We start from the raw sequence: 81,897 nt of genomic DNA, 5'->3' as shown, positions 1-81,897 counted from the left end.
ATTCTGTAAGATTGTCGGGTGGCGGCTGCGCCTCACCCGACCTACGGGTCATGCTGGCCTGGTAAAACCACACTCCGGCAAATAAAAAAGGCTCTCTGGTGACAGAGAGCCTTTTTTGCAATCAGCTGCGATTACTCGCCTTTTGCTTCAGCGTTTTTGATTTCGCCCATCACCTTCAGCTTTTTGGAGATCTCACGACGCTCTTTGGAGATCTCTGCATTTTTGATGATGTAGTCATCCACACGGTCTTCGTAATCGCTTTTCATGCTGGCGATGATGCCCTGAATAGCTTCAACGCTCATGCCCGGCTTGATGTAGTCGCTCAGGTTGTCCAGCAGCAGAACACGTTTCTGGTTGTCACGGATCTTCTTCTCCACGTCCTGGATTTCACGCTGCAGTTTGTTTTTGCGGCGGAACAGGCGGACGAACTCCAGAACATCCTGGAACGAAGGCTTGGTAGTTTCCATTTTTACACCCCTGATAATGTGAGATTCGGATTCGTTAAAGCAACCGTTGTAACAGTAACCTTACTGACAGCGGCCGCGAATGACAATGAGTATATCGTTTAGTCCTATCATAACCCCAATCGCTGCTGAATCGAAGCAGCAGGCGTGACATACGCTTTTTATTTGCGCAGTGCCCGACAAATAAGATGCGATAACAGCTCCAGCTGTCGCGCCAGCTCCATGCTCAACCATACGTACCCATGAATTGGCGTTTCTGCCACGTTATCGCTCTGCCGCTCATTGATCAGCTGTTTTAGCTCGGCAACGATCTCATTCAGACGCTCGCTGTTCGCCAGTATTGGCTGCGGGTTACCCTCGTAGAGTGCGTGGGCGATGGTCAACAGCGTTTGCTGCGTCATCAGCTGCGTCTCTTTGAGCGTATGCGCGTTGAGCATTAACAGATGGCTGGGACGAGAAGCCCAGTGGGCGTTAATCTGCAGCTCGAGCATGCAAACCAGGTTGCGGCTCACCGTCTGAATGGCCTCAAAGATCGCTTTCTGAATATGGGTTTCTTTACTGGCCGGGGTGATAAGACCACGCATTTTGACGACGTCATTCAGGATCCTTTGCAGGTGCTTTTCCAGCCGCGGACGTTCAACCAGGTTAGGCGAAAATCCGGCCTGATAGACCCGATTAAAGGCCGTGACGTAGTTCGCCATCTGAATGCGCCAGTGCAGGAACGCGCGCTGCGGCCAGATGCCGGTGAAGAGCATTGCCAGCAGTGAGCCAAGAATGACATCACCGCTTCGCCACAGCGCGGTCTTCATGTCGCCCGCAGGCGCGCCGACAACTACGGCAAGGGTGATGCCAATCAGCAGGGCCTGGTACGGCTTTTTCCCCAGCGCCAGCCAGCCGCACAGGAACATCGCCCCGGCGCACCACGCCAGCATCACCGGAAATGAGATCAGCTCCAGCTTCAGGGCAATCAGCCCCAGCGCGGAGCCTAAAACGGTGCCGCCGATTCGCTCAAACGCGCGTGGGACAACGTTACCCCAGAAAGAGATGGGCCCCATGATGACCACCAGCGTGATCAGCGGCCAGGTTCCTTCCGGAATATCCAGCAGACGCACCAGAATAAACGTGAGGATAAATGCCAGCGCGATGCGGCACCCATGCACCACGCGGTAATGTTTATACAACCGAATTTCAAACGGTGTTAATGATTTGTCGGGACGCACACCCGCTCTCCAGCTACACGGCAAACCACAATTGTACTGTGTTTTCAGCCGGGTGGATCGCTCCCGGCTGAAAAACCTACTTTTGGCAGGGTTAACCCGCTTTGTGCTCTACCGCGACGTACATCTCGATATCCCAGTAACCATCAGCGTTGCCATCGTTGAGATAGCGCTCAAAGCAGGGTTTAGGGGCTATTTGGTGTCGGGTGTCCTGCAGAACGGAATTAAAAAACTGGTACCACGGCGTGGCGAAATCATGATTTTCTACGCGCGCCGTGGCGATAGCGTAATCGCCCGCAGCGATTTCAGTCATCATCACCCCTTCGCTATTCTCGGGAATGACAAAATCGTCAGGCACCGTTACCGCGGTATCACACCGCAGCTTTTCGGCCGGAACGTCATCGGGATTGTCGTAGTACACCGCCACCCACTCAAGCGGCTGAATGTGACGCCCGTCTACCCACATAGCCAGCTGTTCAAAGCCTTGCTTAACCGTGTGTTCCCATGGCCCCACCAGGTGAAAACCCGCGATCTTACGTTTCTGCTGCTGCTTGATGCTGTAGTCCATGCTGCCTCCGTTTATTACTGTGTATTTATACACTATAAAGTGGATTGCATATTATCGGCAAACGCGGAGTGTTTATTATGTGAGCAGACTCGCAGCCCCGCCAGTCTGCCCCAACAGGTTAGAGCTTATGGTGCAGATAATCACCGAGTCGGGAGAAAAGGCCGCCCTTATCAACGCTTTCAAGGGTAACCAGCGGCCAGTGGGCCACCACCTTGTCGCGGTCATACAGCTGAATTTCCCCTACCCGCTGGTGGGCAGCAATCGGCGCTTCCAGCTCTTTTTTATCCAGAACGTATTTGGCCTTGATGTTCGGTACTTCTGCCTTCGGTAAAGCCAGCCAGAAATCCTGATCGGTACCCAGTTCTACCTGCTCCTTATCGCCGTACCAGATACGCTCAGTACCAACCTTTTTACCGTTGTGGAGGATTTGGACCGTATCGAAGTTTTGCTGTCCCCAGTGCAGCAGCTTGCGGGCCTGATCTTCACGCCCTTTTGGGCTATCCGCCCCCATTACCACCGCAATCAGGCGGCGCTGACCGTCAACGGCTGAGGCAATCAGGTTAAAGCCCGCGCCGGAGGTATGCCCTGTTTTTAGCCCGTCCACGTTCATGGTTTTATCCCACAGCAGGCCGTTGCGGTTCTGCTGGGTAATTCCGTTCCAGGTGAGGCTCTTTTCGCTATACATATGGTAGAACTCAGGCTCACCGTGAATAATGGCCCGTGACAGTACGGCCAGATCGTAGGCGGAACTGTGTTGTCCGGGCGCGTCCAGACCGTGGACGGTTTCAAAGTGGGTATCGCGCAGGTGCAGCTTTTGCACGTAGTCGTTCATCATGTTCACGAACTGCGGCTGACCGCCCGCCACGTGGTCCGCCAGCGCGACGCAGGCGTCATTGCCGGAGTCAACAATCAGCCCGCGGCTCAGGTCACGCACCGAGACGCGATCGCCCTCTTTCAAAAACATCAGCGATGACCCGTCGAACACCGGGTTGCCTTTCGCCCACGCGTCCCGGCCTACGGTGACGATGTCATCTGGCGTAATTCGATGGCTATCAATGGCGCGGTCAACAACGTAGCCCGTCATCAGCTTGGTGAGGCTCGCCGGATTGCGCTGTTGATGTTCGTTGCCCGCCGTTAAGATCTGACCCGTGGTGTAATCCATTAGCACCCAGGAGCCCGCCTGGATGGCCGGTGGCTGCGGGGAAAAATCCAACGGTTCAGCAGCCAGCGCAGACGAAATACTCGAAGCGAGTAAAGAAACAGCAATAAACAGACGGCGTTTCAACGGTATATCCTCAGGTCATTAAAAATCGTTGACCTTTTTACGGGACTTCTGATGTTGTTACCTGTCTTAATTGCAAAAAAATGTGACAGAGCGCCAATTTTACTCTGAAAGCGCCTCGCAAATTTCATCCCCTACGGCGCTTTTTATTCGGCCTGCTCCTCACGATCGTTTACCATAGAGACGTCAATTTTTAACAGGATGGTATTACTGGTGTCTGAATCTGCCGCGCGCCCAACATTTTTGTTCCACGATTATGAAACCTTTGGCACCCACCCGGCGCTGGACCGCCCGGCGCAGTTCGCCGCCATCCGTACCGATGACGATTTCAACATCATAGGCGAGCCAGAGGTGTTCTACTGCAAGCCCGCCGATGACTACCTGCCGCAGCCCGGCGCGGTCATGGTGACGGGAATAAAGCCTCAGGAAGCGCGGGACAAAGGGGTTAACGAGGCAGAGTTCGCCCGTCGCATCCACGATCTCTTTACCGTACCTAACACCTGCGTGGTGGGTTACAACAACATCCGTTTTGACGATGAAGTGACGCGCAATATCTTCTACCGCAACTTCTACGATCCCTATGCCTGGAGCTGGCAGAACCGCAATTCCCGCTGGGATTTGCTCGATATCATGCGCGCCTGCTATGCCCTGCGCCCTGAGGGCATTAACTGGCCGGAAAATGAGGAGGGGCTGACGAGCTTCAGGCTGGAACACCTGACGCGCGCCAACGGCATCGAACACAGCAACGCCCACGACGCGATGGCGGACGTCTATGCCACCATTGCGATGGCGAAGCTGGTGAAAACCGCACAGCCGCGCCTGTTTGAATATTTGCTGAGCCACCGCAGCAAGCAGAAGCTCACGACCCTGATTGACGTGCCGCAGATGAAACCCCTCGTGCATATCTCCGGCATGTTCGGCGCATGGCGCGGCAATACCAGCTGGGTCGCCCCGCTGGCATGGCATCCCGATAACCGCAATGCGGTCATCATGGTCGATCTGGCCGGTGATATCTCGCCGCTGCTGGAACTTGACAGCGATGCGCTGCGCGAGCGGCTCTATACCCCCAAAAGTGAGCTGGGCGACCTGCCGGCCGTGCCGGTAAAGCTGGTGCATATCAACAAATGTCCTGTGCTGGCCCAGGCCAACACGCTGCGTCCCGAAGATGCCGACAGGCTGGGGATCAACCGACAGCACTGTCTGGATAACCTGAAGGTGCTGCGCGACCACCCGCAGGTGCGCGAGAAAGTGGTGGCTATCTTTGCGGAAGCCGAGCCGTTTACGCCTTCTGAAAATGTCGATGCGCAGCTCTACAACGGCTTTTTCAGCGACGCCGACCGCGCGGCCATGAACATCGTTCTGCAAACCGAGCCGCGCAACCTACCGGCGCTGGATATCACCTTCGTGGACAAGCGCATCGACAAGCTGATATTTAACTATCGTGCGCGAAACTATCCCGGCACGCTGGATGAAGCAGAGCAGGAGCGCTGGCTGCAGCATCGACGTAACGTCTTTACGCCGGAGTTTCTTAATAGCTATGCCCAGGAGCTGGAAATGCTCTATGGCCAGTATGAAGGGAACGCTGAGAAACAGGCGCTGTTGAAATCCCTGTTCCAGTACGCGCAAGAGATTGTTTGAATCGAGGGTACAAAAAAGCCGGAGGCGATGTCTCCGGCTTTTTTTTGCCCGCTGGCGCGGGCTTACGGGTTTTGTAGGTCGGGTAAGGCGTAGCCGCCACCCGACACGGAATTACGCGACGTCTTCGTACTGAGGAACCGGGTTGCGGAAGCTTTTGGTTACGCAAGCCAGATAAATCAGACCGATAGCACCCCAGATCAGACCCAGAACCATCGAGCTCTCTTCCAGGTTAATCCACAGCGCGCCAACCGTCAGGGCACCACACACTGGCAGCACCAGATAGTTGAAGTGGTCTTTCAGCGTCTTGTTGCGCTTCTCGCGGATCCAGAACTGGGAGATCACGGAGAGGTTAACGAAGGTAAACGCCACCAGCGCACCGAAGTTAATCAGCGCGGTCGCCGTCACCAGGTCGAATTTAATCGCCAGCAGCGCAATGGCGCCAACCAGCAGCACGTTCCACGCCGGGGTACGCCATTTCGGATGAACGTAGCCAAAGAAGCGGGTTGGGAACACGCCGTCACGGCCCATGACGTACATCAGGCGAGAAACCCCCGCGTGCGCCGCCATGCCGGACGCCAGTACGGTGACGCTGGAGAAGATCAGCACGCCCCACTGGAAGGTTTTACCCGCAACGTACAGCATGATTTCAGGCTGAGACGCGTCCGGATCTTTAAAGCGAGAGATATCCGGGAAGTACAGCTGCAGGAAGTAGGAGGCACCGATGAAGATCAGGCCGCCAATCAGCGCAGTCAGGAAAATCGCTTTCGGGATCACGCGCTCGGCGTCTTTAGTCTCTTCAGACAGAGAGGAGATGCCGTCGAAGCCCAGGAATGAGAAGCACAGGATAGTCGCACCGGTGATCATCGGCACTACGTGCGCGCCTTCGGACCAGAACGGACGGGTGCTGGTCAGCGTACCTGCGCCTTCACCATGCATCACGCCGTAAATGATCAGACCCACGATAACCGCAACGATACCCATCTGCAGAATAACAATCAGGGTGTTGAAGTTAGCCACGGTCTTGATGCTGCGCAGGTTAGAGATGGTCATAAAGGCCACCAGAGCCACAACGAAGATCCACGACGGTACGGAAGGTACCAGCGCTTCGAAGTAAATTTTTGCCAGCAGAATGTTGATCATCGGCATGAACAGGTAGTCCAGCAGAGATGACCAGCCCACCATAAAGCCAACCGCCGGGCTAATGGATTTCTGAGCATAGGTATAGGCAGAGCCTGCAGACGGGAAACGGCGAACCAGTTTACCGTAGCTCAGCGCTGTAAAGAGAATGGCGACCAGCGCAAAGGCGTACGCCGTTGCAACGTGACCGTCAGTAAGGCCTGATACGATACCGAATGTATCGAACAGCGTCATTGGTTGCATATAGGCAAGGCCCATCATAACAACCGGAATCAACGTAAGCGTTTTACGTAATTCCACGCGAGAGGTTTTTGGAGTTGCGTTATGCGACATGGTTAATCTCCTTTACGGTGATAACCGCCACGTAAGCGAATAATTGCCCCATTTCTTTCTTCCTCAGCGACAACAACTGTCGGATTTTAGTAAATATCTATCCGGTACGAAGCCCGGCCTCTTGGATTTTTAGTTTCGTTTCGTACATGCAAAAAAAAATAACCGACGCCTTTTATATCGTCGATTATTCATTTGTTTGCAGCGGCGGCATTTTGCCCTATTCCAGATACAAAAGGCAATAGATTGAGAAAGCCATCAATAAATTAATTTCACTAACCGGTTGATTTCCCGGCATCGACCTGAGTGTAAACAGCGGCGATAGCACTATTTGCTAAAATTTCATCACGCCACCATGCGCTGGCAAGCCCGGCGGTTTGCTCATTCCAGCCAACCCAAACCGACTCATTGCTGCTTTGTGCAAGCACCTGTTTTTCAACAAGCGCACCGCTGTCAATGAATCGCTGCGCCAGATAGCGAGGAACATACCCGCAGCCGAGCCCGCTAATTTGCAGTTCCAGTTTGGTTTTAAAATCGAAAACGGTAATGGCCTCTTGCTCATCAAGCAGTTGCGAAGAGACCGCACATTCCGGACGGGAGCTGTCGCCGACCGCAATCGCGCGAAAGTTTTTGATCACACGTCGGTTAATGGGTTCGGGTTCCTGAGCAAGGGGATGGTGAGGCGCAACCGCAAAAACCTGCTCCAGTACGCCCAGACGGGCAAAACCATAATCGCTCAACTGCGGCGGCTCATGCAACGCGCCGACGATGATGTCCGCCCTGCCCTGCGTTAAGGCATCCCAGGAGCCGCCCAGCACACCGTTGATAAAGATCAGCCGGGTCACGCTGTGACGTTGGTAAAACGCTTCAATCAGCGGCGTCAGAAGGGAAAAGGGAAACGTATCATCTACGCCGATGACCAGCTCGTTTTCCCAGCCCTGATGAAGCTTGATGGCCTGCTTCTCAAGTTCGCGAACGGTGTGAAGAACGTCGCGTCCTTTTTCAAGCAGCATCTGGCCCGTGCGGGTGAAACGTGCGCGATGGCCGGAACGATCGAGCAGCTGGATGTTGAGATCGCTTTCCAGCTTTTGCACCGTGTAGCTCAGCGCTGAGGGCGTTTTGTAGAGCTTCGCCGAGGCTGCTGCAAAGCTCCCCTCTTTTTCCAGCGCATCGAGAATAATAAGCACATCCAGCAGAGGTTTCATGTTCGCTCCCAATAGGTATGCGATCGTCTCCGCTGATGGCATTATTCCATAGGCATCACCAGCGGATCGGGATACTGATACTCAAATCCCAGCTCATGACAAATACGATTGCCATCAACAATTTTGCCTTTACCCGGGTCCTTCGCGTCGCCAAAGACCGGCGGAGCCAGGCCGAGCTGGCGCGCCATCAGCGGGTAAAAAGTGCTTCGCGACGGATGGGAAGGCGCACATATATTATAGATGTGCCCGCCTTTTGGAGCCTGCAAGAGTAGTTCAATTGCGCCGATGACGTCGTCAAGATGCACAAGATTGACCCCGTGTTGCCCATCCGGAGCCGATTTACCGGCAAAAAAACGTCCGGGATGTCGCCCTGGCCCCACCAGGCCCGCCAGGCGCACGATGTCGACCTGGGTACCCGGAAGATGGTGAAGCCAATCCTCCAGCTCTTTCAGTACCCGACCGCTTGCCGTGACGGGACGCCGCTCGGTAGTCTCCTTGACCGTACCCTCCGCGTCGCCGTACACCGAGGTCGAACTGGTAAAGATAATCCGCGGAATAGCGTGCGCCAGCGCGCTGTCGACAATTTCCTGCATCGCCTGCAGATAAAATGACTCACCGGGACCACTGCGCCGCGCAGGTAGCGTTATCACCAGCGCATCCACATTCATTAACGCATCCAGGTCGTCTGCATCGCAGACCAGCTCAGGTTCAAGACGCAGCTCAACGCCATCGATGCCACACATGCGCGCGGCTTCAACCCCATCCGCCGTGGTTTTGCTCCCGGTCACCTGCCAGCCTTTTGCGGCCAATGACATCGCCAGCGGCATTCCCAGCCACCCTAAACCGACAATCGCGACCTTTTTCATGCCCATTCTCCTGACTCTCAATCGTCTGTATTAAGGCTACGCTAGCCCTGAGAAACACACAATTCATAGCATCAATATGAAATGAATTAATGATCAAAAAAAGCCCTTGCTTTCTGTCGCATAAGTGGTTTAGGTTAAAAGACATCAAATGCATAAGCATTCAACGAGAATTTATATGACACGCGTTCAATTTAAACACCACCATCATCACCATCATCCTGACTAGTCTTTCAGGCGATGTGTGCTGGAAGACGTTTGGATCTTCCAGTGGTGCATGAACGCATGAAAAAGCCCCCGGAAGATCTTCTTCCGGGGGCTTTTTTTTGAACCAAATTTAGACAGGTTAAGAGGAAAACAGAATGTTAGATAACTCACGTTTACGCATAGCTATTCAAAAATCAGGCCGTTTAAGCGACGATTCACGCGAACTGCTGGCCCGCTGCGGGATTAAAATCAACCTGCACACCCAGCGCCTGATTGCCCTGGCTGAAAATATGCCAATCGATATTCTGCGCGTACGTGATGACGATATCCCCGGCCTGGTGATGGACGGCGTGGTTGACCTTGGCATTATCGGCGAAAACGTGCTGGAAGAAGAGCTGCTGACCCGCCGTGCCCAGGGTGAAGACCCGCGCTACTTTACGCTGCGCCGTCTGGACTTCGGCGGCTGCCGCCTGTCGCTGGCAACGCCTGCCGATGAAGCCTGGGACGGCCCGGCCGCGCTGAACGGCAAACGCATCGCCACCTCTTACCCTCACCTGTTAAAGCGTTACCTTGACCAGAAAGGCGTGCAGTTTAAATCCTGCCTGCTGAACGGCTCCGTAGAAGTGGCGCCGCGCGCAGGCCTGGCGGACGCCATCTGCGATCTCGTCTCTACCGGCGCGACGCTGGAAGCGAACGGCCTGCGCGAAGTGGAGGTCATCTACCGCTCTAAAGCCTGCCTTATCCAGCGCGACGGCGAGATGGCCGATGCCAAGCAGCAGCTTATCGACAGGCTGCTGACCCGCATTCAGGGCGTGATTCAGGCACGTGAATCTAAATACATCATGATGCACGCCCCAACCGACCGCCTGGACGAAGTTATTGCCCTGCTGCCGGGCGCTGAACGCCCAACCATTCTGCCGCTGGCAGGCGATCAGCAGCGCGTAGCCATGCACATGGTGAGCAGCGAAACCCTGTTCTGGGAAACTATGGAAAAACTCAAGGCGCTGGGCGCAAGCTCTATTCTGGTGCTGCCAATTGAGAAGATGATGGAGTAACGGCCATGAGCTTTAACACAATCATCAACTGGAATAGCTGTACCGACGAGCAGCAAAGTGAATTACTGATGCGCCCGGCGATTTCCGCCTCAGAGGCCATCACCCGCACCGTGGCTGAGATCCTCGATAACGTCAAAGCCCGCGGCGACGACGCGCTGCGCGAGTACAGCGCGAAGTTTGATAAAACCGAAGTTGGCGCGCTGCTGGTCACCGCACAGGAGATTGCGGAGGCGGAAAGCCGTCTCGGCGACGAGATCAAACAGGCGATGGCCGTCGCGGTGAAGAACATCGACACGTTCCACACCGCGCAAAAATTGCAGCCGGTCGATGTAGAAACGCTGCCCGGCGTGCGCTGCCAGCAGGTGACGCGCCCGGTTGCCTCCGTCGGCCTTTATATCCCCGGCGGTTCTGCCCCGCTGTTCTCTACCGTACTGATGCTGGCAACCCCGGCGCGCATCGCCGGCTGTCAGAAGGTGGTGCTCTGCTCACCGCCGCCGATTGCCGATGAGATCCTGTATGCCGCGAAGCTGTGCGGGGTGCAGAAGGTGTTTAAGGTAGGCGGCGCGCAGGCGATTTCTGCCCTGGCCTTTGGCACCGAATCCATTCCGAAGGTCGACAAAATCTTTGGTCCGGGCAATGCGTACGTGACCGAAGCCAAGCGCCAGGTCAGCCAGCGTCTGGACGGTGCGGCCATTGATATGCCTGCCGGTCCGTCCGAAGTCCTGGTGATTGCCGACAGCGGCGCAACGCCGGACTTTGTCGCCTCTGACCTGCTCTCTCAGGCGGAGCACGGCCCGGACTCGCAGGTCATCCTGCTGACGCCGGATGCGGATATGGCAAAGCGGGTAGGCGAAGCGGTCGAGCGCCAGCTTGCCGACCTGCCGCGTGCCGAAACGGCACGCCAGGCGCTGTACGCCAGCCGCCTGATTGTTGCGCGGGATCTCGACCAGTGTATTGCTATCTCTAACCAGTACGGCCCGGAGCACCTGATTATTCAGACCCGCAGCGCGCGCGAACTGGTCGACAGCATCACCAGCGCAGGCTCGGTGTTTCTGGGCGACTGGTCCCCGGAGTCCGCGGGCGATTATGCGTCGGGCACTAACCACGTTCTGCCGACCTATGGCTATACCTCCACCTGTTCAAGCCTCGGGCTGTCCGACTTCCAGAAGCGCATGACCGTGCAGGAGCTGTCCCGAGAAGGGTTTGCCGCACTGGCCTCCACCATCGAAACGCTGGCCGCTGCGGAACGTCTGACCGCCCACAAAAACGCCGTTACGCTGCGCGTTGCAGCCCTGAAGGAGCAAGCATGAGCATTGAAGAACTGGCCCGCGAAAATGTCCGTCGCCTGACGCCCTATCAGTCCGCGCGCCGTCTGGGCGGCAACGGTGACGTCTGGCTGAACGCCAATGAATACCCGACGGCGGTGCAGTTTGAGCTGTCGCAGCAAACGCTGAACCGCTATCCGGAGTGCCAGCCTAAAGCGGTTATCGAAAATTACGCCCGGTACGCGGGCGTGAAGCCTGAGCAGGTCCTGGTCAGCCGTGGGGCAGACGAGGGTATTGAACTGCTGATCCGCGCCTTCTGCGAGCCGGGTAAAGATGCGGTGATGTACTGCCAGCCCACCTATGGGATGTACAGCGTCAGCGCGGAAACCTTCGGCGTGGACTGCCGTAACGTATTATCGCTGGACGACTGGCAGCTGGATCTGCAGGGCATTGCCGATAACCTCGACGGCGTGAAGGTGGTGTTCGTCTGCAGCCCAAACAACCCGACCGGGCAGATTATCAACCCGCAGGATATTCGCACGCTGCTGGAGATGACGCGCGGCAAGGCGCTGGTGGTGGCGGATGAAGCCTACATTGAGTTCTGCCCACAGGCGACGCTGGCTGGCTGGCTTGAGGAGTACCCGCACCTGGTGGTGCTGCGCACGCTGTCAAAAGCCTTCGCCCTCGCGGGCCTGCGTTGCGGCTTTACGCTGGCGAATAAAGAGGTCATCGACCTGCTGCTGAAAGTGATTGCCCCGTACCCGCTTTCCACCCCCGTTGCGGATATTGCGGCCCAGGCGCTGGCTCCTCAGGGTATCAACGCGATGCGCGAACGCGTGGCGCAGATCCTTGTAGAGCGTCAGTATCTGGTAACGGCCCTGAAAGAGATCGCCTGCGTTGAGCAGGTGTTCGACTCTGAAACTAACTACATCCTGGTGCGCTTCACCGCCTCCAGCGCCGTATTTAAATCTTTATGGGATCAGGGCATTATCTTACGTGACCAGAATAAACAACCCTCCCTGAGCGGCTGCCTGCGCATCACCGTCGGCACCCGTGCAGAGAGCCAGCGCGTTATTGACGCCCTGAAAGCGGAGAAAGTATGAGCCAGAAGTACCTCTTTATCGATCGTGACGGCACGATCATTTCGGAGCCACCAGCCGATTATCAGGTCGACCGATTCGACAAGCTGGCTTTTGAACCCGACGCGATCCCGGTGCTGCTTAAACTGCAGAACGCGGGCTTTAAGCTGGTGATGATCACCAACCAGGACGGTCTGGGCACGGATAGCTTCCCGCAGGCGGACTTCGACGGCCCGCATAACCTGATGATGCAAATCCTCACCTCGCAGGGCGTCGCGTTTGATGAAGTGCTGATCTGCCCGCACCTGCCGGCCGACGAGTGCGACTGCCGCAAACCAAAAGTGAAGCTGGTTGAGCGCTACCTTGCTGAAGAAGCGCTGGATAAAGCCAACAGCTATGTGATTGGCGATCGCGCAACCGACATCACTCTTGCCGAAAACATGGGCATTGCGGGCCTGCGCTACAGCAGCAGCGATCTCAACTGGGCGAAGATTGGCGAACAGCTGACCAAACGCGACCGCTACTCGCACGTTGAGCGCAACACCAAAGAGACGCAGATCGACGTGAAGGTCTGGCTGGACCGCGAAGGCGGAAGCAAGATCCACACCGGCGTTGGCTTCTTCGACCATATGCTGGATCAGATCGCGACCCACGGCGGCTTCAGGATGGAGATTTCAGTAAAAGGCGATCTCTACATCGACGATCACCACACCGTGGAAGACACCGGTCTGGCGCTGGGTGAAGCCCTGAAGCTGGCGCTGGGCGACAAGCGCGGCATCAACCGTTTTGGTTTTGTCCTGCCGATGGACGAATGCCTGGCGCGCTGCGCCATGGATATTTCTGGCCGTCCGCACCTGGAATATAAAGCCGATTTTACCTACCAGCGGGTGGGCGACCTCAGCACCGAAATGGTGGAGCACTTCTTCCGTTCATTGTCCTACACCATGGGCCTGACGCTGCACCTTAAAACCAAAGGCAAAAACGACCATCACCGCGTGGAAAGCCTGTTTAAAGCCTTTGGCCGCACCCTGCGCCAGGCAATCCGCGTGGAAGGCGACGCGCTGCCCTCGTCGAAAGGAGTGTTGTAATGAACGTGGTGATTCTGGATACCGGATGCGCCAACCTGAACTCCGTCAAATCGGCGATTGCCCGCCACGGCTACGAGCCGGTGGTCAGCCGTGATCCCGACGTGGTGCTGCGCGCAGATAAACTTTTCTTACCGGGCGTAGGCACGGCGCAGGCGGCGATGGATCAGATCCACGAGCGCGACCTGGTCGACCTCATTAAAGCGTGCACCCAGCCGGTGCTGGGGATTTGCTTAGGCATGCAGCTTCTGGGCCGCCGCAGCGAGGAGAGCAACGGGGTTGATCTGCTGGGCATCATTGACGAAGACGTGCCGAAAATGACCGACCACGGCCTGCCGCTGCCGCACATGGGCTGGAACCGCGTCTATCCGAAAGCGGGCAACAGGCTATTTCAGGGCATCGAAGACGGGGCGTACTTTTACTTCGTGCACAGCTACGCCATGCCGGTGAATGCCGACACGATTGCCCAGTGCAATTACGGCGAAGCGTTCACCGCGGCGGTACAGAAAGACAACTTTTACGGCGTGCAGTTTCACCCGGAACGCTCTGGCGCCGCGGGCGCGCAGCTGCTGAAAAACTTCCTGGAGATGTAATGATTATTCCCGCTTTAGATTTGATTGACGGCACGGTTGTACGTCTCCATCAGGGCGATTACGGCCAGCAGCGCGACTACGGTAACGATCCCCTGCCGCGCCTGCAGGACTACGCGGCTCAGGGAGCAGAAGTGCTGCACCTGGTCGATCTGACCGGCGCAAAAGATCCGGCCAAACGTCAGATCCCCCTGCTCAAAACGCTGGTCGCCGGGGTGAACGTTCCCGTGCAGGTTGGCGGCGGCGTGCGTACGGAAGAGGACGTCGCGGCCCTGCTTGACGCGGGCGTGGCGCGCGTGGTGGTCGGCTCAACCGCCGTGAAAGATCCTGAGACAGTTAAGGGCTGGTTCCACCGCTTTGGCGCGGATGCACTGGTGCTGGCGCTGGACGTGCGCATTGACGAACGGGGCAACAAGCAGGTTGCCGTCAGCGGATGGCAGGAGAACTCCGGCGTGACGCTGGAAGCGCTGGTCGATATGTATCTCCCCGTCGGCCTGAAGCACGTGCTGTGCACGGATATCTCTCGCGACGGGACGCTGGCCGGTTCTAACGTTTCGCTGTACGACGAGGTCTGCGCGCGCTATCCGCAGGTGGCCTTCCAGTCTTCTGGCGGGATCGGTGATATCGACGACGTGGCCGCCCTGCGCGGAACCGGCGTGCAGGGTGTCATCGTCGGGCGAGCCCTGCTGGAAGGAAAATTTACTGTGACGGAGGCGATTCAATGCTGGCAAAACGGATAATCCCCTGCCTGGACGTGCGCGACGGCCAGGTCGTCAAAGGCGTGCAGTTCCGCAACCACGAGATCATTGGCGACATCGTCCCGCTGGCAAAACGCTATGCCGATGAAGGCGCGGACGAGCTGGTCTTTTACGATATCACCGCCTCCAGCGACGGGCGCGTCGTCGATAAAAGCTGGGTGGCGCGCGTGGCGGAGGTGATCGATATTCCGTTCTGCGTGGCGGGCGGCATTAAATCCGCAGACGACGCGGCTAAAATCCTCTCCTTCGGCGCCGACAAGATTTCGATCAACTCCCCTGCGCTGGCAGACCCGGAGCTGATTACCCGTCTGGCCGATCGTTTCGGCGTGCAGTGTATCGTGGTGGGTATCGACACCTGGTTTGACGAGGCAACGGGCAAGTACCACGTCAACCAGTATACCGGGGACGAAAGCCGTACCCGCGTAACGCAGTGGGAGACGCTGGACTGGGTGCAGGAAGTGCAGAAACGCGGTGCGGGTGAAATCGTGTTGAACATGATGAACCAGGACGGCGTGCGCAATGGCTACGATCTTGAACAGCTGAAAAAAGTGCGTGCCGTATGCAACGTTCCGCTGATTGCTTCTGGCGGCGCAGGCACTATGGATCACTTCCTCGACGCCTTCCGCGAGGCGAACGTGGACGGCGCGCTGGCGGCGTCCGTGTTCCACAAGCAAATTATCAATATTGGTGAGCTAAAAACGTACCTGGCAGATCGGGGCGTGGAGATAAGGGTATGTTAACAGAGCAACAACAGGCGCAGCTGGACTGGGAAAAAACTGACGGATTACTGCCGGTGGTTGTACAACATGCCGTCTCAGGCGAAGTGCTGATGCTGGGGTATATGAACCAGGACGCGCTGGCGAAAACGCTCGACAGCGGAAAGGTGACGTTTTTCTCGCGCACCAAACAGCGCCTGTGGACCAAAGGCGAAACATCCGGGCATTTCCTGAACGTGGTCAGCATTGCGCCGGACTGCGATAACGACACCCTGCTGGTGCTGGCCGATCCAATTGGCCCAACCTGCCATAAAGGGACCAGCAGCTGCTTTGGTGAAGCGAGCCACCAGTGGCTGTTCCTGTATCAGCTGGAACAGCTGCTGGCAGAGCGTAAAACCGCCGATCCGGAAAGTTCGTATACCGCAAAGCTATACGCCAGCGGGACCAAGCGCATTGCGCAGAAGGTGGGCGAAGAAGGGGTTGAGACGGCGCTGGCCGCAACGGTACGTGACCGTGACGAGCTGACTAACGAGGCGTCTGACCTGATGTATCACCTGCTGGTGCTCCTTCAGGATCAGGAGCTGGACTTAACGGCGGTGATTGAGAATTTACGTAAGCGCCATAAATAAAAAAAAAGACCGGGGAGACCCGGTCTTTTTTTGTTTCTGAATCAGGCTTTTGGCTTGTAGTTTCGCAACGCATTACGTCCCAACACCACACCGGACCCGATAACCCCGCCCAGCAGCACGGCCAGAATAAGCGTAATGGCTTTTTTCGGGCTGTCGCGGCGGATGGGTAAGTTCGGCTTCATCACATAACGGTAAACGTGGATGGTGTCCGGATTCACGTTCAGATTCTCGATATCCAGAAGGTTTTGCTTGGTCTGGTAGTAAGCACCAGAGAATACCAGCGGGCGAGACGCTTCGTTATCAATCATTGATTTCAGCGCTTCGCTACCCAAAAGGAACATGGTTTCCTGGGTCACATCCTGAGTCTGTTGGATCTGAGGAGTCGTGATTTTTGCAGCCTCGGCGTTCTTAAGCGCCTCGGTGATCTGCTTAATTCGCAGGTCTTTTTGCTCCTGAGAGACCTTCTCCTGGTTTTCCAGGGAGTCATTCAGGGTTGTGATCTGCTGTTTGATGTTGTCTTTGAGGTCAACGGTCAGCTCTTTCGCCGTTTGCTCATCGATCAGCTGGATGTATTGCGCCAGCTGCTTTTGTGCAGCTTCAGCGGATTCACCCTGGTATGAGACGCTTAATGGCAGCGCTTGTCCCTTCACCGCTGGCTCAATTGTCAGCTTCTCTGGCACTTCCTGATTTTCAAGTGCCTGTGACAACGCAGAAAAAGAGGAGTTAAAGCGTCCAATTGCGCGGGTCTGTATGTCCAGCATCGCAGGCGCCGCATTGCCATACAGGATGTTTAAGGCGTTGTTATAGGTTGCAATCTGCGCCGCGTCAGGCTGCGCGATGATCGCCGTTGAGGTCCATTTCTCTTTAGCGACGGTAATATATCCAACAGCTAGCACGATAAAAACAATAACAAAGGTAATTATCGTCCACTTCCCACGCCACAGCTGTAGCACTAGATCAAGTAAATCAATTTGCTCCGGGTCATTGCTTCGCGTGACCAGGTTATTGTTGTTTTGCGTCATACAATCCCTAACAAATGAAAAAGGGCAAAAATAATCATGTTTACATAGTGTATCTGTTGCTGCCGATTTTTCTATAAGAATCCGATGAGTTATATCGGAAAGATGGGTTATGTAAGTAGCACCCATCGCGCTATGATAGACACAATCTGGTGCGTTATGGCATCTGTAAGAACATGTGTGAATGAGGGATGATATGAAATTTCTGGTTACGGGCGCAGCGGGATTTATCGGTGCGAATGTCAGCAAGCGGCTCCTCGATGCTGGTCATCAGGTTATCGGTATTGATAATCTCAATGACTACTATGATGTTAACCTCAAACTGGCTCGTCTGGACCTGTTGAAATCTGACAATTTCACATTCCACAAGCTTGACCTGGCAGACCGTGAAGGCATGGCGGCGCTGTTTGCGGATGAGAAATTCGATCGCGTGATTCACCTGGCCGCACAGGCCGGCGTTCGCTACTCTCTGGATAACCCGCACGCTTACGCAGATGCCAACCTGATTGGGCATCTCAACGTTCTGGAAGGCTGTCGCCACAACAACGTCCAGCACCTGCTTTATGCATCATCAAGCTCCGTGTACGGCCTCAATCGCAAGATGCCGTTCTCAACGGATGACTCGGTAGACCATCCGGTTTCGCTGTACGCAGCAACCAAAAAAGCCAACGAGCTGATGTCGCATACCTATTCGCATCTGTACAACCTGCCGACCACCGGCCTGCGTTTCTTTACCGTGTATGGCCCCTGGGGTCGCCCGGACATGGCGCTGTTTAAATTCACCAAAGCGATGATCGAAGGGAAAAGCATCGACGTATACAACTACGGCAAGATGAAGCGCGACTTTACCTACATCGACGATATCGTTGAGGCGATTATTCGTCTCCAGGACGTGATTCCGCAGGCCAATCCTGACTGGACCGTCGAAACCGGTTCTCCGGCATCCAGCTCCGCGCCTTATCACGTGTACAACATCGGTAACAGTTCCCCTGTAGAACTGATGGATTACATTACCGCCCTGGAAGAAGCGCTGGGTAAAGAAGCCGACAAGAACATGATGCCTATTCAGCCTGGCGATGTTCTGGAAACCAGCGCGGACACTAAGCCGCTTTACGACGTGGTAGGCTTTAAACCGCAAACGACCGTTAAGGACGGGGTGAAGAAGTTTGTCGACTGGTACCGCGACTTCTACAAGGTCTAAAACAAAAACCCGGCCTGATAGCCGGGTTTTTTATGTGCTGCAGACTGAATATCAGTCGCTGCCAAAGAGATCGCGGGTATAAACCTTATCCGCCACGTCCGCCAGCTCTTCAGCCATGCGGTTAGAGATGATCACATCTGCTTCTTTCTTGAAGGCATCCAGATCGCGAATCACACGTGAATGGAAGAACTCGTCTTCCTGCATCGCTGGCTCATAGATAATAACCTGAACGCCTTTGGCCTTAATACGCTTCATGATCCCCTGAATGGAAGAGGCGCGGAAGTTATCGGAACCGCTCTTCATGATCAGACGGTACACGCCCACGACTTTCGGATGGCGAGCAAGAATGGAATCAGAGATGAAATCCTTGCGCGTGCGGTTCGCATCAACAATCGCCGAAATCAGATTGTTTGGCACGGCCTGATAGTTTGCCAGCAGCTGTTTGGTATCTTTCGGCAGACAGTAACCGCCGTAACCGAATGACGGGTTGTTATAGTGATTGCCAATGCGCGGGTCCAGACAGACGCCTTCAATGATCTGACGCGTGTTGAGCCCCAGGCTCTCGGCGTAGCTGTCCAGTTCGTTGAAGTAAGCCACGCGCATCGCCAGATAGGTGTTGGCAAACAGCTTAATCGCCTCGGCTTCGGTAGAATCGGTGAACAGTACCGCAATATCTTTCTTAACCGCGCCTTCCTGCAGCAGCGCGGCAAAACGCTCTGCACGCTCGGAGCGTTCACCAATCACGATACGGGATGGGTGCAGGTTATCGTATAACGCCCTGCCCTCGCGCAGAAACTCTGGCGAGAAGAAGATATTATCGATACCAAACTTCTCTTTGATGGACTGGGTGAAACCTACCGGAATGGTCGACTTGATAACCATCACCGCATTCGGGTTAATCGCGATCACGTCCTTGATCACAGCCTCAACCGTTGAGGTGTTGAAGTAGTTCGTCTTTGGGTCGTAATCGGTCGGCGTGGCGATGATGACATAATCCGCATCGCGGTAGGCATCTTCTTTATCCGTCGTCGCGCGGAAATTCAGCGGCTTGTTTGAAAGATAATCCTGGATCTCTTTATCCACAATCGGCGATTGTTTCTGATTAAGCATATCCACTTTGGCCTGCACGATGTCCAGCGCGACCACTTCATGGTGCTGCGCAATCAGGATACCGTTTGAAAGGCCAACATAGCCTGTTCCGGAGATGGTTATTTTCATTCGTTTGGCTTCTTCAGTATGAGTTTCTGGTGACATTCAAAGGGTCACCACAATGATTAACTGGTGGTTTTTTATCGCTAATGCCAATTCACTGTCAAGGTGCACGCCGGGCTGGTGAATACGTTGACGCCACTGCGCCCGTTACCGAAACAGCGCCTTAAGTACCGGCTTTCCAGCAATAGTGGGGTACTTAACGCTTATAGGCAGCTAAAATGGTTAAACAGCGGGCTGGCTCAAATCAGACTAATCCCTTGGTAAGGTTAAGCAGATATTGACCATATCCGGTCTTTTTCAGCGGCTCTGCAAGCAGCATAAGCTGTTCCGCATCGATAAATCCTCTACGAAACGCAATCTCTTCCGGACAAGAAACTTTAAGCCCCTGTCGTTCTTCAATTGTTGCGATAAAATTACTCGCCTCAATCATGCTCTGGTGTGTTCCCGTGTCCAGCCAGGCGTAGCCTCGTCTCATCATTGCGACAGACAGTCGCCCCTGCTGCATATACAGACGGTTGATATCGGTGATTTCCAGTTCGCCTCTATCCGACGGGCTCAAGCCCTTGGCCATTTCAATGACATCATTGTCATAAAAATAAAGGCCGGTGATGGCGTAATTACTTTTTGGATGCTGAGGTTTCTCCTCAAGGCCAATTGCGGTGCCTTCTTTGTCGAACTCAACAACACCATAACGTTCCGGATCGCTGACATGATAGGCGAACACGGTCGCCCCCTCTTCCTGACCGGCAGCCCCTTCAAGCAGCCGAGGCAGGTCATGTCCGTAGAAAATGTTATCGCCTAACACCAGCGCGCAGTTGTCGTCACCGATAAACTCTTCGCCAAGGATAAAGGCCTGAGCAAGCCCGTCGGGGCTCGGCTGCACCTTATACTGCAGACGCAATCCCCACTGGCTGCCATCACCCAGCAGTTGCTCAAAACGGGGCGTATCCTGTGGCGTGCTGATAATCAGGATATCCCTGATGCCGGCAAGCATCAGCGTTGATAGCGGATAATAGATCATCGGCTTATCGTAAATCGGCAACAGCTGTTTGCTTACCGCCATCGTGACCGGGTAGAGCCGGGTACCGGAGCCGCCGGCCAGAATGATACCTTTACGCTTAGTCATTACTTACGCTCCCCATAATTCTGATCGATCCAGCTTTTATAGGCGCCACTTTTAACATTAGAGACCCATTCCTGATTGTTCAAATACCATTCAACCGTTTTGCGAATGCCGCTTTCAAAGGTTTCCTGCGGTTTCCAGCCCAGCTCGGCGCTAATTTTTTGAGCGTCAATCGCGTAGCGGCGGTCGTGCCCCGGACGGTCAGTTACATAGGTAATTTGTTCCCGATAGGATATTTCCCTGGGTACGATTTCATCCAGCAGATCGCATATGGTGTGGACAACCTCGATATTTTTCTTCTCGTTGTACCCGCCAATATTATACGTTTCCCCCACGGCTCCCGTTGTCACAACGGTATACAGCGCACGTGCGTGATCTTCCACGTATAACCAGTCGCGGATCTGATCGCCCTTGCCGTAAATCGGTAAGGGTTTGCCTTCCAGCGCATTCAGAATGACAAGCGGAATAAGTTTCTCGGGGAAATGATAAGGCCCGTAGTTATTTGAACAGTTCGTCACAATCGTTGGCAGGCCATATGTGCGCGTCCATGCGCGCACTAAATGATCGCTCGACGCCTTGGATGCGGAATAAGGGCTACTTGGCGCGTAAGACGTTTTTTCCGTAAACATGGGCAACGGCCCGGCGTCGTGACGTTCATCTGGATGCGGTAAATCGCCGTAGACTTCATCGGTTGAGATATGGTGAAAACGGAATGCGTTTCTTGCCGCATCATTCAGTGAAGCCCAGTAGGCACGGCTGGTCTCCAGCAGGACGTAGGTGCCAACAATATTGGTTTCGATAAACGCGGCTGGCCCGGTAATTGAACGATCGACATGGCTTTCTGCAGCGAGATGCATTACTGCATCGGGCTGGTGAGCAGCAAAAATACGCTCCATTGCATCTTTATCGCATATGTCAGCATGCTCAAAAACATAACGGTCGCTATCGCTTACCTCACGCAAGGATTCCAGGTTACCGGCATAGGTCAGTTTATCAACGTTAACAACGCTATCCCGTGTATTGCTAATAATATGTCGGATGACAGCAGAGCCGATAAAACCGGCACCACCAGTAACAAGAATTTTCACGCAATCTATTCCATTAAAAGTGAGTGGATTGGTCGGGACAAAAAAGCCCGGTATCGCTACCGGGCTTAGTGAAATGGCTAGACCGAGATCGGATTAATCAAGCCATTCGGTGTGGAACACACCTTCTTTGTCGGTACGTTTATAGGTGTGCGCACCGAAGTAGTCGCGCTGCGCCTGAATCAGGTTGGCAGGCAGTACCGCAGCACGGTAGCTGTCGTAGTAGGCCACCGCAGCGGAGAAGGTCGGAACCGGAATACCGTTCTGCACAGCGTAAGCAACGACGTCACGCAGCGCCTGCTGATATTCGTCCGCGATTTTTTTGAAGTAAGGAGCCAGCAGCAGGTTCGCAATGCCCGCATTTTCTGCGTAGGCATCGGTGATTTTCTGCAGGAACTGCGCGCGAATGATGCAGCCAGCGCGGAAGATCTTCGCGATTTCGCCGTAGTTCAGGTCCCAGTTGTTTTCGTCAGAAGCGGCACGCAGCTGAGAGAAGCCCTGTGCATAAGAGACGATTTTACCCAGGTACAGCGCACGACGAACTTTCTCAACGAATTCCGCTTTTTCACCCGCTGGTTTAGCCTGTGGGCCAGACAGCACTTTGGATGCCGCAACGCGCTGCTCTTTCAGGGAAGAGATATAGCGCGCAAAGACGGATTCGGTGATCAGAGACAGCGGTTCACCGAGGTCCAGAGAACTCTGGCTGGTCCATTTGCCGGTGCCTTTGTTTGCCGCTTCATCCAGAATCACATCAACCAGGTATTTACCGTCTTCATCTTTTTTGGTGAAGATATCTTTGGTGATGTCGATCAGGTAGCTGTTCAGCTCGCCCTTATTCCATTCGGTGAAGGTTTCAGCCAGCTCTTCGTTGGTCAGGTTCAGGCCGCCTTTCAGCAGGGAATAGGCCTCAGCAATCAGCTGCATATCGCCGTATTCGATACCGTTGTGAACCATCTTAACGTAATGACCTGCGCCGTCGGCACCGATGTAGGTGACGCATGGCTCACCGTCTTCAGCGACGGCAGCAATTTTGGTCAGGATAGGTGCAACCAGCTCGTACGCTTCTTTCTGGCCGCCAGGCATAATAGATGGGCCTTTCAGCGCGCCCTCTTCACCACCGGACACACCGGTACCGATGAAGTTAAAGCCTTCAGCAGAGAGCTCACGGTTACGACGGATGGTGTCCTGGAAGAAGGTATTGCCGCCATCAATGATGATGTCGCCTTTATCCAGATAAGGTTTCAGGGAGTCGATTGCTGCATCGGTACCTGCGCCCGCTTTCACCATTAACAGGATACGACGAGGCGTTTCCAGGGACTCAACGAACTCTTTAACCGTATAGAAAGGAACCAGTTTCTTGCCTGGGTTTTCGGCAATCACTTCTTCAGTTTTTTCACGGGAGCGGTTGAAAACGGAGACGGTATAACCACGGCTTTCGATGTTGAGCGCCAGGTTGCGCCCCATCACTGCCATACCGACAACGCCGATCTGTTGCTTGGACATTACATACTCCTGTCAGGTGTGGATACCCCGCCGTAACGGAGCCGGCGGGTAAAGTGAAGAACATGTTAACTCAGGATAGAGGCCAGAAGGTAGCAATAGATGTCTTCTTAAGAATGAACTTAATGGGTATAAAACCCTATTATTGGTGCATTAATATGCACCATCACGATGAAGAACGACTTTCACTGTTTTGAACAAAATTGCGATGTCATTCCAAAGCGACCAGTTCTTGACGTACCAGGAATCAAAGTAGACGCGCGTATCGTAATCTACGTCGTTACGTCCGCTTACCTGCCACAAACCCGTCATGCCGGGCTTCGCCATCAGGTAATAGTCGACATTATCATCATAGCGCGGCAGCTCTTCCGAAATAATGGGACGTGGCCCCACCAGGCTCATTTGTCCTTTAAGAACATTGAATAACTGAGGCAGTTCATCCAGGCTCGTTTTCCGGATAAAGCGTCCGACTGAAGTGATTCGGGGATCATTTTTTAACTTAAAATCACGATCCCACTCTTCACGAGCGGCAGGATCTGAATCGAGAAGTTTTTGCAGGACTTCCTGAGAGTTCATCACCATCGAACGGAATTTATAGCATGGAAACAGTTTGCCATGCCTACCGACACGCATATGCCCATAGATTGCCGGTCCACCGTCGCGAGTGACCTTGTACCAAAGGTAAATAAGCAGTGGCGACGAAATAAGGATGATCAGTGAGGAACAAACGATATCGAACGTGCGCTTCAGGAAGCGAGAGGTACGTTTTGCCAGATTATTATGGATCCGTAACAGCATCACTTCATGGCTAAAGATGAATGACATATCGGTATTATATAGCGGCAGCCCGCGCAGAGAAGGAATGACCGTCACCGATCGACAATCCTTCTTAGACAGTTCTCGCAGCCAGTTCATCGTTTTATCGCTGTTTTCCATTTCAAAGGCAACGATGAAATGGATATCACCGGTTTTCTTCATCTCCCAAAGAATATTAGGATCGCGCAGAACGGGCAGCCCCTGCAGCATCGGCTCTGTTGATTCCTCGTCGAAAAATGCGACGACATCAAAACCTAACATTTCTTCGCTCTGTAAAGCGAAATAAGCCTCTACAGCATTACTCCCGCTTCCAATGATGACCGTTTTTTTCTTCCAAATACCAAGACGATTCAGAAGATGTTTGGTCATGGCTCTGAAGAATGGCAGCAAGATTAATGCAAAGGTCCAGCAAAAAACCCACACATATCGGGAAAATTGCCATTTAGAAAAGGCCACAAGGGCCAGATCAAAGACGGCAAAAATAACGATTGTGCGGATGATTTCCTTTAACTCAAACCAGAATGGTTTGCGATAAGAATAGTGCCGCAACCGAACCCAGAACCATCCCACGCAGATCACGCTTAAAACGACGTGGGAGATGATACGCATCTCCAGCTGATTGTCCGGGATAAACCGATACAGATCGTTGAAGATCCAGTACACGCAGCCGATGGAAAGCGCGAGAGAGATATTAAAAAAAATAAAATCCGAGGCTGCCAGAAAAACCTTGCATAGCAACGGGTTATATTTATTCAAAAAATTATCCGTATCCATGACAACACCTGAGATTAACGAGGATTAATATTAAATACAGGCATTGGCTCCTGATTTCTTTGGCATTCGAGATATTTTTTGGCAACGTCAATGGCTTCGCGAATAGTAACGTCCATATCCAGATAGCGATATGTGCCCAGGCGTCCAACAAACGTGGTGTTACTGAGCGCCTGAGCTTTATCCAGGTAACGGTTGAGCAACTCTTTTTCCTTCACCATGCGAATTGGGTAATAAGGAACGTCGTTTTCCGTGCACAAACGGCTGAACTCACGGTAGCACGTGGTATTTTCGTGAGATTCCCACGGAGAAAAATGCTTATGCTCGGTGATACGAGTGTAAGGCACATCTTCTTCACAGTAGTTAATAACCGCCGTCCCTTGATAATCGCCTTCAGCAGAGAACTTTTCGAAATCCAGGGTACGATAGCCGAGACGCCCTTCGCTAAAGTTAAAGTATCCATCAAGTGCACCAGACCAAAATACGTGCTGGTAGGCATCGCCTTCATCCGCAGAAAACTCAGTATCGGTCCTCACCTCGATCAGTTCATGGTCGAGAATTTTTGCGACCATATCGGTATAGCCCTCTTTAGGCATGCCCTGATACTTGTGGTTGAAGTAGTTATCATTGTAGTTGAAACGCAATGGGAGGCGTTTCAGAATGCTTGCCGGCAATTCAGTCGGTTCAACGCCCCACTGCTTACGCGTATAGCCCCGGAAGAATGCTTCATAAAGCTCCCGGCCAATCATACTGATTGCCTGTTCTTCGAAGTTCTGCGGGTCAACGATAGATTTATCCGCTTTAGATTCGATGAAGGCGCGAGCTTCATCCGGACGCAGCGTTTTATTGAAGAACTGGTTAATGGTGTGCAGGTTAACAGGCAGCAGATAAACGTTGCCTTTGTAGACAGCCTTTACACGGTTGGTGTAAGGCATAAATTCTGAATAATCATTCACGAAATCCCAGACTTCTTTATCGTCCGTATGGAAGATATGGGGGCCGTAAACGTGTAACATTACATTCGTCTGCGGATCACGTTCAGAATGGCAGTTACCTGCGATATGCGAGCGCTTATCAAAAACAACGGATGATATTCCTTGCTCAGCTAACAGCCTGGCGATAACGGCCCCAGAGATACCTGCACCAACAATAGCGACTGTCATTTTGTTCCCCAAAAATGTCGTTTTAATAATCCAATACCTTTCAAAAGTAAGTTCTCACCATCAATGTTGACCACCGGCATATATTTTATGGTCAGCCGATCGCGCTGATGATGAAGCCATACATTGAAAAGTCTTTCTGCCATAAAGCCAAATACGCGTTTTTGGTACGCATCATAATTTTGGTAATCTATTTTTTGTTCCAGCGCGAACAGCAGCGGGAAGAGCCAGGCAAAATACTCGTCAATCAATGATTTTTTACAGACGAACATGTTGTAGAGGCTGATTTTGGTTCCACCCATAACATGGTCGAAATCGGCGACATAATCAGGCTGCTGCAAAACAATTTCGTCACGAAGCTGAGTATAGTCGGACTCATGGTGAGCGTGGATATAATGGCTTTTAATACTGGTGATGAAATAGTTGCGTGGTTTTGCTACCAGAATATCAGCACTTTTGAGCATATCCGCCATCTCTTCTGGAGACGCAATACGCTTGCCCTTTACCGTCAGGTTGCTCGTGGAGGAGGCAAAATAGCGACGATAGTGTGCAAGGCCAACAACCTCTTCCTGAACGTTTTTCCAGATCCAATAGGCTGCGGTGAGTTCGCAGAAGGATGGATTCAGATGGGCGATGTTGTCGCCGGTGGAATCTTGCTCATAACTTGAAGCAAGACTCTCTTTTGACAATCCAACTTTTAGAGGTACATATTTTTGATTTATAGGAAATTCATAATATTTATGTGACACCACGAATACTTTCATTTATTACCTTTAAATATACATCACGGGCATGACAGCAAAACTTGTCATCATGACCATTTATTTGCTAATAATTTTATATATAAGTTTAAAACACAAGAACCCTACAAGGTGCATTTTGAGCAGCACAAAACAAAACCTGTCGATAGGACTAGCGTTGCTGCTCAATATTACTGAAAGTGGATATCGACTAAACTTAGAGAAAATTATTCTATGGTTGTTTTTAAATATGGCAACTGAGCTATTTGATTTTGACATTTTGGTCAATATAACCAATGCACTTCTAGACAGGTGTGCGACACAGGAATAAAGATTTTGTCTATAATCAGGTTGCATTGCAACTTTATCTTCAAGCAAAGACAAAGCTGTAACTAATTCCATATTTTTTTGAATGTTAAAATTAGTCAAGGAATCTTTACGCACCCGGTAGTAATAAAGTACAACATCTATTTCTAGAACTACTCTAGCCTTAGCATTTAATATAGGAATCGTAACTGAATCTTCATAAATAATTCCTTCCGGGAAGAAGTTGTCAAGATAGAATTCTCGTTTCACAATTCTTTGCCACGGGTAATTGTGCAGTGTGGAAAGTTTGTTTTTATGAATATAATTATAAGCGGAGTGTCCAACATCATTACTAAATACTTTAGGTTTCTCACCATCATTAAACTTTTCATAACGGTAAACTATTGTATCGACATCCTGAAACTCTCTCAGAGAAAAATCAATACATTTAAAGAGACTCGGTGAAACGAGGTCATCCGGATCTAAACATGAAATGAATCTACCTGTTGCCAGTTTAATTCCTAAATTTCTGGCAGACGAGACCCCTCCATTTTGTTTGTGAATAACAGTTACTCTGGAGTCTTCATTCTCTAGCTGCTGCAGTATATCGGCAGATGAATCTGTTGACCCATCATTAACAAATATAACTTCACAGGATATAGTACAAAGCTTAAAAGGTTTGAAAAAATCTTTGATGTAAGAAGATACATTATATACAGGTATGATAAATGATATATCAGGCATTTTCTTTAACAGCCCTATATTTTGAATGCGCAACAAAAGCAAAAATAATCGGCAGTAACAACAGTACAATCTTCCATTCAAATAGAAGATAAACCCTGCCCATTAAAACAAATTGAATGGCAATATTGAATACCTTCATTGCTATATATAATAAAATATAATCTTTATTTCTAAGCGTATATGCTGTAAACCACAGTGCTAGAGCCAGAAAAACAGCAAGAATCATACATATCAATAATGACATGAATGGGCCGAAGAAAAGTAAAATGTTTGCAGGAAATGCCATTGTTAATGCAATGCCAGCTTCCTGATAAACATTGAATAAATGCTGAGGCATAACGAGCCCCATTAAATACGACATTCCAGTATTTTCCGGCAACGCCCCAATACCAAATAAATTAACAAATAAACTGGAAATGGTAAAGTTTGCCGATGCCCCATTTTCTGTTAGCGCCCACCATAACTGACTTTGCGCCGCAATTCGTGTTTTAAGGGATTCGTATGCAAGCGTACTATCGCCAGACAGTGAGAAATAACTCGTCCAAACAAGGACTAAAAAAATGAAACCTAAGCATGAAAATAAAATCATATTTTTAAAGGAAAATATTTTTTTACTTATCACACTATTTGATGCTATTAGAAAACTTACAGCGAAGAAAAGCAGCATTTGGAAAATGCCAGTAAATTTTTCACCGACAAGGATTTGTGAAAGTAATCCTAAAACAAACAAGGCAAGTATAGTTTTTTTCTTATTCTTTGCATAGATACAACCAAGAATAAAAACAGACTGTTCTACAAATAGTCTTACAAGATTCCCCCAAGAAGGAGCTATATTGTTCCAGTAATAAAATCTATCCTGACCATAATCACTTGGCTTTCCGTATTTAATAAATAAAAAAATTACGAATATAGTGGCTAAAGCAACAAATACAGGATAAATTTTTTCAATTAGAGAATTAACCAAATAGGATGTATTAATTTCTACCTTAATACGTGAGTTTAAGAAAACATAAACATTTGAGGTGATAAGTAGAGTTATTACTGCCAGGCTAACATTAATGGAAGTTGCACCATTCAGAGTCGAAACCTCTCCTAACTCCGGCAAAAAAACGCCAGTCTCAAGGATTAACCCACTAATTGCAGTAGTTAATATTGACCACAAGAAGAAGCTACTAATAATAAAAAAGGATTCTTTTTTCACTAAAAAGTAAAACAACACAAATATATAACCTAAAACAATAGCAAGGTTAAGAATATCTGAGCCGTGAACAATATAACTCATAAAGAAGAGACATACCCAACACCACAACATTAGCATCTAGCGGACCTTCAATTTTCGCAATATTTGTGTACTGACATTATCAATAAAGTCAGCGCCTGGGTCAGTCGCGTAGTTGATTGTTAGCGGGAAGCATAGAGCATCATAGGCGCCCACATATTTTATGTTATACTCGCTGTAATCTGCATTAAAATTAAGATTAATGTGTTCAAAGGCATTATCTATGTCTCCGTAGCCTTGGCATTGGTAAACTAATGGATGCCCCATATAAAAAACATCACCAAATACTATCACAGGTTTGTTCATTAACACTGCTTCATAACCTACAGTACTCGTTAAGGTGAAAACACCTAGCGATTTTTTTATTAACTCTTTAGAATTTAAATTAGGATTTGCTAATTTAACATTTGGCAATTTTAATATTTTTTTATAAAACTCCAGACCTTCATATCCAGTTGCAGAAATGTGATCTTTCACAACTAGAAATTTACCGTGTGGGAGACTAAATGCAAGATTACGAATAAGATTATATTCATCATAAAACTTCGCCAGGATCGAAGTCGATGATTCCGGATGATAATGGAGAGGATAAAGATAAAAAGGTTGTGAAGTGAGATCTTCATTAAATAGATTTTTGATCTTTTTTACACAAAACCAACGTTTTATCTCTCTGAAATTCATATAAAAACTTTTGAGAAGTGGGTTCCCAACTTGGAAAAGAACATTTTTTCCAACAAATGTTTGACGAATAGTTTCTATAATAAATGTAAAGTCACGTTTTTTGAAAATTTTACTCATAAAATTAATGGATGAAAGACCATTATTTTTCATATAATCAGGCTGTATATGATGAATATTAGTTACATAGTTCTTAATCTCGGTGTATTTTTCTGGGCTCATTTCAGGCTGTTGCGTCAAACACTGAATTATTTCCTGCGATAAACGATCATCCAATGATGAGAATAACGATTTACCTGGTAGTCTACTTGCAGTCAGACCTAAATATTGAACATTGTACTTTTCGGCTACCTTGTTTGCAGTATAAGCCAAACCATTAGAAACATTTTCATAAAAAATAAAATCAAACGTATCATTAATGAAGATCTTCTCAAAAAAATCGTACAATTCCTTTGAGGTTTCACCCCAGAAATTATTATTATTTGATTTTACAGAATGATAATAGTTATCACGGTCATAATCAGCGTGAATATTCCAACTATCGTACTGACTTGTTAATTCTTGACGTCCAGTTTTTGATTCATATGCATAACGTTCAAAACAAATAATTTCGCAGCCTATTTCATCCAACTTATATTTTCTAATGGAAAAATCGCTATCCGTTACAATGGTAATATCAACATTTTTATTTTTTAATTCTATCGCCAATCTCTTAAATACAGGAGAGAAAATTGCGTTATTAATTAAGATGATGCCCTTCACCATTGAACTCCTTAAGAAAGATAAAATATTTAGTTATGAGTATGAAGAGATTAGAGGAAATCAAACCAATTAGAACTGGAATCATTCCGCTATTAGGTAGCATGTTGACAAAAACAAACGAGGCGATAGTAAAAATCAGTAATGCCAAGGCATTAATAATAATTAACGATGAATCTTTTTTCTTCGAGTACAACGCATAATGATATGGCATCGAGATATTTAATAAGGATAATGATATAACTATCAATATATACCATAAGAAATTATCTATGTATTCCATCTTGCCTGTTAGCTTAATCATCATATAACAGGCCGGAATTGAGATGATAAAAAGTCCAAAATTATAGTAAAGCATTTTTTTCTTAAACTTATCAAATGCCTTCTTAGATTCTTCTAGATTTTGTTCCTGGATAGCCCTAACAAGCGAAGGATAGTATCTTGTTACGACTAACACATCTATTATTGCCTGAACCGCAGCAGATACTCCAAAGAAAAAAACGTAAACACCTAGTTTTGGTGTTGTAATAAAATGAACTGCTATGACTTTGTCTAAATAGTTAATTGCGCGTAAACAAAGGGTACCCATGAAGAATAAAAATGATGTTTTGATACCACGCATTAACCACTTAATATCAATTTTGAAATCGGAAATTGATATGGATTCGAAATGCAATATAAATTTTACACCGATGATTACTGAAATTGCAGAAAAAACAAGCCATAAATAAAAAATTTGTTCTAGATTAACCATTCCGAAATAGAGTAGTGGCACGCATAGATAACACCATATGCCAGATCTGACAAACAATAAAAAATTGGCAAGCGTTATTTTTTCTTTAATAATGAGTATACGATAACATTCTTGTGAAAGATGCTCAGATACTGTCAGCAGAAATAGTAACCCACCCACCCCGGTAATAGCTGATAATGTCAGTAACCCGGGCCATAACGCCGCGAGAAGTACATAGCTAAAAATGAAAAACACAACCTGATTAAATAATATGCTGCCTATTTTTTTCTTAATTTGTGGATCTAAAATTTCTCGTGTAGAAAACACATAAAAATCCAAACCAACAAAATAAAGAGAGATGACGATTATACTAACATACAATCCATAATTGCCGACATCTTTGACTGTTAAGAACCTTGCAATGGCCATCATCAATAAAAACTTGCCGCCGAGTGCTGCTATTCTTAATAACAAATCAAAAAAATGTGTTGGTACTTTTATTTTCAAAAACATCAGACCACCTTAAGACCAACATGCCATCCTTGGCTTATTACTAAATCAAAAATGATCGTCCTGAAGCGGAGTGCCTTTCACTATATCTTGAGTAGCGATTTTTCCTATAACTTCGTCGTAATATTTTGGTGCCAGACCGTAGCCAGGACGAATGCTCTTAACATTTTCGCCGGTCAGTTTTTCACCTTTTTTGACATCCTTAACAACATAAAGTGAGCGACGGAACTTTACATTCCCTTTTTCGCTTTCTTTGCGTTCATAATTTACGCGCCCTAAAGCTTGCCACGCAGTTTTTGCATCCCGGCAAAGTGCAACGAGCTCAGCAGGTTCAAGTGAGAAACTGTCATCCGGCCCACCGCCATTACGATCCAAAGTAACGTGTTTTTCGATGACGTTGGCACCAAGGACTACAGATGCAACTGCTGTTGTATTATCAATGGTATGATCGGAAAGACCAGTAATAACACCAAATCGCTCAGCCATATCAGGTATGGTTGCAAGATTATAATCTTCTGCCGGAGCTGGATAGCCACTTACACAGTGTAAAACGACGAGCTCCTTGCATCCCCCTTCGCGAGCAGCTGTAATCGCTTCCTGAATTTCCTGCTCGTCTGCCATGCCTGTTGATATAATCATTGGTTTGCCAGTTTTGGCTACGTATTTGATTAACGGCAAATCAATCGCCTCAAATGAGGCAATCTTATACGCCGGAGCCCCTAACTCTTCAAGCAAGTCGACAGCTGTAAAATCAAATGGACTACTGAAAATAGTAATACCAAGCTGTTTTGCTCTATCAAACAGTGGCTTGTGCCATTCCCATGGCATTTGTGCGCCTTTATATAAATTGAAAAGCGTCTGACCATCCCACAAACCACCATGGATTTGAAAATCTTCTGTATCACAATCAATGGTAATTGTATCCGCACGATAAGTTTGTAATTTGATGGCATCAGCACCTGCAGCTTTCGCTTCTTCCATGATCTTAAATGCACGATCAATGTCACCATTATGGTTGGCTGAAAGCTCGGCAATTATATAAGGAGGATGATCTTTACCAATTTTACGACCATCAATTGTTATAAATTCGTTCATTTTTTTCTCGCTAATATATTCGCTGGGAGATATTTTAAAAAATCCTAGGTGCTCAAACAATTTATGTGATGAATAATTGTCTGGTAGTACAGTTGCCAGTATTGTTATATTATGATGTAGCATTAACGCACGTTTTATCGCCGCACTCGCAATGCCCTTGCCGTGACTTCCTGAAGTTAAAAAGATTGATATTTCATATTTGGCGGCAGTGTTTCCAACGGGATCTAACCGGATGACGCCACATGAATCAGAATGTTCAATGATATAAAAATAAGACTCACTGTCATTCAACTTACGCTGCATCCAGTTTACATGATCTTCATATTCAGGAATATTAGGATTGCGTGCATACTGTCGTGTTTTCGGCTCACATTGAATCTGATAAACAAAATCAATATCATCGGATGTTGCCTGACGAAGAGTCACATTCGTTCCATCTTTTGCAGGCATAAGAATCATTTCCTGGATAACCCTGATCAGTCCTTGACCATCACAAATGTCTAGAACAAGGAGACGCTGCTCGTGATAATGAGCAATCAAATGAGTAAGTGCAGAACGAAGGTCGGAAATATTAAAATCCTCCGCATTGAGCACTATCGCCCCAGCCCCTGCCAGGTTGCTAGCTATTGTTTTCTGATTATCTGCTATGGCAACATTCACGGCGGGTAACCCCATAACACAGCGCTCCCAGGTAGTCCCGCCCAAGGCTCCTATAGCAAAGTCGTGCTCGGACATTAGCTCAGCCATGTTCGAAACATTCGTCAATATTTCAATTCTGTATTGAGAGTTTTGTGCCAACGCGCTTATTACTGCAAAATGCGGACAGGCTGCTCCTAATATGACTGTTATTTTTTCAATACAGCTAAAAGCCAACTGTTCCAGAAACTCAAGTATCTTTCCAGTGACGTTGTGAGCATCAACCCCCCCCATTGTTAACATTAGTTTTTTGGGTTCGGTGATATTTGCTTTATCTGAAATTGATTTATTTCTACTCTGAGAAAAGACTGGATTGATTAACGCATATTTTGTACCAGTAAGAATCCTGCAATTACTCTGATTTAAATGAACATATTCTTCGGCTCTACGCTGGTAGGTTTGGTCAATGAGTAGATCACAACAATGCGGACGATTACACAGATCGTCGATAACCACTAAGCGAGCATTTGGGAAATGAGCTTTAACTATAGTTTCCCAATCGCTATCTAAGGAATAATGATCAACGATAATAATGTCCGGATCAGTACCACTCTCGAGCACTAACTCGATAAACTTACTGGCATCATCAGCCTGACTACCATTTAACCATGACTTTTCATCATGAATATATGAGTCTGTTTGCTCAACAACCGAGATAACTTTTACCAGAAAGTTTTCCTGGAAGATTTTTTCCAGGATGTTTCCACGGTGGTCTTTACAAATGAAGTAGCACTGTGCTCCGGCTTTTTTTAAAGCGTGAGCAAGGTTGAGACATCTCATTATATGGCCTGAGCCTATGGAAAGCGATGAATCAGCCCGCAGAAACACATTCATTTTTAAACTCCATGGCTTTAAACAACCACTCTGCTACGCGCCAGTCTTCTGGAGTATCAATATCCTGAACTCGCTCTCGTGGAAGTTCTATTGAGAAGGAATTTGCACTAAAAATCGGCTTTTCATTTAACCAGGCGTGGGAGGTACCCCAGTAAAACTGCCCGGCATCGTGCCACGACTCTTCCAGGTCTTGAGAACGAACATTGAACATTTCTGGCGAAAACATGCTGATACGCTGTTCGTTGCTAACTTTCAGTGCCCTTTGAATCGGATAAGGGAATTTTGTAATAGTGAAAGCGTAATCACCTTGCTGTTCACGCAGTATAGACAGGCCACGAACAATATCCTCGGCGCGGATAAATGGCGCAGTAGCATAAATACAGCATACAAAATCAATCGTATAGCCGTGATTAATAAGCCAGTCAGCAGCATGATGAATAACAGGGATCGTACCCGCATAGTCATTCGACAGCTCTGCTGGGCGCATAAAAGGCACTTCTGCACCATATTCACGCGCAACCTCAGCAATCTCTTCATCATCGGTTGACACAATGATTCGATCAAAGACGCCGCTCTTTTGAGCGGCTTCAATGGACCAGGCAATCATTGGTTTCCCACAAAATTCTTTAATATTTTTGCGTGGAATACGTTTACTGCCGCCACGCGCAGGAATGATTGCCACATTCATTTAAAAGAACTCCCGAATGCACTGGATGACGTAATCCTGCTCTTCATCTGTCAATGTGGAGTACATAGGAATGCTAATCGCGCGCGCGTAGTAATCCTCCGCGACCGGATAATCCCCTGCTTTATGCCCTAACTGCTCATAATACGGTTGAGTGTGAACGGGAATGTAGTGAACGTTAACACCAATCCCTTTTTCACGCAGGCGATCGAATAATGGCTTACGCATGGCAGGATCGTTTACCGTTAACGGGTAAAGATGTAATGCACTGTAGCCACTTTCTGCTTGCAGAGGTGTCGACACGGGAATGCCATCAAACGCAGTATGATAACGTTTTGCGAGTTCATGACGGCGCGCCACAAATCCATCAATACGCTTGAGCTGGGTCACACCCAGCGCCGCCTGCAGTTCGGTCATGCGGTAGTTCAAACCAAGATCAACCTGCTGGTAGTACCAACCACCTTCAGACGCTTTAGTCATTTTATCGCCGTCACGCGTAATGCCGTGGCTGCGGAAAAGCTGCATGCTTTCAGCCAGTGCATCATTGTTCGTCAGCGCCATACCGCCTTCCGCCGTGGTGATGATCTTAACCGGGTGGAAGCTCAGAATGGTGATATCAGCAAAACGGGAGTTGCCAATCTTGGCCCCCTGGTAGTTGCCGCCGATGGCATGTGATGCATCTTCAATAATGGCAAAACCATACTCTTTCGAAAGCTGATGGATCGCTTCCATATCGCATGACTGTCCAGCAAATGCCACCGGTACAACAATTTTAGGTAACTTGCCTTCTGCTTTCGCCGCAATGAGTTTGGTTTTCAGCGCTTCAACGCTCATGTTGTAAGTCTGCGGATCAATATCCACGAAGCTTACATTTGCATCGCAATAGAGCCCACAGTTTGCCGAAGCCACGAAGGTGTTAGGCGATGTCCATAGCCAGTCACCTTTTTTCAGCCCCAGTGCCAGGCACGCAATATGAAGTGCAGACGTTGCACTGTTTACCGCAACGGCGTGCTTAACGCCGACGTAATCAGCGATGGCCTGCTCGAACTGTGGAACACATGGCCCCTGAGTCAAGAAATCAGACTTCAGTACGCCCACTACTGCATTGATATCTTCATCAGAGATATCCTGCCGTCCATAGGGGATAAATTTCATTAGATATTGCCTACTTTTTCACGATTATCATCAATCCATTGACGCAGCTCTTCAATGCTCATCCATTCTGCATTGCTATCACTCTCGTAAACGAAGCCTTCTGGAACGCGCTTGCCATCCTTAATACGCTCTGGGGAATCGCACCAGTTATGGATTGCAGGCAGAATTTTAAAGTGTTCCGGATACTCATAGGTGTAGTGCGCATCTTCAGCACTGATCATCTGCTCATGCAGTTTTTCACCAGGACGAATACCAATCACTTTCTGAGCAGCATCTGGCGCAACGGCTGTTGCAACATCAGTCACTTTCATTGAAGGGATTTTCTTAACGTAGATCTCGCCGCCTTCCATATCATTGAAGGCATGCCATACCAGCTCTACGCCCTGCTCCAGGGTGATCATGAAGCGGGTCATGCGGTCATCAGTGATTGGCAGTTCACCCTTGTCTTTGATGGACAGGAAGAAAGGAATAACGGAACCGCGGGAACCCATCACGTTACCGTAACGAACGACGGCAAAGCGGGTTTTGGTGGCGCCAGAGTACGAGTTACCGGCGACAAACAGCTTGTCAGAGGCCAGCTTAGTTGCACCGTACAGGTTTGCTGGGCTACTTGCTTTGTCGGTAGACAGTGCAACCACGCGCTCAATACCTTTATCAATACAGGCATCGATAACGTTCATTGCGCCATTGATGTTGGTTTTTACACATTCGAATGGGTTGTATTCTGCGGTAGGTACGATTTTAGTAGCTGCAGCATGCACCACGAAATCAACACCATCCAGCGCACGGTACAGACGGTCTTTATCGCGCACATCACCAATGAAGAAGCGGATACGACTTTCATCTTTGAAATGTTTAGCCATTTCCCACTGTTTCATTTCATCACGTGAATAAATAATAATCTTCTTAGGATTATATTTTTCAAGCGTCATGCGAACAAACTTATTGCCAAAAGAACCCGTGCCGCCAGTTACCAGAATCGTTTTATTATCAAACATGTTTTTTCACCAGAAAATTATCAACATATAGGTTGCTACAATTGAAGAGATTGTAACCCAGGCCCGCAAGGGCATTTTCCCACGCTACCGCCCCTGGCTTTACAGCTACCAGTGCACTGAGAATAATCAAGACGTGTGAGTCTTTACGATCAAAACCAGAAAGATCGCTTACCGGACCAATCGCAAATGTGGTGACAATTGTCGTCCTAATTGAAAGTAGAAACAAGCAAAAATCGTTAAGTAAAGAAACAAAACGACATACTATAACTGCCTGTAATGTATCATTTTTTATAAAAAAAACGACAGCACCCACTCACCAGGACCATACCGTCCATATGAGGGATTGCTGTCGTTCATCGACATTCGACCCGTGCAATAAAATGCGTATCAGTCGTTAGCCAGCAGTTTCTCAATCCGGCTTCTGAACTTCGCGCCTTCCTTCAGGTTACGCAGCCCGTAGTTCACAAAGGCCTGCATATACCCCATTTTCTTGCCGCAGTCGTAGCTGTCGCCGGTCATCAGCATCGCATCAACGGACTGTTTCTTCGCCAGTTCGGCAATCGCATCGGTTAACTGGATACGGTCCCAGGCGCCTGGCTCGGTTTTTTCCAGCTCGGCCCAGATATCGGCGTTTAGAACATAGCGGCCCACCGCCATCAGGTCAGAATCCAGCGTCTGCGGCTGATCCGGTTTCTCGATAAACTCAACGATGCGGCTCACCTGCCCTTCTGTCTCCAGCGCTTCTTTAGTCTGGATAACAGAGTACTCGGACAGATCGCCATCCATGCGTTTCGCCAGCACCTGGCTGCGGCCCGTTTCATTGAAGCGAGCCACCATCGCGGCGAGGTTATAGCGCAGCGGATCCGCAGACGCGGTATCGATGATGATATCTGGAAGAACAACGATAAATGGATTATCACCCACGACCGGACGCGCGCACAGAATCGAGTGGCCCAAACCCAGCGGCTGCGCCTGACGCACGTTCATGATGGTTACGCCAGGAGGACAGATCGACTGAACTTCTGCCAGCAGCTGACGCTTCACGCGCTGCTCAAGCAACGCTTCGAGTTCGTAAGAGGTGTCGAAGTGGTTCTCTACCGCATTTTTGGAAGAGTGCGTAACCAGGACGATTTCTTTGATCCCTGCAGCAACAATCTCATCGACGATGTATTGAATCATAGGCTTGTCGACGATCGGCAGCATCTCTTTTGGAATGGCTTTTGTGGCTGGCAGCATGTGCATGCCCAGACCTGCTACCGGAATGACTGCTTTCAAATTAATCATTATTTCTTCCACCTTAAAATGGTTGACGAATTATAGCTCTTTAACCTGTTTTCGCCAGTACGTTTTGCTGTAATTCTGGACCGATGTTACCCGTTAGCATCACAAATTACAGTAGTTGTAATCTGAATTGATCGCTTTTTTGCTCCAGGAATAATCGCAAAATAACAATCCGTCGATTATCTGTGCGGGAGCGCAAAATTCAGCCGTTCCGTATTCACCACATGCTGATCGACCCGGTCGATATCCACCGAGCTTTGTCCCTTTTCATTCACCGCTTTGATGTTTGCCAGCGACAGCAGCGTCTCATCCTTCGCCATAAACTTCCCTCGAACATCTTTGCGTAAATCGAAGTTCATTGTCAGCGCCGGCCCTACCTCAGCTTCCTGCATCACGTTGATATTACGTAAAAAGAGGTGCTGAGGTTTGTTGTGCAGCTCAAGCGTAGCGCGCTGCATCTCCACATTGGTGATGGCGACGAACGAGGTGGCATTACCGGAGGAAATTTGTATTCCGCGCAATTTGTACGCAAGCTGGCGATTATCCAGGCGTATATCGTTGAGCTTGAAGTTTTGCGGGATCGACAGATAGTCGCCCTTTATTACGCCGTAGCCAATCAACATTCCGGCACTATTGACCATGTCGATATTATCAATAACGAAATTATCACAGCCATAAATAGCAACAGTGGCGTTATCTATTCCCGCCTTCTTGCTGAAATCGGGTGTAATATTCTTAGCTTTTACATTACGAATAATAAAGTGTTTGCCGTTTTCGACGTGGACTAACTGTCGACAGTTGCTGCCGGTGATATTAGCCACCACGAAATTCTTCACTGTTTGCGTTTCAGGATACTCATTGTCGTACGTGCTGCCCGCAAGGCCAATGCCGATACCCCAGTTGATCTTACCGTTGGTGCAGTTGATGTTATCGATCGTGTGGTCGGAGATCAGGATATTGCGATCGTTGATCGCCACGTTCCACTCAATCGCATCCCCCTGCAGGTGGCTGAATTTACTGTTGGTAATGCGCGCGCCGTCGATCTGATTATGGAATCCCTGGCGCAGAATGGCGTAGTTGGCCTGGCTCACATTGATATTATCAATCACCAGGTTGCGCATAACTCTGGGCTTTTTACCGCCGATGTAAATTTGCGTTACCGGGCCAAAGCCGCTCATCGCCAGCCCTTTTATCACGCAGTCAGAACCGCGCACGTCCAGGGTAATATTGTGGGTACGCCCTGCCCCCTCACCGATGACTTTACTGCCCTCCTGGAGTACAAAGCGCCCGCGCCCGTTCCCCTTAAGCCCGCCGCGGATCAGCAGCGTTTTGCCATCGGGAATAAAAATGCCGGTGTTGATGTTGTCGCAGACTAACCCGGCGGGCACAACGACGGTATCGCCGTCGCGAAAGGCTTGTTTGAACGCGGCGATCCAGTCGTTTTTGTTGTACCGATCGATGGAAACCGTCTTCCCAACTGCCGCGCGCACGGCCCGGGAGGAGACCAGCGGCGTAGCCGCCAGGACGGATAAAGAAGAGACAAAGCGGCGTCGGGTAATCTGTTTAAGCATACAACCTCGGCGTTACAGCGTTTGCAGCAGGCTCGCTAACTGGCGATTAATCACCTGCTGGTTAAAATCCGCCTCGACTTTTTGTCGGGCATTATGCAGCACAGGCTCCAGCGCCTGACGATCGATATCGCTGAAGGCGGCCAGCCGATCGGCAAGGGCCAGCGCATTATTCTCCGGCACCAGCCAGCCTGAATAATCGGACTGGATCAGTTCAGGTATCCCGCTGTGTACCGTCGAGACCACCGGAATACCGACAGCCATCGCCTCCATCAGCGCCACCGGAATGCCTTCCATATCGCCGTCGGCCCCCGTTACGGACGGCAGCAGGAAAACGTCCGCCTCATCAAGCATTGCCTTCACTTCATGGCTGGGCTTGAAGCCGGGCATCTCCACGTGCCCTTCCAACTGATACTGTTCAATCAGCGTGCGCAGGCGGCGCTCCCAGGGCCCAATCCCCAAAATGCGATAGTGGAAATCCACCCCGCGCGCCTTCAGCTGGCGGCAGGCCTCAATGGCCACGTGCAGCCCTTTTTTCTCGGTCAGACGCGCAACGGAAATGATCTCCAGCGATTTACCCGGCACCTTCACCGGACGCTGGGTAAAGCGCGCCAAATCTACGCCCATCCGCGAAACCGTGATTTTCTCCCCCGGGCAGCCCATATTTTTCAGGCGCCCCGCCCACAGATCGCTGATGGGCAGCATCATGTCACCGCGTCGGAAGAGCTGCTGATACTCGGGGGTATAGTGGTTGAGCACCTCGTGGCTGGAGATATCAATGCCGTGGAAGATTGTCGCAATTTTGCCGTCAATCACCCCCAGCTCGCGCAGCTTCGCGGCGGTTACGCCCGCCGGGCCAAAGTGGGCGATAAAGACGTCGGCACGGTACGGCTGCGCCGTTTGGCCGCAGATGGCTGACAGGATCAGGTTGCGGGATTCTGCGCCGTAGCGCGAAACGTTCAGCGCGCGCCAGGTCGACGCACGATGGATACCGCGCAGGGTCTGGCCTGCGCGGTAGCGAAGCTTATTTAGTCGACCGCCGGGTTCATCCTGCAGCCAGCGGGTTTTCGCCTCCAGCTCGTATTGCGTATACGCCGCGTGGGTATTCTGCGTGTCGCCCTTTTGCAGAGCGATAATCTCCACGTCATACCCCATATCGATAAACGCGGTGATTTGGTTTAGCACAAAGGTTTCTGACGACAGCGGAAATTTCAGCAAGAAGAAACCAACCTTCATTTCCCCTCCCCAACGCGGTCGAGTACGGATTTCACCATCCCGATCCCTTTTTCGCGCTCGGCTTTCACCGCCACGGCCAGACGTTCGTTAATAGCAGGTAATTGTCCCAGCGTATCGCCGACCATCGCCCCGAGCGATCCGTCCAGCAGGTGACGAATATCAACGGCCATTTCCGGCATGCCGAGCTGCTGCATGATGCCCGCAGACTTGTGCTCGTAGTTAATCGCGATGGCCGGCGTGCCGAAGTTCATCGAAATAATCGCCGAGTGCAGGCGCGTGCCCACGGTCAGGTCACAGGCGGAGAGCAGTTTGCCCATTTCGAGATCGTTCAGCTCGTCCATCACCACGTGGTAACGCGACGGGTCGTTCACGAGGTTACGCAGGTTCAGCGCCACCATGCGGTCGTCTTTGTTGTAGCTGTCTATCCCGGTGCAGGTTGAGAGCGCCAGCACCTGGTAGCCGCTGTCCAGCACGCGGTTCACCACGTCGGCAAAGGCTTTCTCATAGGCCGCCTGGGTGGTGCCCAGACGTTTATCAAACGGGGCGAGTTCGCGCAGGGTGATGGCGACGGTTTTCTGTTTCGCCGCCACGTCCAGCCAGTGCTGCACCGCGTAGCTCGGCTGGAAGCTGTCGTCCTGATGATCCACCAGCCAGGCGGTGTCGACGCCGTGCTCAACTTTTGAGGTATCGATCTCGCTGCGCTTCATCAGGTCCAGGCTGACGGATTCGCGCAGGATCAGCGCATCACAGTGGCCAAACACGTAGTTCGCCAGCTGGTTAAACTGCGGGTCCTGGAACGGCCCCACGCTGTGGCCGATCATAAACAGCGGCTTTTTCGCCATAAAGGTGCAGAGCGCATGCTCGAACTGCGGCACGCCGTAGAGATCGACGAAGAACGAGCCGCCGACCTGAATGATGGCGTCATAGCCCGACAGCAGACGCACAAAATCGGTAAAGCCCTGGGCAATGGCGATGTTGCGCAGCTTGCCGGTATCGGTCACGCGGGAAAGCAGCACCTGGTGCTGATAGCGACGGCGCAGGACTTTCTTCACGCGTCCCATCACGCCCGCGGCGTTGTTATGCTGTTTCATCTGGCTGTAGAGCGGGTCGCCCATGACCGGGCGGTTCAGTAGCCAGGACGAGCTAACCGGGTAACGGCTCATCACGTCCACTTCTGTCTCAGGCTCAAGAGCGTTAATTGCATCCAATAAACCACGCAGAATGGCGCTGTCGCCACGGTTGCCGCAGGTATGGTTGCCAAGGATAAGTAATTTCATAATGGCCTCTTAAAGAATTAGCCTGCGCGAAGCAGCGTTTTCATTTTTTCGTTACGGCAAAACTGGCGCTTCATCTCGACCACCAGCGCGTTGCGCGACAGCACAATCATCATGCCGAACGCCAAAGCGCCCGCGGCCACCTGCACCGCCAGCAGCGCGGCCAGCGGCAGGTGGCCGTTGAGCACCACGCCCAGGCCGTAGCTCACGGCAAGCGTTGGCAAAGAGAGATAAAACGGCAGCCACAGGCTGAGGATGTACTGACGGTAGCTGGAGCCCAGCACCGGCTTGATCATCACGAAGTAGCTCAGAACGGTGTTGATGATTTGCACCAGCAGGAAACCCAGCGTGACGCCAATCGCGCCCGCCATGTGCCCGCCGACGATGATTGCCGGAATAAACAGGAAGGTTTTGAACACGTTAAACTTAAAGCTGATATCCACGCGCGCTTTCGCCATCAGCAGGGAGCCAATCGGGTTCCCCACCGAGCGCAGCAGGCCGACCACGCACAGCAGCTGCAGGATCGGGATGATGCCGCTCCACTTCTCACCAAACACCAGCGGCACGAAGTTGCTGGACACCACCATCAGCCCCAGCAGCACCGGGAAGTTGATAATCCCCACCACGGAAAGCAGCTTGTAGAAGTTCACGCGCAGCTTCTCGTTGTCGTCCTGAATCTTGGCGAACGCCGGGAACAGCACGCGGGTGATAATCGGGTTCAGCTTCATCGGCGGCACCACCGCGACGTTGTAGGCCAGGTTATACCCCCCCGCCACGCTCGCGCCTAAAATGCGCGCCAGCACCAGCGTTGAGAGGTTGGTGTTAACGTAGTTGATGATGCTGTCGGCGGTCAGCCACGCGCCAAAGCGCAGGTTAGACGACACGGACGCCAGCGAGAAGTGCAGCCCCGGACGGTAGATCCTGCGGCCAAAGTAGCCGAAAAGCAGCGTACGCACGGCAGAGTTCACCAGATAACCGAGGATGGCGGTCATTGCCAGCGGCCAGAAATGGGCGCTCACCACGGTAAAGGTAAAGCCCGCCAGCACGGCGCTGGTTTCGATCATGCCGATCTTGTTGAACTCTAACTCTTTTTGCATCAGCGCGCGGAACTGCTGCCCGTGCGGGATCAGCACAAAGGCAAACGACAGCGTGCGCATCAGCGGAGCCAGATCGGGGTTATGCAGCACGCGGGCGATAGCGTCACTGAGCAGGAAGACCAGCACGAACACGACGATCCCAAGCCCGACGTTCAGCCAGTAGAGCGTGGTCAGCTCCAGGTGGCTAATCTCCTTGCGCTGGATAATCGAGTTCGCAATACCGAAGTCAGACAGCGTATCGGCCAGGGCGATAATCACCAGCGAGACGGTCAGCAGGCCGAACTGGTGATTATCGATAATGCGCGCCAGCACCGTCATCTGCACCAGCCCAAGGCCGATGATGACGATGGTGGCCATGGCCGACCACTTGGCGCCGCTGATGGTTTTTTCACGTAAGCTCATCTTAGTACGCCGCTTTGTTTACGAAACCTTTGAAGATGGTCAGAAAAACAATCTTGATATCGAACCAGAGGCTCCATTCGCGGATGTACTCAAGGTCGAACTCGATGCGTTTTTCCATTTTTTCCAGCGTGTCGGTTTCCCCGCGCCAGCCGTTGATCTGCGCCCAGCCGGTAATGCCTGGCTTCACCTTGTGGCGCAGCATGTAGCCTTCAATCAGCGAGCGGTACTGCTCGTTGTGCGCCACCGCATGAGGGCGCGGGCCGACAATCGACATGCCGCCGGTAAAGACGTTGATGAACTGCGGCAGCTCGTCCAGCGAGGTGCGGCGCAGGAAGTTCCCCACGCGGGTCACGCGCGGATCGTTCTGCGTCGCCTGAGTCACCACCCTGTCGTTCTCCATCACCTTCATGGAGCGGAATTTCCACACCATGATCGGCTTGCCGTCCATGCCGTAGCGGGTCTGGCGGAAGATAACCGGACCTGGCGACGTGATTTTCACCGCCAGCGCAATGCAGCACAGCACCGGGGAGATCAGCAGCAAAATCAGGGAGGAGAGCACGATATCTTCCACGCGCTTGAGCACGCGGTTGATGCCCGACAGCGGCGTATCGTACAAAGGCACCACCGGCACGCCGTTCACTTCTTCAATGCGGGAGTGAAGGATATTGAAGGTAAACACGTCCGGGATAAGGATCACCGAGCAGGTGGTATCGGCAAGCTCGCGCATCAGCGTTTTGATGCGGGATTCATCCTTCATCTGCATCGCAATGTAGACGTTGTGAATTTTGCCCGCTTTCGCGTCGTCGATAAGCTGCTCGTAGCTGCCCGCCCAATCCGCAGAGACGCCGCCCGGCTTCGCGTCGTGATAAACCCCAACCACCTCAAAACCCAGCCACGGCTCTTTGCGGAAGCTGTCGAGCAGAACCTGCCCTACCGGTAAATCACCGGCAACGGCAACGAAGCGGCGGTTATAGCCGCGGTTGCGCAGCCAGCCCGCGCCGAAGCGGATCAGCGAGCGGCACACCACCATGCCCACGCTGGTCAACAGATACCAGCAGAGATAGGTCACCAGGCGGTTGTCAAAATCGTGGCTGAACGCCACCAGCCCGGCGCTGAAAATCAGGCTCAGGGTCCAGTTCTGCAGCAGCAGCATCAGCTCGGTGGTGATTTTTACCCCACGCCACGAGCGGTAGAAGTCGGTCATTCCCCCGATCATCTGAAACACCACCAGCGCGATTAACGCCATCAGCAGATGCATGTAGAGGAACGGCTGCCCGCTGATTCGGCATACGACCCATAGTCCGCCAACCATGATGGTGATATCAGAAAAACGCTGCACCATAGAGATTAACGATGCATTTGTTCTCGCTCGTTCGCGCTTTTTTAGATTCGTCATCGTTGTTCCTTTATTCAACCAACACCTCACCCCTCACCCCGGCCCTCTCCCCCAAGGGGAGAGGGTGTTCAAGTTCCCTCTCCCCTTGGGGGAGAGGGTTAGGGTGAGGGGTAAGGTTTTAGGTTTTGGTATTACTGATTCAACAGCGCCAGAATGTCCTTCGTTCGCGCTTCCATCAGCGCCGTATCCGCGCGGGACTCCACGTTCAGGCGCACCACCGGCTCGGTGTTTGAAGACCGCAGGTTAAAGCGCCACTGCGGGAACGACATGCTGATGCCGTCGGTCCGGTCGATCTCCAGGGCGTGGATAGCGAAGTGGTGCTCCACGCGGGCAATCGCCTCGGCAGGCTGCGCCAGCTTGCTGTTGATTTCGCCGCTTGCCGGGAACGCCGCCATGCGGTCGCGCACCAGCTCGCCCAGGGTCTGCCCTTTCAGGCACAGCAGCTCGGCCACCAGCAGCCACGGGATCATCCCGCTGTCGCAGTAGGCAAAGTCGCGGAAGTAGTGGTGTGCGCTCATCTCGCCGCCGTAGATGGCGTCTTCCTCGCGCATGCGCTCTTTGATGAAGGCGTGACCGGTTTTGGACATCACCGGCTCACCGCCCGCCGCGCTCACTACGTCCACGGTGTTCCAGGAGAGGCGCGGGTCGTGAATGATCTTCGCGCCAGGGTTTTTCTCGAGGAAGGCTTCCGCCAGCAGGCCGACGATGTAGTAGCCTTCGATGAACTGGCCCTTCTCGTCGAACAGGAAGCAGCGGTCGAAATCGCCGTCAAAGGCGATGCCCATATCGGCACCGTGCTCGATCACCGCGTTGCGGGTGTCGTCGCGACACTCCGGCAGCAGCGGATTCGGAATACCGTTCGGGAAGTTGCCGTCCGGCGTGTTGTGTACTTTGATGAAGGTCACCGGCACGTTCAGCGCCTTGAAGCGGGCCTCCAGCGCGTCCACCACCGGACCCGCCGCGCCGTTACCGGAGTTAATCACCAGCTTGAGCGGCTTGAGGTTCGCCACGTTGATGTAGCCCAGCAGGTGGTCGATGTACTCTTTCTGCAGGTTAATCTGCTTATAGCTGCCGCGTTTCGCCTCGTTCACCGGCGGGAAGTCGTTGGCTTCCGCCAGACGCTGCACGTCGCGCAGGCCGGTATCGCCGCTGATCGGACGCGCGCCCTTGCGAACCAGCTTCATGCCGTTGTAGTCCATCGGGTTGTGGCTGGCGGTCACTTCGATACCGCCGTCCACGCCCAGGTGGAAGGTAGCAAAGTAGATCTCTTCCGTGCCGGAAAGGCCGATGTCCAGCACGTCCACGCCCGCGTCCTGCAGCCCTTTCGCCAGGGCCAGCTTCAGGGACTCGCTGGTCAGGCGCACGTCGCCGCCCAGCACGATGGTTTGCGGCTTTAAATATTCGCCGTACGCGCGGCCAATGCGCCACGCAATGTCTTCATTCAGCTCTTCGCCCAGCTTGCCGCGAATATCGTAGGCTTTAAAACAGGTTAACTTTTCCATGATGACCCCTTTTTCAGGCAACAGTTGGCCCTGACCACTTAATGGCCAAATTCATTTTTGTCATTCGTAGGCCCGGTAAGCGCAGCGCCACCGGGCAAGATGCAGAGGTGCTACACCCGGCCGTATCGGTCGTGGAAGCGAACGATATCGTCCTCCTCAAGATACGAACCGGAGCGCACTTCAATCAGGTCGAGCGGAATTTTCCCCGGGTTTTCCAGACAGTGCGTGGCCCCCAGCGGAATGTAGATGGATTCGTTTTCGCCCAGCAGTTTGATTTCACCGTCGATGGTGACTTTTGCGGTTCCCGCAACCACCACCCAGTGCTCGGCGCGGTGATGGTGCATCTGTACCGACAGACCTTCTCCGGGCTTCACGGTGATGCGTTTGACCTGATAGCGATCTCCGGCATCGATGGAGTCATATTTGCCCCACGGGCGGTACACTTCGCGGTGGATATGGTGCTCGTGACGGCCATCGGCCTTGATCTGCTCCACCACTTTTTTAACGTCCTGCACGGCGTTACGGTCGGCAATCAGCACCGCGTCTTTGGTCTGTACGACCACCAGATCCTTCACCCCTACCGTGGTGACAAGGCCAGACTCGGCGTAGACGTAGCTGTTTTCCGTTTTGTGGCTAATCACATCGCCGTGATGGACGTTACCCTCCGGGGTATGGGCGCTGATCTCCCACAGGGATGACCATGAGCCCACGTCGCTCCAGCCCGCGTCCATCGGCACCACGACGGCGTCCGCCGTGCGCTCCATGACCGCATAGTCAATGGATTCTTCCGGGCAGGCGAGGAAGGACTGTTCGTCAACGCGGATAAAATCGAGGTCCGGGTCCACCACCGCCATCGCTTTTTCGCAGGCGCGGAGAATATCCGGGCGATATTTTTCCAGCTCTTCCAGATAGCGTCCGGCGCGGAACAGGAACATGCCGCTGTTCCAGTAGTACTCGCCGCTGCCCACATAGGCCTGCGCGGTTTCCAGATTCGGTTTTTCAACAAACTGCGCCACGTCAAACGCCACGCTGTCGCCCTGACCCGGCGTCACGCTGCCGCGACGGATGTAGCCGTAGCCGGTTTCCGGCAGATCCGGCACGATGCCGAAGGTGACCAGCTTGCCGCTGTCAGCATAGGGGATCGCCGCGCGTACCGCGTCGCGGAACGCCTCTTCCTGCTGAATCACGTGGTCTGCCGCCAGCACCAGCATCAGCGGGTCGCAGTCCGGGCTGCTGCGCTTAGCCGCCAGCGCCGCGAGGGCGATAGCGGGCGCGGTGTTGCGTCCGGCAGGCTCCAGAATGATATTTTCCGTGAGTTTGTTCAGCTGGCGAAGCTGCTCGGCAACGATAAAGCGGTGCTGTTCGTTACAAATCACCACCGGGCTTTCACACTCCACGCCCTGCAGACGGTTGACCGTCGTCTGCAGCATGGTGAGCTCCCCTTTCAGGCAGAGGAACTGTTTTGGATAGAGCACGCGGGACAGCGGCCATAACCGGCTACCAGAGCCACCTGCCATCACGACCGGATACAACGTGGTATGACTCATGATTTATCCCCGTATATCTGCAATAAATTGGCTCAGCACGCTCTCTTTTTCGAGGGTGCGTTCGGCATATTCACGTGCCACCGTGTTCTCTTTTGGCATGGCGAGCGCCTGCTCAATTCCGGCCACCAGCGCAGACACCGATTCCGGCTCCACGCACACGGCAATGCCGGGATAGCTGTCGCACAGCTGGCCTAATTCGGTTTCGGCTTCTGCCGTGATCACCGCGTTCCCGCCCACAGCCAGAATATTGGTCAGCTTGGACGGTAGCACCGCGTCCGCCGCGCCGCGCTTTTGCACGACCAGATGGCAATCGCCCATCTTCAGGAGGGCTGGCAGCGCCTCGTAAGACTGCAGCGGGAAGAACTTCACGTTGGTCAGGCCGCGTTCGCCGACCATTTTTTCCAGCCGCGCTTTACCGCCGCCCTGTCCGACAATGACAAACATCCATGAATGTTTGCTGAGCTGAAGCGCGGCTTCAATCACGCTCTCCAGCCCCTGCTTTTCGCCGATGTTGCCCGAATAGAGAATGATTTTTTGGTCATCAGGCAAACCGAGCTGCGCGCGGAGTTCGCGAGCGTCTTGTTCCGTGACATCGCGGAAACGCGCCACTTCGGACCAGTTCGGGAAGAAAATAACTTTCTCCGCCGGGACGCCCTTCTCCCGCGCCTTGTTCATCATCGAGCGCGAAATCGTCGAGACGTAATCCACGTTGTGCAGCCCGCTGCGCTCAAAGGCGCTGGCGAGCTTCGCCACCTTGCCGCCCTTGCCCTTGCCTGCCATTCCCAGGCCGAGCATGGCGTCCACTTCATAATCCTGAACGTGCAGCAGGGTACGCGCGCCGGAAAGTTTGCCCAACAGGCGCATGCCCGGCGTGCAGAACAGCGTCGGCACCACGCCGATGATGCGATCCGGCTTCCAGCGACGCTGCGCCATCAGCGGGAAAAAGCTGCTCAGGGCAAAGCTGCCCAGATGAATTAAACGTTTCAGCGTTGAAGGCTGCTTCGGCACGTACAGCGGGCAGCGCCACACGGTCGCTGCACCCTCTTCGCGGCGATAGCGCCAGCTTGAGTAGCGCTCGCCCACCTTCCACTCCGGGTAGTACGGCGGCGCGGTAATGACCCGCACGTCATGTCCCTGGCTCGCCATCCACTCGACCATCTCGCCGGTGTACTTTCCGATACCGGTTAGCTCGGGCGAGTAGTTAATTCCGTACACCAAAATTTTCATAGGCCCGGCACCTCGGCCTGACGTTCTGCGAGGAAATACGCCCGACTGTTATCGTGAACGTTGTCGCTCGCCAGCAGCGCCTCCGGCGTTAGCCAGCGGTAGTCGTCATGCTGAGAATCAGGCAGATGCAGATCTGCCTCACTCACCTTCAGGCGGAACCCCAGCACGATGTAGTGCGTGGAGAATCCGTTGCCTGAAAAGTTATCGTCATAGAAGTGCTGCCAGACCCCGTAAAACTGGCCTGCCGCCATCGGCAGCTGCAGGCCCAGCTCCGCCAGAGTGAGACGCTCAAAGGCGTTTGCCAGCGTCTCATCCTTCTGCACGCGCCCGCCGGGCACGAACCAAAAGCCCTGTGCAGGACGGTTGGTTCGTTTCCCCAGCAAGAACTCGCCGCGTTCGTTCTCCACGATCAGATCGATTGAGATCAGCGGAGTGGAACGCACCACCGTGGCAAAATCTTCCTGACTTAAAAACATCATTACCCCCGGAAGCGGTGCTGATTTTCGAGGAACCACTGGTAGGTGCTTGCCAGCCCCTGCTCCAGCGAGACCTCGTGATACCAGCCCAGCTGATGCAGGCGGGTGACGTCCAGCAGCTTGCGCGGCGTGCCGTCCGGCTTGGTGGCGTCAAACACCACGCGGCCCTTGTAGCCCACCACCTGGGCGATGGTCTGCGCCAGCTCGCGGATGGTGCAGTCCACGCCGGTGCCGACGTTGATGTGCGACAGCATCGGCTCGGTGTTCTCCTGCCACACCTCGCGATCCAGCTCCATCACGTGAATGCTGGCCGCCGCCATGTCGTCAACGTGCAGGAACTCGCGCATTGGCGTACCGCTGCCCCACACCACCACGTCCGGCGCGTTCTCGGCGGTCGCCTCGTGGAAACGGCGCAGCAGCGCCGGGATCACGTGCGAGTTGCTCGGGTGGAAGTTGTCGTGCGGCCCGTACAGGTTGGTCGGCATCACCGAGCGATAGTCGCGGTTGTACTGACGGTTGTAGGACTCGCACAGCTTGATCCCGGCAATCTTGGCAATCGCGTACGGCTCGTTGGTGGCTTCAAGCGTGCCCTGCAGCAGTTCGCTCTCGGCGATCGGCTGCTTCGCCATTTTCGGGTAGATGCAGGATGAGCCGAGGAACAGCAGCTTGTTCACGTTGTGCAGGTGCGCCGCGTGAATGATGTTGCTCTCAATCATCATGTTTTCGTAGATGAAATCCGCCGGGTAGGTGTTGTTAGCGACAATCCCGCCCACCTTCGCCGCCGCCAGATACACCTGATCAATGCGTTCATGAGCAAAGAAGTCCTGTACCGCACGGCTGTCGAGCAGGTTCAACTCGTCGCGGGTGCGCACAATCACCTCTACGTCGCCGCGCTGTTCCAGCAGGCGTTCAATCGCGGAACCCACCATTCCGCGATGACCGGCGACAAAAATACGTTGTTTTGTCATCATCAGGACTCCAGCGCGATGGCAACCTCGTAGCCGTGAGACTTAAGCAGAGAGTGTTTTTTCGCTGCTTCAAGATCTTTAGCAACCATCTCGGAAACCATCTCCTGCAGGGTGGTTTCTGGCTTCCAGCCCAGGGTTTCGTGCGCTTTGGTTGGGTCGCCCAGCAGGGTTTCCACTTCCGCAGGACGGAAGTAGCGCGGGTCAACCTGAACGATAACGTCGCCCGGCTTCACGCCCGGCGCGTCGTGGCCGGTCACGGATACCACGATGCCTTTCTCTTCAACGCCGGTGCCTTCAAAGCGCAGTTTGATGCCCAGCTGCGCGGCGGCCATCTCAACGAACTGACGCACGGAGTACTGCACGCCGGTCGCGATCACGAAGTCTTCAGGTTTGTCCTGCTGCAGCATCATCCACTGCATTTTCACGTAGTCTTTCGCATGGCCCCAGTCACGCAGGGAGTCCATGTTGCCGAGGTGCAGGCAAGATTCCAGACCCTGAGCGATGTTGGCGATCGCGCGGGTGATTTTGCGGGTCACGAAGGTTTCGCCGCGGCGCGGGGATTCGTGGTTAAACAGGATGCCGTTACAGGCGTACATGCCGTAGGATTCGCGGTAGTTGACGGTGATCCAGTAGGCGTACAGTTTTGCCACCGCATACGGAGAGCGCGGGTAGAATGGCGTGGTCTCTTTCTGCGGGATTTCCTGCACCAGGCCGTACAGCTCGGAGGTGGACGCCTGGTAGAAGCGGGTTTTCTTCTCGAGGCCCAGGAAGCGAATCGCTTCCAGCAAACGCAGGGTGCCCATGGCGTCAACGTCGGCGGTGTATTCCGGGGATTCGAAGGAGACCGCTACGTGGCTCATCGCGCCCAGGTTGTACACTTCATCCGGCTGCACTTCCTGCAGGATGCGGGTCAGGTTGGAGGTGTCGGTCAGGTCGCCGTAGTGCAGGTGGAACTTCGGGTTCGCCGCGTGAGGATCCTGATAAATGTGATCCACGCGCTCGGTATTGAACGATGAAGCACGACGCTTAATACCGTGTACTTCATACCCTTTCTCCAGCAGCAGTTCTGCCAGGTAAGAACCATCCTGTCCGGTAACGCCGGTGATGAGAGCGACTTTAGACATATTTATTTCCTCTGTACTTATCAAAGTTTTTCAGTTTCTACGCGTTCGCGTATCACCACTGCGGGATTGCCACGGCAAACTTTATTTGCCGGTAGCGATTTAAAAACGCTGCTGCGGGCACCAATTACCGTGCCATCGCCAACAGAAACACCCGGTGCAACAAACACATCCGTTGCCAGCCAGCATTTTTCGCCAATCACAATAGGCGAAGCGGTAATATCAAAATGCTGACTCATAAAGTCATGGCTGCCGGTGCACAAATAACATTTCTGTGATACCACCGAATTTGCGCCAATCGTAATATCGCCCAGGGTATATAACACCGCGTCGTCCCCAACCCAGGCGTAATCCCCAAGCGTTAATTTCCAGGGATACGTAATTTTTACCGAGGGGCGAATGACTACGTTTTTTCCGATTTTTGCGCCAAACAGGCGTAATAAAAAGGCGCGCCAGCGGTACAGAATTTGCGGCGACCAGGCGAATAACGTCGCCTGAACCGCCCACCACAGCTGCACCTTAATACCGTTCCCACCGCGAAAGCCTTTCGGCACGGTGAATCCTTTAAGTTCCTGCATTACGTTTCCTTATATTCAGGCTTTGTTATATAAGGCTTTCGCTTTACCCGTCGTTTTCAGGCGTAATAAATAAGATAATTCCGCCCAGAGCCGCGGCACGCGTAATATTTCACGCTGCACGTTTTTTGCGTCCTGGCATAATTCCAGATTATTCGAGGTTGACACGCCGCCCATTGAAAATTCAGACACCAGCCCTTTCACTCGACGGAAGGGATATCCCGATTTGTACAGGCTGGCGGTCAGCGCATAATCTGAAGACACTTTATACTGCAGATCGTATGGCTGCTTTTTCAGACCGCTCACCGGGAAGAAGATGGCCTGATGGCTGGCCGGCAGGCTGTGGTAGATATACCAACCCGGCTTGGCGCTGCGCAGCACCTTATTACCGTCACCGAAATCGAGCAGCGCGTCGCCAATAAACATCGCCTCTTCTTTCTGGCGGGCCAGCTGGCGGGCAAACAGCGCCACGTCGTCATGGAACACGTCGCCGGAATTGAGGAAGATGGCATACCGCCCCTGAGCCATCGCGATGCCTTTATTCATCGCGTCGTAGATGCCTTTATCTTTCTCGCTGACGTAACGTAAGTTGAACTCACCGTTGAGTTTTTCCAGAAATTCAGCCGTACCGTCGTCCGAACCGCCATCGACCACAATCCACTCAAAGGTGAGGCTTGGGTCGCGCGCCAGGTTGCGCAGCGAGCGCCAGGTTTTTACCACCCCTTCGTAGTTGCGAAAGGCGACAGTAATGACGCTAAGAAACATAAAACCACCTCGTCATGAATTCGTAATATTAAGCGCTTTACGCAAAATAAACGGACATACAATTAAGAATGCATATTCCGGACTAAATATTGACCCGGTAAAAAACAGCGACACCGGCGTAAAAAGATAAAGCTGCACGCGAAAGTTCTGGTTATCACCAAACGCGTTAATCATCATTTTGAATACTTTAAACAGATACCAGATCGTCAACAGTACGGCGAACCACGAAAAATAAATAATTAACAGATACAGACCATTGTCTATGGTTTTACCGACGTCCGCACCGTTAAAGATTCCGAATGATGCCACATATTCGTAAAGTGAGCCGAATCTTACTACGCCATCAATATGGGTTAAGGAGTAACCCACCATCACCAGCGGACCAATGATGCGATAATAGGACGATGAGCCTTCCGTTCCCAAATCACCCAGACGTTCTGAGATGTACGGGAAAGCAAATATCACGCCTACCAGGAATACCGTCAGGGAGATGATCGCCAGCGGCAGTTTTTTCTTTATCGCATCTTTGTTCAAATACTGGAATGCCCACTCCAGCAGGTAAAACAGGATAAATGTCATTACCCCTGAAAACGACCCTGACAGAACAATTCCTGCAAGAATCATAGCATCGGTCTTAGGGGTTTTGATACCAAACTGTTTGATGCTGAGCCAAATTGAGATTAATGCCAGAGCAAAGAATGCCGGTTCAAAATAGAGGGCGGTTGTGCGCTTGCCGCCAAACTTAATGAAGTTCAGTACATAGCTATTGCTGTATATGAGATATTTCGAAATTATCTCCATCAGGCTGCTGCCGCCGGTCAAAATAATTTGCGCCATCTCCAGCGCGGCAAGCATAACAATTAACGCAACGGCAATATAAAAGAACCTAAGGATTTTCCTATAATTGTGCGTTGAAATAGTTTTGAAGCGAATACTCCAGACCATGCCAATAATAATGACGATATAAACAAACAGCATGGTTGACGTGACATATTTGCTGGCATCCAGCGACTGCCCAAAGATGTAGTTAAACGCCGTCAGGCCAAAACCCAGCCCCAGGGCAATCATCAGCTTCTTCAGGTTGATTTTATCGACATAGAGCAGAAGCAGGACGGGCAGGAAGGTCACGATGGTTATCGGGAAGCTTTCGCCAAGCTGGGCAATTTTGACGTTGACCAGCAGGTAGATCAGCGGCAGCAGCAGATAACTACAGATTCTGATAGAACGAGACATATTCCTCCAGCATCTGTTGTCCACTGTAGGCCTTGCGGCTGCGGTTGCGGAACGATTCCAGGTCAGTGCCAAAAACGGCCTGCGCAATGTCCGCCTTCGGCAACTGCACCAGCGGCAGCACCTCCTGCTCCGCGAAGGTTTTGCCGCCGGACTTCTCCAGCACCTCGCGCGCGGCGTCGCTGTGGGTGGCAATCACCGGCACGCCGATGGAGAGCGCTTCGCAGAGGATCAGCGGATAGTTGTCCACGCGCGAGCTGAACACCAGCGCGTCCATCCCGTTCAGGGCGCTCATCAGCTTGCGCTTGTCGGTTTCAAATCCGTGGTTCACCACGTTCGCCCCTTCGAACGGCGAAAACTTGCCGAAGGTGTGCAGTTCAACCCTGTCGCCGAGCGCCATGATGTCGCGCACCAGCTGCTGGTTGGTTTTGCCGTCGTAGCGCAGGTCGTGCGCAACAATGGCAATCTTTGGTTTGCCCGGCGTTTCGGCGACCGGCGTCAGCTCCGCCAGAATCTCTTCCGTCGCCACGTCGATACCGTTATTGATGATCCTGCAGCGCCCTGCCCCGTACAGGCTGTTAAAGGCATCCGCCACGTGCTGGCTTGGTGAGATAAAGGTGCAGCCGAGCGAGAGCATCTCGCGGAACAGCTGGCGCTTGCCCTCAACCAGCCGATGCGCGCGATCCACCTTCACCGGCGGATAGTTGCTCAGGGTCGGGCACTTCTGGCAGCCGGTTTTCCAGCCTTCGCAGCCGTCGGTAAAGGCGCAGCGTCCGGTCACGCTCCAGTGATCGTGCAGCGTCCAGACGAATCGGGCGTCCGGCCTGTGCGCTTTCACCTTCTCACAAAACGCCACAACCTCGTCCAGATTCAGCCAGTAGCTGTGCAGCACGTGAAAATGCAGCACCACCGGGCCGGACGTGCGCGTCACGGTGCGGTAAAGATTGTTCAGGTTGCCAAACAGATCGCGGTTAAACAGGCGGAACAGCGCGATGTTGGCAATAGAGGTCAGACGCGGAGTCTGCTTCAGCACCTGCGGATAGTTGTCATGGCTAACGCTTTTCTTGCCGCCTTTGCCGTAGCCGTACACAAAGCGCGACTGTAATCCTTTTTGCAGCGCGCGCTGGTGCAGATCCAGCGCCACGCCTGCCGCCCCGCCTTCTGCGAGGCGTACGTTAAATTGCAAAATGTTCATTTAATCACCTTCACGCGGGCTTTCTCTCCCACCACCAGCGCGTTGTCAGGAATGCTGTCCAGCACCACGCTGCCTGCGCCAATCGTCACGTTGTTGCCGATCGTGATGTCACCGACGATCACCACGTTGGCGCCCAGCTCGACGTTATTGCCGATCGCCGGACAGGCCAGGCTTTCTGGCCCGCGGTTGCCGATGGTAACCGCGTGGCGAATAGTGAAATCATCCCCCGCCACGACGAACTTATTGATCACCACGGCATACCCGTGGTGGATGGTGAAGCGTCGGCCAATGGTGGCAGCGGCCTGAATTTCATAGCCAAAAAAGCATTCGGTGATGATGCGGTACAGCACCAGCACCGGTGCCGCCCAAAGATTGTTTAAAACGTTTTTCTTACGCCACACCGAGCAAAAGTGCGCGATGCGGTACGCCAGAACCATGCAGCACGGCCGCAGGCTCCAGCCGTTAGCGCGGCAATCTTCCAGAAACATTATTTCCCCCGAAGCCCGTCAGCCAGGCGCTTGCCGTTACGCACGGAAAGCAGCGTCAGCAGCGTGCGCCAGTTCATGCGCTTGTTGCGTATTTGATAGAGGGTAAACAGCTGATACTTCCGGCTGGCACGGTCAAACTTATTCTTGTGCTTGCGGTAGAAGTGGAAGTAGCCCGAGAATTTCTTTGGCGACGAGGTGATTTGCATCTCCCCGTGGTTGATGTGCAGGATCTGCGTGGCCTCTTCCACCTTCCACGGCTCGCCGTACTCCACCACCATCCGCAGGAAGATGTCGTAATCCTGCGCGGCCTTCAGTTCGGTATCGAAAAGACACTCTTTGAATCGCCACGCCCAGGTAAAGACCTGGTTGCCGATGATGTTGCGCTTGTAGAACAGGCGGCGGGAGTAAGGCGATTTTGGGTACAGCGGCAGGCTCGCCGGCTGTGAGTACACTTCGCCCTGGCAGACATAGTCGTTGGCATACAGGAACGCGTGCGTCACCAGCTGCGCCTTGTGCGACAGGAAGATCGACAGGCGGTTTGGCGTCCATTCGTCATCGTCGTCGATGCCGGTCAGATACTGCCCTTTCGCCTGCATAATCGCCTGATTACGCACCGCGCACGCCCCGGAGTTAATCTCGTTATGCGTGTAGACCACGCGCGGGTCATTAAGGTCGTCCACAAATTTCTGCAGCTGTTCGAAAGAGGAGGAACAGTCATCAACGATAATCAGCTCCCAGTTATCGTAATCCTGACGTAACACCGACTTAATCGCGCGGATCGCCAGCTGCTGACGGTTCCATGTCGGCATATAGATAGAAATCAAAGGGCGTTGTGTGGTCATAAATTCCCCCTACTCCCCACCCCTCACCCCAGCCCTCTCCCCAGAGGGGAGAGGGAGAAAGACCGCACCAGGCAGTCCCCTCTCCCCTTTGGGGAGAGGGTTAGGGTGAGGGGTGGGTGGTTTTTTTATTTAGAGTCAGATTTGTATTCGTACTCGTAGTAACCGTAATCCTGGTACCCGGTCGCGCGGCGGAAGATGGAGTTCAGAATGACCCCTTTCACCTCAATGCCGTTTTGCTCAAAGCGGCTCAGGCTGGTTTCCACTTCCTTGATGGTGTTCACCGCGTAGCGCGCCACCATCAGCGTGGTGCCCGCCAGTCGACCCACTACGGCAGCGTCGGTGACGGCCAGGATTGGTGGGGTATCAATCAGCACAAGGTCGTAATTTTTGCTCGCCCACTCCACCAGCTCGGTGAAGCGTTCGCTCATCAGCAGCTCGGACGGATTAGGCGGCACCTGACCACGCGGTATGAGGTCAAATTTCGGAATGGTCGTCGGCTTCGCGCTCTGGCTGATATCGCCCTTGCCGAGCAGAATGTCCGACAGGCCGTTGACGTTGTTGGTGCCCAGCAGCTCGTGGGTATAGCCCTTACGCATGTCACAGTCGATCAGCAGCACGCGTTTGTTGGTCTGGCTCACCACCGCCGCCAGGTTGGCGCAGACAAAGGTCTTACCAATCGACGGGCTGACGCCGGTCATCATCAGAACGTTATTTTTGGCCTGCATCATGGCGAAGTGCAGGCTGGTACGCAGGCTGCGCACCGCTTCTATCGCCAGATCGGTCGGGTTACCCACGGCCAGCAGCTGGCTCTGTTTGTAACGCTTGACGCCCTTAACGGTTTTGACGCTGTCGCGGGACTTCTGCCATTCGGAAAGCGGGATGCTGGCATAGACGGTGATACCGTTCTCTTCCAGCGCCTGCGGGCTTTCGATTCCGCGGTTGAACAGGGAGCGCAGCAGCACGCCAACGATGGAGAGCATCAGGCCGAGAATGATGCTGCCGAAAATAATCAGCGCCTTCTTCGGCTTCAGCACGCCGGGCTGCGTGATGGCCGGGTCGACGATGCGCACGTCACCGACCGTACTGGCTTCGGTAATTTTCAGCTCCTGCTGTTTGTTCAGCAGCTGCATATAGACCTGCTGTCCGGACTCCACGTCGCGGGTCAGACGCACAATTTCCTGCTGCGTCTTCGGCATCGCGGTGACGCGGTTGTTGAGCTTGGCTTTCTCTTCCTCCAGCGTATGACGTTTTTCCAGCAGCGTACGGTAAGCCGGGTGGCGCTTGGTGTAGAGCTTGGAAATTTCCGCCTCTTTGAAGGTCAGCTCGTTAAGCTGTGCATCAATATTTACCATGGAGTCGAGAACCGATTTCGCCTCCAGCGGCAGGTCGACGGAATCTTTATCCTGACGATAGGCGTTCAGCTTGTTCTCGGCATCATCCAGACGAGCGCGCACCTCCGGCAGCTGTTTTGCCAGGAAGGCGAGGCTTTTGGCCGCCTCCGCTGACTTACGCTCGACGTTCTGCTCAAGGTAGTTGCGGGTAATGCTGTTGAGGATGTCGCGGATCTGATCCTTATCTTCACCGGTGAACGTCATGCTCAGGACGCCGGTGTCCTTGCCGTTCTCGGTGACGGACAGATTGCTTTGCAGATTGTTGATCATCCCCAGGGTGGAGAATTTGGTCACGGTAAATTCGCCGCCCTCCTGAGCATGAATGCCGCTGACCATCATGCTGACGCCGTCTTTGCTCAGCATCTGCCCCACTTCACCGCGCGCGCTAAACCCCGCGTCGCTGGTCAACTGGTACTGTTTCGGGCCGAGCACCGTCAGGGTAAAGGTCTGATCGCCAGCGCCTTTCGGCAGCACAAAGTCGGTCACTTTTACCGTGTCGTTGCTGCGGCCCGTCAGGCGATCCCAGCCCGCACCAAATACCGGGAAGGTATTTTTGGTGACGGCGATATCAAGCCCTAAATCATGAACCGTTTTGCCGAGCACCAGACGCGACTGGATCAGCTGAATTTCAGCATCGGATGCCGGCGGTTTGTTCGCCAGCGCGGAACCGATATCCTGCACCAGCGAGTTACCGGTATTTTGCTCTATCTGCACCAGCGCATCGGCGCTGTAGATAGGCGTCGCAAACAGCGTGTAGACAACGGCCGCTGCGGCAAACACGGCGGTGATCCCAAGCACCCACCACTTCGCTTCGACAACGGTGCCGACCAGGCGACCAATATCGATTTCATCACTGCCCGACGTCGGGGCGGCAGAAGGTTTTGTTTTTTCTGTCATTGTTATCCCTGCTGAGCTTTCAGTGCCTGCGCCCACTGACGGGCAGACTGATCGAGTAAGGTGTATACCGCCTCAAAAGCCTCACGGCTCTTGCGATACGGATCGGGGATTTCGCGTTCATTGTCCCAGTGACCAAACAGCATCACCTTGCCGCGCATCTCCGGTGCGATCTCGCACAGCGCGTGAATGTGGCGTTTTTCCATCGTCAGGATCAGGTCGTACTCGCGGCACATCCGGCCAGAAATCTGACGGGCACAGTGCCCGTCGAGAGAAAGGTTGTGATCGCTGGCTACGCTTGATGCACGCTCGTCGGCGCCTTTACCGACCAGCGCCCCCAGCCCCGCAGACTCAACGATGAGGTCGGGCTGGTACTGTTTCAGCAGCCGCTCAGCCGTCGGGGAACGGCAAATGTTCCCCACGCAAACCACCAGAATTTTATTAAACATCGCGGATTACCAGGTATGAACGTCGCGCGCCGTATCCGTCATGTAGCGAACGCCACTGATGGTTGGCAGCAACTGGTTGATCAGACGGTTCCAGCGGGCAACCGGCGCGGTGGTGACATAGACCACATCGTATGGCTGAAGGCGGAACTCGGTTGCCATAACCAGCGACGTCGCATCGGACATATCCAGCTGGTAAATGTTGGCAATCTTGCCCTTCGTGCCCTCGCCTTTCAGCGGACGGATCACGAAGATGCCGCTGGCGTTGGACGAGGTCAGATCGATACCTTCCGCATTGCCCAGCGCTTCGGTCAGGGTCATGCCGCTGAAGTCCATCTTGAGGGTGCTCTGCTTCTTCACTTCACCCATGACGAAGACTTTAAGATCGTCGTTGCGCGGTACGTACAGGATGTCGCCCGGATAGAGCAGGCGGTTTTGGGTCAGATCGCCGTTTTGCATCAGCGCCTGCAGCGAAATGCGCTGCTCTTTACCTTCGTGGGTCAACACCACGTTGCGCCAGTCGGCGCCGTCCGTTAACCCACCGGCGGCGTTAATGGCATCCAGTACCGTCAGCGGAACGTTGGTGATGGCCTGCTGGCCAGACTTGTTCACCTGCCCGGAGATATACGCTTTCTGCGAGCGGAACGCGGCGATATTAACGTCCACCTGCGGGTCAGCGATGTACTGCGCTAAGCGGCCGGTAATATCACTACGGATCTCAGCAAGCGTTTTGCCCGCAACGTGCACCTTACCGATATACGGATAGAACATGGTGCCGTCAGACTGTACCCAGTTACCGGTGTCGCTTGAGCTACGGTACTGGCCCGCCGGGGTGGTCAGCTCCGGGTGGTCCCAGACGGTGACGTTGATCACGTCGCCCGGCCCTACCCGGTACTGGTATGAGGAAATCTCCTGGTCCAGAGACATATTCGGCTGCGCAACGTTGGGACGTGGGCGTAATTGTTCAACCAGACGAGGCGTCAATGGATAAACATTCACCATTTTGTCGAGATCAAAATCAGCATCCTGTTGCTTGATCACATCCTTACCCATTGTTGACATATTGCTGCCGGGAAAGACCGTACAACCACTCATCAAGGTCACAGACACCAATAATGGCATCAATTTCATTTTGGATTTCATCATTGATTATTTATCACTTTGGCAGAGTAATTATCCTGTGCAATTAAAATAAGCGCGGGTCGTTTTGGCATTCAGCATGCAGTTAAAGAAATAGAAATATAACTGGCATCAGTCCTAAAAGAGGCTTATTCATCCATTGGCTATTGACAGAATAATCGAGGCTGTTTCACACGCCTTCGGGCACGCTACCGCCCTTGGCTTTCAGTTACCAATCCACTGACTAAACAATGTGTTATGGATATACACCCTCTTGGATAAGGTCTTTTCGAAAATATATCAGCCACTTCTGAAGGACAGCTGATAAAGCATCATCATCACTAAAGACCGAAACAATAATAGCAACAAGGAAATTTAACATTTGATGCTGAGGGAATTGTTGCAGCTAACCTAATAGCAGGCAAGGAGACAACCGTCCTAATATTCGTTTTTAAGAATAATATTAAGAGCAAGTTTTTGGCGTTTTAGGAATTTCTTTATATTGACAATTAAGCGATTAAAACCATTAATTGCGATATATCCTAAATATCATTTATTGTCATTAAATATACGTCATTAGCTTATTTACAGCGGCATCAGTTATCGCTCTTTATCGGGTCGTCTATTAAGAGAAATCTCAGCCTGCCATTGCAATTTCCGTCAGCTTTATCCATGATCGAAGTGTGACATTGGTCATATAACAGAAGGTATTGCGATTATTATGGAATGGATTGCCGATCCATCAATCTGGGCCGGGCTGGTGACGCTGGTTGTCATCGAATTAGTGCTTGGTATTGATAATCTGGTCTTTATTGCCATCCTTGCCGAAAAGCTGCCGCCCTCACAGCGCGACCGCGCCCGCGTGACGGGCCTGCTGCTGGCGATGGTGATGCGGCTGCTGCTGCTGGCGTCAATCTCCTGGCTGGTCACCCTCACAAAGCCCATTTTTACCGTCTACGGGCTGAGCTTCAGCGCCCGGGATCTGATCATGCTTTTTGGCGGGTTGTTCCTGCTGTTCAAAGCGACGGTTGAGCTTAACGAGCGGCTCGAAGGTAAAGACGGTGAGCATCCCACCCAGCGACGCGGCGCCAAATTCTGGCCGGTCGTCGCGCAGATCGTGGTGCTGGACGCCGTCTTCTCGCTCGACTCGGTCATTACCGCCGTCGGCATGGTTGACCATCTGGCGGTGATGATGGCTGCCGTTATCATTGCCATCACGCTGATGGTCATGGCAAGTAAAGCGCTCACCCGATTTGTGAACAGCCACCCTACTATCGTCATTCTCTGCCTCAGCTTCCTGCTGATGATCGGCTTTAGCCTGGTGGCGGACGGCTTTGGCTTCCATATTCCGAAAGGCTATCTGTACGCTGCCATTGGTTTCTCGGTAATGATTGAATCCCTGAACCAGCTGGCCATTTTCAACCGTCGTCGCTTCCTCTCTGCAAACCAAAGCCTGCGGCAGCGGACCGCCGACACGGTGATGCGTTTGCTGAGCGGGCGGAAAGAGGATGCCGAGCTGGACGCAGAATCCGCCGCGATGCTGGCCGACCATGCCGACGGGCAGATCTTTAACCCGCAGGAGCGGCGGATGATTGAGCGCGTGCTTAACCTCAACCAGCGCTCGGTCAGCAGCATCATGACTTCTCGCCACGATATCGAGCATGTCGATCTCACCGCACCGGAGGAGCAAATACGCGCCCTGCTGGACAAAAACCAGCACACCCGCGTGGTGGTCACCGGCGGCGAGGAGGAGGAAGAGCTGCTGGGCGTGGTGCACGTAATCGATCTGCTGCAGCAGCAGCTGCACGGTGAACCGCTTAACCTGCGCGCGCTGGTGCGCCAGCCGTTAGTGTTCCCGGAAGCGCTGCCGCTGCTCTCCGCGCTGGAACAGTTCCGCAACGCGCGCACGCACTTTGCCTTTGTGGTAGACGAGTTCGGTTCCGTGGAGGGCCTGGTGACGCTCAGCGACGTAATGGAAACCATCGCCGGTAATCTGCCAAACGAAGTGGATGAGATCGATGCCCGCCACGATATCCAGAAAAATGCCGATGGCTCGTGGACCGCTAACGGCCATATGCCGCTGGAAGATCTGGTGCAGTTCGTCCCCCTGCCGCTGGATGATAAACGCGAGTACCACACCATTGCCGGCCTGCTGATGGAGTATCTGCAGCGCATCCCGCAGCCGGGGGAAGAGGTTCAGGTGGGAGACTATATGATCAAGACGCTGCAGGTTGAGAGCCATCGCGTACAAAAAGTGCAGCTCATACCGCTGCGCTGCGAGGACGATCTGGATTTTGAGGTGTAAAAAGCCGGGTAGCGCTTCGCATACCCGGCCTGGGACGTCAGGTTTTGCAGGCCGGGTGAGGCGCAGCCGCTACCCGGCACCACTCACATTAAAGCTTATCCAGCAGTTTCTTCACATCCTTCCCTGTCTGTGAATCTTTATTCCGATCCGCCCAGTCGTTCAGTCGACGTTTGGCTTCATCCTGCAGATGCTTACGCATGATCTGATCCACCTGAAGGCTGTAATTCAGCGACTGCCATTTGCCGTATACGCTCAGAGGAATTGGCGTCTCCTTCAGGAAATCGATCAGTTTGCCTTCCCCCTGCCAGCCGGAAAGCACGCGGACGTTAAAGCGGGTGTCCGCCGTCTCTTTCACCAGGTCCAACGCGCCTTCGCCCGTTAAGGACAGCATCGCAGAAGTGCCCTGCATTCCGTCCAGTGAAAGCTGTCCGTGATTCAGCGTCAGATCGCTGGTAAAGCTATCCAGTCGCGTGGCGCTGTCGTAATTTTCCTGAGCTTTGACATTGCTGCTTCGCTCCACGGCCTGCTGCACCAGCTGCTGGAAGTTAAGCCCTTCCATGCGGGTGTCCTTCATCTCAACGTGAGCCTGCCCCTGCCATTCGCGGCGGAAAGCATCGGCGTCAATCTTCGTTCCTGAGAAGTCACCCGCCAGCGATAACTGTCCGGTCAGCGAGATTGGGTAGTTAAACGCCTTCAGGATGGTGCCGATCTCGACGTTGTCGAGACGCGGCTGGAACACCGCGGCAGGAGAATCGTTACGGACATCCAGCGTACCGGGGAGGGAAAGATGTCCTGCCCCCATTTTGCCGCTTAGCTCAGAGATCGTCAGCAAACCGTTGTGGTTAAACATCTGGCTGCTCACGTCGGTAAAATCGATGCCGCGCCAGCGTACGCTGTTGGCTTTGAGCTGAATATCTGCGGTAAACCCGCGCAGGCCGTTATAGTCCGGCTGATCGAGGTTAGAGGAGATCACCGGGCGAGCCTGTCTGGCCTGGCTTTGTGCGTTCTGGGAAACATCATCGCCGGATGCAGCGACCGCAGGCATCGCGAGCAGGTTTTCCAGATTAAGAGTGTCAAACTGCAGGTTCAGAACCCATTTCGGCTTCTCCGCCAGTGAGACGCTGGCCTGACCTTTCAGGATGCTGTCGTTAGCCTGCAAATTGAGGTTATCCAGCTCGAGCTGCTTATGCTCCTCGCGCCACACGGCCTGCAGCGATCCCTGGCCGGTGATGCCCTTAGCCGGGAGATCGGCCCCCGACAGCTGCCAGTTCAGCTGTTGAATATCTGCCGTAAGCCGATGCGGATAATCCGACGCATTCACGCTGGCGTTCAGGGACAGGGTCAAATCGCGCTGATCGCGGTTTACCCGTCCGCTCAACTCCACCGTGGCAACATGGTTCGCGTCCTGCTCCATGTTCAGATTAATGTTGCGGACGGTGACCTGCTCATCGTCTTCATGCTGGAAAACCAGCACGCTGTCGGCCACCTTCAGCTTGCCGATATCAAACGACCAGCCGGTATCCGAAGGTTCATCAGGTAAGGTATTTTCGCGGGGCGCAACCGGCGCATCGTTTTTACGCACGGCTTCGGTTTGCGGCGTCAGCTGAATCACCGCCCCCTTGAGCATCACCTGGTCAACCTGCAGCTGGTGCGAAAAGAGCGGGATCAGCGCCACGTCAAGGCGCATGTTATCTGCCGACACCAGCGGCTGAGAAGCCCCCGGCGCGGTGAGCGACATGCGGCCAGAGAGAATACTGAGCTGCGGCCACACGTGCCAGCGCAGCGGCCCGTCAAGGTTCAGTTGATAACCGCTGCGTACTTCGACCTGCCGCACCATGTAGGCGCGGAAATCATTTGGGTTCACCAGCAGCACCAACGCCGAAAGGCCAGCAATCAGCACCACCAGCAAAATCATCAGCGTCGTCAGAACTCTTCTCATGGCATCCTCAATGAACTAACGATCAGTCTTTATCGATACGACTGGCAACCGCACCCTGCTGGTCGCGATACTTCGCGTCCTGGCGGCGGTTATAAGGACGATCCGCCGGCCCCGTCAGGGGTTCAAAGCTTAACGCACCAATCATCATGCCGGGGCGCAGCGCCAGCGGCAGTTTACCCGCGTTAAAGAACTCAAGCACGATGCGGCCAGACCAGCCGGGATCGATACGGTGCGCCGTCACGTGAACCATCAGCCCCAGGCGCGCCAGAGAGGAGCGACCGTCAAGCCAGCCCACCAGATCCGCAGGCAGCGTGACGGATTCAAACGTCACCGCCAGCGCCAGTTCACCCGGGTGCAGATAAAAGGCGTCGCCCTCATCAAGGACAATCTCGTCGCTCATGACGCGATCGAGCGCCGCGCTGACTTCGTCCTTCGGCCCGCTAAGGTCGATAAACGGGGCAGTATGGCCGCTGAAGGTGCGGAATTTATTCCCCAGACGCACGTCAACGGTCACCCCGTTGATACGCTCTACCGGCGGGCGCGGGGTAATAGACAGGCGGCCTTCATCCAGCCAGGCTTCTATATCACGATCGCAAAGACGCATGGCACTTTCTCCTTTCGTGCATCGTGCCCTGAGGTTTACAGGCTCAGGGCAAACCAGGTTATCTCTGAACGGTACACAATTCGCACGGCTTATTCAAAAAACTGGCTGATTTTCGCTTTTAAAATATCAATCGCAATGCGGTTTTTACCGCCGCGAGGCACGATGATATCGGCATATTGTTTGGATGGTTCAATAAACTGCAGGAACATCGGGCGAACGGTTTTCTGGTACTGCGCCATGACCGAGTCCATCGAGCGACCGCGTTCGTTGACGTCGCGCTTAATGCGGCGCATCAGGCAAATATCCAGCGGCGTATCAACGAAAATGGAGAAGTTCATCGACTCGCGCAGGCGCGCGTCGGTCAGAAGCAGAATGCCTTCGAGGATAATGACCTTCTTTGGCTCAATGCGGATGGTCTCTTTCGTGCGGGTGTGTTCTACGTAACTGTAAACCGGCAGCTCAATGGCCGTGCCGTTTTTAAGTGACTGAAGATGCTGGAACAACAAGCTGTGATCCATCGCGCTCGGATGGTCATAGTTGGTCTTTACACGCTCTTCCATTGAAAGATGAGATTGGTCTTTGTAATAGCTATCTTCGGGAATGACGCCGATATGCTCATCACCAACTTGTTCACGCAGTTCGCGGTAGAGCGTACTGGCAATAAGACTTTTACCTGAAGCCGATGCGCCGGCGATGCCTATAATGACGCACTGATGAGACTTATCAGTCATAAATTTAGCGACCTGATTAACCTGGATGTTAAGGAAGGGCGACGCCGGAGCGTCAAACGCGGCAATTATAGGGATTTCGCGGGCGTGATACCAGTCGAATACGCAGGTTATGCGAGACAGGCTGAAAAGTGGCTTTTTGTTCCCTTTATGAAATTTATACGGCCGTTTTTTCAGCGTTTAACGTGAATTTTTTGCAGAGTAACTATTTAATAACCCTATGATGTCAAATTATGAGCAGCCGCCATATGAATTGTAAATTGTTTGTACTAGCATAATCCAAATTCTTATTTCACTCGTCGGACCTTCCTCCTGGCGGCACAGCGTCTCTGGATAAAGCGGTAATGAATAAACAATACCAGCGGGTTTTGGTGACTACCCCACATCCTTTACTGCGACTTGTCTGTCTGGGCCTGGTCACCTTCATCTTTACGTTATTCTCTCTGGAGCTTACTCGCTTCGGAATGATGCTGGCCCCGCTCTGGTTCCCGACGTCAATTATGATGGTGGCGTTTTACCGTCACGCCGGGAAAATGTGGCCCGGTATCGCGCTGGCCTGCTCGTTTGGCAACGTCCTGGCGTCCTGGATGCTGTTTTCCTGGGAGTCCATTAGCCTCGTCTATACCGTCGTCAACGTTATAGAGGCGTGCGTCGGTGCCTTGCTGCTGCGCAGGCTGCTGCCCTGGTATAACCCGCTGCAAAACCTCAATGACTGGGTCCGTCTGGCCATCGGCAGCGCCCTGATCCCGCCGCTCATTGGCGGCGTGCTGATCCATTTTCTGGTGCCGGGCGCTGAACCGCTGCGTAATTTTCTCGTCTGGGTTTTGTCAGAATCCATCGGGGCGCTTGCGATTGTGCCGTTAGGGTTGCTGTTTAAACCCCACTACCTGCTGCGCCATCGCAACCCGAGGCTGCTGCTGGAAACGCTGATGACGATGGCCGTCACGCTCGTTCTGAGCTGGGCGGCCATCACCTGGCTCCCCTGGCCGTTTACCTGCGTCATCGTGCTGCTGATGTGGAGCGCCGTGCGTTTGCCGCGCATGGAAGCCTTTATGGTGTTTTTGGTCACCGTGATGGTGGTTTCGATGATGATTGCGCGGGACCCCTCCTCGCTGGCAACGCAGCACTCCAGCGCCATGCTGAATGCGCCCTGGCTGCCGTTCCTGATGTTACTCCTGCCCGCTAACGTCATGACGATGGTGATGTACGCCTTTCGCGCCGAACGTAAGCACATCACCGAAAGCGAAGAGCGCTTTCGTAACGCGATGGAGTATTCCGCTATCGGCATGGCGCTGGTCGGCATTGAAGGCCAGTGGCTGCAGGCCAACAAAGCGCTGTGCAATTTTTTAGGCTACAGCCAGTCAGAGCTGCAGTCGCTCACCTTCCAGCAGCTGACCTGGCCGGAAGATCTCAACACCGATCTGGAGCAGCTCGACCAGCTGGTGAACGGCGATATCAACACCTACAGCCTGGAAAAGCGCTACTACACCCGCGACGGTGAGGTGGTCTGGGCGCTGCTGGCCGTCTCGGTCGTGCGCCACGCCGACGGCACGCCGCTCTACTTTATCGCCCAGATAGAAGACATTAACGATCTCAAGCACACCGAATGGGTCAACAAGCGCCTGATGGAGCGTATTACCCTCGCCAACGAAGCTGGCGGCATCGGAATCTGGGAGTGGGACCTGGAGCCTGACGTGATTAGCTGGGATAAGCGAATGTTTGAGCTGTACGACATCCCTGCCCACATCAAACCGACGTGGCAGCTCTGGCACGAGGCGATGCTGCCCGAGGATCGCGAACACGCCGAACAGGTGCTTCGGGACTCGCTGATGGCGAGGCTGCCGTTCAAGCTTGAGTTTCGGATACGCGTCAAGGAAGGCGTTCGCCATATTCGCTCCCTGGCAAATCGGGTGCTGAATAAGCAGGGTGAAGTCGAACGCCTGCTCGGCATCAATATGGACATGACCGAGGTGAAGCAGCTGAACGAAGCCCTGTTCCAGGAAAAAGAGCGTTTGCACATTACGCTCGACTCCATCGGCGAAGCGGTGCTCTGTACGGACGTCGACATGAACGTCACCTTTATGAATCCGGTGGCGGAGAAAATGAGCGGCTGGCTGCAAGCCGAGGCCATCGGACAGCCGATTCTGAAAGTGCTGCACATTACCTTCGGAGAAAAAGGCCCGCTGATGGAGAATATTCACAGCGGCGATATGTCCCGTACCGATATTGAGCAGGACGTGGTGCTTAACTGCCGCACCGGCGGCTACTTCGATATTCATTACAGCATCACCCCGCTCAGCACCCTGGACGGGCAAAACATTGGCTCGGTGCTGGTGATTCAGGACGTTACCGAATCGCGTAAAATGCTGCGCCAGCTGAGCTACAGCGCTTCGCATGATGCTCTTACCCATCTTGCCAACCGCGTGAGCTTCGAAAACCATCTCAAGCGGCTGCTGCAAACCGTTCAGGAGACGCGCCAGCGTCATGCCCTTGTGTTTATCGATCTCGATCGCTTTAAGGCGGTGAACGACTCGGCGGGCCATGCGGCGGGTGATGCCCTGCTGCGGGAACTCTCGTCATTAATGCTGACCATGCTACGCTCCAGCGACGTGCTTGCGCGTCTGGGCGGGGATGAGTTCGGTCTGCTGCTGCCGGACTGCAATATCGAAAGCGCCCGCTATATTGCGGGCCGGTTGATCCACGCCATCAACGACTACCACTTTATGTGGGAAGGACGCCTGCATCGCATCGGTGCCAGCGCCGGGATCACCCTGATCGATGAAAACAACGTTCAGGCATCGGAAATCATGTCGCAGGCCGACATCGCCTGCTATGCCTCGAAAAATAGCGGGCGCGGCGTCGTCACGGTCTACGAACCGCAGCAGGAGCGAATCCACAGCACGCGCAGCATGATGTCGCTTGACGAGCAGTGGCACATGATCAAGGACAATCACCTGATGATGATTGCCCGCAGCGTCGCCTCCCCGCGCATTCCTGAAAGCTGCAATTTCTGGCTAATTTCGCTCCGCCTGTGGACAAGCCAGGGAGAAGTGCAGGAAGAACACGCCTTCCGTTCTGGCCTGGCGGAACCTGAACTGCTGCACGCCCTCGACAGACGCATTTTTAGCGAGTTCTTCCGCACGTACGCGGCGCAGGTCGCGAGCAAAGGCATGGGGGTGGCGCTGCCGCTCTCGGAGGCCGGGCTAGCCAGCGTCACGCTGGTCGCCGAACTGCTCGAGCTGCTGGAGAAAGGCACGTTGCCGGGTCGTCTTCTGCATCTGGTGATTAACGTCGACGTGGTGCGTAATCCGGATGAGAACGTTCAGCAGGGGCTGCAAAAGCTCCGTCATGCGGGGTGTCGCGTGGTGCTGAGCCAGGTGGGGCGCGATATGAACGTCTTTAATCACCTGAGCGCCAACGTTGCCGATTACCTGATGCTGGACGCGGAGGTCGTGACCAACGTGCACGGTAACCTGATGGACGAAATGTTGGTGACCATCATTCAGGGCCATGCCCAGCGCCTGGGGATGCAAACCATCGCCGGGCCGAGCAATCAGCCGATGATGATGGATACGCTCTCAGGGATCGGCATCGATTTTATCTACGGTGACACCATCGGCGAGCCGCAGCCGCTGGAGCTACTTCTGAATACCAGCTATTTCGCCATCAACTGACGGCGTCCAGCCGTCGGTATACCAGATGTGCAGCAGCGCGTAAGAGCGCCAGGGCTGCCAGCGCAGGGCATACCGGCGAATTTGCGCGGGCGTCATCCCGGCAAAGCGCTGCTTGATCAGATAATCATCCGGCAGAAACACATCTTTGGCCTGCCAGCCGCGTAGGGCAAGGTAGTTTGCCGTCCATCGCCCTATCCCGGGCCGCTGCTGCAACGCCTTCATCCCCGCCTCAATATCCGCTGGCGGGAGCAGCGGAAACGTCCCGTCGACGACGGACTGCGCCAGATGGATCAGTGACTCCGCCCGTTTGGCCGGCATGCCGAGCGCTTTTAACGCCAGCGGGTCGGCTGCGGCCAGCGCCTGCGGCGTCGGGAAACAGAGATACTCCGGCGCATCCTTCACCGGCTCACCGCACAGCGCCACCACGCGCGACGCCAGCTTCGCCGCCATCGCCACGCTCACCAGCTGCCCGAGGATCGCCCGCACGCCCTGCTCGTACGCATCCACCGCGCCCGGCAGACGCAGGCCGGGACGGGCAGCGCCGAGGTCGCCAAGGGTGCGCGCAACGTCCTCGGGATCGCAGGTCAAATCGAACAGGCGTTCAATACGGGCAAGGCACGTTGTTGCTATCGGGATTAAGCCGGGGCTGAGGGTCACGACCAGCGTAGGGGCGTTACTCTCCGGCGTGACGCGAAAAACGCCCTGATGCCCCTCGCAGGCAAAGCTGCGTTCGTAATAGCTGTCGGTGACGGTCTCGACGCCCGTGACCGCACGCGCACGTAAAAATCCCAACATCCACTGCCAGTCATAAGGGGGTTGCCACGTCAGGGTATACATTCTTGCTCCTTTTTTATTCCTCACAGCATAAACGGAAAAAGCGCGTTTCGCCTTGCTGACATATTCCTGTTGTCGCCGGAGAGACATTTCGCTAAAGTCTCGCCCCTTCTCACCGGCATGGGGATTTCTACGTGTTTATTGGATTTGACTACGGTACGGCAAACTGCTCGGTTGCGATTATGCAAAACGGACAGCCGCAGCTCCTGAAAATGGAAAAAGAGAGCACGCTGCTGCCGTCGATGCTCTGCGCGCCGACGCGTGAAGCGGTGAGCGAATGGCTGTTCCGCCATCATCAGGTGCCGGCCACCGCCGCGGAGTCTCAGGCGCTGCTGCGCCGCGCGGTCAGCTTTAACCGCGAGGAGGACATCGAGGTAACGCCGTCCAGCGTGCAGTTCGGCCTCTCTTCGCTCGGGCACTACATCGAAGACCCTGAAGAGGTCTACTTCGTTAAGTCACCGAAATCCTTCCTGGGCGCCAGCGGCCTGAAGCCGCAGCAGGTGGCGATGTTTGAGGATCTGGTGTGCGCCATGATGCTGCACATCCGCAATCAGGCGCAGACGCAGGTTCCGGATACCATCACCCAGGCGGTGATAGGCCGCCCGATTAACTTCCAGGGGCTGGGCGGCGACGAGGCGAACCAGCAGGCGCAGGGAATTCTTGAGCGCGCGGCGCACCGTGCGGGCTTCCGCGACGTGGTGTTCCAGTATGAGCCGGTTGCGGCAGGGCTGGATTTTGAAGCCACGCTGACGGAGGAAAAACGCGTGCTGGTGGTGGATATCGGCGGGGGGACAACAGACTGCTCGCTGCTGCTGATGGGGCCCGAGTGGCATCATCGTCGCGATCGTGAAAACAGCCTGCTGGGGCACAGCGGCTGCCGCGTGGGCGGTAACGATCTGGATATCGCCCTGGCGTTTAAGAGCCTGATGCCGCTGCTCGGCATGGGCGGGCAAACGGAAAAAGGGATCGCCCTGCCGATCCTGCCGTGGTGGAACGCCATCGCCATCAACGACGTCCCGGCGCAGAGTGATTTTTACAGCACCGCCAACGGCCGCTTCCTCAACGATCTGGTGCGCGACGCGCAGGACGCCGACAAGGTCGCGTTGCTGTATAAGGTGTGGCGCCAGCGTCTGAGCTACCGCGTGGTGCGCACCGCCGAAGAGAGCAAAATTGCCCTTTCCGATCGTGCTGAACACGCCGTCTCACTGCCGTTTATCAGCGACGATCTCGCCACGGCGATCTCTCAGGATGGCCTCGAAACCGCGCTCGCTCAGCCGCTGCAGCGCATTCTGGAACAGGTTCAGCTGGCGCTGGAAAACGGCAAAGAGAAGCCGGATGTTATTTACCTGACCGGCGGTAGCGCCCGTTCGCCGCTGATCAAAAAAGCGCTGGCGGAACAGCTGCCGGGCATCCCGATTGCCGGGGGCGATGACTTCGGCTCCGTTACCGCAGGGCTGGCGCGCTGGGCGCAGGTGATGTTTAGCTAGTGCTGTTGTGCCGGGAGGCGGCTTCGCCTTACCCGGCCTACAAAATCTAACGTTGGTGCGGCCTGGTGCCCTCACCCCGGTCCTCTCCCACAGGGAGAGGGAGAATACCCGGCAAAAAAGATCCCCACTCTCAGACCATTCCTGACAGTCTTCCATATTTCCTCCATTTTTCTGCCGTGTTGCCTGACTAAACTAGTATCATTCCCCGAAGTGTTTCAGGATGAGAACGTATAACGATGAAAGGCCGTAACAAATCCCGCTGGGCAATCGCCGCTGGCATCATTGTGGTGGCGATTGCTGCCGCCTGGTACTGGCACAGCCAATCCGCGAACTCCCCTGCACCCGCCGGTGCAAACAGCCCGTCACAGCGGCCAGCCGCCGCTGGCCGTCGGGGCATGCGCGGCGGTGCCTTAGCGCCCGTTCAGGCGGCGACGGCGGTCAGTAAGGCGGTACCTCGTTATCTTTCCGGGCTGGGGACGATTACCGCGGCAAACACCGCTACCGTTCGCAGCCGCGTCGACGGCCAGCTGATGGCGATCCACTTCCAGGAAGGCCAGCAGGTGAAGGCCGGGGATTTGCTGGCGGAAATCGATCCAAGCCAGTTTAAGGTCGCGCTCGCGCAGGCCCAGGGGCAGCTTGCAAAAGATAAAGCCACGCTCGCTAATGCCCGTCGAGATTTAGCGCGCTACCAGCAGCTGGTGAAAACCAACCTCGTGTCGCGTCAGGAGCTGGACACCCAGCAGTCGCTGGTAAGCGAAACGCAGGGCACCATTAAAGCCGACGAAGCCGCCGTCGCCAGCGCGCAGCTGCAGCTGGACTGGAGCCGCATCACCGCGCCAATCGACGGACGCGTGGGCCTGAAACAGGTTGATATCGGCAACCAGATCTCCAGCGGCGACACCACGGGCATCGTGGTCATCACCCAGACCCACCCGATTGATTTAGTCTTTACCCTGCCGGAAAGCGAAATTGCAACCGTGGTGCAGGCGCAAAAAGCCGGAAAGGGGCTGGTCGTCGAAGCCTGGGACCGCACCAACAAGCAGAAGCTGAGCGAAGGTACTCTGCTCAGCCTGGATAACCAGATCGACACCACTACCGGCACCATCAAGCTGAAGGCGCGCTTTAACAACCAGGACGATGCCCTCTTCCCGAACCAGTTCGTCAATGCGCGGATGCTGGTTGCGACCGAAGAAAACGCGGTCGTGATCCCAACGGCTGCGCTGCAGATGGGCAACGAAGGTAGCTTCGTCTGGGTGCTGAACAGCGATAATAAGGTCAGCAAGCATCTGGTGAAAACCGGGATTCAGGACAGCCAGACGGTAGCGATCGCCGCCGGGCTTTCCGCAGGCGACCGCGTGGTCACAGACGGCATCGACCGCCTGACCGAAGGGGCGAAGGTAGAAGTGGTTGAACCGGCGAAACAGGGAGCGAAAGCCTGATGCAGGTCATGCCGCCAGGCTCCACAGGTGGGCCGTCACGCCTGTTTATTATGCGCCCCGTTGCCACCACGCTGCTGATGGTGGCGATCCTGCTCGCCGGGATTATCGGCTACCGCTTCCTGCCCGTTTCGGCGCTGCCGGAGGTGGATTACCCTACCATTCAGGTGGTCACGCTTTACCCCGGTGCCAGCCCGGACGTGGTGACCTCCGCGATAACCGCCCCGCTGGAGCGCCAGTTCGGCCAGATGTCCGGCCTGAAGCAGATGTCCTCGCAAAGCTCCGGTGGGGCATCCGTCGTGACGCTTCAGTTCCAGCTGACGCTGTCGCTGGACGTTGCCGAGCAGGAGGTGCAGGCCGCCATCAACGCCGCCACCAACCTGCTGCCGTCCGACCTGCCTAACCCGCCGGTCTACAGCAAGGTGAACCCGGCGGACCCGCCGATCATGACGCTCGCCGTGACCTCGTCCGCCATGCCGATGACGCAGGTGGAAGACATGGTTGAAACCCGCGTGGCGCAGAAAATTTCTCAGGTGTCCGGCGTCGGTCTGGTCACGCTGGCGGGCGGGCAGCGCCCCGCCGTGCGCGTGAAGCTGAACGCGCAGGCCATTGCCGCGCTCGGGCTGACCAGTGAAACCGTCCGCACCGCCATCAGCAGCGCCAACGTTAACTCCGCAAAAGGCTCGCTGGACGGCCCAACCCGGGCGGTGACGCTCTCCGCGAACGACCAGATGCAGTCTGCTGACGAGTACCGCCAACTCATCATCGCCTACCAGAACGGCGCGCCGGTGCGTCTGGGCGACGTGGCCACCGTGGAGCAAGGGGCCGAAAACAGCTGGCTGGGCGCGTGGGCCAACAGGCAGCAGGCGATCGTGATGAACGTGCAGCGCCAGCCGGGCGCGAACATCATCGACACCGCCGACAGCATTCGCAGCATGCTGCCGCAGCTGATTGAAAGCCTGCCGAAATCGGTGAGCGTGAAGGTGCTCTCTGACCGCACCACCAACATTCGCGCCTCCGTCACCGACACCCAGTTCGAGCTGATGCTGGCGATCGCGCTGGTCGTCATGATCATTTACCTGTTCCTGCGCAACGTCCCGGCGACCATTATTCCCGCCGTCGCCGTGCCGCTCTCGCTGGTCGGCACCTTTGCGGTGATGGTGTTCCTCGACTTTTCGATCAACAACCTGACGCTGATGGCCCTGACCATCGCCACCGGGTTCGTGGTGGACGATGCCATCGTCGTTATCGAGAACATTTCGCGCTATATCGAGAAAGGCGAAAAGCCGTTAGCCGCCGCGCTGAAGGGCGCCGGGGAAATCGGCTTCACCATTATCTCGCTGACCTTCTCGCTGATCGCGGTGCTGATCCCGCTCCTGTTTATGGGCGATATCGTCGGGCGGCTGTTCCGCGAGTTTGCGGTCACGCTGGCGGTCGCCATTTTGATCTCCGCCATCGTCTCGCTGACGCTGACGCCAATGATGTGCGCCCGCATGCTGAGCGTTGAGTCTCTGCGCAAGCAGAACCGCTTCTCGCGCGCCTCCGAGCGGATGTTTGAGCGCATTATTGCCGCCTACGGCCGCGTGCTGGCGAAAGTCCTGAACCATCCGTGGGCCACCCTCGGCGTGGCGCTGGGGACGCTGGCCCTCAGCGTGATGCTGTGGATTTTCATTCCGAAAGGCTTCTTCCCGATTCAGGACAACGGCATTATTCAGGGTACGCTTCAGGCACCGCAGTCGGTTTCCTTCGCCAACATGGCGCAGCGCCAGCAGCAGGTCTCTGAAATCATCATGAAAGACCCGGCGGTGGAGAGCCTCACCTCCTACGTCGGCGTGGACGGCACCAACCCGTCGCTGAACAGCGCCCGCCTGCAAATCAACCTCAAGCCGCTGGATGACCGCGACGACCGCGTTAACGCCGTCATTGAGCGTCTGCAACACGCCGTCGATCGCGTGCCGGGGATTGAGCTTTACCTGCAGCCGACTCAGGATTTAACCATCGATACGCAGGTCAGCCGCACGCAGTATCAGTTTACGCTGCAGGCCACCACGCTTGAGGCGCTCAGCACCTGGGTGCCGCAGCTGGTGGACAAACTGCAAGGTCTGCCGCAGCTCGCGGACGTCAGCAGCGACTGGCAGGATAAGGGTCTGGCGGCCTACGTGAACGTCAACCGCGATACCGCAAGCCGTCTCGGCATTACGATGTCTGACGTGGATAACGCGCTGTACAACGCCTTCGGTCAGCGCCTGATCTCCACCATTTACACCCAGGCGAACCAGTATCGCGTGGTGCTGGAGCACAATACTGAAAACACCCCGGGGCTCGCCGCGCTGGACTCGGTGCGCCTGACCAGCAAAGACGGTGGCATTGTGCCGCTCAGCGCCATCGCCACCGTGGAGGAGCGCTTTACCCCGCTGTCGATTAACCATCTGGATCAGTTCCCGTCCACCACCATTTCGTTCAACGTGCCGGACGATTACTCGCTGGGCGAAGCCGTTGAGGCGATTCTTGCCGCCGAGAAAGATCTGAGCTTCCCGTCCGATATTCAGACCCAGTTCCAGGGCAGCACGCTGGCGTTCCAGGCCGCGCTGGGCAACACCGTCTGGCTGGTCGTGGCGGCGGTGGTGGCGATGTATATCGTGCTCGGGGTGCTGTACGAGAGCTTTATCCACCCCATCACGATCCTCTCCACCCTGCCAACGGCGGGCGTAGGGGCCCTGCTGGCGCTGATGCTGGCGGGGAGCGAACTGGACGTGATCGCGATTATCGGCATCATCCTGCTGATCGGCATCGTGAAGAAAAACGCCATCATGATGATCGACTTCGCCCTGGCCGCCGAGCGCGAGCAGGGGATGTCGCCGCGCGACGCTATCTTCCAGGCCTGTCTGCTGCGTTTCCGTCCGATCCTGATGACAACCCTCGCTGCCCTGCTTGGCGCACTGCCGCTGATGCTCAGCACCGGCGTCGGCGCGGAATTACGCCGCCCGCTGGGGATCGGCATGGTCGGCGGCCTGCTGGTCAGCCAGGTGCTGACGTTGTTCACCACGCCGGTGATCTACCTGCTGTTTGACCGCCTGGCGCTGTGGACCAAAAGCCGCTTCCCGAAGCGTGAAGAGGAGGCGTAGGTGAAGTTTTTTGCCCTCTTCATTTACCGCCCGGTGGCGACGATTTTAATTTCGCTCGCCATTACCCTCTGCGGCGTGCTCGGCTTCCGGCTGCTGCCGGTCGCCCCGCTGCCGCAGGTGGATTTCCCGGTGATCATGGTCAGCGCATCGCTGCCGGGCGCGTCGCCGGAAACCATGGCGTCGTCCGTCGCCACGCCGCTGGAACGCTCGCTCGGGCGCATTGCCGGGGTCAACGAGATGACCTCCAGCAGCTCGCTGGGCAGCACGCGCATCATTCTGGAATTCAACTTCGACCGCGACATTAACGGCGCGGCGCGCGACGTGCAGGCGGCGATTAACGCCGCGCAAAGCCTGCTGCCGAGCGGGATGCCGAGCCGCCCTACCTACCGCAAGGCCAACCCGTCCGACGCGCCGATCATGATCCTGACGCTCACCTCGGACACCTACTCCCAGGGGCAGCTGTACGACTTCGCCTCCACGCAGCTGGCGCAGACCATCGCCCAAATCGACGGCGTGGGTGACGTGAGCGTCGGCGGCAGCTCCCTGCCCGCCGTGCGCGTGGGCCTGAACCCGCAGGCGCTGTTTAATCAGGGCGTGTCGCTGGACGACGTGCGCACCGCCATCAGCAACGCCAACGTGCGCAGGCCGCAGGGGGCGATTGAGGACGGCAGCCACCGCTGGCAGCTCCAGACCAACGACGAACTGAAAACCGCCGCCGAATACCAGCCGCTGATTATCCACTACAACAACGGCGCGGCGGTGCGCCTGAGCGACGTAGCCAGCGTTACCGACTCGGTGCAGGACGTGCGTAACGCCGGGATGACCAACGCTAAGCCGGCCATCCTGCTGATGATCCGCAAGCTGCCGGAAGCCAACATCATTCAGACGGTGAACAGCATCCGCGAGCGCTTGCCGGAGCTACAGGAGACCATTCCGGCGGCCATCGATCTGCAGATTGCGCAGGATCGCTCCCCGACCATTCGCGCCTCGCTTGAGGAGGTAGAGCAAACGCTGATTATCTCCGTGGCGCTGGTGATCCTGGTGGTGTTCCTGTTCCTGCGCTCGGGCAGGGCGACGCTGATCCCTGCCGTTGCCGTGCCGGTTTCGCTGATCGGCACCTTTGCCGCCATGTACCTGTGCGGCTTTAGCCTCAACAACCTGTCGCTGATGGCCCTGACCATTGCGACGGGCTTCGTGGTGGATGATGCCATCGTGGTGCTGGAGAATATCTCCCGCCATCTGGAAGCGGGCATGAAGCCGCTGCAGGCGGCGCTTCAGGGGACGCGCGAGGTCGGTTTTACCGTGCTCTCCATGAGCCTGTCGCTGGTGGCGGTGTTCCTGCCGCTGCTGCTGATGGGCGGGCTGCCGGGCAGATTGCTGCGGGAATTTGCCGTCACGCTTTCCGTCGCTATCGGCATCTCGCTGGTTATCTCGCTCACGCTCACGCCGATGATGTGCGGCTGGATGCTCAAGCGCAGCAAGCCGCGCTCTCAGCCGCGCCGGAAGGGCTTCGGTCGTTTCCTGATGGCGATGCAGGAAAGCTACGGCAAATCGCTGAAGTGGGTACTGAACCACACGCGGCTGGTTGGGCTGGTGCTTATCGCCACCATTGGGCTGAACGTCTGGATGTACATTACCATCCCGAAAACCTTCTTCCCGGAGCAGGACACCGGCGTGCTGATGGGCGGCATTCAGGCCGACCAGAGCATTTCGTTCCAGGCGATGCGCGGCAAGCTGCAGGACTTTATGAAGATCATTCGTGAAGATCCGGCGGTGGATAACGTGACCGGCTTTACCGGCGGCTCGCGCGTCAACAGCGGGATGATGTTTATCACCCTCAAATCGCGCGGCGAGCGTGAGGAAACCGCGCAGCAGGTGATCGACCGCCTGCGCGTGAAGCTCGCCAAAGAGCCGGGGGCGAATCTGTTTTTGATGGCCGTTCAGGATATCCGCGTCGGCGGTCGTCAGGCCAACGCCAGCTATCAGTACACCCTGCTTTCGGATGATTTAGCCGCCCTGCGCGAGTGGGAGCCGAAGATCCGCAAAGCGCTGGCGGCCCTGCCGGAGCTGGCGGACGTCAACTCGGATCAGCAGGACAACGGCGCGGAGATGGCCCTCACCTACGATCGTGAAACCATGTCGCGGCTGGGCATTGACGTGGCCGCGGCCAACAGCCTGCTGAATAACGCCTTCGGCCAGCGTGAAATTTCCACCATCTACCAGCCGATGAACCAGTACAAGGTGGTGATGGAGGTTGACCCGCGCTATACCCAGGACATCAGCGCGCTGGACAAGATGTTTGTGATCAACAGCGACGGCAAAGCGATCCCGCTGTCGTACTTCGCCAGCTGGCAGCCGTCGAACGCGCCGCTCTCGGTGAACCATCAGGGGCTTTCCGCCGCCTCGACCGTGTCGTTCAACCTGCCAACCGGTTCGTCGCTCTCTGAGGCCAGCGATGCGATCAACCGCGCGATGACCCAGCTGGGCGTGCCGTCCACCGTGCGCGGCAGCTTTGCCGGTACCGCACAGGTATTCCAGGATACGATGAATTCACAGGTGATCCTGATTCTGGCAGCTATCGCAACGGTTTATATCGTGCTGGGCGTGCTGTATGAGAGCTACGTCCACCCGCTGACCATCCTCTCGACCCTGCCGTCGGCGGGCGTGGGCGCGCTGCTGGCGCTGGAGCTGTTCGGTGCCCCGTTTAGCCTCATCGCGCTTATCGGGATCATGCTGCTAATAGGCATTGTGAAGAAAAACGCGATCATGATGGTGGACTTCGCGCTGGACGCCCAGCGCAACGGCGACCTGACGCCGGAGGACGCTATCTTCCAGGCCTGCCTGCTGCGCTTTCGCCCGATCATGATGACCACGCTGGCGGCGCTGTTTGGCGCGCTGCCGCTGGTGATTTCCGGCGGTGATGGCTCCGAGCTGCGCCAGCCGCTGGGGATCACCATCGTCGGCGGGCTGGTGATGAGCCAGCTGCTGACGCTGTATACCACGCCGGTGGTCTATCTGTTCTTTGACCGCCTGCGGCTGCGTTTTTCACGTAAAAACAGAACCACGGTGACCGAGTAAATGACCGATCTTCCTGGTAACGTTCGCTGGCAGCTGTGGATAGTCGCGTTCGGCTTCTTCATGCAGTCGCTGGATACGACTATCGTCAATACCGCCCTCCCCTCAATGGCGAAAAGCCTGGGGGAGAGCCCGCTGCATATGCATATGGTGATTGTCTCCTACGTGCTGACGGTGGCGGTGATGCTGCCCGCCAGCGGCTGGCTGGCGGACAAAGTGGGCGTGCGGAACATCTTCTTTACCGCCATCGTGCTGTTTACCGCAGGCTCGCTGTTTTGCGCGCAGGCCAACACGCTCGACCAGCTGATCATGGCCCGCGTGCTGCAGGGCGTCGGCGGCGCGATGATGGTGCCGGTCGGGCGGCTAACGGTGATGAAGATCGTTCCGCGCGAGCAGTACATGGCGGCGATGACCTTCGTGACGCTTCCCGGCCAGGTGGGGCCGCTGCTGGGCCCGGCGCTGGGCGGCATTCTGGTGGAGTACGCCTCCTGGCACTGGATCTTCTTCATCAACCTGCCGGTCGGCATCGTCGGCGCCATCGCCACCCTGACGCTGATGCCGAACTACAAAATGCAAACGCGACGCTTTGATTTCGTCGGTTTTATCCTGCTGGCGGCCGGTATGGCGACGCTTACGCTGGCGCTCGACGGGCAGAAGGGGCTGGGGATTTCATCCCTGACGCTGGGCATTCTGGTTGCCCTCGGCATTACCGCCATTGCAGGGTATCTGTGGCACGCTCGCGGAAACGACAAGGCGCTGTTTAACCTTAATCTCTTTAAAAATCCTACCTACCGCCTTGGCCTGTTCGGCAGCTTTGCCGGGCGCATCGGCAGCGGCATGCTGCCGTTCATGACGCCCGTATTTTTGCAGATCGGCATGGGCTTCTCGCCGTTCCACGCGGGGCTGATGATGATCCCGATGGTGCTCGGCAGCATGGGGATGAAGCGCATCGTGGTGCAGGTGGTGAACCGCTTTGGCTATCGTCACGTGCTGGTCGCCGCCACGCTGGGGCTGGCGCTGGTCAGCCTGCTGTTTATGGCCGTGGCGCTGATGGGCTGGTACTACCTTCTCCCGCTGGTGCTGTTCTGCCAGGGGATCGTCAACTCGATGCGCTTCTCGTCGATGAACACCCTGACGCTGAAGGATCTGCCGGACGAGCTGGCGAGCAGCGGCAATAGCCTGCTGTCGATGATCATGCAGCTCTCCATGAGCGTGGGCGTGACCATTGCTGGGCTGCTGCTCGGCATGTACGGACAGCATCATCTCAGCGTCGACACGCCGGTCGCCCATCAGGTCTTTTTATACACCTATCTCAGCATGGCGGTGATTATCGCCCTGCCCGCTTTTATCTTTGCCCGGGTTCCGGATGATACCAGTAAGAACGTCGTGATCCGACGCGGCAAAAGGAGTGCACCATGAAATTCTGGCGTCCCGGCATTACCGGCAAGCTCTTTGTGGCGATA

69 protein-coding genes and 1 other annotated feature (1 of these 70 running past the window's edge) are annotated in these 81,897 nt (G+C 54.0%); of the genes, 19 read left to right on the top strand and 50 right to left on the bottom strand.

Features of this window, described 5'->3' with window-relative positions; all coding sequences use genetic code 11:
- Nucleotides 1–131: 131 nt before the first annotated feature.
- From E0L20_RS17665 to dacD, 4 genes are all read right to left on the bottom strand, one after another.
- The gene (locus E0L20_RS17665) at nucleotides 132–467 is read right to left on the bottom strand and encodes a DUF496 family protein (RefSeq protein ID WP_119938346.1); all 336 of its coding nucleotides are present in this window, start codon (nucleotides 465–467) and stop codon (nucleotides 132–134) included.
- Nucleotides 468–625: 158 nt separating this feature from the next.
- A complete protein-coding gene (locus E0L20_RS17660; protein ID WP_131635092.1) occupies nucleotides 626–1,684 on the bottom strand; it encodes an FUSC family protein in 1,059 nt (352 codons plus the stop codon).
- Nucleotides 1,685–1,775: 91 nt separating this feature from the next.
- Nucleotides 1,776–2,249 carry a DNA gyrase inhibitor SbmC gene (sbmC, locus tag E0L20_RS17655; RefSeq protein ID WP_131635091.1) on the bottom strand — a complete coding sequence of 158 codons (474 nt, stop codon included), beginning with the start codon at nucleotides 2,247–2,249 and terminating at the stop codon, nucleotides 1,776–1,778.
- Nucleotides 2,250–2,367: 118 nt separating this feature from the next.
- Complete coding sequence (gene dacD / locus E0L20_RS17650) at nucleotides 2,368–3,534, bottom strand: serine-type D-Ala-D-Ala carboxypeptidase DacD (RefSeq protein WP_131635090.1); 1,167 nt, start codon at nucleotides 3,532–3,534, stop codon at nucleotides 2,368–2,370.
- Between the two features lie 210 nt (nucleotides 3,535–3,744).
- Here dacD and sbcB point away from each other — a divergent pair, with 210 nt between their 5' ends.
- On the top strand, nucleotides 3,745–5,169 hold the full coding sequence (gene sbcB / locus E0L20_RS17645; RefSeq protein WP_131635089.1) for an exodeoxyribonuclease I: 1,425 nt from the start codon (nucleotides 3,745–3,747) through the stop codon (nucleotides 5,167–5,169).
- Between the two features lie 111 nt (nucleotides 5,170–5,280).
- Here sbcB and E0L20_RS17640 read toward each other — a convergent pair whose 3' ends face one another.
- The 4 genes from E0L20_RS17640 to E0L20_RS17625 all read right to left on the bottom strand — a co-directional run bounded on the left by E0L20_RS17640 (nucleotide 5,281) and on the right by E0L20_RS17625 (nucleotide 8,707).
- Nucleotides 5,281–6,639 (bottom strand): APC family permease, encoded by a 1,359-nt coding sequence (locus E0L20_RS17640; protein WP_131635088.1) that lies wholly within the window; start codon nucleotides 6,637–6,639, stop codon nucleotides 5,281–5,283.
- Nucleotides 6,629–6,691, bottom strand: coding sequence for a membrane protein YoeI (gene yoeI, locus E0L20_RS24300; protein ID WP_131635099.1), 63 nt, complete (start codon nucleotides 6,689–6,691; stop codon nucleotides 6,629–6,631). Before yoeI ends, E0L20_RS17640 begins: the two co-directional genes overlap by 11 nt.
- A gap of 220 nt (nucleotides 6,692–6,911) precedes the next feature.
- On the bottom strand, nucleotides 6,912–7,841 hold the full coding sequence (locus E0L20_RS17630; RefSeq protein ID WP_131635087.1) for a LysR family transcriptional regulator: 930 nt from the start codon (nucleotides 7,839–7,841) through the stop codon (nucleotides 6,912–6,914).
- A 41-nt stretch (nucleotides 7,842–7,882) separates the two neighbouring features.
- Nucleotides 7,883–8,707, bottom strand: a complete 825-nt coding sequence (locus E0L20_RS17625) for an SDR family oxidoreductase (protein WP_131635086.1) — start codon at nucleotides 8,705–8,707, stop codon at nucleotides 7,883–7,885.
- Nucleotides 8,708–8,882: 175 nt separating this feature from the next.
- Between E0L20_RS17625 and hisL the strand changes: the two genes are divergently transcribed.
- From hisL to hisIE, 9 genes are all read left to right on the top strand, one after another.
- Nucleotides 8,883–8,933, top strand: a complete 51-nt coding sequence (gene hisL / locus E0L20_RS17615) for a his operon leader peptide (RefSeq protein ID WP_001364200.1) — start codon at nucleotides 8,883–8,885, stop codon at nucleotides 8,931–8,933.
- Nucleotides 8,909–9,032: a sequence feature (His leader region), on the top strand. It overlaps the preceding gene by 25 nt.
- Nucleotides 9,033–9,066: 34 nt before the next feature.
- Nucleotides 9,067–9,966 (top strand): ATP phosphoribosyltransferase, encoded by a 900-nt coding sequence (gene hisG, locus E0L20_RS17610; RefSeq protein ID WP_131635084.1) that lies wholly within the window; start codon nucleotides 9,067–9,069, stop codon nucleotides 9,964–9,966.
- Nucleotides 9,967–9,971: 5 nt separating this feature from the next.
- Complete coding sequence (gene hisD / locus E0L20_RS17605; protein ID WP_131635083.1) at nucleotides 9,972–11,276, top strand: histidinol dehydrogenase; 1,305 nt, start codon at nucleotides 9,972–9,974, stop codon at nucleotides 11,274–11,276.
- A complete protein-coding gene (gene hisC, locus E0L20_RS17600) occupies nucleotides 11,273–12,334 on the top strand; it encodes a histidinol-phosphate transaminase (RefSeq protein WP_131635082.1) in 1,062 nt (353 codons plus the stop codon). Before hisD ends, hisC begins: the two co-directional genes overlap by 4 nt.
- Nucleotides 12,331–13,398, top strand: coding sequence for a bifunctional histidinol-phosphatase/imidazoleglycerol-phosphate dehydratase HisB (gene hisB / locus E0L20_RS17595; protein ID WP_131635081.1), 1,068 nt, complete (start codon nucleotides 12,331–12,333; stop codon nucleotides 13,396–13,398). Before hisC ends, hisB begins: the two co-directional genes overlap by 4 nt.
- Entirely contained in the window at nucleotides 13,398–13,988 is a 591-nt protein-coding gene (hisH, locus tag E0L20_RS17590) for an imidazole glycerol phosphate synthase subunit HisH (RefSeq protein WP_131635080.1), read from the top strand. Before hisB ends, hisH begins: the two co-directional genes overlap by 1 nt.
- On the top strand, nucleotides 13,988–14,725 hold the full coding sequence (gene hisA / locus E0L20_RS17585; protein WP_131635079.1) for a 1-(5-phosphoribosyl)-5-[(5-phosphoribosylamino)methylideneamino]imidazole-4-carboxamide isomerase: 738 nt from the start codon (nucleotides 13,988–13,990) through the stop codon (nucleotides 14,723–14,725). The genes hisH and hisA overlap by 1 nt, the downstream gene beginning before the upstream one ends.
- Nucleotides 14,707–15,483, top strand: a complete 777-nt coding sequence (gene hisF, locus E0L20_RS17580; protein ID WP_131635078.1) for an imidazole glycerol phosphate synthase subunit HisF — start codon at nucleotides 14,707–14,709, stop codon at nucleotides 15,481–15,483. Before hisA ends, hisF begins: the two co-directional genes overlap by 19 nt.
- The gene (hisIE, locus tag E0L20_RS17575) at nucleotides 15,477–16,088 is read left to right on the top strand and encodes a bifunctional phosphoribosyl-AMP cyclohydrolase/phosphoribosyl-ATP diphosphatase HisIE (RefSeq protein WP_131635077.1); all 612 of its coding nucleotides are present in this window, start codon (nucleotides 15,477–15,479) and stop codon (nucleotides 16,086–16,088) included. Before hisF ends, hisIE begins: the two co-directional genes overlap by 7 nt.
- Nucleotides 16,089–16,129: 41 nt before the next feature.
- On the opposite strand, the gene wzzB is transcribed toward hisIE, so the two are convergent.
- The gene (gene wzzB / locus E0L20_RS17570; protein ID WP_131635076.1) at nucleotides 16,130–17,110 is read right to left on the bottom strand and encodes an LPS O-antigen chain length determinant protein WzzB; all 981 of its coding nucleotides are present in this window, start codon (nucleotides 17,108–17,110) and stop codon (nucleotides 16,130–16,132) included.
- 193 nt (nucleotides 17,111–17,303) lie between these two features.
- Between wzzB and E0L20_RS17565 the strand changes: the two genes are divergently transcribed.
- Nucleotides 17,304–18,308 (top strand): NAD-dependent epimerase, encoded by a 1,005-nt coding sequence (locus tag E0L20_RS17565; protein WP_131635075.1) that lies wholly within the window; start codon nucleotides 17,304–17,306, stop codon nucleotides 18,306–18,308.
- Between the two features lie 51 nt (nucleotides 18,309–18,359).
- On the opposite strand, the gene ugd is transcribed toward E0L20_RS17565, so the two are convergent.
- From ugd to E0L20_RS17380, 37 genes are all read right to left on the bottom strand, one after another.
- A complete protein-coding gene (ugd, locus tag E0L20_RS17560) occupies nucleotides 18,360–19,526 on the bottom strand; it encodes a UDP-glucose 6-dehydrogenase (protein WP_131635074.1) in 1,167 nt (388 codons plus the stop codon).
- A 238-nt stretch (nucleotides 19,527–19,764) separates the two neighbouring features.
- Nucleotides 19,765–20,646 carry a glucose-1-phosphate thymidylyltransferase RfbA gene (gene rfbA, locus E0L20_RS17555; protein ID WP_131635073.1) on the bottom strand — a complete coding sequence of 294 codons (882 nt, stop codon included), beginning with the start codon at nucleotides 20,644–20,646 and terminating at the stop codon, nucleotides 19,765–19,767.
- Nucleotides 20,646–21,731 (bottom strand): dTDP-glucose 4,6-dehydratase, encoded by a 1,086-nt coding sequence (gene rfbB / locus E0L20_RS17550; RefSeq protein WP_131635072.1) that lies wholly within the window; start codon nucleotides 21,729–21,731, stop codon nucleotides 20,646–20,648. The genes rfbA and rfbB overlap by 1 nt, the downstream gene beginning before the upstream one ends.
- 93 nt (nucleotides 21,732–21,824) lie before the next feature.
- A complete protein-coding gene (gene gndA, locus E0L20_RS17545) occupies nucleotides 21,825–23,231 on the bottom strand; it encodes an NADP-dependent phosphogluconate dehydrogenase (RefSeq protein ID WP_131635071.1) in 1,407 nt (468 codons plus the stop codon).
- Nucleotides 23,232–23,381: 150 nt separating this feature from the next.
- On the bottom strand, nucleotides 23,382–24,818 hold the full coding sequence (locus E0L20_RS17540; RefSeq protein WP_131635070.1) for an undecaprenyl-phosphate galactose phosphotransferase: 1,437 nt from the start codon (nucleotides 24,816–24,818) through the stop codon (nucleotides 23,382–23,384).
- Between the two features lie 14 nt (nucleotides 24,819–24,832).
- Nucleotides 24,833–25,978 (bottom strand): UDP-galactopyranose mutase, encoded by a 1,146-nt coding sequence (gene glf, locus E0L20_RS17535; RefSeq protein WP_131635069.1) that lies wholly within the window; start codon nucleotides 25,976–25,978, stop codon nucleotides 24,833–24,835.
- The gene (locus E0L20_RS17530; RefSeq protein WP_131635068.1) at nucleotides 25,975–26,739 is read right to left on the bottom strand and encodes a DUF4422 domain-containing protein; all 765 of its coding nucleotides are present in this window, start codon (nucleotides 26,737–26,739) and stop codon (nucleotides 25,975–25,977) included. Before E0L20_RS17530 ends, glf begins: the two co-directional genes overlap by 4 nt.
- A 57-nt stretch (nucleotides 26,740–26,796) precedes the next feature.
- Nucleotides 26,797–27,765 (bottom strand): glycosyltransferase family 2 protein, encoded by a 969-nt coding sequence (locus E0L20_RS17525; RefSeq protein WP_131635067.1) that lies wholly within the window; start codon nucleotides 27,763–27,765, stop codon nucleotides 26,797–26,799.
- The gene (locus E0L20_RS17520; RefSeq protein WP_131635066.1) at nucleotides 27,758–29,047 is read right to left on the bottom strand and encodes a DUF6418 domain-containing protein; all 1,290 of its coding nucleotides are present in this window, start codon (nucleotides 29,045–29,047) and stop codon (nucleotides 27,758–27,760) included. The genes E0L20_RS17525 and E0L20_RS17520 overlap by 8 nt, the downstream gene beginning before the upstream one ends.
- A gap of 36 nt (nucleotides 29,048–29,083) precedes the next feature.
- A complete protein-coding gene (locus E0L20_RS17515) occupies nucleotides 29,084–30,484 on the bottom strand; it encodes a capsular polysaccharide export protein, LipB/KpsS family (RefSeq protein WP_207389456.1) in 1,401 nt (466 codons plus the stop codon).
- Entirely contained in the window at nucleotides 30,462–31,721 is a 1,260-nt protein-coding gene (locus E0L20_RS17510; protein ID WP_131635064.1) for a polysaccharide biosynthesis protein, read from the bottom strand. The genes E0L20_RS17515 and E0L20_RS17510 overlap by 23 nt, the downstream gene beginning before the upstream one ends.
- Before the next feature lie 51 nt (nucleotides 31,722–31,772).
- Nucleotides 31,773–34,349 (bottom strand): pseudaminic acid synthase, encoded by a 2,577-nt coding sequence (pseI, locus tag E0L20_RS24105; RefSeq protein WP_242673417.1) that lies wholly within the window; start codon nucleotides 34,347–34,349, stop codon nucleotides 31,773–31,775.
- Nucleotides 34,327–35,037 carry a pseudaminic acid cytidylyltransferase gene (pseF, locus tag E0L20_RS17495; RefSeq protein ID WP_131635063.1) on the bottom strand — a complete coding sequence of 237 codons (711 nt, stop codon included), beginning with the start codon at nucleotides 35,035–35,037 and terminating at the stop codon, nucleotides 34,327–34,329. The genes pseI and pseF overlap by 23 nt, the downstream gene beginning before the upstream one ends.
- Nucleotides 35,038–36,189, bottom strand: a complete 1,152-nt coding sequence (gene pseC, locus E0L20_RS17490; protein ID WP_131635062.1) for a UDP-4-amino-4,6-dideoxy-N-acetyl-beta-L-altrosamine transaminase — start codon at nucleotides 36,187–36,189, stop codon at nucleotides 35,038–35,040.
- Complete coding sequence (gene pseB, locus E0L20_RS17485) at nucleotides 36,189–37,187, bottom strand: UDP-N-acetylglucosamine 4,6-dehydratase (inverting) (protein WP_047625690.1); 999 nt, start codon at nucleotides 37,185–37,187, stop codon at nucleotides 36,189–36,191. Before pseB ends, pseC begins: the two co-directional genes overlap by 1 nt.
- Complete coding sequence (locus E0L20_RS23900) at nucleotides 37,180–37,500, bottom strand: hypothetical protein (protein WP_165500724.1); 321 nt, start codon at nucleotides 37,498–37,500, stop codon at nucleotides 37,180–37,182. The genes pseB and E0L20_RS23900 overlap by 8 nt, the downstream gene beginning before the upstream one ends.
- A 74-nt stretch (nucleotides 37,501–37,574) precedes the next feature.
- The gene (gene galF, locus E0L20_RS17480) at nucleotides 37,575–38,471 is read right to left on the bottom strand and encodes a GalU regulator GalF (protein ID WP_010431970.1); all 897 of its coding nucleotides are present in this window, start codon (nucleotides 38,469–38,471) and stop codon (nucleotides 37,575–37,577) included.
- A gap of 176 nt (nucleotides 38,472–38,647) precedes the next feature.
- Nucleotides 38,648–40,039 (bottom strand): colanic acid biosynthesis protein WcaM, encoded by a 1,392-nt coding sequence (gene wcaM, locus E0L20_RS17475; RefSeq protein ID WP_131635061.1) that lies wholly within the window; start codon nucleotides 40,037–40,039, stop codon nucleotides 38,648–38,650.
- Between the two features lie 12 nt (nucleotides 40,040–40,051).
- Nucleotides 40,052–41,272 carry a colanic acid biosynthesis glycosyltransferase WcaL gene (wcaL, locus tag E0L20_RS17470; protein ID WP_131635060.1) on the bottom strand — a complete coding sequence of 407 codons (1,221 nt, stop codon included), beginning with the start codon at nucleotides 41,270–41,272 and terminating at the stop codon, nucleotides 40,052–40,054.
- Nucleotides 41,269–42,549, bottom strand: a complete 1,281-nt coding sequence (gene wcaK, locus E0L20_RS17465) for a colanic acid biosynthesis pyruvyl transferase WcaK (RefSeq protein ID WP_131635059.1) — start codon at nucleotides 42,547–42,549, stop codon at nucleotides 41,269–41,271. Before wcaK ends, wcaL begins: the two co-directional genes overlap by 4 nt.
- Nucleotides 42,550–42,566: 17 nt before the next feature.
- Nucleotides 42,567–44,045 carry a colanic acid undecaprenyl disphosphate flippase WzxC gene (gene wzxC / locus E0L20_RS17460; RefSeq protein WP_131635058.1) on the bottom strand — a complete coding sequence of 493 codons (1,479 nt, stop codon included), beginning with the start codon at nucleotides 44,043–44,045 and terminating at the stop codon, nucleotides 42,567–42,569.
- A 1-nt stretch (nucleotide 44,046) separates the two neighbouring features.
- The gene (gene wcaJ, locus E0L20_RS17455; RefSeq protein WP_131635057.1) at nucleotides 44,047–45,441 is read right to left on the bottom strand and encodes an undecaprenyl-phosphate glucose phosphotransferase; all 1,395 of its coding nucleotides are present in this window, start codon (nucleotides 45,439–45,441) and stop codon (nucleotides 44,047–44,049) included.
- 131 nt (nucleotides 45,442–45,572) lie between these two features.
- The gene (gene cpsG / locus E0L20_RS17450; protein WP_131635056.1) at nucleotides 45,573–46,943 is read right to left on the bottom strand and encodes a colanic acid biosynthesis phosphomannomutase CpsG; all 1,371 of its coding nucleotides are present in this window, start codon (nucleotides 46,941–46,943) and stop codon (nucleotides 45,573–45,575) included.
- A 110-nt stretch (nucleotides 46,944–47,053) separates the two neighbouring features.
- On the bottom strand, nucleotides 47,054–48,490 hold the full coding sequence (cpsB, locus tag E0L20_RS17445) for a mannose-1-phosphate guanyltransferase (RefSeq protein ID WP_131635055.1): 1,437 nt from the start codon (nucleotides 48,488–48,490) through the stop codon (nucleotides 47,054–47,056).
- Nucleotides 48,491–48,493: 3 nt separating this feature from the next.
- Nucleotides 48,494–49,717: a colanic acid biosynthesis fucosyltransferase WcaI gene (gene wcaI, locus E0L20_RS17440; protein WP_131635054.1), complete on the bottom strand. Its 1,224-nt coding sequence runs from the start codon at nucleotides 49,715–49,717 to the stop codon at nucleotides 48,494–48,496.
- Complete coding sequence (locus E0L20_RS17435; RefSeq protein ID WP_131635097.1) at nucleotides 49,714–50,193, bottom strand: GDP-mannose mannosyl hydrolase; 480 nt, start codon at nucleotides 50,191–50,193, stop codon at nucleotides 49,714–49,716. Before E0L20_RS17435 ends, wcaI begins: the two co-directional genes overlap by 4 nt.
- Before the next feature lie 2 nt (nucleotides 50,194–50,195).
- Complete coding sequence (gene fcl, locus E0L20_RS17430; RefSeq protein WP_131635096.1) at nucleotides 50,196–51,161, bottom strand: GDP-L-fucose synthase; 966 nt, start codon at nucleotides 51,159–51,161, stop codon at nucleotides 50,196–50,198.
- A 2-nt stretch (nucleotides 51,162–51,163) separates the two neighbouring features.
- Nucleotides 51,164–52,285 carry a GDP-mannose 4,6-dehydratase gene (gene gmd, locus E0L20_RS17425; protein WP_088208132.1) on the bottom strand — a complete coding sequence of 374 codons (1,122 nt, stop codon included), beginning with the start codon at nucleotides 52,283–52,285 and terminating at the stop codon, nucleotides 51,164–51,166.
- A gap of 20 nt (nucleotides 52,286–52,305) precedes the next feature.
- A complete protein-coding gene (gene wcaF, locus E0L20_RS17420) occupies nucleotides 52,306–52,860 on the bottom strand; it encodes a colanic acid biosynthesis acetyltransferase WcaF (RefSeq protein ID WP_131635053.1) in 555 nt (184 codons plus the stop codon).
- 15 nt (nucleotides 52,861–52,875) lie between these two features.
- Nucleotides 52,876–53,622 (bottom strand): colanic acid biosynthesis glycosyltransferase WcaE, encoded by a 747-nt coding sequence (gene wcaE, locus E0L20_RS17415; protein ID WP_131635052.1) that lies wholly within the window; start codon nucleotides 53,620–53,622, stop codon nucleotides 52,876–52,878.
- 12 nt (nucleotides 53,623–53,634) lie between these two features.
- Entirely contained in the window at nucleotides 53,635–54,855 is a 1,221-nt protein-coding gene (wcaD, locus tag E0L20_RS17410; protein WP_131635051.1) for a colanic acid polymerase WcaD, read from the bottom strand.
- Nucleotides 54,830–56,047, bottom strand: coding sequence for a colanic acid biosynthesis glycosyltransferase WcaC (gene wcaC, locus E0L20_RS17405; RefSeq protein ID WP_131635050.1), 1,218 nt, complete (start codon nucleotides 56,045–56,047; stop codon nucleotides 54,830–54,832). Before wcaC ends, wcaD begins: the two co-directional genes overlap by 26 nt.
- Nucleotides 56,044–56,535 carry a colanic acid biosynthesis acetyltransferase WcaB gene (gene wcaB / locus E0L20_RS17400; protein WP_131635049.1) on the bottom strand — a complete coding sequence of 164 codons (492 nt, stop codon included), beginning with the start codon at nucleotides 56,533–56,535 and terminating at the stop codon, nucleotides 56,044–56,046. Before wcaB ends, wcaC begins: the two co-directional genes overlap by 4 nt.
- Nucleotides 56,535–57,377 carry a colanic acid biosynthesis glycosyltransferase WcaA gene (gene wcaA, locus E0L20_RS17395; RefSeq protein ID WP_131635048.1) on the bottom strand — a complete coding sequence of 281 codons (843 nt, stop codon included), beginning with the start codon at nucleotides 57,375–57,377 and terminating at the stop codon, nucleotides 56,535–56,537. The genes wcaB and wcaA overlap by 1 nt, the downstream gene beginning before the upstream one ends.
- Before the next feature lie 125 nt (nucleotides 57,378–57,502).
- Nucleotides 57,503–59,665 carry a tyrosine-protein kinase Wzc gene (gene wzc, locus E0L20_RS17390; protein ID WP_131635047.1) on the bottom strand — a complete coding sequence of 721 codons (2,163 nt, stop codon included), beginning with the start codon at nucleotides 59,663–59,665 and terminating at the stop codon, nucleotides 57,503–57,505.
- A 2-nt stretch (nucleotides 59,666–59,667) separates the two neighbouring features.
- The gene (gene wzb / locus E0L20_RS17385; protein ID WP_131635046.1) at nucleotides 59,668–60,111 is read right to left on the bottom strand and encodes a low molecular weight protein-tyrosine-phosphatase Wzb; all 444 of its coding nucleotides are present in this window, start codon (nucleotides 60,109–60,111) and stop codon (nucleotides 59,668–59,670) included.
- Between the two features lie 6 nt (nucleotides 60,112–60,117).
- Nucleotides 60,118–61,254, bottom strand: a complete 1,137-nt coding sequence (locus E0L20_RS17380; protein ID WP_131635045.1) for a polysaccharide export protein — start codon at nucleotides 61,252–61,254, stop codon at nucleotides 60,118–60,120.
- A gap of 694 nt (nucleotides 61,255–61,948) precedes the next feature.
- On the opposite strand from E0L20_RS17380, the gene E0L20_RS17375 reads away from it, so the two are divergent.
- Nucleotides 61,949–63,532 carry a TerC family protein gene (locus tag E0L20_RS17375; protein WP_131635044.1) on the top strand — a complete coding sequence of 528 codons (1,584 nt, stop codon included), beginning with the start codon at nucleotides 61,949–61,951 and terminating at the stop codon, nucleotides 63,530–63,532.
- 88 nt (nucleotides 63,533–63,620) lie between these two features.
- Here E0L20_RS17375 and asmA read toward each other — a convergent pair whose 3' ends face one another.
- The 3 genes from asmA to udk form a co-directional block, all read right to left on the bottom strand.
- Entirely contained in the window at nucleotides 63,621–65,471 is a 1,851-nt protein-coding gene (gene asmA / locus E0L20_RS17370; protein ID WP_131635043.1) for an outer membrane assembly protein AsmA, read from the bottom strand.
- 22 nt (nucleotides 65,472–65,493) lie between these two features.
- Complete coding sequence (gene dcd, locus E0L20_RS17365) at nucleotides 65,494–66,075, bottom strand: dCTP deaminase (RefSeq protein WP_131635042.1); 582 nt, start codon at nucleotides 66,073–66,075, stop codon at nucleotides 65,494–65,496.
- An 89-nt stretch (nucleotides 66,076–66,164) separates the two neighbouring features.
- Nucleotides 66,165–66,806 (bottom strand): uridine kinase, encoded by a 642-nt coding sequence (udk, locus tag E0L20_RS17360; RefSeq protein ID WP_131635041.1) that lies wholly within the window; start codon nucleotides 66,804–66,806, stop codon nucleotides 66,165–66,167.
- Nucleotides 66,807–67,147: 341 nt separating this feature from the next.
- Between udk and E0L20_RS17355 the strand changes: the two genes are divergently transcribed.
- Nucleotides 67,148–70,477, top strand: coding sequence for a diguanylate cyclase (locus E0L20_RS17355; RefSeq protein WP_131635040.1), 3,330 nt, complete (start codon nucleotides 67,148–67,150; stop codon nucleotides 70,475–70,477).
- On the opposite strand, the gene alkA is transcribed toward E0L20_RS17355, so the two are convergent.
- Entirely contained in the window at nucleotides 70,442–71,314 is an 873-nt protein-coding gene (alkA, locus tag E0L20_RS17350) for a DNA-3-methyladenine glycosylase 2 (RefSeq protein ID WP_131635039.1), read from the bottom strand. The two genes, E0L20_RS17355 and alkA, sit on opposite strands and share 36 nt — an antisense overlap.
- A gap of 131 nt (nucleotides 71,315–71,445) precedes the next feature.
- Between alkA and yegD the strand changes: the two genes are divergently transcribed.
- The 6 genes from yegD to baeS all read left to right on the top strand — a co-directional run.
- On the top strand, nucleotides 71,446–72,798 hold the full coding sequence (yegD, locus tag E0L20_RS17345; RefSeq protein WP_131635038.1) for a molecular chaperone: 1,353 nt from the start codon (nucleotides 71,446–71,448) through the stop codon (nucleotides 72,796–72,798).
- 236 nt (nucleotides 72,799–73,034) lie between these two features.
- Complete coding sequence (locus E0L20_RS17340; protein WP_131635037.1) at nucleotides 73,035–74,237, top strand: MdtA/MuxA family multidrug efflux RND transporter periplasmic adaptor subunit; 1,203 nt, start codon at nucleotides 73,035–73,037, stop codon at nucleotides 74,235–74,237.
- A complete protein-coding gene (locus E0L20_RS17335) occupies nucleotides 74,237–77,359 on the top strand; it encodes an MdtB/MuxB family multidrug efflux RND transporter permease subunit (protein ID WP_131635036.1) in 3,123 nt (1,040 codons plus the stop codon). The genes E0L20_RS17340 and E0L20_RS17335 overlap by 1 nt, the downstream gene beginning before the upstream one ends.
- Nucleotides 77,360–80,437 carry a multidrug efflux RND transporter permease subunit MdtC gene (mdtC, locus tag E0L20_RS17330; protein WP_131635035.1) on the top strand — a complete coding sequence of 1,026 codons (3,078 nt, stop codon included), beginning with the start codon at nucleotides 77,360–77,362 and terminating at the stop codon, nucleotides 80,435–80,437.
- On the top strand, nucleotides 80,438–81,853 hold the full coding sequence (gene mdtD / locus E0L20_RS17325) for an MFS transporter (protein WP_131635034.1): 1,416 nt from the start codon (nucleotides 80,438–80,440) through the stop codon (nucleotides 81,851–81,853). It abuts the gene before it with no gap.
- On the top strand, nucleotides 81,850–81,897 hold the beginning of the coding sequence (gene baeS, locus E0L20_RS17320) for an envelope stress sensor histidine kinase BaeS (protein ID WP_131635033.1). It continues 1,356 nt past the right edge of the window; 48 of the gene's 1,404 nt are visible here — the first part of the coding sequence; its start codon is at nucleotides 81,850–81,852; its stop codon lies off the right edge, out of view. The genes mdtD and baeS overlap by 4 nt, the downstream gene beginning before the upstream one ends.

Source organism: Enterobacter wuhouensis (assembly GCF_004331265.1).
Lineage (GTDB): Bacteria > Pseudomonadota > Gammaproteobacteria > Enterobacterales > Enterobacteriaceae > Enterobacter > Enterobacter wuhouensis.
The sequence above is the reverse complement of the archived record's forward strand: the minus strand, read 5'-3'. Positions and strand labels throughout refer to the sequence as shown.

What these genes read in the sequence shown, in the direction of transcription:
- mdtD (WP_131635034.1), top strand. Translation starts at nt 80,438, where the DNA reads ATGACCGATCTTCCTGGTAACGTTCGCTGGCAGCTGTGGATAGTCGCG.
- E0L20_RS17630 (WP_131635087.1), bottom strand. Translation starts at nt 7,841, where the DNA reads ATGAAACCTCTGCTGGATGTGCTTATTATTCTCGATGCGCTGGAAAAA.
- wcaJ (WP_131635057.1), bottom strand. Translation starts at nt 45,441, where the DNA reads ATGACGAATCTAAAAAAGCGCGAACGAGCGAGAACAAATGCATCGTTA.
- E0L20_RS17375 (WP_131635044.1), top strand. Translation starts at nt 61,949, where the DNA reads ATGGAATGGATTGCCGATCCATCAATCTGGGCCGGGCTGGTGACGCTG.
- hisA (WP_131635079.1), top strand. Translation starts at nt 13,988, where the DNA reads ATGATTATTCCCGCTTTAGATTTGATTGACGGCACGGTTGTACGTCTC.
- ugd (WP_131635074.1), bottom strand. Translation starts at nt 19,526, where the DNA reads ATGAAAATAACCATCTCCGGAACAGGCTATGTTGGCCTTTCAAACGGT.
- wzb (WP_131635046.1), bottom strand. Translation starts at nt 60,111, where the DNA reads ATGTTTAATAAAATTCTGGTGGTTTGCGTGGGGAACATTTGCCGTTCC.
- wcaD (WP_131635051.1), bottom strand. Translation starts at nt 54,855, where the DNA reads ATGTCTCGTTCTATCAGAATCTGTAGTTATCTGCTGCTGCCGCTGATC.
- udk (WP_131635041.1), bottom strand. Translation starts at nt 66,806, where the DNA reads ATGACTGATAAGTCTCATCAGTGCGTCATTATAGGCATCGCCGGCGCA.
- gmd (WP_088208132.1), bottom strand. Translation starts at nt 52,285, where the DNA reads ATGTCTAAAGTCGCTCTCATCACCGGCGTTACCGGACAGGATGGTTCT.
- rfbA (WP_131635073.1), bottom strand. Translation starts at nt 20,646, where the DNA reads ATGACTAAGCGTAAAGGTATCATTCTGGCCGGCGGCTCCGGTACCCGG.
- wcaC (WP_131635050.1), bottom strand. Translation starts at nt 56,047, where the DNA reads ATGAACATTTTGCAATTTAACGTACGCCTCGCAGAAGGCGGGGCGGCA.
- E0L20_RS17520 (WP_131635066.1), bottom strand. Translation starts at nt 29,047, where the DNA reads ATGAGTTATATTGTTCACGGCTCAGATATTCTTAACCTTGCTATTGTT.
- wcaI (WP_131635054.1), bottom strand. Translation starts at nt 49,717, where the DNA reads ATGAAAATTTTGGTGTACGGAATTAACTACTCGCCCGAGCTAACCGGT.
- hisIE (WP_131635077.1), top strand. Translation starts at nt 15,477, where the DNA reads ATGTTAACAGAGCAACAACAGGCGCAGCTGGACTGGGAAAAAACTGAC.
- pseC (WP_131635062.1), bottom strand. Translation starts at nt 36,189, where the DNA reads ATGAAATTTATCCCCTATGGACGGCAGGATATCTCTGATGAAGATATC.
- E0L20_RS17565 (WP_131635075.1), top strand. Translation starts at nt 17,304, where the DNA reads ATGAAATTTCTGGTTACGGGCGCAGCGGGATTTATCGGTGCGAATGTC.
- wzzB (WP_131635076.1), bottom strand. Translation starts at nt 17,110, where the DNA reads ATGACGCAAAACAACAATAACCTGGTCACGCGAAGCAATGACCCGGAG.
- wcaM (WP_131635061.1), bottom strand. Translation starts at nt 40,039, where the DNA reads ATGCTTAAACAGATTACCCGACGCCGCTTTGTCTCTTCTTTATCCGTC.
- E0L20_RS17625 (WP_131635086.1), bottom strand. Translation starts at nt 8,707, where the DNA reads ATGAAAAAGGTCGCGATTGTCGGTTTAGGGTGGCTGGGAATGCCGCTG.
- E0L20_RS17340 (WP_131635037.1), top strand. Translation starts at nt 73,035, where the DNA reads ATGAAAGGCCGTAACAAATCCCGCTGGGCAATCGCCGCTGGCATCATT.
- wcaE (WP_131635052.1), bottom strand. Translation starts at nt 53,622, where the DNA reads ATGTTTCTTAGCGTCATTACTGTCGCCTTTCGCAACTACGAAGGGGTG.
- E0L20_RS17540 (WP_131635070.1), bottom strand. Translation starts at nt 24,818, where the DNA reads ATGGATACGGATAATTTTTTGAATAAATATAACCCGTTGCTATGCAAG.
- wzxC (WP_131635058.1), bottom strand. Translation starts at nt 44,045, where the DNA reads ATGAGCTTACGTGAAAAAACCATCAGCGGCGCCAAGTGGTCGGCCATG.
- E0L20_RS17530 (WP_131635068.1), bottom strand. Translation starts at nt 26,739, where the DNA reads ATGAAAGTATTCGTGGTGTCACATAAATATTATGAATTTCCTATAAAT.
- hisF (WP_131635078.1), top strand. Translation starts at nt 14,707, where the DNA reads ATGCTGGCAAAACGGATAATCCCCTGCCTGGACGTGCGCGACGGCCAG.
- E0L20_RS17380 (WP_131635045.1), bottom strand. Translation starts at nt 61,254, where the DNA reads ATGATGAAATCCAAAATGAAATTGATGCCATTATTGGTGTCTGTGACC.
- glf (WP_131635069.1), bottom strand. Translation starts at nt 25,978, where the DNA reads ATGACAGTCGCTATTGTTGGTGCAGGTATCTCTGGGGCCGTTATCGCC.
- pseI (WP_242673417.1), bottom strand. Translation starts at nt 34,349, where the DNA reads ATGAATGTGTTTCTGCGGGCTGATTCATCGCTTTCCATAGGCTCAGGC.
- E0L20_RS17355 (WP_131635040.1), top strand. Translation starts at nt 67,148, where the DNA reads ATGAATAAACAATACCAGCGGGTTTTGGTGACTACCCCACATCCTTTA.
- E0L20_RS17435 (WP_131635097.1), bottom strand. Translation starts at nt 50,193, where the DNA reads ATGTTTTTAAGTCAGGAAGATTTTGCCACGGTGGTGCGTTCCACTCCG.
- cpsG (WP_131635056.1), bottom strand. Translation starts at nt 46,943, where the DNA reads ATGGAAAAGTTAACCTGTTTTAAAGCCTACGATATTCGCGGCAAGCTG.
- wcaK (WP_131635059.1), bottom strand. Translation starts at nt 42,549, where the DNA reads ATGAAATTACTTATCCTTGGCAACCATACCTGCGGCAACCGTGGCGAC.
- hisG (WP_131635084.1), top strand. Translation starts at nt 9,067, where the DNA reads ATGTTAGATAACTCACGTTTACGCATAGCTATTCAAAAATCAGGCCGT.
- E0L20_RS17665 (WP_119938346.1), bottom strand. Translation starts at nt 467, where the DNA reads ATGGAAACTACCAAGCCTTCGTTCCAGGATGTTCTGGAGTTCGTCCGC.
- alkA (WP_131635039.1), bottom strand. Translation starts at nt 71,314, where the DNA reads ATGTATACCCTGACGTGGCAACCCCCTTATGACTGGCAGTGGATGTTG.
- E0L20_RS17525 (WP_131635067.1), bottom strand. Translation starts at nt 27,765, where the DNA reads ATGCCTGATATATCATTTATCATACCTGTATATAATGTATCTTCTTAC.
- E0L20_RS17640 (WP_131635088.1), bottom strand. Translation starts at nt 6,639, where the DNA reads ATGTCGCATAACGCAACTCCAAAAACCTCTCGCGTGGAATTACGTAAA.
- galF (WP_010431970.1), bottom strand. Translation starts at nt 38,471, where the DNA reads ATGATTAATTTGAAAGCAGTCATTCCGGTAGCAGGTCTGGGCATGCAC.
- gndA (WP_131635071.1), bottom strand. Translation starts at nt 23,231, where the DNA reads ATGTCCAAGCAACAGATCGGCGTTGTCGGTATGGCAGTGATGGGGCGC.
- hisB (WP_131635081.1), top strand. Translation starts at nt 12,331, where the DNA reads ATGAGCCAGAAGTACCTCTTTATCGATCGTGACGGCACGATCATTTCG.
- fcl (WP_131635096.1), bottom strand. Translation starts at nt 51,161, where the DNA reads ATGACAAAACAACGTATTTTTGTCGCCGGTCATCGCGGAATGGTGGGT.
- wcaA (WP_131635048.1), bottom strand. Translation starts at nt 57,377, where the DNA reads ATGACCACACAACGCCCTTTGATTTCTATCTATATGCCGACATGGAAC.
- wzc (WP_131635047.1), bottom strand. Translation starts at nt 59,665, where the DNA reads ATGACAGAAAAAACAAAACCTTCTGCCGCCCCGACGTCGGGCAGTGAT.
- E0L20_RS17335 (WP_131635036.1), top strand. Translation starts at nt 74,237, where the DNA reads ATGCAGGTCATGCCGCCAGGCTCCACAGGTGGGCCGTCACGCCTGTTT.
- hisD (WP_131635083.1), top strand. Translation starts at nt 9,972, where the DNA reads ATGAGCTTTAACACAATCATCAACTGGAATAGCTGTACCGACGAGCAG.
- wcaL (WP_131635060.1), bottom strand. Translation starts at nt 41,272, where the DNA reads ATGAAGGTTGGTTTCTTCTTGCTGAAATTTCCGCTGTCGTCAGAAACC.
- asmA (WP_131635043.1), bottom strand. Translation starts at nt 65,471, where the DNA reads ATGAGAAGAGTTCTGACGACGCTGATGATTTTGCTGGTGGTGCTGATT.
- wcaF (WP_131635053.1), bottom strand. Translation starts at nt 52,860, where the DNA reads ATGCAGGAACTTAAAGGATTCACCGTGCCGAAAGGCTTTCGCGGTGGG.
- hisH (WP_131635080.1), top strand. Translation starts at nt 13,398, where the DNA reads ATGAACGTGGTGATTCTGGATACCGGATGCGCCAACCTGAACTCCGTC.
- pseB (WP_047625690.1), bottom strand. Translation starts at nt 37,187, where the DNA reads ATGTTTGATAATAAAACGATTCTGGTAACTGGCGGCACGGGTTCTTTT.
- sbmC (WP_131635091.1), bottom strand. Translation starts at nt 2,249, where the DNA reads ATGGACTACAGCATCAAGCAGCAGCAGAAACGTAAGATCGCGGGTTTT.
- wcaB (WP_131635049.1), bottom strand. Translation starts at nt 56,535, where the DNA reads ATGTTTCTGGAAGATTGCCGCGCTAACGGCTGGAGCCTGCGGCCGTGC.
- pseF (WP_131635063.1), bottom strand. Translation starts at nt 35,037, where the DNA reads ATGAATGTGGCAATCATTCCTGCGCGTGGCGGCAGTAAACGTATTCCA.
- hisC (WP_131635082.1), top strand. Translation starts at nt 11,273, where the DNA reads ATGAGCATTGAAGAACTGGCCCGCGAAAATGTCCGTCGCCTGACGCCC.
- cpsB (WP_131635055.1), bottom strand. Translation starts at nt 48,490, where the DNA reads ATGAGTCATACCACGTTGTATCCGGTCGTGATGGCAGGTGGCTCTGGT.
- dcd (WP_131635042.1), bottom strand. Translation starts at nt 66,075, where the DNA reads ATGCGTCTTTGCGATCGTGATATAGAAGCCTGGCTGGATGAAGGCCGC.